Here is a 93,396-nt window from a genome sequence, read left to right as displayed (position 1 = left end):
CCGGTCATCACCGTCAAGCCGAACGCCGTCGGCCCGGAGGCCGCTCCGGCCGCCGGTGCGGTGGAGAACGTGTCGGTGGAGTTCACCGGCAACGCGGCCAAGGTCACCTCGCGCACCCCGCGCGTGTCCACCGGCCGTCCCGAGCTGACCGAGGCCGCGATCGTGGTCTCCGGCGGTCGCGGTGTCGGTGCCGCCGAGGGCTTCGGCGTGGTCGAGGAGCTCGCGGACGCGCTCGGCGCGGCCGTCGGCGCCTCGCGTGCCGCCGTCGACGCCGGCTGGTACCCGCACAGCAGCCAGGTCGGCCAGACCGGCAAGCAGGTCTCCCCGCAGCTGTACATCGCGGCCGGCATCTCGGGCGCCATCCAGCACCGGGCCGGCATGCAGACCTCGAAGACCATCGTGGCCGTCAACAAGGACCCCGAGGCCCCGATCTTCGAGCTGGTCGACTACGGCGTGGTCGGCGACCTCTTCCAGGTGCTGCCGCAGCTCACCGCCGAGGTGAAGGCCCGCAAGGCCTGATCCCGCGGAAAGGTTCGGAGGGCGTGGCGCCGGGTGCTCGGTGCCACGCCCTCTGTCGTCCCCGGAGCACGGCGGGCGGGGCCACGGCCCGTAGAGTCGGCGCGAACGTGTGACGTGCGGGCATGAGTCGACCTCATGCCGGGGGGCATGAGGTGAGCTCATGGCCTGAACGCGTGACGTGCGACGGCATGAGGTGAGTTCATGGCCCGAACGCGTGACGTGCAGGACGTGCGTGACGTGACGTGACGCGACAGCGTGGGACGAGGGCGAGGACGGTGGCATGGCACTGCTGACGGCACTTCAGGGCGGTTTCGGCGACGCGGCGGACGCGCTGCGGATCGACGGCAGGGCGTTCTCCCGGGAGGAATTGCTGGGCGCGGCGACCGCCGTCGCGGACCGGGTGGCCGGTGCCCCTGCGCTGGCGGTGCTCGCCCGGCCCACCGTCGAGACGGTCACCGCCGTGGTCGGCGGCCTGCTGGCGGGCGTTCCGGTGGTGCCGCTGCCGCCCGACTCGGGCCCCAAGGAGCGCGAGCACATCCTGCGGGACTCGGGTGCGGCGCTGCTCGCGCACGCCGTCGGGGAGGCGCTGCCCGAGGGCGGTTCGGTGACGGGCCTGCCGGTCGACCCCCTGCAGCGCTCCACCACCACCTACGCCGAGCCGGCTGCGGATTCGACCGGCTTCGTGCTCTACACCTCAGGCACCACCGGCGCGCCCAAGGGGGCGGTCATCCGGCGCGCGGCGATCGCCGCCGACCTGGACGCCCTGGCCGCTGCCTGGCAGTGGACCGCCGAGGACACCCTGGCCCACGGCCTGCCGCTGTTCCACGTGCACGGCCTGCTGCTCGGCGTGCTCGGCGCCCTGCGCACCGGCAGCCGGCTGGTGCACACCGGGCGGCCCACCCCGGCGGGGTACGCGGCGGCCGGCGGCAGCCTGTACTTCGGCGTGCCCACCGTCTGGTCCCGGCTGGCGGCGGACCCGGAGGCGGCGGCCCGGCTGGCCTCGGCCCGGCTGTTGGTCTCCGGCAGCGCACCGCTGCCCGTACCGGTGTTCGAGAAGCTGGCGGCGCTCACCGGGCACGCCCCGATCGAGCGGTACGGGATGACCGAGTCGCTGATCACCGTCAGCACCAGGGCGGACGGCGAGCGGCGCCCGGGCAGCGTGGGCCTGCCGCTGGAAGGGGTGCGCACCCGGCTGGTCGGCGAGGACGGCACGCCGGTGCCGTGCGACGGGGAGACCGTCGGTGAGCTGCAGGTCTCCGGTCCGACGCTGTTCAGCGGCTACCTCAACCGGCCGGACGCCGACGCCGAGGCGTGGACGGCGGACAGCTGGTTCCGCACCGGCGACGTCGCGGTGATCGGGGCGGACGGGTTCCACCGGATCGTCGGCCGGGCCTCGGTGGACCTGATCAAGAGCGGCGGCTACCGGATCGGCGCGGGCGAGGTGGAGGCCGCGCTGCGCGACCACCCGTCGGTCGCCGACGCGGCGGTGGTCGGCGTGCCGGACGAGGACCTCGGTCAGGCGATCGTCGCGTACGTCATCCCGGACGGTGCCGTGACGGGGGAACAGCTGACGGCGTTTGTGGCGGAGCGGCTCTCGGTGCACAAGCGGCCCCGCCGGGTTGTGCTGGTGCCCGAACTGCCCAGGAACGCACTGGGAAAGGTGCTGAAGAAGCAGTTGCTGGCGGAGGCCGGCGGCCGGTGATGAGGGGGCGTCGGACGCCTCCCCGGTGACGGGTGTTCACCCTGATGCGCCGTCGGTGCTGACCGCCCGTGACCCTCCCATTGGCGCACTCCACTGCGCGCCGTGAGCGGACGCGTGCCTACCGTGACGAGCAGGCAGAACTGAATCCCTGAGCGACACGCCGCGGCCTCCGGTCGCACGGCCGGAGGCCGCGGCACGTCGGGCGGGGATCTGCCGAGTCGTACGAACCGGTGTTGCCGGGGGCGTACGGCGGGTTCGAAGCAGTTCCGCAGCCGCCCGTCCGGCGGTAGTCCGCAGCGATTCGCGGCGATCCGCAGCGATTCGCTGAGATCCGCAGCAGTGAAGGAAGTCAGCAGGATGACCACCGTCAACACCGGCGCACCGGATGCCGCCGACGAACCGACCGCGCAGCAGGTTGCTGCCACCGCCCGTTCCTCCCGTCCGTCCCGGGCCGCGCGGCTGCGCCGGGGGATAGGCATGGTGGCCGTGATCGCGACCGGAGCGGGTGTGCTCGGCCTCGGCACCGGTGTGAGCCCCGCGGTTGCCGAGACCGCGCCGGCGCACGCCGGGTGGGACGGCTCGCGGTACTGGTTCAAGAACAGTCAGGGACAGTGGCGCTGGACCTCGCACTACAGCGTGTACGTGGCGCGGACCGGGGGCGGGACGCAATCCGCGGCCAAGTCCTCGAGCGGCACGAAGTCGAGCGGGGGGATCAAGCAGGGCTGGGACGGCTCGCGCTACTGGTTCCGCAACAGCAAGGGCGAGTGGCGCTGGACCTCGCACTACGACATCTACCTGGCGCGGACCGGGGGCGGCTCCTCCTCCGGCTCCTCGGGCTCGGGTTCGTCCGGCGGCTCGGTGGCCGCGAACCCGGACGTCGAGACCGCCGTGCAGTACGCGCTCGCCCAGCTGGGCAAGCCGTTCCTGACGGCGGGCAACGGGCCGAACGGGTACGACTGCTCGGGCCTGGTGCAGCAGTCCTTCAAGCGCGGCGGCATCAGCCTGCCGCGGGTCGCCAACGACCAGTACGAGGCGACCACGCCGATCACGGCGAGTCAGCTGCGCCGCGGTGACCTGCTGTTCTGGTCGCCGGACGGGACCGCGCGGGGCATCCAGCACGTGGCGATCTACCTGGGCAACAACCAGTACGTCGAGGCCGCGCGGCCGGGGACCAACATCAGGATCTCGGGGATCAGCAGCGGCTACTACCCGGCGTACATGGGGCGGCCGTAGCGCGGTCGCGGGTTCGCGGGTCCGCACGTCGGGGGCGCCTGATCGGGTCGGGCGCCCCCGACGTGCGCTGTACCGGGGGCGGTCGTTCGACGCGCGGTCAGAGGTCCGTCGGGCGGGGGAGGGCACCGCGGGCGCCGAGGGCGGTGACGGCGAAGGCCCCGGCGGCGACGGCGGTGGCGGTCGCGGCGGGAAGGTCGGTGCCGCGCGCGAGTTCTGCGGCGAGGGCGCCGCAGAAGACGTCGCCCGCTCCGGTGGTGTCGACCACCCGGACGGCGGGGGCGGACAGCCGGCTCAACCGTCCGTCCGCGGCGACCAGGGCGCCGTCGCCGCCGAGGGTGATCACGACGCCCTCGGCCTGGGCGGTGAGGGCCCGGGCGGCTTCGGTGACGTCGGCGGCCCCGGTGAGCTGGCGGGCCTCGACGGCATTGGCGACGACCAGCGGACGGCGCCCGGTCGGGCCGACGTCGGGCAGGGTTCCCGCGGGGGCGGTGTTGTGCAGCCAGCGGGTGGCGCCGGAGGGGCCGACGGGGGGCAGGGCGGCGGCGGTCGCGCGGATGCACGCCGCCGGGACCTCGTTGCTGGTGAGGACCACGTCGACGGGGAGCAGGCGGAGGCGCGCCAGGGCGGCGGTCACCTCGTCCGGGGTGAGGTGCGCGTTGGCGCCCGGGACGACGACGATGCTGTTCTCGCCGGAGGGGTCGACCAGGACGATCGCCTGACCGGTGGGCGCGTCGGGGTGCGTGAGCACGGCGCCCGTCTCGACCTCCGCGCCGTGCAGATCGGCGAGCGCCGCCTCGCCCTCGGCGTCGCGCCCGACCTTGGCGACCAGGTGCGTGGCCGCGCCCATCCGGGCCGCCGCCACCGCCTGGTTGGCGCCCTTGCCGCCGAAGCCCTGGGCGGCGGCGTCGGCGAGGACGGTCTCGCCGGGGGCGGGGAGCACGGGGCAGCGAAGGATCCGGTCGGTGTTGACCGATCCGATGACGACGACTCGGCCTACGGGCAGCAGCTTCATCGTTCCTCTGTACGTGCCGGGGCGCGGGCGTGGCAAGCCGGTGGGGCGAGCCGGTGGGGCGACCGGGGGGCGCCGGCTGGTGGGCGGGCCTGGGCAGGGTGTTGCCGGGGTGTGCGCGGCGGGCAGGCGCGCGTGGGACATCGGCCCGCCCGAGGTCCTGTGCGTGCGTGATGGTGAAGGGGTGCAATTTTGAGGTAGACCGGTCTGCGTACTTCCGGTTGCAGGCGGCTGGCCTGGGCACATGCCGCTGTCACGGGGCAGACCGGGGCACGCGAGCGGGCGCGACGAGGAGGCATGGGGAGCGGCGTGGCGCGGGTACCACCACGGGTGGCGCTGGTTCGGCTGACGGGGGCGCTGCCCGGTGCGAACGGCATCGGGGGAAGTCGAGGGGCAGGGGACGTTGTGATCGTCTGGGTCAATGGCACATTCGGGGCGGGCAAGACGAGTGCCTGCCGCGAGCTGGTGGAACTGCTGCCCGGGAGCGTGCTCTTCGATCCCGAGCTGGTGGGCTTCGGTCTGCGCCGGATGCTCCCGGCCGACCGGCTGGCGACGGTGTCCGACTTCCAGGACCTGGCGGCCTGGCGTCGGCTCGTCCCCGAGACGGCGGCCGCGCTGCTCGAGGAGGTCGGGGGCCCGCTGGTGGTCCCGATGACCCTGCTCAGAGAGGACTACCGGGACGAGATCTTCGGCGACCTCGCCTCCCACGGGATCGCGGTGCACCACTTCGTGCTGGACCCCGAAGAAACGATCCTGCGTGAGCGCATCGCCCATCGCGAGGAGTGCCCGGGCGACCCGGAGGCCAGCGAACGGGTCCGCACCTGGTGCCTCGAGCACCTGCCCCGCTACCGCGCCGCCCGCCGCTGGCTGGTCGGGGACGCCCGGATGCTCGACACCGGCGAGCTCACGCCCCGGGAGACCGCCCTCCGGATCGCCGAGCTGGTCCGGGTCGGCGCCGCCCGCTGCCCGATCGTCCAGAGCCCGGACCCGACCGGGGACACCGTGGCCTCCGCCGTCCTGCTCTTCGACGAGCAGGACCGCGTCCTGCTCGTCGACCCCGTCTACAAGCCCGACTGGGACTTCCCCGGCGGCGTGGTCGAGCGCGGCGAGGCCCCCACCGACGCCGCCCTGCGCGAGACCGCCGAAGAGCTGGGCCTGCGCCTCGACCCGTCCGGGCTGCGCCTGCTCGCCGTCGACTGGGAGCCGCGCACCGGCCCGCGCCGCGGCGGCCTGCGGCTGATGTACGACGGCGGTCTGCTGGACGCGGCGGGCCGCCAGAACCTGCTGCTGCAGCAGGAGGAGCTGCGCAGCTGGCGCTTCGTCACGCTGGACGAGGCCGCCGAACTGCTGCCCCCGAGCCGGTACCGGCGCCTGGCGGCCGCCCTGGACGCCCGGCGCAGTGGCGAGCTGCGGTACCTGGAGGCGGGGTGCCGGGTGGCCGTGGGGCTGGCGAGCGCGGCGGACGCGGCGTAGGCGGCGTAGGCGGCGTAGGCGGGCGGGCGGCCGCGGTGTAGCCGCAACACCGGGGTCGCCGGGCTGTCGGGGTCGCTGAGCTGTCGGGTTCGCCCGGCCACCGGGTTCGCCGGGCCGTCGGCGGGGGCGGGAGGATGGGGGCATGCCGTTCACGCTGAGCCACCCCGCCGCCGTCCTGCCCCTGCTGCGCCGCGCCGGGGTGCGTGGGCCGTTGGTCGCGTCGGCGCTGGTCGCCGGGTCGATGGCGCCAGACGTGCCGTTCTTCGCCGAGTCCCTGCTGCCCGGGGTGTACGCCCACGGTGGGCTGACGCACAGCTGGTGGGCGGTGCCGACGCTGGACGTGGCGATCGCCGGCGCGCTGGTGGCCGGCTGGCACGGGCTGCTGCGCGGACCGCTGGTCGCGCTGCTGCCCGAGCGGTGGGCCGGTGGTGCCGAGGCGCTGACGGTCCGGCGGTCCGGCACGGGTGCGGAGGCCGGGGCGGTCTGGTTCGCGGCGTCCGCGGCGATCGGCGCGGCCACCCACGTCGGCTGGGACGCGTTCACGCACGGCGGGCGGCTGGGCGTCCGGCTGCTGCCCGTACTGGACCGGTCGCTGGCCGGGGTGCCGATGTACGAGGCGCTGCAGTACGGCAGTTCGGCGCTCGCGCTGGCGGCGATGGGGGGTTGGGCGGCGCGCGCGGTGCGGGCGGTCGAGCCGGTGCGGCCGGCCGTCGGGCTCGCGCCCCGGACGCGGCGGGCCGCCGTCGCGGTGCTGGGCGCGGCGACGGCGGCCGGGGTGCTGCACCGGCTCAGCCCGCTGAAGCGCAACCTGGTGCCGGAGGTCTGCTTCGGGGCCGGGGCCGGGCTCGCGGTGGGCGCCGTCGGGTACGCGGCGGTGGTGGCGGCCGCCCGCCGGTTGCGCGGCGGGCGGCCCGGACCGGGGGCCGCGAGCGGCAGCCCCCGGCCCGACGTCCGTCAGACGGAGCGCAGTTCGGCGTAGCGGCGGAGGAAGAGGGCCTCGGTGAGGGCCATCCGCTCCAGTTCCTGCGGGTCGAGGCTCTCGTTGACCGCGTGGATCTGGGCGGTCGGCTCCTCGACGCCGATCAGCACGATCTCGGCCTGCGGGTAGAGCGTGCGCAGCGTGTTGCAGAGCGGGATCGAGCCGCCCTGGCCGGAGGCGACCATCCCGGTGCCGAAGGCCTCGGTCATGGCCTCGCCCATCGCCTCGTACGCCGGGCCGCTGGTGTCGGCGCGGAACGGGGCGCCGGAGCCATGGCGCTGGACGGTGAGCCGGGCACCGAGCGGGACCTTCGCCTCCAGGTGGGCCACCAGCGCGTCCTGGGCGGCGGAGGCGTCCATGCCCGGCGGGACGCGCACGCTGATCAGGGCCTTGGCGGCGGCCTGGACGGAGGAGGTCGCGCCGATCACCGGCGGGGCGTCGATGCCGAGGACGGTGACGGCCGGGCGGGCCCAGAGGCGGTCACCGATGCTGCCGGTGCCGGTCAGGGCGACGCCGTCGAGCACCTTGGCGTCGGCGCGGAACTGCTCCTCCGGGTACTGCACGCCCTCCCAGGTCTGGTCGGTGTTCAGTCCGGCGACCGAGACGTCGCCGTTCTCGTCGTGCAGCGACGCGAGGATCCGGACCAGGGACTGCAGCGCGTCCGGGGCGGCGCCGCCGAACGCACCGGAGTGCAGGTTGCCGGCCAGGGTGGTGACCGAGGCCTCGACCACCGTCATGCCACGCAGCGAGGCGGTCACCGTGGGCAGGCCCGCGGCGAAGTTGCCGGTGTCGCCGATGACGATGGCGTCGGCGGTGAGCAGCTCGGGGTGCGCCTCGGCGTAGCGCTCCAGGCCGCCGGTGCCCTGCTCCTCCGAGCCCTCCACGATGATCTTCAGACCGACCGGATAACCGTCCCCGTACACCTGGCGCAGCGCCCGCAGGGCGGTCAGGTGCATCAGGATGTTGCCCTTGCAGTCGGCGGCGCCGCGCCCGTACCAGCGGCCGTCACGCTCGGTCAGTTCGAAGGCGGGGCTGAGCCAGGCGTCCTCGTCGAGCGGGGGCTGGACGTCGTAGTGCGAGTAGAGCAGGACGGTCGGCGCGCCCTCGGGGCCGGGCAGCTCGGCGTAGACGGACTGGGTGCCGTCCGGTGTGTCGAGCAGCCGGACGTTGGTCAGGCCCTCGGCGGCGAAGGCGTCGGCGACCCAGCGCGCGGCCTTCTCGCACTCCTCGACCGGGAACTGGCGCGGGTCGGCGACCGACGGGAAGGCGACCAGCTCGGCGAGGTCGGTGCGGGCACGGTCCATCAGGGACCGGACGGCGTCGGCCAGGGGCTGTGACATCGGGGCTCCGAAGGGATGGGTCCGCCCGCGGGGTACTGCGGGCGGAGGGGGCTGTTGGGGTACCGCCGATCATAGGGGGAGCGGAATCGGGGCCCCGGGGGCCGGGCGCCCGACCGGCCGGGTGCTCGGCCCCCGGGACGGCGGATGGGGGCGGAACCGTGCGGCGGGCTTCGGGTGGCGCGGCGTCCGGCGGGGCGGGCGGACGCATAGGATTGCTCGACGTGACTGACTCCGGAAGCTCCGATTCCCGTAGCGAACTCGACAGCCCGCTCGACAGCCCGCACGACGCGACGGCCACGCCGCACGACGGGACGGCCGCTCCGCTCGACGACGCGGCCTCGCCGCCGGACGGCGTCTGGGACGTCGTGGTGGTCGGCGCCGGACCGGCGGGCGCCTCGGCCGCGCACGCCGCCGCCGTCCAGGGCCGCCGCGTGCTGCTGCTCGACAAGGCCGAGCACCCCCGCTACAAGACCTGTGGCGGCGGCATCATCGGCCCCTCCCGGGACAGCCTGCCGCCGGACTTCCGGCTGCCGCTGCAGGACCGGGTGTACGCCGTCACCTTCGCGTACGACGGGCGGTTCACCCGGACGCGGCGTTCCCAGCGGATGCTGTTCGGCCTGGTCAACCGGGACGAGTTCGACCTGCGCCTGGTTCAGGCGGCCAAGGCGGCCGGGGCGGTGCTGGTCACCGGAGTGACCGTCACCGGTGTCGAGCAGCGCGGCGGCGAGCACCGGACCGCGCTGGTGACGGCGGCCGACGGGCGCACGTTCGAGGCCCGCGCGGTGGTCGGCGCGGACGGAAGCGCGAGCCGGATCGCCCGGCACGTCGGCGTCACCTTCGACCAGATCGACCTCGGCCTGGAGGCGGAGATCCCGGTGCCCCCGCAGGTCGCCGCCGACTGGGCGGGCCGGATCCACCTCGACTGGGGCCCGCTGACCGGCAGTTACGGCTGGGTGTTCCCGAAGACCGAGACCAGCAGCCTGACCGTCGGCGTCATCTCGGCGCGCGGCGACGGCGAGCGGACCAAGCAGTACCTCGCCGACTACATCCGGCGGCTGGGCCTGTCCGGCTTCACCCCCAGGGTCGAATCCGGGCACCTGACCCGCTGCCGGGCCGAGGACTCGCCGCTCTCCCGCGGCCGGGTGCTGGTCGCCGGCGACGCGGCCGGACTGCTGGAACCGTGGACCCGCGAGGGCATCTCGTACGCGCTGCGCTCGGGCCGACTGGCCGGCGAGTGGGCGGTGAAGGTCGCCGAGGCGGGCAACGCGGCTGCGGTGCGGCGCGAGGCGCTGAACTACGCCTTCGCCATCAAGGCCGGGCTGGGAGTGGAGATGCGCGCGGGCAAGCAGCTGCTGGGCGCCTTCGAGCGGCGGCCGTACCTGTTCCACGCGGCGGTCTGCCTGGTGCCGGCGGCCTGGCGGGCCTTCGCCCGGACCACCCAGGGGCACACCACCTTCTCCCAGGTGCTGCGGCAGTACCGGGCGGCGCGGAAGCTGACGTCCATGGCGTCGCGTTAGGGCCGTCGGGCCGTCGGGCCGTCGGGCCGTCGGGCCGTCGGGTTGTAGGGCGGTCGGGTTGTAGGGCCGTCGGGTCGTTGGGCCGATGTGGGGCCGGTGCTCCTCCCGGGTGGAGGGGCGCCGGCCCCGTTTGCCTTGCATGGTGGGCTAGTTGTTCCGACTGGTGAGCCTCGGGGCGGGCGTGTGGGCGGGCGTCCGGGCGGGCGTGCGGGTCACTTCAGCCCGGTGTCGAGGGCGGTCATGAGCGTGCCGGACGGGGTGTCGCCGGACATCTCCCAGATCATGCCGCCGAGCAGGTTCTTCGACTTGAGGTAGGCCGTCTTCCGGGCGATCGACCAGGCGTCGTCGAAGGTCCACCACTGGCCGCCGGCTCCCGTGTAGCCGTACGTCGCCATGGACTTGGGATCGTGGTAGACGGTGAGGCCGGAGACGCTGGTGATCAGGTTGTGGTACCCGCGCGTGCCGGCCTCCTCGGCGAACTGGCCCGGTGCGGCGCCGCCCGCGGACTGCCAGACCCCCTTCGCACCGCCGTCCGCCACGCCCTGCCAGCCGCGCCCGTAGAACGGGAAGCCGATGGTGAGCTTGCGCGGGTTGACCCCGGCGCCGAGGTAGGTCCGGACGGCCGCGTCCACGCTGAAGTGGACGTCGTACGGGTCGTTCGGGTCCTGGTAGAGGTTGGCCTGGTGGCCCGTGCGGTTGGGCTCCCAGGAGTTGTCGCTGCCCGAGCCGTGGAAGTCGTAGCCCTGGACGTTGGCGATGTCCAGTGAGCCGAAGATCCTGCTCAGGTCCCAGCCCGCGGCGACCTTCGCCGGGTCGGCCGGGGTGAAGGCGGTGAGCAGCTTGTGCGAGCCGCCCGACGCGTCGAGCTGCTTGCGGAATTCGGCCAGCAGCAGGGTCAGGTTGGCCTTGTCGTCGGCGCTCCAGTGGTTGCCGGCGTGGCCGTCGCCGGAGCCGGGCCACTCCCAGTCGAGGTCGATGCCGTCGAAGATCCCGGCCGCCACGCCGTCACCGCCGGCGCCGTTGTAGACCGGCAGGTTGCCCTTGATCCAGGTGTCGACGCAGGACTTGACGAACTTCTGGCGGGAGGCGTCGGTGGCGGCGACGTCCGAGAAGTACTTGGAGTAGGTCCAGCCGCCGAGCGAGACGACCACCTTCAGGTTCGGGTACTTGGCCTTGAGCGTCTTCAACTGGTTGAAGTTGCCGCGGAGTTTGCCCCAGCCGTCGTCGGCCACGCCGTCCACCGACTGGTCGGCGCTCATCGGTCGGGCGTAGTCGGCGTCGGCGTCACCGGCTCCGGTGCCCTGGTCCGGGTCCTGCGGGTTGGCGGTGGTGCCCTTGGTGACACCCGAGAGACAGGTCAGGTTGACCGGATCGATGTTCTCGAAGGCGTAGTTGATGACGTCGAGCTTGGCGGCGCTGCCCGAGGTGTCGAGGTTCTTGGCGAAGTACTGGCGGCCGTAGATGCCCCACTGGACGAAGTAGCCGACCCGGGCGTACTTCCCGGCGCCGACCAGGTCCGAGGTGGTGGCGGTGAGCGGGGCGGAGGCGGGCGAGACGTTGTCGGCGGCGTCGCGGGCCTTCACGGTGAAGGTGTAGGTGGTGGACGGCGAGAGGCTGCCGACGGTCGCGGTCAGCGTCTTGCCGGTGACCGTCGCCACCGGGGTGCCGCCCTGGTAGACGTCGTACGCGGCGACCCGGACGTTGTCGGCCGCGGCGTTCCAGGCGAGCGTCACGTCCGTCGAACTGACAGCCGTGGTGCGGAGGTTGGTGGGCGCGGTGGGCGGGACGGGGTCGGTGGACGGGTCGAAGGTGGCGCCGGTGACGGGCGCGCTGAGCGGGCCGGTGTTGCCGCGGCTGTCCTTGGCGCGGACGGTCAGGGTGTAGGAGGTGGCCGCGGTGAGACCGGTGACCAGGGCGCCGGTGGTCGGGCCGGAGGCGAGGACGGTGCTGCCGTTCAGCACGTCGTACGAGGCGACCGGGAAGTCCCCGCCGGTGGCGGCCGGCCAGCTCAGGGCCAGCGTGTGCGCGGTGGACTCGCTGACCGTCGGGGCGCCCGGGGCGGACGGCGGGACGTCCGGGGTGCCGTCGCACTTGTCGCCGTTGATACGGCAGTTGAGCGGGGTGGAGGCCGGGCCGCTACCGACGAACCAGAAGCTGTACGGCTCGGTGGTGCTGTGGGCGTTGACGGTGGAGTTGTAGAACGCGGCGGTCGCGGTGACGTGCCGTCCGTTGACGGTGGCGGTGCCGTTGTAGCTGTTGCCGATGGTGACGCCCGCCGGGAGGTCGAACTCGAGGGTCCAGCCGGACACGGCGGTCGCGTTGTCGTTGTGGACGATGTAGGTGCCCTGCCACCAGGAGCCGTTGTCGGCGGTGGTGAAGGTGGCGGTGAGCTTTCCGGCGGCGTTCGCCGGGGCGGCCAGCACGGTGAGCGTGGCGAGGGGGAGGAGCAGGACGCTGAGCAGTGCGAGCAGTCTGCTGCGCACGCGTGGGCGTCCGGCCCGGGATCGAGCGGACATGGTTCTCCCTGCGACTGTGGGGGTTGGAACAGGGTGATGTAGAACCGGGGGTGATACGTGTGCGATCGGTGCCTGTGCCGTGGGGGGCGGTGGCATGGGCACTGTAGGAGGACTGGACCAATGCGTCAACAGGTCTGTACCACTGGGTGGCGGGCGGATGACAGAGTTCAATATCTGTTATCTGTTTGCTGTCGCCTGCTATCCGTCGTCCGTCGGCTGTTATCTGTTCGCCCCTGTCAGCTGGTCCCCGAGCGGGCTGCGCCGATACAGCACCGAGCGGCCGTGCCGGGCCCGGGTGACCAGGCCGGTGGCGGCAAGGACCGACAGGTGCTGGCTGACCGCGCCAGGAGTGACGCCGAGGCGGTAGGCGAGCTCGGTGGTGGAGGCGGGCTCGGCGAGCATGGTCAGCAGTCGCGCCTTCGGGGCGCCGACCAGAGCCTCCACGGCCTGCGGCGCCACCGGCGCGCCCTGGCCGGCCATGCCCGCCTGCCCGCGCGCCGGGTAACTGATCTGTGGCGCACGGTCGTTGCTGATCATCGTGATCGCGCCACGAACGAAGAAGGTCGGGCAGAGCACGAGGCCACGCCCGTCCACGGGGGTCTCCACGTCCCCGTCCGCCCAGTCCCGGCTGATCGACAGCACGCCGTTCGCCCAGTGGAGCCGGTGGTCCAGGTCGGCGAAGAGGGCCGCCGCGCCGTGGCGGGCGAGCAACCGGGCGCGGTGGACCAGATCGGCCTCCAGTACCACGCGGGCATGCGGCCACCAGGTGGGCGCGAGACATACCTCCCAGTACTCCTCCAGCGCGTCGGCGATCCGCGCCAACAGCCGCTCCGGGGCGGCCAGTCCGGCGGAGAGCTCGGCGGGCAGCGGCCGGCCGTGCGAGCGGAAGGTCTGTTCCAGTTCGGCGCGCAACTGTTCCGGCGGAAACGCGCGGACGACGGCGAGCTCGGAGCGGAAGTCGGGGGAGGGGGAGGACGGGCGGGGCGTCAGGAAGTCCGGGACGAAGCGGTTCTCGGCGACGAGCGAGAGCAGTAGCCGGGAGTCAAGCCGTTCGAAGGCGGGCCTGAGCTGTTCGAAGGTCCGGGTCTGGAGGTGGTAGACGCCTGGGTGGGTCCACATCCGCAGGCTGAGCACGGCCTCGTGGATCGGGGAGGCGGCGAACCAGGTGGTGGCGAGGTCGGCCAGACGGAGGGTGAACCGGTGCACGAGGGCAGTGTCCTTCTCTTCGGCCTTGGCCGGGGGTGGGGAGTCCGGCTTCGGATTTAGCCAGAGCCTAAAGGAGTACCGAGACCGCGTCGGCGGCGGTGGGATCGTCACATGACCACCCCGACGGCGGAGTCCTCCGCACCTTCCCCGGCCGTGCCGGAAAGCCCCGGTGCCACCGGAGCCGTCGCCGCTGTGCGGCGGCGCCTGCACCCCGACCCGACGGTCCGTCGACTGGCCGGGATCACCCTCGTCAACACGCTGGGCAACGGACTCTCCCTTTCCGTCGCGGTGCTGTTCTTCACCCGGGTGCTCGGTCTGAGCGCCGCCCAGCTGGGCCTCGGGATGACCGCCGCCGGCCTGTGCGGGGTCGCCGCGAGCGTGCCGGCCGGCCGGGCCGCCGACCGCTGGGGCGCCCGGCGGGTGCTGGTGGTGCTGGTGTCGGCGCAGGCGGTCGGCACCGCCGGGTACGCGCTGGTACACAGCTACCCGGCCTTCGTGGCACTGGCCTGCCTGGTCTCCGCCGTCGACCGGGGCTCCGCCGCCGCACGGAACGCGCTCTACGCCCAGGTGCTGCCCGCCGACCGTCGGGTGGCGGGCCGGGCGCACCTGCGGGTGGTGACCAACATCGGGATCTGCCTGGGTACGGGCCTCGGTGCGATCGCACTGCAGGTCGACACCCGGCCGGTCTACCTGACGGCGATCCTGGCCGATGCCGCCTCCTTCGTGGCCGTTGCCGTGCTGTTCCACCGCCTCGTGGTTCCGCAGCGTCCGCGGGTGGCCGAAGCACCGGTGGCCGAAGGGCCGATGGTCGAAGGGCCGGTGGTCGGGGCGTCGGCGGCCGAAACGTCGGTGGTCGGATCGTCGGCATCCGACCCGTCGGCGAAGACCGGCATCCCGGACCCGTCGGACCCCTCGGCCAAGGGCGTCAAGCAGGGCCGACAGCGGAACCCGGCGCTGCGGGACGGCCCGTTCCTGGCCGTGACGGCGCTGAACGCCCTGCTCTGCCTGCAGTTCGCCGTTCTGGAGGTCGGCGTGCCGCTCTGGATCGTCCAGGAGACCGACGCGCCGCGGATCACCGTCGCGGGCACCCTGATCGTCAACACCCTGCTGGTGATCACCCTGCAGGTACGGGCCACCCGGGGCACCGAGGAGCGGACGGGGGCCGCCCGGGCCTGCGGGCGCGCCGGACTGGTGCTCGCCGCCTCCTGCCTGGTCGTCTCCCTGGCGCACGGCCTGCCCGGGATCGCCGCGGCCGTGGTGGTGCTGGGCGGGATCGCGCTGCAGTCGCTCGGAGAGGTGGTCGCCCAGGCGGGCGGCTGGGCACTCAGCTACGACCTCGCGGGCGAGCGCGACCACGGCGCCTACCAGGGCGTGTTCAACGCGGGCATGGCGGCGGCGATGATGGCCGGTCCGGCGCTGGTCAGCACCCTGGTGATCGGGTACGGCATGGTCGGCTGGGTCGTCCTGGGCGCGGTGCTGGCGGCGGCCGGCCTGGCGATGCGCCCCGCCGTCCGGTGGGCCGGTCGGCGGGACGCGAGGCTCGGGGCCGCGTGAGACCCGGCGGCTCCGCCCGTCTACTCGGGGAGGACCGCCAGTGCCTCGATCTCGATCAGCACGTCGGGCCTGAACAGCGCCACCACCTGCATCGCGGACGCGGCCGGCAGGGGCAGGGCGCCCAGGTACTCGTCGCGGGCTTCGCGGATGGCCGCAAGGTAGGCGATGTCCGTCATGAAGAAGGTGAACTTCACGACGTGCTCGAACCCGGCCCCGGCAGCGGCCAGGCAGCGTCGGAGGTTCTCGAAGACCTGCCGCGCCTGCGCCTTCGGGTCTCCCACGCCGACCAGGTTCCGCTGCTCGTCGAAGGCGACCTGGCCGGACACCTGGACCAGTCGGCCGGTGCCGGTCACGACCTGGGTGTAGCCGGTGCCGGGCGCGACCCCGGGCGGTTCGGTGAGGTGGGTGAGGTGAGAGGTGGTCATGCCGCGGATCTTGGGCCATGATCCGCGGGGGCCGCAAGCCCGGGCTGCGTACGACCGCCCGGCCTCAGCGCACCACCTCGGGCAGTTCGCGCAGGAACGGACGGTCGGTGGAGGGGAGTTGGGCGGCCGGTCCGCCCGAGCGCAGCACCACATCGAGGATGGCGCCCGGGTCGGCGGCGTAACCACCGCCGGCCCAGGCGGCGTTGGCCTCCACGACGGCCCAACGGCCGTTCTCCGTCAGCCCGACGTCCACCACGGCCGCGCTCGGCAACGGCGCCTCCGCCGCGGAAGCGGCCAGGACATCGCGGGTGAACGCGAGCACCTCGGCGGACCTTCCGTCGGGCAGCTCGGCAGACGTACCGGCGGGCACCTCGGTGACCTCCCCGGCAGACGTACCGTCGGGCACTCCGACGGCTACCAGGGGCGCGACGGACAGCTCGCCGTCCACCGCGTACCGCGAGCCCGCCCGCACCGCGCCGTCCAGCACGAACAGCCGATACTCCGCGCCGAACCGCACCACTTCGCTCACCAGCACCGGGGTGTCACCGTCCAGCACCGCGGGCCCGGGCAGCGCGCCGCCGTCGGGGTAGACCCGGGCGGCGAACAGCTTGTCCACCGGCGGCTTGACGAAGGCCGGGCGCCGCAGCCGACGCGCCTCGGCCAGGGTGGTGGAGGTGACCCGGCGCCCGGTCAGGGCGAGCGGTAGCCGGGTCAGCCAGTCGGCGGCCGGTTCCAACAGGCCGAGTCCGAGCTCCCGCCCGACGGCGTCGCCGAACAGCGGCCCGCCGTACACGTGCACCCGCGTGCCGAGCAGCTCGCGCGGGGCCTGCCAGGACGTCGCGACGCACGCCCGCAGGCCGCGGCGTCCGGCGGAGGTGCGCAGCTGGAGACCCGTCTCGTTGATACGCGGTGCGAGGAGCAGGACGGGGGTGTCGGTGGTCATGGCGACGATGCTGTCGTGGACGAGGCGGCCGTGACCACCGGATTCCGGCCTCTGCGCGCGGTCCGTCCGCTTCGGCCGCGCGGACGGTCGGTTCCGGTGCCGCGGCGGGTCGGTCGTGGTCGGAGGACGGTCACCCTGGGCGAAGTACGGGTCGGCCCCGGTCGGGCGGCGGGCCGGCTCCGTCACCGGTTCCGCACGCGGAGCCGTGGGCGCGGCAGGTTGGCTCTGGCCGAGGGGCGGGTGGGCGTGCCAGAGTCGTCCGGGCGCGGTCCGGGCACCCCGGACCGCGCCCGCAGTCCGACCCACCCTCAGCCGGAAGGCAGGCCCCGCCGATGACCAGCGCCGAGCCCCTCGTCCGCGTCAGCACCGCCGACGCCGTCACCACGCTCACCCTCGACTCGCCGCACAACCGCAACGCGCTCTCCACCCGCCTGATGGCCGAGCTGCACGCCGGGCTGGCGGCGGCCGCGGCCGACCCGGAGGTCCGCGCCGTGGTGCTCGGGCACACCGGCAAGGTGTTCTGCGCGGGCGCGGACCTCTCCGAGGCGACCGGCGCGGACCCGACGGTCGGCCCGCGTGGCCTGGTCGAGCTGCAGCGGGCGATCGTGGACTGCACGAAGCCGGTGATCGCCGTCATCGACGGGCACGTCCGGGCGGGCGGCCTCGGCCTGGTCGGCGCGGCGGACCTCGCCATCGCCGGACCGGCCTCGACCTTCGCCTTCACCGAGGTCCGGCTCGGCCTCGCGCCCGCCGTTATTTCGCTGCCGCTGCGCCCCAAGCTGGAGCCGCGCGCCGCCTCCCGCTACTACCTCACCGGCGAGGTCTTCGACGCCGCCGAGGCCGCCCGGATCGGCCTGATCACCAGCGCCACTGCGTCCGCTGAGGACACCGGCGTCGTGCTGAAGGGCCTGCTGGACGCGCTGCGCCAGGGCTCCCCGCAGGGGCTGGCGGAGTCGAAGCGGCTGGCCAACGCCGACGTGGTGCGCTCCTTCGAGCGCGACGCCGACGAGCTGGTGGAGCTGTCGGCACGGCTGTTCGGCTCGGCGGAGGCGCAGGAGGGCATGCGGGCGTTCCTGGAGAAGCGGCCCGCGCGCTGGGTGCGCTGACTGCCGGGTTCGACGAGCGCCAGGTTCGATGAGCGCCACGACGGCGTCCGGGGCGTCGCGGCCGTGCCCACCCCGGGCGCCACGACGGTGTCCGGGGCGTCATGACCGTATCCCCGGCGTCGCGACCGAGTCCCGGGCGTCTCGGGGGTCGCGACTAGCCGATCGCCGCCGCGTTCCGCCAGAGGTCGAGCAGGTCCCGGTCGCCGGTCGGCTGGACCTGCCGGGCCTGCTCGGCGGGCAGCCGGTTCCACAGCAGCAGGTAGAGCTCGCGGGCGGGGCCGGTGAGGGTGAGGTCGGCCGGTTCGGTGCTCTCGTCGGTGGTGACGACCGGCGGCTCCTGGGTGATCGTCAGACGCCAGGTGCCGTGGCCGTCGGTCGCCCGGACCTGGAGGGTGCGCGGCCGGTCGCTGCGCAGCGTGGCCCGGCTGCGGGTCATGAAGCCGCGTACCAGTTCGTCGATGCCGTCCAGGGCGAGCGCGGTGCCCACGGACGGTCCGGGCACCCCGGCCGCCGCGTCGGTGTCGTGGCGGTGGATGGCGGTCTCGTGCGCCTGGCGCCGGGCCCAGAACGCCAGCGGGCTGGGCGCGGGCAGGAAGGTCCAGCACTCGACGTCGGCTGGGGCCTTGACGAGCGCGTCCACCAGGGTGGCGTGGCCCTCGCGGAACCAGTCGACCAGCGCGGCGTCCGAGGGCATCGGCCCGACGGCGGCCTCCACGCCCGCTTCGTCCAGCGGCGCCGACAGGCCTCGGGACGGGATGGCGGTGGCCCAGCGGTGCACATGGCCGACGTGCCGCAGCAGGTCGCCCAGCTGCCACTCCGGACAGGTGGGGACGGGGGCGGACAGGTCGGTACGGGCGGCGGCCTCGGCGAGCAGAGTGCCCTCGTGGCGCAGCGCGTCGATGTGTTCGGTGATCTTCATGGGACGGAGTCTTCCACTGCGGACCGCCGCCGGTCGCGGGTTTCGGACGTTCCTTCGGGTGGCCGGAGCAGGGGGAAATTCCGTCGTGGTGGGCTCGACGGCAGCGTGAATCGCAGCCCCGCAGTCGCCCGGACTGCTGGTGACCCCGTGCGGCGGTCGGGGCGGGAGGGGCCGGTGTGATGTTGACCGCCCGGCGGCCGGGCCTCGGCTACGGGCCGGTAACGTGAGCGCATGCCGATAACCCGTTCCCTCGTCTCCGCCGTCCGGGCGGGCGGCCGCCGTGCTGCCGGGCGCCTCGTCCACCGGGGCTGGCGCTGGGTGCAGAGGACCGGCGCGGTCACCAACCAGAGCCCCGGCCCGTACCGGTTCGGCGAGCTGGGGGACGGGACGAGCCTCGCTTTTCCCCTCGGGGCGGTGTTCAACGAGCAGTGGATCACCATCGGGCCGTTCTCGATCATCGGCGAGCGGGTCACCATCAGCGCCGGGTTCCTGCCCGGCCTCGACCTCGGGCCGGAGCCGATCGTGCGGATCGGCGGCGGCTGCGTGATCGGCCGGGACAGCCACATCGTCGGGCACCAGTCGATCGTGCTCGGCGACGACGTGTGGACCGGGCCCGGCGTCTACATCTCCGACCAGGCGCACGAGTACCGGGCCACCGATCTGCCGATCGGCAAGCAGTGGCCGCGCAACGAGCCGGTGGAGATCGGCGCGGGCAGCTGGATCGGCACCGGCGCGGTGATCCTGCCGGGGGCGCGGATCGGCCGCAACGTGGTGGTCGCGGCGGGCGCGGTGGTGCGCGGCGAGGTGCCGGACCACAGTGTGGTCGCCGGGGCGCCGGCCAAGGTGGTCCGCCGCTGGACCGAGGAGGAGGGCTGGCAGCCGCCGCTGCGCCACGAGGCGCCCCAGCCGGTGCCGGACGGCGTGACGGCGGAGCAGCTTCGGGCCCTGGTCGGGTGGGACCTGCGGCTCCCGGGGGAACAGAGCTGACCATCGCTTTGTCGATCTTTTAGACGGAGCAGCCGTTTTCCTGACGATTCGTCGGCTAGGGTGCCGTTCGTTCGATCTTGATCGACCTATAGAACGGGGGACTCCCATGCGCAACCGTCTCGTCGGCGGCCTCGTCACCGCCGGAATCGTGCTGGCGGCCGGGATCGCGACCGCGCCCGCCGCCTCGGCGCAGGCCTCGCAGTACTGCGGCTACACCAGCGCCCAGCCCACGCTGCGGTACGGCAACACCGGTGACGCGGTGAAGCAGCTCCAGTGCGAGCTCAACCACGTCTCGTACTCGTCCGGGAGCGCCTGGCTGGACGAGGACGGGGCCTGGGGCAACGCGACCGACGCGGCCGTCTGGCGGTTCCAGAGGTGCGCCGGCATCGGGCAGGACGGCATCGTCGGCCCGCAGACCTGGGACAGGCTCAACAGCCAGGTGCTGACCCACTCCGCTCTCGGCTGCTGAGGTCCGGGTTCCCGGGGCTCTCGGGACTCCCGGGCTCCCTGGCCTTCCGGGTCTCTCGGGCTACCCGGGCTACCCGGGCTCCTCGGGTCTCCTTCTGAGGCTCTCGGGCTTTCCGGGTCTCTCGGACCGGACTGCTGGGCGGGGCTTTCCCGTCAGTGTCCGCGCTGTCGTCGGCACCCGTGCTGTCGCCGTCTCGTGAACGGCGGTGACGCGGGTGCCTTGCGCTGTCCGGGGGTGGGTGCCACCAGGCAGGTGCGGTGTCCAGGGTGGATCGGAACTACCGTGCGGGGGAGTCCTGTTCGGCGGTCCGTGCGGCGATGGCGGCGGTGATCCGCAGGGCGTCGGCGGGGCGTGCCGGGTCCAGGCCGGTCAACGCGGCGACCCGGCGCAGCCGGTAGTCGACGGTGTTCGGGTGCAGGTGCAGCGCGCTCGCGGTATGCCGGCGGTTGAGGCCTCCGGCGAGGTGAGTGCGCAGAGTGGTGAGCAACTCCCCTGCTTCCGCCAGGGGTTCGAGCAGCGCGGCGAGCCGGGCGCGGGCCTGGCTGGGCCGGGTGAGCTGGTACTCCAGCAGGACGTCGTCCAACCGGTGCAGCCCGGGTGGTCGCCCGAACGCCCGTGCGACGTCGAGGACTTCGTACGCGAGGGCAGCCGCTTCGGGCACCTCGGCGGGTACAGCGGTGGCGGCCCCGGCCAGGACGGGCGCGCCGGCGGCCCGGGCCGCCGCGGCGAGGGTGGCGGCGAGTTGCGGCCAGGGGTCCTCGGAGTCGGCGTCGGGCCGTTCCGGCGACGCGGACGAAGCGGATGGCGCGGACGACTTCGGGAAGGTCAGGGAGGTCAGGGGAGTCAGGGGGGCCGGGGTCGTTGGGGGCGTTGGGGACGCCGGGCGCTTCGGCGACGGGTCGAACGGGACGAGGACCAGTCCGCCGGAGGGTGTCAGCGCGGTGAGCGCCGACTGCCGGGTGCGGTGGTCGAGTTCGGTGCCGAGTCGGCGCAGCTTACGGCGGGCGGCGACGCCCGGGTCGACGCCGGGTGAGTGTTCGTCGGGGTGGTCGGCGACGGACAGGCAGAGCACGGCGTAGCGGACAGGCAGCCGGAGCCCGGCACGCGCGGCGGCCTCGTCGGCGGGGGCGCCCGCGAGCAGTGCGGTGAGCAGGGACTGCCGGGCCGCGCACCGCCGGTCGGCGGTCGGGCGGCGTCCGTCCAGGTAGCCGGCGCCGGCTGCGGTGGCGGCCTGGCGGAGCTGGTCGAGCAGCAGCCGGTTGAGGACCAGCAGCTCGGTGGCGTCGCCCTCCCGGGCGTGCCGGGTGACGAACTCCCAGCAGATTTCCAGCCCGAGGTGGTGGGCGAGCAGGACGGCGTCCAGTGGCAGGCCCTCTTCGGCGCGCCGGGCGGCGGACTCCCGGACGGCGGTGAACTCCTCGGCGGGGGCGGGGAGTCCGGTGCGGATGGTGTGGGCGAGCGCGCGGATCCGTCGCTCGGTGTCCCGGGTGAGTTCGCCGGTGAGCTGTTCGCGGGGCAGGCGGCGGTAGACCGGTACGCGGTCCAGCAGCGCGGTGACCACGGCCTGGGCCAAGTCGTGGACACCGCGCAGGAGTCGCTGGTCGGCCGGGAGGCCGCCGATCACCGGGACGCGCCAACCCGGTGCCTGCGCCGGGGTGTTCGGGGGCGTGCAGTGGGGTGCGTTGTGACCGGTCACAGAGAACACCGTCCAGGTCTGGGGAACGCCCAAGGGCCGGGCCGGAGGGGCGACCGCATGATGGAGCCACTCGGGTTACCTGTTGGTAACAAACTTCAGCTGTGGAGGCAACAGTTGAGAACCCCACTTCTCCGCCTCTCCGCAAGTCCCATGCGCCGTAAGCTCGGCGGCACGTTCGGCGCCGCCCTGCTGGCGGGGGCACTGCTGGCGGGCGCGACGGCGGTGCCCGCGAGCGCGGCCCCGACCGTCGCCGCTCCTGCCGGGTCCGCTGCTGCCGCCCGTACCGCCGCCGAACTGCCGCCCGACGGCGACACGGTGGCCTCGCCGCCCGGCGCCAACGACTGGAGCTGCCGGCCGACCGCCGCCCACCCCAACCCGGTCGTCCTGGTGCACGGCACCTTCGCCAACCGCTACGAGAACTGGCTGGCGCTCTCCCCGCTGCTGAAGAGCCTCGGGTACTGCGTCTTCGCCCTCGACTACGGGACCATCCCCGGCATCACCTCCACCGGCAGCGGCCTGCTGCTCCCGATCGGAGGTCTCGGCGCGGTGCCCGAGTCGGCGGCCCAACTCGCCCGCTTCGTGGACCTGGTGCGCACCGCGACGGGAGCGGCCAAGGTCGACATCGTCGGCCACTCGCAGGGCGGCATGCTGCCGAACTACTACCTGAAGTTCCTCGGCGGCGCCTCCAAGGTGGGCAAGCTGGTCGGGCTGGCACCGTCCAACCACGGCACCACGCTCGACGGGATCGTCAACCTCGCGCCGTACTTCCCTGGCGTCGCGGACCTGATCTACACCGTCTGCCAGGCCTGCCGGGACCAGGCGGTCGGCTCCGACTTCAACAAGACGATGGCTTCCCGGCCGGACACCGCGCCGGGCGTGAGTTACACGGTGATCTCTACCGTGTACGACGAGGTCGTCACCCCGTGGCGGACCCAGTTCCTGAACGGCCCGGGCGTCGACAACGTGGTGCTGCAGAACCACTGCCCGGTCTCGCTCGTGGAGCACGTCGCGATCGCGTTCTCGCCGACGGCGCTGCACCTGGTGACCAACGCCCTGGACCCGGCGCACGCCACGCCGGTGCTCTGCGGCTGAACCGGCAACGGCGCTCCCGCCTCCGGGATCCGGGGGCGGGAGCGCCGTCGTTGGTCGGTGCGGTGTTCGTCGGCGCGGTGTTCGTCGGCGCGGTGTTCCCAGTGGGTGGGGCGTGCTTCAGTGGCGCGCGCGGAAGGTGATGACGGCGGTGACGCCGTCCGGGCGCAGCTCGTGCGTGCCCGGCGCCTCGAGCAGCGCCGCGTCGTAGCGGGCGAGTTCGACGGCCTCGGCGCCCTCGATGACGGCCGAGTCCGTGAGGCAGACGAGGAGGACCGTGCTTCCGGCCGACACCTCGACGACCGCGGGCACGGTGGCCAGGTCAACGGCGGCCTCGACCCGCCCGCGCCGCGTCATCACGTTGAAGTCCACCACCGGGCCGGCCAGCAGCCGGCAGTCCGTGGTGGCGTCGCCGGAGAACGGGAACGGCCGGAACGGTGTGTCGACCAGCTGCTCGACACCGTCGACGGTGAGCGCCATGCCGGCGCCGTCGACCAGGGTGATCACCCGGTCGATGCCGGGGAACGGGGAGAACGGTCCGGCCGAGGCCACGTCGGCCAGGCTGACCCGCCAGTCGAACGCGTCGAGCCCGGATCCTGCCGGGAATCCGGCGACCTCCCTGGTCACCCCGCCCCCGTTGAGCCACGCCATCGCCGGGCGCTCGCTCGCCCGCAGTACCTGGAAGCGTTCGCTGGTCGTCATGGCCCCGCATCCTGCCACTGCTCGGGCGGTATTCGACAGCGGGGGGAGGCAGTAGACAGATGACAGCTGACAGATGTTGAAATCTGTCAGCTGTCATCTGTCGTCTGTTACCTGTCTCCCGTCGTCTGTCACCCGCAGCCCATCACCTCTCACCCGTCACCTGAACCGCCGCCTGACCGACAGCGGCAGGAGTGCCGCCGCCGTCGCGGCGACCGCGACCGTGGTGAGGGCCAGCGGCAACCCGGCCGCGTCGGCGAGGAAGCCGATCACCACCGGGCCGATCAGCATCCCGCCGTAACCGAGGGACGAGGCGAGCGCGACGCCCTGCGGGCCGCCCGCCTCTCCGGCCCGGGCGATGGCGAGCGGAAAGAGGTTGGCCAGGCCGAGCCCGACCAGGACGAACCCGCAGATCGCCAGCGGTGCCACCGGGGCGAGGGCGGCGACCAGCATCCCGGCCGCGGCCGCCAGTCCGCCGAGCAGCATCAGCCGGGTCTGCCCGAGCCTGATGGACAGCCAGGTGCCGCCGACCCGCCCGCCCGCCATCGCGAACGCGTACGCGCCGTAGCCGGTCGCCGCCACCGCGGAGCTCGCGTGGACGTCGTCGGTGAGGTGGAGGGTGGTCCAGTCGGCGATCGCGCCCTCGCCGTACGCGGTGCACAGCGCGGTGACACCGAGCAGCAGCACCAGAAGGCGGGCAGGCGTACGGCCCGCGACCGTGCCACTCCCGGGCGTGGCCGCACTGTTCGCCGCACGGCCGTCCGCCGCACCACTGGCTGCCGTGCCAGGGGCTGCCGCGCCACTGGCTGCTGCACCACCGCCCGCCGCACCACCGCCCGCCGCTGCGTCCGCCCGGCCGGGTGCGATCAGTGGTGCCGCCGGGCTGCGCATCAGCACGACGCCCGCGCCGATGGTGACGGCCATGCCGAGCAGTCCGCTGACCGCGAGTGCCCACGCGGTGCTCAGGGGGCCGGCGAGCAGGCCGCTGACGCCCGTACCGAGCAGTCCGCCGAAGCTGTACCCGGCGTGGAAGCTGGGCATGACCGGCCGCCTCAGCTGCGCCACCAGATCGACGGCGGCGCTGTTCATGGCGACGTTGGCCCCGCCGTACCCGGCACCGAAGAGCAGCAATGCGGCGCCGAGCGTGGTCACCGAGTGGGCGTGCGCGGGCAGGAGGACGGCGAGGCTGAGCAGGGCCAGCGAGCCGACGGTCACCGGACGTGAGCCGTACCGCAGGCAGAGTCGTCCGACCGCGGGCATGGTGATGACGGCCCCGACCGACAGGCAGAGCAGGGCGAGCCCGAGGGCGCTGTGCGAGGCGCTGACCTGGCTGCGGACGTCCGGGATGCGGACCACCCAGGCGGCGAAGAGGAAACCGTCGACGGCGAAGAACGCGGTGAGCGCGATGCGTGCGGAGCCCCAGGGGCTGTCGGTCATCGGGGGTGTGCTGCGAGACTGGGAGGAGGGGAGGTCCGGTCTGGGATGGGCGCGGATTTTGTTTCGAAGCGGCACAAAGTCACAATAGGGGCGTGCAGCTCTCACCATCAAGCCCGAGGCCCGGCACCGGGAAGGACCCCGACGCGCAGCGCGACGGCCACCGCCGCGCGGCCCCCGACCGTGGCCGGACGCTGCTCGGCCCCGCCCTCTCGCTGATCCACACCGGCCAGGCGCCGACCCGCTCGGCGCTCACCCGCGCGCTGGACGTCACCCGCGCCACCGCCGGCGCGGTCACGGCCGAGCTGGAGGCGCTCGGCCTGATCACGGTCGACTCGCGCCCTGCCGGCGGCGGCCGCGGCCGCCCCTCGCACCGGCTCGCGATCGACCCGCAGGGCCCGGTCGTGATCGCCGGGCAGATCCACGCCGACGGGCTGAGCGTCACCCTGGCCGGCCTCGGCGGGCTGCTCGACCCGCCCGTGCACCTGCCGCTGCCCGCCGCCACCGACCCGGTCCGAATGCTGCGCGCCGTCGCCGAGGCGGGTGCCGACCTCGTCCGTGCGACCGACCGCCGCTGCCTGGGCGCCGCGCTCGCGCTGCCCAACCCGGTCACCGAGCCGGACGGCACCGCGCTTGCCGCGCTGCACTTCGCCTGGCCCAGCGGCACCCCGGTCGCCGACCTCTTCGACGTCGAGGTCGGCCGCGCCGACCACGGCCCGCACGCGCTGCGCCCGCTGCCCGCCGCGATCGCCAACGACGCCAACCTCGCCGCGCTCGCCGAGTACCGGCACGGCGCCGGGCGCGGCGCCCGCCATCTGCTCTTCGTTACCTCCGGCCACCGCGGCGTCGGTGGGGCGCTGGTGATCGACGGCCACCTGCACACCGGCAGCGCGGGCCTCGCACTGGAGGTCGGCCACCTCACCGTCGACCCGCAGGGCCGTCCCTGCATGTGCGGCAACCGCGGCTGCCTCAACTCGGAGACCGACCCCGACGCGCTGTTCGCCGCCGCCGGGCTCACCCCGGAGCCGGGGCGCCCGCTGCTCGACCAGGCACGCGAGCTGTGCCGGGCCGCCGCCACCGACGACCGGGCGCGCGCGGCGGTCGAGCACGTCATCGACCGGCTCGGGCTCGGGCTGGCCGGCGTCGCCAACATCCTCAACCCCGACCGCGTGGTCCTCAGCGGCCTGCACCTCGACCTGCTGAAGGCCGCGCCCGAGCGGCTGCGCGCGGTGGTCGCCGAGCGCAGCCTGTGGGGACGCAGCGGACGGGTGCCGATTGTCGGCGCGGAGCTGGCGCACGGCGCGCTCGCGGGCGCGGCCGAGCTGGGCTGGGGGCCGTACCTCGCGGATCCGCAGTCGGTGCCCGTCCAACTCGGCTAGGTCGTCCAGCGCGGCCGGGTCGTCCAGCTCGGCTAGGTCGTCCAGCCGGGCTGGGTCGGCTGGGTCCGGACGACTGGGTGGGTCGTGTCGCAGAGGCAATAAGTCGCAGAGGCAATAAGCGGAAGCTGGGTCTTCGAAAACGGTCACTTATCGTGACACTCGTACACTCGTAGTGAGCAGTGGGGGGCACTACGAGGAAGAAGCGACCAATGAGTACCCAGTCCGGCGCCGAGCGCGGCATCGAGCACGACCCCCGGTCCGGCATCGAGCCGACCGTCGACGTCGACCGCTCCGACCAGGACTACCGTGCCTGGCTCAAGGAGGCGGTGCGCAAGGTCCACGCCGACGCCAACCGCTCCGCCGACACCCACCTGTTGCGCTTCCCGCTGCCGGCCGAGTGGGGGATCGACCTCTACCTCAAGGACGAGTCCACCCACCCGACCGGCTCGCTCAAGCACCGGCTGGCCCGCTCGCTCTTCCTCTACGGGCTCTGCAACGGCTGGATCCGCCCCGGCAAGCCGGTGATCGAGGCTTCCAGTGGTTCCACCGCCGTCTCCGAGGCGTACTTCGCCCAGCTCATCGGCGTGCCGTTCATCGCCGTCATGGCCAAGAGCACCAGCCAGGCCAAGATCGACCTGATCCAGTTCCACGGCGGCGAGTGTCACCTGGTCGAGCGTTCGGACGAGGTGTACGAGGCGTCCGCCCGGCTCGCCGAGGAGACCGGCGGGCACTACATGGACCAGTTCACCTACGCCGAGCGGGCCACCGACTGGCGCGGCAACAACAACATCGCCGAGTCGGTCTTCGCCCAGCTGCGCCTGGAGCCGCACCCCGAGCCGGCCTGGATCGTCGCCACCGCCGGCACCGGCGGCACCTCGGCGACCATCGCCCGCTACGTGCACTACATGCAGTACGACACCCGGATCTGCGTGGCGGACCCGGAGAACTCCTGCTTCTTCGACGGCTGGGTGCACCACGACCCGGACGCCGTCTGCGACAGCGGCTCGCGGATCGAGGGCATCGGGCGACCCCGGATGGAGCCGAGCTTCGTCCCGGGGGCGATCGACCGGATGATGAAGGTGCCGGACGCCGCGTCGATCGCCGCCGTGCGGGTGCTGGAGCAGGTCCTCGGGAAGAAGGCGGGGGCCTCGACCGGGACGGGCCTGTGGAGCGCGCTGCGGATCGTCGCCGAGATGCGCGAGGCCGGGCGGACCGGCAGCGTGGTCGGGCTGATCTGCGACCCGGGGGACCGCTACCTGGACAAGTACTACTCGGACGACTGGCTGGCCGGCGAGCGGATCGACATCGCGCCCTACCGGGCCGCGCTGGAGTCCTTCCTCGCCGGCGGTCCCTGGGCGGGCTGACACCGCAGCCGGTCCGACCTCAGGGCGTTCGTTCGGTCCGGTGTTCCGGCGCTCCATCGTTCAGCCGGTCCGGTGGTCCGGCATTTCGACGTTCCGTCAGGCTGCTTGCCGGGTACCCCGGTCGCGGCGCTCGGTGAGCAGCAGCCCGGCCGCCACGGCGACCCCGACCGCTGTCGCGCCGTGGATGCCGAGCGCGGCGGCGGTCGAGCCGTGGTGGGTCAGCACGGTGATGGCATCGTCGGCCGGAATCAGGACGTCGACGAGCAGCAGCCAGCCCAGGGCCCGCCGTTGGCCGGTGAGCAGCAGGACCAGCGGGGCGATGCCGGAGGCGAGGTCGCGGATGCCCTTGGTGCCGAGGAACGCGGCGGCGTCGCCGTGCGGCCACTCGGGCAGGCCGAAGCCGGAGGCGACGCTCTCCGGCGTGACCAGGAAACAGATGCCGATGTAGCCGATGCCCACGGCGACCAGCACGGCCAGCGTGGTGGCGATCAGCGTACGGGCACGGCCGCCGGTGCCGGTGGCGGCGACGCTGGTGACAGTGCTGGTGGTGGCGGTGCTGTTGCTGGTGATGGTGATGGTGCTGGACATGGCTCCCCCTCGGGTTTGATGGCCTCGCGTTGCTCTGCGCTCCGACTCCTAGCGTTGCTAGGAACAGGAACGAAGCTAGCATAGTCGCTGCTCCGATATCTAGCGCTGATAGGATTCGAATATGTCGATTCACCAGCGCCGCGAGAGCGAACGCGTCGAACGGCGCCAACTGATCATCAGGATCGCCCGGGGGCCGGCCGAGGCGGAAGGCTGGGACGCGGTGACGATCCGTCGGCTGGCGGAGTGGATCGATTGCAGCCGGCCGGTGCTCTACCGCCACTTCGTGGGCACGCCGGAGATTGTCGCGGCCGTCGCGGAGGAGGGCTTTCGCGGAACTCGCCGTAGGCCTGCGGGCAGTTGTTGCCGAGGCGGACGGGCCGCCGGCTCCGGTCGGACCCGGCGGAGGGGCGGGTGGAACTGCTGGTGCGGCGGCTTTAGGGGTGGCGGGCCTCGGGTCGAGTGGATGGGCGACGGGCGGCAAGCGGACAAGTGACGGATGACAGATTTCAGACTCTGTCAGCTGTTGGCTGTCATCTGTTCGCCGCCACCCGTCAGCTCTCGGCCGTCAGCTGTTAGCTGTCACCCGTCACCCGTCACTTGTCCGCTTGCCGCCGGATCACCGCCCGGCCGCCCGCGAGGTCGATACCGGTGCGCTTCGGCGCGCCGTCGTGCTCGTCGTCCCGCAGCACCAGCTCGACCCGTCGCTGCTCCAACTGCACCCGCTTGCTCGGGTAGAGCAGCGCGTGCAGTTCCTCCGTAGCGGTCGCGCCCGCGCCGCGGCCGCCGGACGGACCCGTCGCCGGGCGGGCGCGCAACCGCCGTACCGCCGCGCCGAGGAAGAAGAACGCCACCAGCCCGGCCGGTAACAGCAACCCGCCCGCCGCGCCCGTCAGAAGCATGCTCATGCCCGCCTCAACGGCCCGGCGCGGCCGACGAGTTCCCTGGCGGCGGCGCTACGGCAGGGGCGCCGTCGGCAGGTCGGCCGGGACGAGCAGCTGGAGTTCCTCGGTGGACGGGTCGGCGAGGTGGGCGATCCGTACCGCGTGCCGCTCGACCATGGTCTCGAAGACCTGCCGAGCGGTGCGCCCGTTACCGAAGTTGGGGCCGCGCTCCAGCCCTCCGAAGTGCTCCAGCAGTGCCATCTCAGTCCCCTCGGAGAGTGCGTACTCGTGCTCCGCGCACTGCGCCCGGGCGATCTCCAGCAGCTCCTCCGCCGTGTAGTCGGGGAACCTGATGGTACGTGAGAAGCGGGACGAGACACCGGGGTTGGCGGACAGGAAGCGCTCCATTTCGGCGGTGTAGCCCGCCACGATGACGACCACCTCGTCCCGGTGGTCCTCCATCAGCTTGACGAGGGTGTCGATCGCCTCGCGCCCGAAGTCCCGCGCGCCGTCCTCGGGGGCGAGCGCGTACGCCTCGTCGATGAAGAGCACGCCGCCGCGCGCCCGGTCGAAGGCGGCCGCGGTGCGGATCGCGGTGGAGCCGATGTGCTCGCCGACCAGGTCCACTCGGGCCACCTCGACCAGGTGTCCGCGCTGGAGTACCCCGAGTGAGGCGAGGATCTCGCCGTAGAGCCGGGCGACGGTGGTCTTGCCGGTACCGGGGGCGCCGGTGAAGACCAGGTGCCGGCGCAGCGACGGCGCCTTGAGCCCGGCCTGGCGGCGACGGCGGCCGACCGAGATCAGGTCGATCAGGGTGCGCACCTCCTGCTTCACCGTGGCCAGCCCGACCAGTGAGTCCAGTTCGGCGAGCGCCTCGTCGGCCGGTCGGCAGTCCGGGATCGGGGCGATCGCCGACGAAGCCGAGGCCGGGGCCAACGCCGATGCAACGGCGGCTAGTTGGGAGGTGCGAGGCGACGGTACGTCCGCGCCCCCGAACGGTGACCCGAGCGCGGAACCCGCCCCGGAACCCGGTCCCGACCCCAGCCCCGACCCCAGCCCGGAGCCCGGCCCCGGTGCCGCCGCGACGTCGTCCGACGTACACCCCTCCGCGACCGGCCCCGGCTCGGAGAACTCGAACCCGGCCCGCTCGTTCTGCTCCGCCCGGCACCGGATGAGCTGCGTCCGGCAGCCGTCGATGATGTGGAAGCCGAAGCCCTTGCCGTGCGAGACCCGGCAGTCCTCGAAGGTGCCCCGCCCCTGCGCCGAGACGTACACCCCGGCGTCCGTGCTGGCCCGCACGGTGCAGTCGCGCAGCACCGGGTCGGCGCCCTTGGTGACGATCACCCCGGTGGACACGTCGGAGATCTCGCAGTCGGTGAGCAGTCCGCCGCTGCCGTGGTCGCGGAACCAGAGTCCGGTGCCCGCCTCCTGTACCCGGCAGGCGGCCAGGGCGACGGTGGCTCCGCCGCTGACCGAGACCGCCGAACTGCGGATCCGGCTGAACGAGCAGCCCTCGGCGGTGGCGGCGGAGTCCCGGTCGAGGACGAACAGGGCGTCGGGCAGGTCGTGCAGCGAGCAGTCGGTGAGGGTGAGCCGGGCGCCGTCACTGACCCACAGCGCCGGGTACTCGCCGGTCGAGCCGTGGATCTGGCAGGCCTCGGCGATGGCCTCGGTGCCCTGGTCCCAGACCGACAGTGCGCCGCGGCCGAAGTCCCGTACGGTGCTGTGCGCGAGGCTGAGCCGGGAGCGTCCGCGCAGGTCGGCGCCGTTCTCCGGCAGGTCGTGCACCCGGCAGCCGGTGAGGACCAGCTCGGCCTCGCCGTCCAGGGTCAGCCCGTTGCCGGTGACCCGGTGGATCTCGCAGTCGACGAGTCGCCCGCCCGCCTGCGCGTCGGCCTGCACTCCACTGCCGCGGATCTCGTAGATCTCGCAGCCGGTCAGCTCGGCCGCGCTGCCCGGGTCGGAGAGCAGCACGCCGGCGCCGGAGGCGTGGTGGACGCGGCAACGGTCCAGGACGGCGGTCGCGCCGCCGAGAACGGCGAGTCCGGCCTGGCCGGCGGCGGCGACCTCGCAGTCCTCGAAGGCGGCGGCGGTGCCCTCGCCGCGCAGCCGCAGCCCGAGCCCGCCGGGGTTGGCGACCACGCAGCCGCGCAGGGTCGGCCGGGCGCTGTCGGTGATCTCGATCCCGGCGGCCGAGCGGGTCTCGATCCGGCAGCCGCTGAACGACGGCGTCGCCTCTGTGCCGGTGACCAGGACGGCGGGGGTGGAGCTGTCGCCGCCCTCCACGACGAGGTCGCGGACGGTCGCGGCGGCGGTGACGGTCAGCGCCACCCCGGAGGGCGGCTCGATCCGCACGGTGCCCGGGCCCTGGGCCGGGACGATCGTCACCGGCTTGTCCAGCAGCACGTTCTCCCGGAAGGTGCCCGGCCGGACGGTCACGGTGTCGCCCGCTTCGGCGGCGGCCAGGGCCTCCGCGAGCGTTTCGTACTCGCCCGCGCGGCGACGCCAGCGGGATGCGCTGTCCTGGGTGACCCGGACCCTGTGCTCAGCCATGACGGTCTGTCGTCCCCACCTTCGTCGAGCAGGCGTTCAACGGGCCGAACGCGCGGAGGTGCGCGGGCGGCCCGCCCACCGTAGCGCGCTCACATGGGTGGTTCGGCCGCCCGTTGTCGCGCGGACACCGGTAGGGCCCACCGCCGCCACAGGTTCCGACCACTTGTTCAACGAGCGCGCACAGCGGTGGTTCCGTGCGGCGGCGGCTCCACAGAACGGCTCCACAGAACGGCTCCACAGAACGGCTCCATGAAGCGGTTCCACAACGCGGTTCCACGATGCGGCGGCTCCGCGCGGGCAGGACGCCCCCGGGGTGCGGCCCGCGCTCAGCGCCCGTCGGCCGGCCAGTGCGCCCCGTCCTCCAGCACCTCGACCTCGTCGCCGAGGCGGAGCGTGCCGAGCACGTCGCCTTCGACGCCGGCCGGCCGCTCGGGGATCAGGTTCTGCCCGAAGGCGGCCGTGCGCAGCAGCCGGTGGTGCCGGGCGAGCGTGCGCAGTGGTTCCTTGCCGCGCCGTTCGCCGGTCTCCTGGTCGGTGGTGGTGATGATGCAGCGGCCGCAGGGCTTGACGACCTTGAAGGTGAGCTCGCCGATCCGGACGCGGCGCCAGCCGTCCTCGGCCCAGGGCTCGGAGCCGGTGACCACCACGTTGGGGCGGAAGCGCTCCATCGGCAGGGTTTCGTGTTCGTCCGGGTGCTCGGCGGCGATCAGCTCGTTGAGCCGGTCCAGCGAGGCGGTGGTGGTGACCAGCAGCGGGAAGCCGTCGGCCATCGAGACGGTGTCGCCGGGCTCGCTGTACTCGGGGTCGGCGGGGCGGGCGCGCGGGTCGTCCAGGTGCACCAGGCGGTAGTCGCCGAGGTGTTCGGCGATCCACTGGTGTGCTTCCTTGGCGGCTTCGGCGGCGTGGAAGCGGGTGCCCCAGACCTCGACCTCGGCGAGCGGGTCGCCGGCCGCGACGGCGGGGGCGGGGACCTCGATCCGTGAGCCGTCGGGGGCGGTCAGCGTGAGTGAGCCGTCGGGCAGGAGTACGGGCCGGATCTGTCCGAGGGCGGTGTTCTCGCGCTGGCTGACGAAGCGTCCGGTCGGGTCGGCGAGCATCCAGCGGCGGTCTCCGGCCAGGCCCCAGGGATGGACCGGGGCGGTGTCCGGGCTCAGGCGGTACATGGACTTGACGGGGTAGACGTGGAGTCCGGTGAGCTGCATTCCCCCATCCTGCCAGCAGGGTTGCCGCCGCATGCAGGCCCCCCATATGCGCACGGACCGCCCGGGACGCCGTGGGGGGCGTTCCGGGCGGTCCGTGGATGACCCGTTCTCCGTTCGCCCGGCGTTCAGGGGTCGCCGGGTGCTGCTCAGGTGGTGCGGGTGTGGCCGTGTGGGGGACGGCCTCGGGGTGTCAGCGGTTCAGTAGCCCTGGCCCTGCGACTGGTAGCCGCCGTTGACCTGCCCCGCTGTGTTGAAGGAGCCGTGACCGGCCTCGCCGTACGGGCCCGGGCGCTGCGGCTGCATCGGGCGGACCGGCGCGACCGGCGCCATGGCCGGGCGCAGCTGGGCGCCGCCGAAGGACTGGTCGCCGCCCTGGCCCTGGAAGCCGGGGCCGCCCGCGGTCGGGCCGCCGAAGGACTGCGGGCCGCCGAAGCCCTGCTGGCCGCCGAAGCTCTGCGGACCGCCTGGCTGGCTCTGGCCGAAACCGCCCGGGCCGCCGCTCTGCTGCGCGCCGAAGGGCTGCTGGCCGGCCTGGCCACCGATGAAGGTGTTCTGGCCGCCGAAGCTCTGGCCGCCGGTCGGCTGGTAGCCGCCGCTGGCGGTCTGGGTGAAGGCCGGCGAGCCGGGCTGCGGTCGCTGGTACGGCTGGGGGGCGCCGTAACCGGGGACCGACGGCTGTGGGGAGGCGTACGCCGGCGCGGGCTGCGCGGGGATGTACGCCGTGGAGGGGCCGCTGCTCGGGCCGGGGCCCAGGGCGAGGCGGGCGGGCGGCAGCGCGGGGAGGTTGCTGCCGGCGCTCTCGTACCCGTTGCCGTACCGGTTCTCGTAGGACTGGCCGAGGCCGGATCCGTAACCGGACGACAGTGCCGGCGGCAGGGCGGCCGGCACGTTGATGGGTGCGATCTGGGGGACGCCGCGCTCAGCCACGAGGCTGTCGTAAATCGGCGTGCCGGAGGAGAAGGACGGAGAGGGGTAGCCGACTCCGTCGTAGGAGCGGGGCGAGGTCATGGGGCATACGGTAAGCCCACAATGCGCCTGCTGAGGAGAGCGGGAGGGGGAGCAGTTCGAGTGTTTACACAGTCTTCGCTCGCACAAAGGTTTCGAAAGTAGTAAGAACGGACATTCCGGAGTCTGGTTCCGGACAACCTTGGCGCCCTGTCAGTGATCGAACAGTGGCCGGACGGCGCCGCTGGACGGCCGTGCGGTGACCGGCCGGTGGACGGTCCAGGGCCCTGCGGAGAAACTTTTGCGGGCAGGGCGTGCGCTGGCGCATTCGAGCCCCCGCCGAGGGTGCGACGGGAGCTCGTGAATGTTTCGGGAATAAAGATCCCGTCAGCGCGCTGACCGCCTGGTTCGAGGCCCGTCGGACGGCGGTCGCAGGTCCGGGCCGACGGTCGCCGCTACGGTTCCGCAGGTCAGTGCGACTGCAGCGCCTGGGCCTGCGCGGGCAGACCCGGCTTGCCGACCTCCGAGGTGCAGAACGAACAGCGGCTCGCGGCGGCCGGGATCGAGCTCAGGCACTCCGGGCAGTCCACCTTCGCGGCCGGTGCGGGCGTGGCCGATTCGAAGCGCGTCTGCAGCTTGCCGACCGGCAGCACCACGGCGAAGTAGATGACGGCGGCGGTCAGCACGAAGCCGATCGCCGCGTTGACGAAGAGGCCGTACGGGAACCGGGTGCCGGCCACCTCGAAGGTCTTCTGGGTGAAGTCGCCGACGGCTCCGGAGGCGACGCCGACCAGCGGGGTGAGGAAGGCGCTGACGAACCCGGTGACGACGGCGGTGAAGGCCGCGCCGATCACGATGCCGACCGCGAGGTCCACCACGTTTCCGCGCAGCAGGAAGCTGCGGAATCCCTTGAACACCGGGTGACTCCAAATCCGTATGAGGAAGGGGGAGATGGGGCAGTGCTGCGGCGCCCCGGCCGGACATCCTGCCGAGCGGCCCGGGCCCAGGTCCAACCGCGTTCACCCGAACCGCGTAACCGCCTCGGGGTCGGGTGGTGGCCGCCCGGGCGGTGCCCGGGCGCTCCGCGTACCGCCCTATCGGGGGTCGGGCGGCCGGATAACTCGACGGTGTGACGCGGAGATTGACACGAGACTTGACGCGGAACCCGGTGCTGCCCCCGGCCTGCCAGGACGCCAGGACGCCAGGACGCCAGGACGCCAGGACGCCAGGACGCCAGGACGCCAGGACGCCAGGACGCCAGGACGCCAGGACGCCAGGACGAGGGGGCGGAGTCGGTGAGGCGCGACGGAGGCGGTACGGCGCGACGGAGGCGAACCGGAGCGCGGCAGGGGGTGAGACGGGGCGCGCGGTGGTCGTAACCGGCGCACGACGGCGGCTCTCTGGCGCACATCGGGTGTACAAGCGCGGGCGGATGGGCCACCATCAGGTTGCGCGAAGGGGCTGTCCCGGGCGGAGCACTGTGCCAAGGTCGGTCCATGCCCGACCATATGTCGGCCGATCCGGCCGGAACCCGTCCGCGTGTCCTGCATCTGATCAGTGATACACGCCGCGGGGGTGCCCAGAACTTCGCCCGTGACCTCCACCGGGAACTGGGCCGCCGGGGCCAGTCCTCCGCGCTGTGCGCCCTCGCCCCGCACCCGGCCGTCCGCCGCGGCGCCGCGGAGGCCGATCCAGGGGACTGCCCCGATGCCTCCGGCCTGCGCAGCGCCGCCGTCCTGGGCCCCGGCCGACTTCGCCCGACCACCCTGCGAGCCCTGCGTTCCGCCGCGTGCGCCGCCGACGTCGTGCTCGCCCACGGCTCCGACACCCTGGCCGCCTGCGCCCTCGCCATGGCCGGGACCCGGACCCCGTTCGTCTACGTCTCCGTCGGCCACCCCCGCTACTGGACCGCCACCCGGTTGCGCCGGGTGCGCGGCGGCGCGCTGATGCACCGCGCCGCCGCCGTCACCACGCTCACCGACGAGGCGCGTGCCGTCCTCGAGGAGCAGTTCGCACTGCCCGACGGCAAGGTGCACGTGATCCCCAACTCCCGTGCCGCCGAGAGCTATCCGCCCGCCGACGGCCGGGACGACCGGCGCGCCGCCCGGCACGCGCTGGGCCTGCCGGCGGACGTCCTGCTGGTCGCCTGGATCGGCGCGATAGCGCCCGAGAAGCGGCTCGACCTCGCCCTCGACGTGCTCGACCGCCTGCCCGACGTCCGGCTCGCCGTCGCCGGGGACGGCCCGCTGCGCGAGACACTGGCCCGCCACCCGGCCGCCGCCCGCGCCCACTTCCTCGGCCCGTTGCCCGACCCGGCCCCGCTGTACCGCGCTGCCGACGCACTGCTGCTCACCAGCGACAGCGAGGGCGTTCCCGGCGCGCTGATCGAGGCGGCACTGGCCGGAGTGCCCGCCGTCGCCACCGATGTCGGCTGGGTCCGCGAGGTCGTCCGGGACGGCGCCACCGGCGCGCTCGTCGCCCCCGGCGACCCGCTCGCCCTCGCCGAGGCGCTGGGCAAGGTGTTGGCGGTCAACCGCGCGGGCCTCGGCGCGGCGGCCCGGGCGCACGCGCTGGAGCACTTCGAGCTGGGCGCGGTGGTGGACGCCTGGCAACGGCTGGTCGCCGAGGTGTGGACCGCGGGTACGGAGCCGACCGACTGACGCGGGACGAGCCGGCCGTCTGACGCGGGACGAGCCGGCCGACGCGTCGGCCCCGGGTACGCCGTTCGGGCGAATCCCGGCCTGCCGCCGCGCACCGACTCGCCGGTAGCGAACCGTCACCAGCACACTGCCCGGTGTGAACTCGAAGTCGCTGCTGCGGTCCACCGTCCTGCTCGCCGTTGCTGCCGGGATCGCCGCGTCCCCGGTCCAGGCTGGCGCGGCGATCCACCAACTCCCCTCCGAGGGTGCCCAGTTCGTCAGGCTCGACCACCCGCAACCGGTGCGCGAGAGCGCCCGGACCGAGGCGGTGGAGTTCTTCTGGTACGACTGCGACCACTCGCAGGCGCTCGAACAGCCCCTGCAGGCCTGGGCCGAGAAGCACCGCGACGACGTCTCGCTGCGCCGCGTCCCGGCGATCTGGCCGGGCAGCCCGGACGAGGGTGTGCAGCGCGGCCATGCGCGGATGTACTACACGCTGGAGCGCCTCGGCATGGTCGAGCGTCTGCAGACCAGCGTTTTCCGTGCCGTCCACGACGAGGGCGCCGACCTCACCACCGAGGCCGCCGCCACCGACTGGGCCGTCCGCCACGGCATCGACGCCCAGCTCTTCGGCCAGGCCTACCGGTCCGCCGAGGTGCGCCAGTCGGTCGACGACGCCGCTGCCGCGTTCACCAGCTACGGCATCAACGAGCTGCCGACGGTCATCGTCCAGGGCGAGTACCGGACTTCGCCGACGAAGGCCGGCGGCGTCGAGGCGATGCCCGAGGTGCTGGACTACCTGGTGCAGCAGGAGCAGCTGAAGAAGGACTGAGCGCCACGGTGTCCGTGGCGATGTGTCAGCTCGCTCATGTGCTCTCACTCGCAGGCCTTGCCTAACCACTAAAATGCTGTTTAATGGTTAGCATGAGCGAGCTGACGATCCCACACATCCACCACCGCCACGTCGACGTCGACGGGCTGCGCATCTCCTACCGCGAAACCGGCCCGGCCGACGCCCCCGTCCTCCTGCTGCTGCACGGTTTCCCGTCCGCCTCTCACCAGTACGCCCGGCTGCTCGACGCGCTCGGTACCCGCTACCGCCTGATAGCCCCCGACTACCCGGGCTTCGGCCACAGCGACAGCCCCGCACCCGACACCTTCACGTACCGCTTCGACACCCTGGCCGACGTGATCGAGGGCTTCTGCCTCGCCCTCGGCCTGGACCGCTTCGCGCTGTACGTATTCGACTTCGGCGCCCCCGTCGGCCTGCGCCTGGCCACCCGCCACCCGGAGTGGGTCACCGGTCTGGTGGTCCAGAACGGCAACGCCTACGAGGAGGGACTCTCCGACCAGGCGCGGGAGTTCATCGCCAACCGGCGAGGCGTCCCGGGCGCCGGGGAGGCCGCCCGCTCGATCCTCACCCTGGAGGTCACCCGCAGCCAGTACGAGGGCGGTACCGGCGACCCGAGCCTGGTCGCCCCCGACGGCTGGACCCTCGACCAGCACTTCCTCGACCTGCCCGGCCGCAAGGACATCCAGGTCGAGCTGGCCCTCGACTACTTCTCCAACGTCGAACTCTACCCCGCCTGGCAGGCCTGGCTGCGGGCCAACCAGCCGCCCACGCTGATCCTTTGGGGACGCAACGACCCCTTCTTCACCGAGCCCGGCGCCCGCGCCTACCTGCGCGACCTGCCCGCGGCCGAGCTGCACGTGTTCGACACCGGGCACTTCGCACTGGAGGAGAAGCTTCCCGAAATCGCCCCGCTGATCGACGACTTCCTCGCGCGCACACAGAAGTAGCCGACGGTCCAGGGTCGTTCAGCCGTGGCAGTGTTCAGTCGCGGCGCAGCAGGTACGTGACGAAGCCGAGCGTCCCCCGGTAGCCGTGCAGCCACTCCGCCCGGTGCCGGTCGGCGGCTTCCCGGGCGGCCGCCGCGTCCGGATGGTCCGGGTGGTCCAGCGCCCACTCGGCCAGCGAGCCCGTCCAGGCGAACTCGTAGTCGTCCCACTCCCGCTCCGTACTGACGTACCCGGACACCGGCGTCCAGCCGTCCGCGAGGACCCGGTCGGTGGTCGTCGCCAGATCCGCGAACTCGTCCCGGGTCGCACCCAGCCCGTCCAGGGCGGCCCGGGACGGATCGCGCTGCCAGAATCCCTCGCCGACCAGCAACCGGCCACCCGGGGCCAGGAGTTCGCGGGCCGCCGCGAACGTCGGAAGCAGTCCGCCGAAGGCGTGCGTGGAACCGACGCACAGCACCAGGTCGAAGGGCTCCTTCGAGGTGAACTCCCGTGCGTCCAGGTGGTGCAGGCCGATCCGGCGCACGACGCCGAGAGCGGTCGCGGTCTCCCGTGCGCGGGTCAGGGCCAGGGCGTCCAGGTCCACCCCCACGGCCTGCCAGCCCGGGCGCGCGGCCAGCGCCCGGACCAGCCAGGCGCCCTCGCCACAACCGAGGTCCAGCGCCCGGCCGTCCTCCTTCCCGGCCGTCGCGCGGTCCAGCAGACGGGCCACCGACTCGTCCGCCAGCGGGGCAGCGATCGGGTGGTGGGCATGGGCGAGGCGGGAGATCTGCTGACGGTCCATCCGAGCAGTATGGAGCCGATCGGCACACGACGCCGGGGATTCCCCCGGTCCGCGGGGGAGGACGCCTGCTCGCGGGCGTGTACAGGGGTCACGCCCGCGAGTAGGTCCGGCCCTTCCACGCCGCGCCCCGGCCGCGCCAGTGCTGCACCGCCGAGTCGACCGTCATCAGCAGGTACAGCCCCGCCGTGAACGGCAGCAGCACCACGGCCGGGGCCGGCTGCCCGTAGTACCGGACCATCGGCAGGTACGTCCCCGCCATCAGCGCCCACGCCGCCCCACCCGCCACCGCCACCACCGGCGCCCCGGCCACCAGCCCGGCCACCGTCGCCACCGGCGGCACCAGGTACACCAGCGCCAGCCCCAGCACCGTCCCGAGCAGCAGCAGCGGCGAGTGCCTCAGCTGGGCGTACGCGCTGCGCGACACCATCCGCCACAGCTGTTCCAGCCGCGGGTACGGGCGGACGCTGTCCACCTCCCCGGCGAGACCCAGCCAGGTCCGGCCGCCGGTGGACTTCACCGCCCGGGCCAGCGACACGTCGTCGATCACCGCGCCCCGGATCGCCGCCACCCCGCCGGCCCGCTCCAGCGCCTCGCGCCGCACCAGCGAGCAGCCGCCCGCCGCGGCCGCCGTCCGGGCACCCGGACGGTTGCTCCGGCGGAACGGGTACAGCTGGGCGAAGAAGTACACGAAGGCCGGCACGATCAGGCGCTCCCAGCCGGTCTCCACCCGCAGCCGGGCCATCTGCGACACCAGGTCCAGGCCATTGCTCTCGGCCGCCGCCACCAGCTCGGCGAGCGAGTCCGGGCCGTGTGCGATGTCCGCGTCCGTCAGCAGCAGGTACTCCACGTCCGGACCGGCCAGCTCCACCCCGTGCCGCAGCGCCCACAGCTTGCCCGTCCAGCCGGGCGGCAACGGGGGAGGCGTGGTGACGGTCAGCTCCAGCCCGTCGATCGTCCGCAGCTCCGCCGCCAGCGGGCCCGTGCCGTCCGAGCTGTGGTCGTCCACCAGGATCACCCGCGCCCGCCCCGGGTACTTCTGCGCCAACAGCGTCGGCAGACTCACCGGCAGCACCGCCGCCTCGTCCCGGGCCGGCACCACGATCGCCGCCTGCGGCCAGCGGACCGGCGGGCGACGCGGCGGCAGCCGCACGTCGGTGCGCCAGAACAAGCCGTGGCAGCACGCCAGCCAGAGCCAGACCAGCAGGGAGAACGCGGCGATCCACAGCAGGACGGTCACCCCGGCAGTCTGCCGCAGAACAGGGCCGAGCGGGCGGATCGACTAAAGTCTTGACCCGTGAAGATCGCACTGATGGACTCCGGAATCGGCCTGCTGGCCGCCGCCGCCACCCTCCGGAAGCTGCGCCCGGACGCGGACCTGGTGTTGTCCTCCAACCCGGCCTCGATGCCCTGGGGGCCGCGTACGCCCGAAGAGGTCACCGAACTGGCCCTCGGCTGCTGCCGGGCCGCCGCCGCGCTCGAACCCGACGCGCTGGTGATCGCCTGCAACACGGCCTCCGTCCACGCGCTCGCCACCCTGCGCGCCGAACTGGAGCCCGGACTGCCGGTGATCGGCACCGTCCCGGCCATCAAGCCCGCTGCCGCACTGGGCGGCCGGGTCGCCATCTGGGCCACCCCGGCCACCACCGGGAGCGCCTACCAGCGCGGACTGATCCGCGACTTCGGCGGGACGGCGGACGTCACGGAGGTCGCCTGCCCGGGCCTCGCGGACGCCGTCGAGCACGGCGACGACGACGCCATCACGGCCGCCATCGCCGACGCCGCCGCCCGCACGCCGGCCGGCACCGACGTCCTCGTGCTCGGCTGCACCCACTACGAACTCGTCGACGACCGCATCCGCGCCGCCGTCGCCCCGACCGCGTCCCCGGCGCTCACCTTGCTCGGCTCCGCCGACGCCGTCGCCGCCCAGGCCCTCCGCCGCGTCAGCGACCCCACCCGCACGGGGACGTGCACCCTCACCGTGCTTCACGCCGGCCTCCCCGCCGTACTCCCGCCGGCCGCCGCCCTCTACCCACAGGGCAACACGCTGGCCACCCTCATCGGCTGATCCATCCCGGCAACGGCGGCCACACATCAGTCCCACGTGGCGGCGATTTCGGGACCCAACAGCCGGATTCACACACAAAGCGCCAGACACGGCGCGGCGCCCTGAATACCCGCAAATGGGCTTCGCTGCCGATTTCCGTTGCGCGATGAAGAAAATCCGGGCCGCCCCATTTCCCGCAGGAAATGCCGACAGATCCGCTGCCCGGCACTTCTATCCGCGTAGATGCGCCGCCCCCACCGCCCGACCCGGCAGCCACAGGAAGTCGGCCCGGCCGACTTCTGGTGGGAGCTGCCTGCTGGTGGCCGGTCCGGCGGGCCGGGCCGCAGTGCGCTGCGCAGGAAGTCGGCCGATCCGAACTCCTGTGTCCGGCGACGTCGCCCAGACTGGATCTACTCGCATAGAAGGCTGGGCCCTGCCTGTCTGCCTGTCGCGCGCGGGAAGTCGATCAGGCCGACGCCCTGTGCAGGCCGGCGCCCGCGGCCAGCCCGGCGGGTGACCTGCGATGCGCCGCATGGAAGGCGGCCCAGTCGACCCCTCGCGCGAGCTGCCTGCTGGTGGCCGGTCCGGCGGGCCAGGCCACAGTGCGTTGCGCAGGAAGTCGGCCGATCCGACTTCTCGCGCGACGGCCATCCGGTACTCGCCTGAGCCCGTGGCCGTGGGCGCGTTCGATGGGCGGGGTGGGGGTGCATTGCACTGGGAGTCGACCAGGTCGACTTCTGGGGCGAGCTGCCTGTGCTTGTGGGCACCCTTGCAGGCCGGGTTGCGGTGCGCCGCACAGGAAGTCGGCCGATCCGACGTCCCGTGCTTGGCGGTGCCGGCCTGTCTGCAGCGGCGCTGTATCTACTCGCGTAGACAGCCTGCTTGTGGTGCGTGAGAAGTCGACTGGGCCGACTTCTTACGCATCGGTCACCCCGTGCTTGTGCGGGGGCTGGTGCGGGCCCGCCTGCCTGGTGGGCGAGGGCGCGGTGCGCTGCACAGGAAGTCGGCTGGCCCGACTTCCTGTGCCCGGCGATGTCCCGGGGCGGCTGCGGCGCGCGCTGTCTACTCGCGTAGCGGGCCGCTCGGCTTGCGGGGTGCGAGAAGTCGGCCTGGCCGACTTCCTGCGCGGGGTGGGTGCCGGATCGCCCGCCGCCGGCGGCTTGGAGTGTTGGCGCGCGGGGAGTCGATCGGTTCGACGACCGGCTGCGCAGAGAGCTTGACCTACTCGCGTAGACCGCCCAGCCGGTGCATGCCGTGCGCGAGAAGTCGGCCTGATCGACTTCTCGCGCACGGGTCACCCCCGGCGGCGGCGCGCTCGAGCGCCGGCGCGATCGCGATGCGGCGACGTGTGGGGAATCGGCCGATTCGACTTCCATGCCCGGTAATGTCCCGAGGCTAATCCGCGGCAGCCTTCTACTCGCGTAGACATGACGCCGTGCACAGGAAGTCGATCCAGTCGACTTCCTGTGCACGCGCTACCCGCCGCACGCGCTACCCGCCGCACGCGCTACCCGCGTAGATATCCCTCAAGGCACCATTTCCGTGCCCTATTGGCATTTCGAATGACTGTCGGGCACGCGCCGGGGGTCAGGCGACGGCTTGGCGGCGCCAGCGGCGGTAGGCGGGTTCGAGGCCGGAGAGGATGGTGTCGAAGCGGCGGGTGCTGGTGGTGGAGTCGACCTGGAGGCGGCTGATCTGGAGGGGGTGGGAGGGGAGGCGGGGGCCCAGGCGGTGGTCGGAGAGGAAGCCGAGGCGGTAGCCGAGTTCCTGCAGGACGGTTTCGGCACGGGGGTCGTGGCCACCGTCCGGGTAGGCGAAGGCGGTCGGCGGCTCGCCGAGCCAGCGGGTGAGGGCCTCGTGGGCGCCGGTGATCTCGGCGCGGACGGTGTCGTCGTCGCAGCGCCCGAGGCACGGGTGTCCCTGGGTGTGGTTGCCGATCGCGACGCCCCCGTCCCGCAGGGCGAGGAGGTCGGCGGGGGTGAGCTGTTCCTGGCGGGGCGGTCGGCGGTCGGCGCTGACGCGCAGCTCGTGGAGGCTGCGTCGGCGGTCCGGGTCGGGCATGGCCTTGAGTCGGCGGAGCAGCTGGGACGGGTGACCGCAGTCGAGCGAGCGGGCGCGGCCGCCGTGTCGGGCGAGGAAGTCGGCCTCGTGCCACCAGAACGGTCGCTCGGTGCCGATGAGCTCCGAGATGACGAAGGCGGTGGCCGGAATGCCACGGGCGTCGAGGGCGGGCAGGGCGTGGGTGAGGACGCTCCGGTCGGCGTCGTCGAAGGTGACCAGGACGCTCCGGGGCGGCAGTGGCCGCCGCTCGGTCACGGCCTGGAGGACGGCGGTGAGCGACACGGGAGTGGCGAGCCGCTGGAGCCGGTCGAGTTGGGCGCCGAACGACCGGTGGTCGGTCACCCCGTGGTACGCGAGCACGGCGAGGCGCTGGGCGGCCCGGGCCCGGAACAGCGGCTGGACGGGGGCGAACCGCAGCCATTCGCCCCGCGCGTCCTGCTGTTCCGTCTCGACGGTCAGTCGGCGACGGCCCCCGCCGTGCCGGCTCACCTCGTGCCGGTCCGCAGCCCACCTGACAGGGGGCGGCAGTGCGCGCACGCCGGGCATGGGCCTGGCGCGGGCCATGGAGATCGATGTTGTGGACTGGGACTGCGGCACGGTTCCCCCTCGTTCGCCGAGCGGCGTGGCGGTACCGCCGGAGGACGGAGCCCGGCCTCCGACTCCAGGGGTCGGCGGCTCCGCCCCTGGACTTTCCTGTTCTCGGTGGGGGGTTCACACCCGTCCCTCGAACGGCTCCTGGATCACTCAATGCCATTGAGACCGTTGCACCGCGGGGATGGTTGTACCGGGGGGACGAGGATTTTTCGTGGACTGATTGTGGAGTAGGAATGCGCATCCGGGGGCATCGGGCGCCGCTTCGGTGGGGCCCGGATCGGCCGCCGTGTCGCCCCGCAACCACCCCCGTAGCCACCCCCGCCCGACCCCGGACGGGTGCCGATCCGTCGGTCGCGCAGAGTGTTCGATCCTGCACTCCCTGCGGGCTGCCTCCCGCTTCGGCCCGGGGTACCTTGGGCTCATGGCAGATGCGGACCGTGACCCCTTCCACTTGCACGGCGCTTCTCGGATGGCTCGCGTGTGCAGTGGCGGAGCCCTGGTCACCCACCAGCTTCCGCTGGCCGTGGTGGGTGTGGCCTGCCTGGCGGCGGGGATCGTCGTGGCGGTGCTCGTTCCGGACAGTGGCGGCCCGGCCTGGGCGATGGCGGTGGCCGGCTGCCTGGCGGCGGGTGTCCTGCTGCTCGGTCGGATCGCCTTCGGTCACTTCCGTGACCGGCGCCGCGCCGCGCTCTAGAGGCGGACGAGCCGACCGGACGACACGGGCCGGAGGCGCCGGCCGGAGAACACTGACGGGGCCACCCGCCCGCTCGCCCGTATGTCGATCGCGTTCGGAATTTCGAAACGGCAGATCGAGCGAAATTGGTCAGACCGACCGAATATCGTCCTGTCGGACAATCTCCCGCCCCCTTCTTTCACCATTCTTGGACGGCGGCTTCATCACGCCTCTACTGTGAATGCGTTCTTCCGGCTCGAAGCGCCGTAGAGGGGGAGCGATGAGCGGCAGATCGGATAGTGCCATGTCCACCTCATGAAACGCGGTGGTGATCTCGCCCTCGCCGCCCTGGCCGCGATCGTCGCGCTACCGCTGGCCGTACTGATCGCCGTCCTGCTGCGCTGCACCAGCGGTGGCCCGGTGCTCCAGCGGCAGACCCGAGCCGGGCAGCACGGCCGCGAGTTCCAGATCCTGCGCTTCCGGACGGGTGGGGACAGCGGGTTCGGCACCCTGCTGCGCCGCACCGGCCTGGAGGAGCTGCCGCGGCTCTGGAACGTCGTCCGCGGCGAGATGGGGGTGATCGGCCCCCGACCGGCCCGGCCCGATCAGGTGGGCCGCTACTCCTGCCGCGAGCGCGCCCGGTTCGCCGTGCGCCCCGGGCTGACCGGCTGGGCCCAGCTCCACGGTCATGCCGCCGAACTCGATCTCTGGTACGTCGAGCACCGCTCCCTCCGGCTCGACCTGCACATCCTCGGCCTCACCGTCCTCGCCTTGGTGCGCCCGACCACCGACCGGCTGCGCCCCACCGGAGACCCACCGCGCCGACCTGGTTGAGCAGACCCGGCCGCCCCGACCCGGCCGACTTGGCCGACCCGAGCCGCTCGAGCGGACCCGGACCACCCGACCCCGGCCGACCCCACCCCGGCCGGCAGCCGCCCCGATAGGCTGCGCCACATGGCAATTCCCCCCTTCCTCGCCGACCTCCGCTCCCTCGTGGGCCACCGCCCGCTGTGGCTGAGCGCCGTCGTCGCCGTCGTGCTGGACGATCGCGACCGGGTGCTGCTCGCCCGCCGAGCCGATGACGGCCGCTGGGCGCCGGTCGGCGGGATCCTCGACCCCGGCGAGCAGCCCGGCGACGGCGTGGTGCGCGAGTGCGAGGAGGAGACCGGCGTGGTGGCCGTGCCCGAGCTGCTGGCCTCGGTCACCGTCTCGCCGCAGGTGACGTACCCGAACGGCGACGTGACGCAGTACCTGGTGCTGACCTTCCGCTGCCGTGCGGTCGGCGGCGAGGCGCGGGTGAACGACGACGAGTCGCTCGAGGTCGGCTGGTTCGCGCTGGACGAGCTGCCGCCGATGATCGAGTCCGAGCACGAGCGGCTGCGCCACGCGCTGGAGTGCGAGGGCCCGGCGGTCTTCACCTGGGAGGGCCAGGAGCGCCCCTGACCGGCCGCGGGCGCGGCACCCGGTCAGCCCTTGTGCTGCCGGTAGGCCTCCTCGGCCGCGTCCAGCACCGCCGCCAGGTCGCCGCCCGCCGTCGCGGTCGCGGTCGCGGCCACCGCGCCTTCGACGAACGGGGCGTTGGCGAACCGGACCGGGAACGGCAGGCCGTGCTCGTCGGCGTCGGACAGCAGGGCGCGGACGGTGGTGACGGCCCCGCCCAGGTCGGCGAGCACCACGACGCCGTGGCCCTGGTCCACCCGGCGGGTCGCGGCGGCCACCAGGACGGCGCTGATGCCGGGCCCGTTCGACGGGTCGCCGCCGGTCGCGGAGATCGGGGCGGGGGAGTCGGATCCGGTCAATGCGAGCGCGAGGTTGCGTACGGCGGTGGCCAGTTCCTGGCTGTGCGAGACCAGGACGATGCCGACCCGGCCGTGCGTGGGGGGCCGGGCGGGGGTCGGCCGGGGCAGTGGCGTGGCCGAGGGAGGCGTACGGGGTGCCGGGGGGTGGGCCGAGGGGGCGTCGGAGATGGGGATGACGTCGGCGCGGGTGCCGTCCCGGCGGCTCATCGGCTGCTCCCTTGGGCGGTTCGGTGGGTGTTGGGGTGGGCGGGGTCGTCGGCGGTGCGGTCCGGCCCCTGGGGGCCGCGGAGGGCTCTGTACGGTCGGAGGGGGCGCTCTCCCGCGCTTGCCGGCCCGGGCGGCGCCCTGGCAGCACTCTGGCAGCTGCCCGCCGCCCCCGCCGGTCGGGACACGCCTCGACCTTTCCGCCGCGCCTCGAGCCGTCCTCCGGCGGCGCCCGTCCATAGCCGGAGGAGTCCTCGTCAACCCGCTGACCGGGGCCGGGCGGTGTGGCTAGGCTGGGCCCGGAACATCGTCGGGAGGAGATCGGTCAGTGGCAGTCAACACTGGGACGGACACGGAGGCCGGTGGCGCGCAGCCGGGCCTGGCGCCGAGCGGGAAGCCGAGGGTGGACTTCACCGGCGCGGAGTGGCTGTGCAGCAGCCAGGGGGTCGGAGACGTCCAGATCGCGTTCGTGGACGGGTACATCGGGATGCGGGACGGCCGCCAGGAGGACGGGCCGGTCCTGGTCTTCACGCCGGCGGAGTGGCGGGCGTTCGTGCTCGGCGCCCGGGACGGCGAGTTCGACCTCACCTGAGCCGCTCGCCTGAGCCGCCTCGAGCTGCTTCGAGCCGCTCGCCTGAGCCACTGCGGAGCGGGCTCCCGGAACCGACCGGGGGCCCGCTCCGCAGGCGGTTTTCCGGTCGGAACATCACAACTGATGATCTATTGAGCGTGCTCCGTCAGAATTTCTGTTGACTGTTAGACAAACGCAGCTCAGAGTATGAGCACAGGCAGACGCCGTGCCCACCGCCCCCACGCGGCCAGACACGGCGCCTGCTGTGCGGCCCGGCAGCGTTGCCAGGCCATCCTCCCAGTCATCCCCTGCGCACCGGGGTGCGTCGGCCGGTCCCGGCCCACAAGGGGCCGGCAGTCGCCGGGAGGCTGGCGCCGAACCCGAGAGCGACTCGGATCGCGGCACCGATGCTCGGGACCCGCACGCCCCCACGCGGCGGCGTCCCGAGCAGATCCACGGGAGCGACGGGCCGGGGCCCCGCGGATCTGGCTTGTGATGCATGGAACTGTTGGCTTGTGTTTGTGCTGTGTGCGACGACGAAGCTGGGTGCTCGGCAGTTCGGCACGACAAGTGCACGGTGAGGGATACGCGGGTAGGGCCGCGTTGCGACATGCCGTCCCCCCGGAGGGTGAAAACCAGAACGGCTGTCGTGCTGAACCGAACGTAGCCCGGACGGTTGCTCAGAGTCAACATTGGTCTCTGAGCGTCGATGCTCCCGCCCGCCCCCCGCCGGTGCCCCACCCACCCCACGAGCGCGGTGTGCCGGACACGTACGATGTTCCCATGTCTTTTCTCCGCCGTCGCTCCGGACAGCCCGCCGGCCCGGACTTCGACGTGCTCGCGATGGACCCGGGCGACTGGCCCGGTGACTTCGGTGCGGCCATGATGACCGGCCCGGACGGCTCCTGCCAGGGGATTTTCCTGCGCTACGACCTGTTCGGCGGCAGAGGCCCGGCGATGTTCATCGGCAACCTCCCCGAAGGTTCGCCTGCCCGGGAGACCGGCGACGACGTGCCCTTCGAGGTGCGGCAGCTGCTCGCGGCGCTGGAGAACGACGAGTCGGTCGAGTTCGTCTCGGCCGAGGACTTCCCGGTCATGCTCGGGGACGACCTGCTGATCGTGAAGAAGGTCAAGGTCAGCGAGGAACGCGTGTTCTGCGCCCAGTTCGGCCGCAGCGACGGCGTCCTGGTCACCATCGCGTCCTGGGACCGACCGATTTCGGACGACCTGTATCAGCTGCTGAAGCCGCTCCCCGCGGACATGTTCCAGCAGGGCTGATCCTCCGGGATCCCCGGGGCTGCCGGCGGCGGTTCGTCCGGCGCCCGTCCGGCGCCCGCCCGGGGGCCGGACGCCGCTTGACGGTATCGATCAACGGTTCGTACAGTCGCGAACATGCCGTGCCGTCTTCCGCTGCTGACCCGTCGCAGGCATCTGGATCTGCGGCGCACCGCCAGCGCGGTGTGTCCGGGCCGCTGAGGGGGCTCCGTCCCCCGGCGGCGGGTGGTCGGCCGGGTCCGGTCGACGCCGAAACCCGGGGGCGGGCCGTGAACTGACCTCCGGGGCCGCCAATCGGTACCGCGCGCCCGTGCGGCGTGCCGCCCGCATCCGTCGAGCCCACGCTGCCGCCCGGAGGCACAGCATCATGACGACCCGCGCCGCCAATCGTTCGTCCGTCGACCGTTCGCCCGAGGAGCACCCTTCCGGCGACCGCCCGCTCGACGACCGGCCCTCCGCCGATCGCCCCTCCGCCGGCCGCTCCCGGACCGGTTCGCCGGCGTCTTCGCCGCCGTCGACTTCCGGCCAGGCCGATTCAGGCCGTCCGACATCCGGCCATCCGACATCCGGCCAATCGGCATCCGGCCATCCGACGTCCGACCGCGCGGCGGTCGAGACCGCGCTGGCCGGGTTGCCCCGGGTGGTCGACCTGCTGGCCGCCCGCGCCGAGGAGCACGACCGCGACGCGACCTTCCCGTACCAGGGCATCGAGGCGGTCCACGAGGCCGGACTGCTCACCCTCACCGTTTCCCGCAAGTACGGCGGACCGGGCGGCTCGCTTGCCGACACCGTCCGGGTGCTGTCCCAACTCGGCCGTGGGGACGCCTCGGTGGCCGTGGTCACCGCGTTCACGCTGCTCCGGCATGCCGAGCAGGCCCGCCTCGCCGACTGGCCGACGGCCGGCTACCGGCGACTGATCACCGAGTCCCGGCGTGGCCCGGCGCTGGTCAACACGCTGCGGGCGGAGCCCGGCGCGGGATCGGGCGAACTGCCCGAGACGGTCGCCCGGCGGGACGGCGACGGCTGGCTGCTGACCGGCCGGAAGACGTACTGCACCGGCGCCGAGGCGCTGGCCTGGATGGCGGTGACCGCGCGGACCGAGGAGGAGGAGCCGAGGATCGGGACCTTCCTGGTCCGCGGTGAGAGCGAGGGCCTCGAGATCGATCCGACCTGGGACCAGCTCGGCCTGCGCGCCAGCGCCAGCCATGACGTCGTGCTGGACGGGGTCCGGGTGCCGGCCGACCTCGCACTCGGCCTCGGCGCCCGTGAGTCGAAGGACGCCGACGCCGACGCCGAACTCTCCCGCGCCTGGCACGATCTGGCCCTCTCCGCGGTGGCGATCGGTGTCGCCCGGGCCGCCGAGTCCTGGCTGGTCCGCTTCCTCAACCAGCGCACCCCGGCCAACCTGACCGAGCCGCTCGGCATCCTGCCCCGCTACCGCTGCGCCCTCGGCGAGATCGAGGCGCAGCTGATCGGCGCCGAGGAACTGGTCGAGGGTCTGGCGCCCCGGGTGGACCGGGGCGAGCCGGACGCCGTCGCCCGGACCGGCCCGGCCCACCTGCTGGCCACCCGGGCCGCGACGACGGCGGTCCAGCAGGCCGTCGCCCTGACCGGCAACCCCGGCCTGAGCCGACGTCACCCGCTGGAGCGGTACCTGCGGGACGTGCTCAGCAGCCGGGTGCACCTGGCGTCGGACGAGACCGTCCTGGAGGCCGCCGGCCGGGCCGCCCTGGAGCGCGGCGCCCGGCCGTAGCACGCCTGGTCGTACGACGCGCGGCGGTAAAATGCCCGGCCGGGCAGGCCGGTTCGGACCCGAACCACCGGGGGTGGCGGTTCAGCGCGTCCCGACCGCGGCCCGGACGGCCCGGCGGGCGAGCGCGGCGTCGTCGTAGAGCCGGCGGATCATGATCCGCTGCTCCTCGCCAGCGCCCGGCACGTCGTACAGCCGGATTTCCCGCATCAGTACCAGCACCAGGTTCACCAGGAACGCGTCCCGGGCCAGCGTGCCGCCGCTCTGGGCGAGTTGGCTGATCTGACGGCGCGCCGCGGTGTCCCCGGAGAGCACGCTCCACAGCACCGCCAGGTCGTAGCCGGGCAGGTACCAGCCGGCCTGCTCCCAGTCGACCAGCACCGGGCCGGACGGCGCCAGCAGCATGTTGCTGAGCAGGGCGTCGCCGTGGCAGAGCTGCAGCGGGGTGTGGCCGAGGCCGTGCAGCAGGCCGCGCAGGTCGCCGGCGTCCCGGTCGGTGAGCTGGCCCACCGAGTGGTAGCGGGCGATCTCCCACTGGTAGTCCAGGCGCGGCTGGAACACGTCGGTCGGCGGCCGCCACAGGTTCAGTGTCCGGACGGCGGTGAGCAGCGCCCGCACCTCGCCCGGGGTGGGCGCGTTGACCGGGTGGCGCTCCCGGGCGGCCGGGCGGCCGGGGATCCGCTCCATGACCAGTACGCAGCGGTCGTGGTCGGCCGCGACCAGCCGGGGCAGCCGCACCGGCGGGCGGTGCCGGACGAACGCCCGGTAGACCGCGACCTCGTGGTGGAAGTCGGCCACCAGCTGATCGAAGTACTCACTCCGCACCGCCTGCGGCGCCAGGCACTTGGCGACCACCGGGGCCCGCCCGATGGTGCCCGCCACCAGGATGTGGCGGCTGCCCTCGCGCAGGACCTGGCGCGGGGTGAACGCGGGACATATCCGCGCGATGCTCGCCAGCGCCGCCCGTACCGACGGGGTCTGCAGCGCCGACGGGTCGATCCGCTCCGCTCCGCCGGGCTGGCCGGGGCGTCGGGCGCGCAGCACCTGGCCGTCGGCCTGGCGGGCGAGCGGGAGCCGGCTGCCGACCGGCGGGGCGGCCTCGGGGCCGCGCAGCCCCAGTGCGGTACGGCCGGTGGGGCCCAGCGCCGTACGGCCGGCCGGGACGACCCGGGTGTCGGCGGCCCGGCCCTCGACGCCGCGCGGAGCCACCGGCCGGCTCGCCGGGGGCGCCTGCTTGGGGCCGGGCCGGCCGGCGGCTGCGGTGGGGGGGCGCAGCGCGGTGCGGGTCGCGGTCGGCGTGGGGGTCGTCGCTGAGGAGTACATGGGCTGAGGGTGGTCCCTTCCGGTCCGTCGGCGGGTGCGGCCCCGCGGGGGCGGGGAGGGCTGGTGCCGTGTGCTTCCTGGCGTGACGGCGGCCCTGCGGGTGGTGCGGTACGGCGTTGGGTGGTGCGCCCCCGCGGGGCGGGGGAGTACGCCGTCGCGGTACGGCGGGTGGTGCGCGAGCGCCGGGCACGGACGCGGGGTCAGGAACCCCTGTTCGGCTGTGCTCCGGCCGTCCGCACCCTGGGGAATGCGGTCGGCCGGACTTGCCGTGGCCGTGCCCGGCGCTCCCGCGCCACCCGGCCGCGCCACCCCCTCGGGTGAGGACCGGGAGCGTCCCGTGACACCGTCGGGGGACTGCCCCGACGCTGGTGGGACGCCGACCGACCCGGGGGGCGAGGTGGCGCACCCCTACAACACACCCCTCGGGCACTGGCTTAGTAGTCTGGCGGGCCCTGGCGAACGGTGGCGAATGCTCGCCTGGCACTTGCCGGAGCCTCTAGCCTCGAAGGAGCCGAGGAACCTGGGGGCTTCATTGAGCAGGGGACCCAACACCCGACTCGCCGATCTGTTCGTCCTGACCGGATGGTCCAAGGGCGAGCTCGCGCGGCTGGTCAATCGTCGCGGTGCCGCGATGGGGCAGATGCAACTGTCCACCGACACCTCGAGGGTACGACGTTGGATCGAGCAGGGGGAGATCCCGCGCGATCCGGTGCCGAGGGTGCTGGCTGCCGTGTTCACGGAGCGGCTCGGCCGTGTCGTCACCACTGAGGACCTCGGTCTGGAACGACACCGGCCCACCAGGTCCGGAGCGGAGCCGTCCGCAGCAGTGCCGTGGTCGCCGGATCGAACAGCCGTGGTCCTCACCGAGTTCACGGGAATGGACCTCATGCTGAACCGACGTGGATTGGTGGGCGCCGGAGCCGCGCTCACGGCCGGGGCGGTCATCGCCGACTCGCTGAAGGGATGGCTGGGCGGGGACGCGGTCGCGTACGCGGCCGCCGTCCCCGGGCCGCGCCAGGTGATCACCGGGAGCGCGGCGCGCCCGGTGGTGGACGTGTACGACGCGGGCCCGGTCGGGCTCGATGAGGTGGAGTCGCTGGAACACTCGGTGCAGGTGTTCCGGGCCTGGGACGCGGCCCGCGGGGGCGGGCTGCAGCGCAAGGCGGTGGTCGGTCAACTCAACGAGGTCGGCGGTCTGTTGACGCACCGGCACCCGCCCGCCGTGGAGCAGCGGCTGTGGCTGGTCGCGGCCAACCTCGCGGTGCTGGCGGGTTGGATGTCGCACGACGTGGGCCTGGAGCCCACCGCCCAGCGGTACTTCGTGATCGCGGCCGAGGCGGCCATGGAGTCCGGCGACCGGCCGCGGGCCGGCGAGGCGATCAGCCGCGCCGCGCGGCAGATGGTCCACCTGGGCCGGGCCGACGACGCGCTCGACCTGATGTCGGCGGCGAAGGCGGCCGGTGGCACGGTGGTGCCCAGAACGCGCGCCATGCTGAACACCGTCGAGGCCTGGGCGCACGCCTCGATCGGGCACTCCCAGGACACCTACCGGCTGCTCGGCGAGGCCGAGGACCTGTTCGCCGAGGAGTCGCCGGAGCCGCCGCCGTCCTGGATGCAGGTGTTCGACGAAGCCGAACTGCGCGGCATGCAGGCCCTGGTGCTGCGCACGCTGGCCGAGCACGACCCGGCGGCGGCCCCCAGGGCCCGCAAGCGGGCGGAGCAGGTGATCACCCTGCGGGAGGGCACCGGGCAGCTGCGCTCGGCGTTGTTCGACCGGATCACCCTGGCCTCGGTGCACCTGATCACGGGCGAGCCGGACGCGGCCGAGCTGCAGGCCAAGATGGTGATGAACCTGATCGGCCAGAACTCCTCGCACCGGACCTGGGACCGGCTGCGCGAGATGTACCGGCTGACCGCGGCGTACCGGGGGCTGCCGGCGGTGGACGAGCTGCGGGCCGAGCTGGGCCGGGAGCTGCGGGCGGCGGACGCCAAGAACCGGCCGCGGCTGACCTGAGGGGCGGGCTGACGTGCTGGGCTGACGTCCGGGGCCGGGATGCGCGGTCCCGGGTGCGCCGGGGCGCCGCGGCTCAGTCCGGCGGTGCCGGGCGGAGCAGCATGCGCAGCGCGGTGACGGTGCCGTCCGCGCCGAGGACGGGTTCGCCCGCGCACTCGACGCTGTCGTGCCGTCCGCCGGGCCGGCGGATCCGCAGGGTGCCTGCGGCGACGCGGCCGTGCACCAGGGCGTCGGTCATCATCCGGCGCAGCAGCGGCCGGTCCGCCTCGGGGAGGCGGTCGGGCAGCCGGTCGAGGCTGAGCGGGCCGCGGCCCGGGTCGCAACCGAGGAGGAGGTAGGTCTCCGCGTTCCAGCGGATGCCGTCGGTCTGCAGGTCCCATTCGGCGGAGCCGAGGAGGCTGTCGTCGTTGCTGCCGCCGCCGAGGTAGGGGCCGGACGGCTCCTGTGCCGTGCCGTCCACTCTGCCGTCCGTTCCGCTGCCGGCTTCGCCGCCGGTGCCGTCGTCATGCGTTCCGCCGCCGGCGTGGCCCGGTCGGCCCGCCGTGCCCGTCGCACCCGCGCCTGCCGTGTCCGAGGTGCTTGCACCGGAGGCCTTCGAGCCGGAGCCGTTCGCGCCCGCCGGGGCGCCGTCCACCGTGGCGGTGCCCGGCGGGCGGGCGGCGCCTGAAGGCATGTTCATGGCGGGTCCATCGTTCGGTTCGGCCCGCTTTGTGCGGGTCGTTCGGGTTGTGAGAAGACTGTCGCACAGCGTCCTGACCCCCGTGGGCGATTTGGACAGATCGCAGGCAAAATTCCCCTGGCATATGCCACTGTGGCAGCAGGCTCCGTCGCCCTGTGTGCGGAAGGTGGCCCGAGGCGGTAACCTTCGGTGATTCCGGCGCCCGGGCGCCCACCGCAGTACCGACCAGAGACCCCGGCGACGGAAATCCCGTTGCCACTACGACCGCCGCAACGGATGCTGACCTCATGTTCGAGCCAGTGATAGCACCCAGTGCCAGCCTCCTAGGCCTCCTGCAGCGAGGCCGTGGTGACGGGCAGCTCCATGCGCTGGCCGCCGACCGTGCCGAGGCCATCGCCGCGCTGGAGGAGTGCGTCACCAGGGATCCGCGAGCCGACTGGCAGGTCGAGAGCCGCTCCCTCTACTACGCCCGTCTCTACATGGAGCTGGAGGCTCCCCTCGACGGCATCGAGGACCACCTCCACTCCGCCGAGGACCTCGTCACCGACGACGAGAGCCGTACCGGCCTCGCCCTCTCCGTCCTGGGCCACCTCGCCGCGTACGGCCGGCGCGACGCGCTGCTGATGCTGCGCGAGTACGCCGCCACGGGCGCCAACTGGGCCTGGGCCCTCGACGAACTCGCCCTGCGCGACGACGACCGGGGCCTGCTGCTGCTCGGTACCGCCGTGCTGGACCACTTCCCGCCGGGCCCCGAGGGCGACGCCGAACTGCGTGAGTTCATCCGCAACGCGTACGAGCCCCGGCCCTGGCGGCTGTGGGCGGCCTACCACCCGAGAGTGGCGGCGGCCAGTGAGCAGTCACCCTTCGACCTCTGGCAGCGGCAGATCAACCGCAGCGGCGTCACCCCGGGCTGGTCCACCGCCGACGTGCTGGCCTGGGCCGACCAGGGCGACCTGGGCGGCGTCGGCGTCGGCGCCTTCCTCGACCGGCCCGACGCCCGCCCGGAGCCCGCGCGCGACACCGAATCCCCGGGCAACGGCCCCGACGCGGTGGACCGCCGCGCCGCCGCGGCCGCCCGCTGCCTGACCGCCGTCGTCCGCCCCGAGGACCGTCCGGCGCTGCTGGAGGCCGCCCGCGACGGCCTGCCCGGCGCCCGCCGCGCGGCCCTGCGCTACCTGGTCGACCAACGGGACCCGGCCGCGGTCGAGCTGATCGAGACCGCCGCCGCCGACGTCGACGACCGGATCGTCCGGGCCGCCCTGGAACTGCTCGGCCGGATGCGCGGTCCCGAGGTGCTGGCGCAGGCCCGCCGCTGGGCCGACCCGGCCAGCGGGGGCGCGGACAGCGCGCTCGGCGAGGCCGCCGTCCAGTTGCTCGCCGACGCCGGGGGGCCGCAGGACGGGCCGCTGGTGGTCGCCGGGCTGCGCCGCTGGATCTCCGTGCGCGGGGTCGGCGGTACCGGGCTGGGGTCGTTGGTGGACGGTGCGGGGCGGCTGGCCGCCGCCGACGCCGTCCCGGTCCTGCGCCACATCTACGGTGAGGCCGCCTCCTCCGAGCTGCGCGGACGTGCCGCCCGGGCGCTCGCCGCCACCGACGTGCACTTTCCCGAGGGGCCGGCCGTCGAGTGCCTCTGGGACTGCGAGGAGTCGACGCGTGAGCTCGCCGCGCGCCACGTCGCCACCACGGGCGACGCGCGTGTGCTGGAGCGGTTGCGCAGGCTCGCCGCCGACCCGGCCGAGGAGGCCGAGGTCCACGCCGCCGTCCGCGGCCGACTGACCGCCGCCCGGGAGCCGCGCTAGGTCCTCGCCGTTCAGCGGGCCGGGACACCGACACGGTGTCCCGGCCCACTGCTTTCCGGAGCCGGCGCCTTCGGGGAGCGGTTCTGAAACGTGGTTCTACTTCTCAGCTCTGCTTCCGCGCTCCACTTCGCCGCTCCACTTCGCCGCTCCACTTCGCCGCTCCACTCCGCCGCTCTACTTCACCGCGCCCGCGTCCGGGGTCAGGACGCCGCCGGCCACCAGTCCGATGATCAGGATGCCGAGCAGCACCCGGTAGACGACGAACGGCAGGAAGCTGTGGCTCGAGATGTACTTGAGGAACCAGGCGATCGCCGCGTAGCCGACCGCGAAGGCGATCAGGGTGGCCAGGATGGTCGGCCCCCAGGCGGGTGCCGGGCCCTCGCCGATCTTGAACAGTTCCAGCGCCCCCGAGGCGAGCACCGCCGGGATGGCCAGCAGGAACGAGTAGCGGGCCGCCGCCTCCCGGCTGTAGCCGAGCAGCAGGCCCGCGCTGATCGTGCCGCCGGATCGGGAGACGCCCGGGATCAGCGCCAGCGCCTGGGCGAAGCCGTAGATGCCCGCGTGCGGCAGCGTGAGGTCGGTGATCGGACGGGCGTTGCGGACGGCGCGGGTGCGGTCGGCGAAGGCCAGGACCAGGCCGAAGACGATCAGTGTGGTGCCGATGATCCGCAGGTCGCGCAGATGGGTCTCGATGGTGTCCTGGAACAGCTTGCCGAGGATGCCGATCGGCAGGGTGCCGATGATCACGAACCAGCCCATCCGGGCGTCCGGATCCGAGCGCAGCGCCGGGCGGACCAGTGACCGCGCCCAGGTCTTCACGATCGAGGCGATGTCCCGGCGGAAGTAGATCAGCACCGCCGTCTCGGTGCCGAGCTGGGTCACCGCCGTGAAGGCCGCGCCCGGATCGTCCCAGCCCAGCAGCGCGGAGAAGACCCGCAGGTGGGCGCTGGAGGAGACCGGCAGGAACTCGGTGAGCCCCTGGATCAGACCGAGAACGGCCCCGTGGAACCAGTTGATCACCGGGCACCCGCCGCGGATATCCGTCGGGTGGGGGGCGGGGGCGGCAGGGGTGGCAGGGGCGGCATGGGCGGGTCCTTGCGGGTCGGAACGGGCGTGCGGACGACCGCGACCCGCCCGGCCCGCAGGCCGCGCGCGGGCCCGGCGCGCGGCCGATGGTACGGGGTGAAAGTGACAGTTCTTGGTTCACCCTTTGTTCGGCCTTTGCGAACGGACCCCTTTCCGGCCGCGGGCGGTCAGTCCACGGGCCGGACCCGGACCCAGGTGCGGTCCTCCGTCAGGTAGCGCTCGACCGTCAGGCCGGCCTCGGCCAGGGCTTGTTCGAACGCCTCGGTGCTGAGTGGCCGGGACAGGAAGGTCTGCGTCCAGGTGCCGTCCGGGAACTCGTACTCGCAGCGGACGGAGTTCACGCCGTCGCCGACCGGTGTGGCGGAGACGAGCCGGGACCACGCGTCGGGGCCGATCGCGGTCTCGCGCGGCACGTTCAGGTGCCAGTCCTCGCCCTCGCGCTGCACCAGCACGCAGCCGTCCTCGGCGACGTGGCGACGGCAGGTCTCCAGCAGTCTCTGACGGACCGTCACATCACCGGCGTGCACCAGGAAGGAGGCGAGCACGACGACGTCGAAGCGCTCGCCGAGGTCCAGCTTCTCGATCGGGCTGCGCACCGTGCGGACGTCCTCGCGGACCCGGGCCAGCATCTCGGCGGACTCGTCCACGGCCGTCACGGTGAAGCCGCGGTCGGCCAGTGGGTGCGTCATCCGGCCGACGCCGCAGCCCAGTTCGAGGATGCTCGCGCCGGGCGGCACCGCCGCCTCGATCACGTCCGGGGCGTTGCCCGCGGGGAGTCGGCTCCACACCTCGACGGCGCAGCCGTCCGGGGTGATCGCGCCCGCGCCCGTTCCGTCATAGCCCTTGCGTCGGTCGTCGGTCATGTCCTTCATCCGAGCACGGATGGGCGCGGGGTGGGAAGGGGGCGCCGTCAAGGGCTTGCAAGGTACCCCAGGGGGGTATAGCTTCGATCATCGACGGAGCGAGGGAAGCGGCGCCGAACGGGCGTCGGAGCAAGCGGAGGACGACATGGCACACCCCGCACAGCACGAGCACCACGGCCACCAGGAGCACCCCGGGCAGCACGGTCATGACCACCAGGTGCACGCCGGGCAGGAAGGCCAGGGGCGCCACGGGTATGACCATCGGGGGTCCGACGAGCACGGCCACCACCACGCCCACGGCGGCGGAACGAGCTGGCGGATGGCCGCGCAGGCGACCCTGCACTGCCTCACCGGCTGCGCCATCGGCGAGATCCTCGGCATGGTGTTCGGCACCGCCTTCGGCCTGCACAACGGTGCGACCGTGGTGCTCTCGATCCTCCTGGCCTTCGTCTTCGGCTACGCGCTGACCATGCGCGGCGTGCTGAAGGCCGGTCTGGACGTCGGTGCCGCCGTGAAGGTCGCGCTGGCCGCCGACACCGTGTCGATCCTGGTGATGGAGCTGATCGACAACACCGTGATGGTCACCGTCCCCGGGGCGATGGACGCCGGCCTCGGTGACCTGCTGTTCTGGGTGGCACTGGCGGGCTCGCTGGCCCTGGCCTTCGGGCTGACCGTTCCGGTCAACAAGTGGATGATCGGCCGGGGGCGCGGCCATGCCGTGGTCCACGCCCACCACCAGCACTGAATCCCGTACCCGCCGACGCCGATCGTGCTCCGGGATGCCGGAGACCCTTGCCCGTGGCCCGCACCGACCCTTCGACGGTCGGTGCGGGCCACAGTGCGTTCCGGCGCGCCCGCTACTGCTCGCCGCCCTCCAGCTCGGCCAACGTGGCGTGCAGCCAGCCGAGTTCGGCCTCGGTGGTGGCGCGGGCGATCAGCAGCTGGCCGCGCCGGAAGGGGTCGGCGAACTCCTCGGCGCCCATCGGGCGGTCGCCGTCGTAGTAGAAGCTCGCCGGCTCGGAGAGGAAGGCCAGCCGGCGGCGGAGCACGGCGGCCTGGGCGGCGGGGTCCTCGAGGTGGCGCAGGAAGGCGAGCAGCGTGAACCAGCGGTTCTCGTCGCTGATGTCCAGTGGCTCGGGCTCGCGCAGCTGGTCGAGCAGTGCGGCGCGGCCGGCCTCGGTGAGGTGCAGGGTGTGCCGGGGCGCGGCGGCGCTGCCGGGTTCGGTCCGGCGGACCAGCAGTCCGGCGGCCTCCAGGCGCTTGATCGCGGGGTAGAGCGTGCCGTCGCTGATCGGCTGGACGTGCCCGGAGAGCGCGGAGAGGTGGCGGCGCAGCTCGTAGCCGTGCAGCGGCCGCCCGTACAGGAACCCGAGGATCGCGAGCTTGAACATGGGGACACCCTCTCACGCCCATCCCTCGATCCATGGGTATATCGACTGCGGGATACCTCGATCGCGAGGTATGGTTTCGGCGTTCCCCCGGTGCTCCCGGCTGTTCCCCGCTGTTCCCGGGGTGCTCCCGGCGGTTCCCGGGTGCTTCCCCTGGCAGAGGAGTCCTCGCGATGCGCCACGCCCCCGTCACCCCGAACGGCGACCTGATCCGCTGGGTCGAACTGCCCGGCGCCGAGCCGGCCCGGCTCTACCTGCACGGCCTGGGTGCCACCTCGTCGGTCTACTTCGCGGCGGCCGCCGCCCACCCGCTGCTCGCCGGACGCCGCTCGCTCCTGATGGACCTGCTCGGCTTCGGCATCAGCGACCGTCCGGCGGACTTCGGGTACACGTTGGAGGACCACGCCGACGCGGTTGCGGCGGCGGTGCGAGCGGCCGGGCTGAGCCGGGTCGAGGTGGTCGGCCACAGCATGGGCGGCGCGATCGCGATCGTCCTCGCCCACCGGCACCCCGGGCTGGTCTCCCGACTCGTCCTGGTGGACGCCAACCTGGACCCGGTCGCCCCCGACCGGCAGCGGCCCGGCAGCAGTGGCATCGCGGGCTACACCGAGGCGGAGTTCCTGGCCGGCGGCCGGGAGGAAGTCGCCGAGCGGGTCGGGCCGTTCTGGTGGTCCACGATGCGGCTGGCCGGCCCGGAAGCGCTCTACCGCAGCGCCCGCCACCTGGCCCAGGCGACGGTCCCGGCCATGCGCGAGCTGCTGCTCGGCCTCGACCTCCCGCGGACCTTCCTCCACCCGGCGGCGGACGGCGAGTTGGCGGGCTCGGACGGGCTCCGCGCGGCGGGCGTGCGGGTGGTCGCCGTCCCGGACTGCGGGCACAACATCATGCTCGACAACCCGGACGGCTTCGCGGCCGCCGCGGCGGAGGCATTCGGCCTGGGGTGAGCGGGACCGCCCGGGCCGGACCGACCGGGATCGCTTGGGTTGAACGGGACCGCTTAGGTTGAACGGGACCGCCCGAGAGGAGCCCGCCCGATGCCCGTCGATGTCCCGCCCGACCTGGCCGCGTCCCTGGAGGCGTTCCTCGGCGCGGAGGGCCGCGCCTGGGCGGCCCGACTGCCCGCCCTGGCGGGCGAGTTGCTCGACCGCTGGGAGCTGCGCCCGGACGGGCCGCCCGCGCACGGCGTCGTCGGCCTGGTGCTGCCCGTGTTGCGCGCCGACGGGACGCCCGCCGTGCTCAAACTGCAGCCCGTGGACGAGGAAACGGCGGGCGAACCCCTCGCCCTGGACGTCTGGGACGGGTGCGGCGCCGTCCGACTGCTGGACCACGAACCCCTCTCGGGCTCCATGCTGTTGGAGCGCCTGGACCCGGCGCGTTCGCTCCTCGCCCTGCCCGACGACCTCGAGGGAGTGCGGGTGATCGCCGATCTGCTGGGCCAGCTGACACGGCATCAAGCTCCCTGCAGCCTCAGGACTTTGGCGGAAGCGTCGACAGAACTGCTGTCGCGGTCCCCGGCGGCCGTCGCCACTCTCGGCCACCCGGACGAGCGCAGCCTGCTCGCCGACTGCACGGCAGCCCTCCGCGAGGTGCGCGCCGAGCCCGGCGACCGGCTGCTCCACTGGGACCTGCACTACGGCAACGTCCTCGCCCCGCTCCCGGGGAGCGGCCGCGGCCCCTGGCTGGCCATCGACCCCAAGCCGCTCGCCGGACACCCCGGGTTCGAACTGCTCCCGGCGCTGCGCAACCGCTGGGAGGACCTGGTGGCCACCGGGGACCTCACCCGGGCGCTGCTGCGGCGCTTCGACCTCCTGACGGAGACCCTGGAGCTGGACCGCGAGATCGCGACGGCCTGGACGCTCGCCCGGGTGCTGCAGAACGCGGCCTGGGCCGCCGAGGAGGGCGAGACCGTACTGGACCCGGCCCAACGGGCCATCGCCGAACTGCTGTTGGGGCGTTGAAGAGCGCTGTCAACGCTCCTGTGGCGGCGCGAACCGCAGCGGCGCGAATCGCACCGGGGTCCCCGGCCGGGCCTGCGCGGCGGCCGCGAGATCGGCGGTCGGGACGACGCCGATCACCGGGTATCCGCCGGTGGTCGGATGGTCGGCCAGGAAGACCACCGGCTGCCCGTCCGGCGGGATCTGCACCGCACCCAGCACCATGCCCTCGCTGGGCAGTTCGCCGTCCCGGGCCCGGGTGACCGCCGGGCCCTCGGTGCGCAGCCCGACCCGGTTGCTCGTCGAGGAGACCCGGTAGTCGTCGCGGCCCAGCCGGGCCACCGCGTCCGCCGTGAACCAGTCCGCGCGCGGGCCGAGCCGCAGCCGCAGCACCAGTTCGGCCGGGGGAGCGGGCAGCGGCACCAGCTCGGGCCGGGCCCGGTACGGCGGCGGAGTGCCGACCGGCAGCCGGTCGTCGGTGGCCAGTGGGGCCGGCCCGAGGCCGGAGAGCAGGTCCGCCGAGCGGCTGCCGAGCACCGGGGGGACGGCGATCCCGCCGGCCACCGCCAGGTAGCCGCGCACCCTGTCCGTCGCCGGGCCCACCTCGACCACGGACCCGTCCGGCACCACGACCGGCGCGGCCCACGCCGCCGCCCGGCCGTCCACCCGTACCGGCGCGGGCGCACCGGTGACCGCGACCAGCACCGTCCCGACAGCCCGCAGCGCGACCCCGCCGAGCGTGGTTTCCAGCCCGGCGGCCCCCGGCTCGTTGCCCACCAGTCGGTTCGCCGCCCGCAGCGCCGGCTCGTCCAGCGCCCCGGCCCTGGGCACCCCGAGGTGCGCGACCCCGCGCCGCCCCAGGTCCTGAACCGTGGTCAGCGGCCCGGGCCGCACCACCACCAGTTCGCTCATCGCCGCTGCCTCCTGACGCCCTGCCGACCGCCTGCCCGTCTGCTTGCCTTGCCGACCGCTTGCCCTGCCGACCGCCTGCCCCGCCGACCGGCCCTATTTGCTGAAGTCGCCCAGGTTGACCAGGCTCACCCGGTTGTCCCAGGCGTCCCACCGCGCGCACTTCCGCGGGGCCGAGTAGTGGTGCCAGTAGGCCATGGGCCCGCCGCCGGGCTCGTCGTCGGTGTCGACCCGGTCGGGTGTGCCGAACGCGGTGCGGAACTCCTCGTACGAGGTCAGCGCGGCGAAGTGCGCCAGGTGCGGGCCGTAGACCGCGAAGCCGACGACCGTCCCGGAGCGGATCCGGTAGGTGAGCGTGTCCGCGGCGTACAGGAAGCCCTGGGAGCGGACGGCGTCGTCGACGACCTCGTCCAGGGTCAGCCGCCGCCCGTTGCCGTCCTCGTACGCGGACTCCATGTCGGTCCCGCTCGTGCGGCGGGCGACGACGGGCGCGGTCGCGTCGACGATCCGCCGGCGCGGGACGTCGGAGGCCGGGGCTCCGAACGCCACACCGCCCAAGGTCAGGGTGGTCGGGTCGAGGTGGCGCCAGGTCAGCAGATCAAGGTTGTCGAGGAGCTCGATCATCCTCGAAGTCTAGTGAGCGCACTGCGCGGAGGGCCGGGTCGGGCCCCGCGCCACTCATGCCCGCTGCGCCGTGAACCGGACCCGGACGCCCGGGGCCAGCAGGGCCGGGGGCTCCCGGTCGGTGTCCCAGAGGGGGAGCGCCGTACGGCCGATGAGCTGCCAGCCGCCGGGGGAGGGGTGCGGGTACACGCCGGTGTACGGGCCGGCCAGGGCGACCGAGCCGGCCGGGACGGAGCTGCGCGGGGTGGCCCGGCGCGGGACCTCGTACCGCGTGGACAGGCCGGTGAGGTAGCCGAAGCCGGGGGCGAAGCCGCAGAAGGCGACCACGTACTCGGGCTCGGTGTGGATCCGGACGGCCGCCTCCTCGGACACCTCCCACAGGGTGGCGACCTCGGCCAGGTCGGCGCCGTCGTACACGGTCGGGACCTCCAGCAGCGGTCCGCGTGCCGTCTCGGCCGCCGTCGGACGGACGGTGCGGAGCAGCCGGGCCACCGCGTCGACGTCCGCGACGCCGTCCAGCAGCACCGTGCGGGCGGCCGGTACCAGCTCCTCGACCTCGCCGAGCGCGCCCGCGTCCCGCTGTTCGCGGAGCCATCCGTACAGCGCCGTGACCTCGGCCGTCCCGGGCAGCTCGACCAGCAGCGCCCGCTCGCCGACCCGCTGTACCGAGCCGGCCCGCTGTACGGAGCCGGCCGGTCGCACCGAGCCGACCCGCTGTGCGGAACCGACCGGCCGCACCGGGCCGCCCGGCGGTGGCTCGGCGCCGGCCGTCACGTGAACGCCTCCACCCGGACCCCGGCCGAGGCCAGGGCGCCGCGCACCCGCCAGGCGAGCTGGGCGGCGCCGGGGGTGTCGCCGTGGACACAGAGCGAGCGGGCCTCGACGGTGATCCGATCGCCGCCGACGGCCTCCACCGCGCCGTCCCGGGCGATGCCGACCGCGCGGGTGATCACCGCTTCGGGGTCGTGCACCACGGCGCCGGGTTCGCGGCGTGGGACGAGGGTGCCGGAGCGGGTGTACGCCCGGTCGGCGAAGGCCTCGGCGACCACCGGCAGTCCGACGCCCTCGGCGACCTCGAGCAACCGGGAGTCGGGCAGGCCGAGGACGGGCAGCGGCCCGTCGCAGACCGCGCCGGCCCGCAGGACGCCGGCCACGACGGCCTCGGCCTGCTCGGAGTCGGCAACCACCCGGTTGTAGAGGGCGCCGTGCGGTTTGACGTAGGAGACCTTCGAGCCGGCGGCGCGGGCGAAGACCTGGAGGGCGCCGATCTGGTACGCGATCTCGTCGGCGAGTTCCTCCGGGGGGACGTCCATCGCGCGGCGGCCGAAGCCGGCCAGGTCGCGGTAGGAGACCTGGGCGCCGATCCGGACGCCGCGCTCGGCGGCCAGTGCGCAGACCCGGCGCATCGTCGAGGGGTCGCCGGCGTGGAAGCCGCAGGCGACGTTGGCGCTGGTCACCACGGACAGCAGCGCCTCGTCGTCGGTCAGCGTCCAGCGTCCGAACCCCTCGCCGAGGTCCGCATTGAGATCGATCACCGCATCGGCCACGCCCGTCCGCCTCCCAGCAGCTCTTGAGCCAGATGGTAGGGCCTGTGGGTGAAGGCCGTTGTCCGTGACCCCGGGCCCTGCCGGGCCTGCGGCATGCGACCGGGCCCGCACGCCCCGGGGCGGCGCCATGCGGGGCGTGCGGGCCGTCTCGGCTCAGCGCGCGGGCACCGGTTCCGGGAAGGAACGTTCCAGCGGGCGCAGGGCCCGCAGCACGATCAGCAGGGGGATGACACCGAAGACGCCGAACGACATGTCGATGAACCGCCACACCAGCGGGATGCCCCGCAGCGGCCCGCAGATCAGGGCCAGCGGGATGACGGCCCCGCAGGCGAGCGCGGCCCAGCGGATCACCCAGATGTTGCGGACCGGATCCTTGAGCGGCCCCCAGAAGGCGGCGCCGATCACCAGGTGGGCGAAGGCCAGCCAGTCGGTGCCGTAGGCCAGGAAGGGGTAGCGCTCGTTGGTCTCGGCGATGCCCGTGTGGACCCGCTCGAACCAGGCCGTCACGGCGGGGAAGTGGTCGGTCAGCGGGGCGGCCGGGCCGGTCGCGAACTCGGCCAGCAGGCGGGTCTCGGTCTCCAGCGGGAAGGCGGTCAGGCCGCTGAGCACCAGGCAGACCAGGAAGAACCACAGCCAGCGCCGGACCTTGCGAAGGGTGACCGCGGGGTCGCCGTCCATGTCGTGCACCTCCATGCCGAAGGGCAGGCGGGGCCTTGTCCCGACTGCGCGGAACCGACTCTAGACCTTCCTTTTGAACGCGTTCAACTTGCCCCTTCGGGGTAGCCGAACGCAGGCCCGGAAGCGCGTCGGGTCCGCAAGCGCGTCCGCGCCAGGAAACGCGTCAAGTCCGAAAACGCGTCAAGTCCGGAAACGCGTCCGCGCCAGGAAACGCGTCGGTGCCCGGGCGCCGAGGCACCCGGGCACCGACAGTGAGCGCTACGCGGTGTAGGTGTACGTGACCGGCGCGCTGGTCCCGCCCGCCGTCGTCACGGTGAGGCCGACCGCGCCGGAGTGCGAGGCCGCCGGCGCGTACGCCGTGCAGAACTTCGGGCCGCAGGAGACGTGGTCGGCGGGCACCCCGCCGAACCGCACCGACCCGTACGTCAGGTCGGTGCCCGCGATGGAGACCTGGGTGCCGCCGGCGACCGGTCCGCTGGTCGGGTACAGGTAGGTGACCACCGGCGCGGGCGGCGCCGGCGGCGCGGCGCCGGTGTAGTCGAAGGTGGCGGGGGCGGCGGCCGTGCCGCCGGGCGTCACCACGCTGACCGGGGCGCTGCCCGAGCCTCCTGGCGTGGTCGCCGTGCACGCGGTGTCGGTGCAGTTCCCGGCCGCGGGGACGCCGCCGACCAGCACCATGCCGTGGGTGAGGTTGCTGCCGCTGACCGTCACCGCGGTGCCGCCCGTACCCGGGCCGGTGGTGGTGTCGAGGCCGGTGACGGCGGGCGCGGGCGGGGTGGCCGGCGTCGGCGTGCTGCCGTTCAGTGCCGCGAGGGCCACGTGGCCGGTCGGGTCGGTGTCGTTCGGGTTGCCGACCGTCGCGACGATCTGGCCGTCCGGCTGCTGGTTGGGGTTGCCGTAGAGCTTCATCTTCATGAACTCGTAGTGGCCGGGCCGCCGGGTGCCGACCAGGACGGCGTCCAGGTGGCGGCCGTCGGGGGAGACGGTCTCGGTGAAGGTGTAGTCGTACGGGGTGGAGTAGAACATCGCGCCGTCGGTGGTGAGGCCCGGGGGCAGGTCGACGGTGATGTGGGTCGGCCCGGTGAGGTCGGCCGTCCCGGCGGACGTCCAGCCGATCGAGAACTGGCCCGGCCCGGGCGGTGTGGTGCTCGGGAGGTAGCCGTTCAGGGATACGGTCACGTGCTGCGCGGAGGTCGATGCCGTGGCGGCCGGCGCGGCCGAGGCGGCGCCGGTGGTGAGGACGACACCGGTGGTGAGGGTGGTCACGGACAGCGCGGCGGCGAGGCCCGCCTTGGCCAGTCGGCTGATCATAGGTCGATCATCACCGAACCATTGCGCCGCCCTCACGGCTTTCTCGAATATCGGTTCGAGAATGGCGGAATACCGTCGAAACCGCGTTCTGAAAACGTCCCCCGGACGGCTCCCCACCTGCCGCTCCGTCCGTCCGCAAGGTCCGTTTCGGTCGATGTCGGTGCGAACCTCTAATCTTGTCCCCCGTGACCGCCATCGCAGACCCGCCCACCGAGCCCGGCCTCCGACCGTCCGCCGGCCCGGCCGTCGCGCGCCCCGCGCCCGGCCCCGCCGCCGACGAGGGACTGGCCCGCCGGCTCAAGGCGCTGGCCTGCACCGCCCCGCTGCACGACCTGGACAACCGCAAGGTCAACCTGGCCGGCGAGTACGGCGGCTACGCGATGGCCGAGGTCGGCCTCGCCGCGATCGACCTGGTCACCCTGAACATGGACTTCGACACCGGAGCCGACCGCGACATAGTCCTCGCCCGCCTGCTGCCCCGGGTCGCCGCCCAGGCCGCCGGCCGCCCCGCCGCCGAGCACGAGCGGGTCGCCCGCTGGGTGCTGGAGTCGCTGATCAACGTCGGCAGCGTGGACCGCGGCTTCCGCGCCGTCTACGGCACCTTCGGCGCGGACGGCGCGTACGTGCGCCGCGACTACGACTTCAAGCTCATCGAGGAGGTCCCCGGCCCCGACGGCGGCGTCTACCTGCGCACCACCGACGAGGCGGTCAACGTCCTGGTCGGCGCGCTCGACACCGACGTCACCTCGGCCCAGATCGCCGCCGAGGTCAAGCTGGAGGTGCTGATCCGCCGCGGCCGCCTGGCCGACGCCCAGCTCGCCGCCGAGCAGGCCCGCTACCGCACCGTCCAGTACGCCGAGACGCTGCGCCGCGCCCTCGACGCCACCCGCCGCAACGTCCGGGCCGTCGACTGGATGCGCGCCGTCCCGGACCTCATCGAGGAGGCACTGGACCACATCGCCGACCGCTACCGGCACGAGAACGCGATTCTCACCAACATCCGCAAGGCCCGCGACGAAGCCGAGCCGAACACTCCCGAAGGGGCCGAGCACAAGCGCCGCGCCGCCGAGCTGCTCGACATCGTCAAGGACTGCATCCGCCGCCACACGAAGCTGCAGACCCGCCTGCTGGAGGCCGGCCCGCTGTTCCGCGCCGAGCAGGACCGGCAGGCCTTCGCCACCCCCGGCGCCCGCAGCGGCATCGACCTGTACGGGCAACTGCTCGCCCCCGTGCTCCGGCTGCCGATAGAGCAGGCCGTCCGCCCCACCGGCGCCTTCTTCGCCCGCGGCGCCGGCCTGCGCACCCCGGCCTCGGTCCGGGTCACCGACCTGGTCGACCTGCTGCTCACCCCACCGGTCGAGCGCGAGCACCTCGGCGCCGAGCTGCCCGACCCGGACCTGGTCGCCACCCCCGACGACAGCCGGTTCTCCGAGGCCCAGCTGGAGGCCGCGCTGGTCCTGCTCGACCTGCCCCCGGACGCCCCCCGCCGGCTCTCCGGCCTGCTCGCCGACGCCCGCAAGCAGGACCCGGAGCTGCCGTACCTGGTCGCCCTGCTCGCCGTGCACGCCGCCAGCCCGCCGGTCGGCACCGCCTACCGCCAGGGCGAGGAGCGGCTGCTGTTCGCCGTGGACGACGGCACCCCGCTGCGCGACCTCGAGTTCGGCGGCGCCGACCTGATCGTCGGCAGCGCCCTGCTCGACGCGGTCGGCATGGCCGCCGACCGCAAGGACGCCGGCTGACCGGCCGTGCCGCACCACCAGAACACCCGTAACCGCGCCACCCCCGAGGAGCACCGCCCGTGACGACCCACCACGACACGTCCTGGGCGACCGAGACCGAACCGGCCGCCCCCGCGCCGATCACCCCGGCCGACGTCGCCGACGCCGCCCGGCTGGTCTCCTTCGGCCTCCAGGCCAAGCTGCTGCCCGCCCGGGACGTCGAGTACGCCGAGCTCGTGCGCCGCCACCGCGAGGACCCGCCGTTCGCCCGGCTCGCCGACGCCATCGCCACCGGCATGGGCCTGGTCGTCCTGGAGGTCTCGCCACGCGCCGGCATGGCCGTGGCCGCCGCCGAGGACTCGCTGTTCGCCGTCCGGATGGGCGACTACTCGCGCCGCGCCGCCTCCGAGTCCACCGACCGCTTCCTGCACGGCCTGGCCCACCTGGCCGTCGCCGCGATGGCCTTCCCCCGCCCCGAGGACCTCGCCGACGACACCTACCTCGGCCGGATCACCGTCAACGGCGTCGACTCCTTCGTCCGCCAGGCCTGTCGCCGCCTGGAGGAGCAGGCCGACGCCGAGGGCGCCAACACCGACCCGCAGTCCGACGCCCCCGGCCTGGAGGCCGCCTGGCGGGTCTGGGCCCGGCGCACCGCCACCGGCGCCACCAAGGACGCCCGCCGGCTCTCCGGCTCCACCATCGGCATCGTCGCCAAGGCCGTGCTGTTCCTGGTCGACTCCGGCTTCCTGCAGAAGGTCTCCGACGACTCCGGCGGCACCTACCGCACCACCGCCCGCTACCAGCTCCAGGTCCGCGACCTGGCCGGCAGCGCGGCCATGGCCGAACTGATCGACCTGGGCGTCGTCCCGGTCTCCGACGGCACCGCCAGCCTGCTGCCGCCGGACACCTCCGACGAACTGGTCGCCGACGCCGGCCTGCCGTTCCACTCGCTCTGATCGCTCTGACAACCCCATAGACGCACGGAGAACCGCCGCACATGTACGAGCTCAACCGGGTCCGCCTCTACTCGATCGGACCGGCCGGCGCCCGCTACGCCGACACGGTGCTCGACCTGCGCGGCGTCGGCGAGCCCGTCGCCGACCCGGCCCCGCAGCAGATCGGTCTGTTCGGCGAGGAGACCGACGGCCCGGTCCGCCGCCCCGCCCCGGCCGGCGTGCTCTTCCTGGAGAACGGCGGCGGCAAGTCCGTCCTGCTCAAGCTGATCTTCTCGGTCATGCTCCCCGGCCACCGCAACACCCTCGGCGGCGCCAGCTCCGGCGTGCTGCGCAAGTTCCTGCTCGCCGACGACTGCGGCCACGTCGCCCTGGAGTGGCAGCACACCGTCACCGGCGAGCTGATCGTGGTCGGCAAGGTCAGCGAGTGGCGCGGCCGCCAGGTCTCCTCCGACCCGCGCAAGTTCGCCGAGACCTGGTACTCCTTCCGCCCGGGCCCCGGCCTCACCCTCGACTCCCTGCCGGTCGCCGAGCGGCTCAGCCTGGCCGGCGACCAGAAGGCCCGCGGCCGCCGCCGCACCATGAAGGGCTTCCGCGACGCCCTCACCGAGGCCGGCAAGGGACACCCCCACCTCGACCTGGTCTTCGAGGACGGCCACGACCGCTGGACCGAGCACCTCGGCGAACTCGGCCTCGACCCCGAACTCTTCCGCTACCAGCGCGAGATGAACGCCGACGAAGGCGAGGCGGCCGGCCTCTTCGCGGTCAAGCACGACAGCGACTTCACCGACCTCCTGCTGCGCGCCGTCACCGACACCCGGGACACCGACGGCCTCGCCGACCTCGTCCACGGCTTCGCCGCCAAACTCGGCCGCCGTGCCGAACTCACCGCCGAACGCGACTTCACCGCCGGCTCCCTGGACCTGCTCGAGCGCATCGCCGAATCCACCACCGCCCGCGAGACCGTCCGCGAGGCCCACCGCACCGCCGAGCGCCGCACCCGCCGCCTCGCCCACGCCCTCGCCTCCCGGGCCACCGCCGAACGCGACCGTGCCCAGGACCTCGCCATCGAGGTCGCCGCCGCCGCGAGCGCCGTCACCGCCGCCGAGTCCGACCGCACCCGGCACACCCTCATCACCGACGAACTCACCTACCGGCACGCCACCCTGAGCCTCGCCGCGGCCACCGCCGAAGCCGCCGCACTGCGCCGCGAGCTGATCGACGCCCGCACCCTGCACGCCGCCTGGCAGGCCGCCGAGGTGGTGCTGCGCCAGCGCGCCGCCGCCGACCGGGTCACCCGGGTCGCCGCCGCCATCCGCGAGGCCGAGCTGGACGCCGCCCCCGCGCTCGCCGCCCGCGCCCGCGCCGCGACCGCCCTCGCCCGCGCCCTGGAGACCGCCGCCGCGGCCGCCGAGACCCGCGCCGACACCGAGGAACAGCGCGCCGGCGAACTCCAGGCGGACGGCGCCAAGGCACAGTCCGACGCCACCGAGGCCGCCACCGCCGCGCAGAAGGCCCGCAGCGAGGCCGAGCACCTGCGCCAGCGCCTCACCGAGGTCGAGCAGGAGACCGAAGCCGCCGTCGAGGCCGGCTTCATCGACGCCGACGGCGACGTGGACCCGGCCCGCGCCGCCCTGCACGCCGCCGACGTCGAGAAGGCCGCCGCCGCCGCCCTCGCCCAGGCCCGTACGGCCGCCGAGGCCTGCGCTGCCCGGCTGCGCGAGGCCGCCGCCGCCACCTCGCGCGCCGAACTCGCAGCCGAACGCGCCGGCGACGCCCGCAAGGCCGCCGCCCAGGCCCTGGCCGGCGAACAGCGCACCGCGGCCCTGCTCGCCACCGAGCAGCGCCTCGCCGACCTGCTCTCCCTCACCCCGTACCAAGAGGGCGGCGAGGAGGACGCCGGCTTCCTCACCCCCGCCGTCCTCGACCGCAACGCCGAGTACCTGCGCGAACTCCTCGACGAGGGCATCGCCACCGCCGAACGCACCCTGTTCGACCTGCGGACGGCCGCCGCCGACGACTCCCGCATCCTCGCCGCCCTCGGCGACGGCGGCCTGCTGCCGCCCGGCCCGGACGTCCTCGCCACCGTCGAGTACCTCGCCGAGCACGGCATCCCGGCCCTGCCCGGCTGGCGCTACCTCGCCCAGTCGGTCGACCCGGCCGACCACGACGCGATCCTCGCCGCCCGCCCCGAACTGGTCGACGGCGTCGTCGTCACCGACCCCTCCTCGCTGGAGCGCGCCCGCGAGGCCCTCCAGTCCGCCGCCCTGCTCCCGCGCTCCACCGTGGCCGTCGGCGCCGCCGCCTCGCTGATCGCCCCGATCACCGACGAGCCCGCCTTCTTCCTCGTGCCGCCGAACCCGGCCATGCACGACGAGTCCGCCGCCGACGGCGAGCGCCGCGACCTGCGCGCCCGGGCGAGCGCCCGCGAGGAACACATCCGCGAACTCGCCGCCCGCCTCGGCGCCGACCGCGCCCTAGCCGCCCGCCTCGCCTCCTGGCACGCCAGCTGCCCGCCCGGCACCCTCGCCGAGCTCGCCGCCGCCGCCGAGACCGCCCGCGAACACGCCGAGCAGGCCGCCGCCGCCCTGGCCACCCTGCGCGCCGACCACGACGAGGCCGAGACCGACCACGCCACCGCCGTCTCCGCCCACGAGGAACACCGCGAGACCGCCCAGCGCGCCCGCCGCCGCGCCGACGCCCTCTCCGGCCTCGCCTTCCGCCTGCGCGAGCGCGCCAACTGGGCCCGCCGCCAGCGCGAACTCGCCGAGGACGCCGCCGAGTGCGACCGCCGCCAGACGCTGTGCGCCGAACGCGCCCGCACCTGCGACGAGGACCGCCGCGCCGCCCAGCGCGCCGCCGACGACGCCCGCCGTACGACCCGCGCACTGCGCGCCGAACGCGCCGAGATCCCCGCCGCCGAGCAGACCGACGAGCCCGCCGCCACCGCCCCCGCCGCGCTGCCCGCCCTGCGCGAGGCCTACCGCGCCGCCTCCCAGCTCTACGAGAAGGTCGGCGTCGGCGCCGACCTGCGCGCCGAACAGGCCCGCGCCGAAGGCGACGAGGCCGCCGCCGCGACCGAACTCGACCGCCTCACCAACAAGGTGCGCACCCGCGCCGAAGAACTCCTCGGCAGCCCCGACGGAGCCGACGGCCCGGCCCGCCAGGCCGCCGCCGCCCGCGCCGAGGAACTGGTCGCCACCATCGAGGCCCGCTCCGCCGCCGCCAGCGAACACCTCGGCCGCCTGCGCGGCGACGCCGAGCGCTCCGCCCCCACCGACGGCGAAGCGCACACCGAGCTGCCCGAGGACCTCGTCCCCACCGACCCGGAGCACGCCCAGGCCCTGCTGCGCACCGCCACCAGCCGCCTCGCCGAACGCCGCGAGGCCCTCGACGCCGCCCGCACCGCCCACGCCGACCTGCAGCGCACCTTCGACACCGCCCAGTCCGCAGCCGCCGACTTCGACGAACTGGCCGGCCAACTGCGCGACGGCCTGCGCGACCACCAGGAGGACCCGGACGACCCGATCGAGCCGTACCTCGGCTCCCTCGCCGAGGCCCGCACCGGTGCCACCGAGGCCCGCCGGGCCCTGCGCACCGCCGCCGGCGAACTGTCCAGCGCCGAACTCGCCGTCCGCGACACCGCCGACGCCCTCGTCCGGCACGCCAACGCCGCCCGCTACGAGGCCGTCCGCACCCCAGCCCGCCAGCAGATCCGCGAACTGCCCGCCTCCGCGCTGCCCGAGCACGCCGCCGCCTGGGCCGCCGCCTTCGCACCGCGACTGCGCGTGCTCACCGACGAACTCGCCCAGCTGGAGAAGAACCGCGGCTCGATCGTGGACCGCCTGCGCGGCCTGGTCGAGTCCTCGCTCACCACCCTGCGCGCCGCCCAGCGACTCTCCCGGCTGCCCGAAGGCCTGGGGGAGTGGTCCGGCCAGGAGTTCCTCCGGATCCGCTTCGAGGACCCGGACCACGCCACCCTGGTCGAACGCCTCGGCGAGGTCATCGACGAAGCTACCCGCGCCGCCGTCAAGAAGAACAGCGACCTGCGTCGCGACGGCATGTCCCTGCTGCTGCGCGGCGTCGCCGCCGCGATCGGCCCCAAGGGCGTCAGCGTCGAGATCCTCAAGCCCGACGCGGTGCTGCGCGCCGAGCGGGTCGGCGTCGGCCAGATGTCCGACGTCTTCTCCGGCGGCCAGCTGCTCACCGCCGCCATCGCGCTCTACTGCACGATGGCCGCGCTGCGCGCCAACGACCGCGGCCAGTCCCAACTGCGGCACGCCGGCACGCTGTTCCTCGACAACCCGATCGGCCGCGCCAACGCCACCTACCTGCTGGAGCTCCAGCGCGCCGTCGCCGACGCGCTCGGCGTCCAGCTCATCTACACCACCGGCCTGTTCGACACCACCGCGCTCGCCGAGTTCCCGCTGGTGATCCGCCTGCGCAACGACGCCGACCTGCGGGCCGGCCTCAAGTACATCTCGGTCGAGGAGCACCTGCGCCCCGGCCTGCCCGCCGCCCCGGACCCGGACGGCCCGACCATCCACGGCGAGATCACGGCCACCCGGATGTTCAAGCGCCCCGCGGAGGTTCCCGCCCAGCCGTGAGCGGACGTCCCTGCGCGGCCGTGAACGCGGGTCCCGCGCGGCTGTGAAGGGAGTTCCCACGCAGCCGTGAACTGACTAGCGTGATCGGCATGCTGACGATCGCGCACCTCAGTGACATCCACCTCGGCCAGGTCCACCGCCGGGACGGCGGCAAGCGCGCCCGGCGGCGGACCGAGCAGGTGATGGCGTACCTCGACGCCCTGCCCGGCCCGCTGGACGGGGTGCTGGTCACCGGCGACCTCGCCGACCACGGCCTGGCCGAGGAGTACCGGCAGGTGGCCAAGGCGCTCACCTCCCGGCACCCGGTGCTCACTTGCCCCGGCAACCACGACTCCCGGGTGCCGTACCGGGAGGTGCTGCTCGGCGAGCCGGCCGGGGAGGGGCCGATCAACCGTCTGCACCAGCTGCCCGGCGCCGACGTGCTGATGCTCGACTCGTCCATACCCGGAAAGGACGACGGCCTGCTCGACGAGGAGACGCTGGACTGGCTGGACACCCGGCTCGCCGCCGGGCGCACCGAGCTGCCCGCCCTGGTGGCCTTCCACCACCCGCCGGTCGAGCTGCACCTGCCGATGGTCGACGGGATCCGCCAGTTCGGCGAGGCGGACCTCGCCGCGGTGCTGCGCCGCCACCCCCGGGTGGCCGCCCTGCTCTGCGGTCACTCCCACACCCCCGCCGCGACCACCTTCGCGGGCCTGCCGCTGCTGGTCGCGCCCGGCGTGGTCTCCACCGTCACCCTGCCCTGCGAGGGCGGGCGCGGCATCTCCTTCGACCACCCGCCGATGCTCGCCTTCCACGTCCTGGACGGGGACGCCCGGATCACCACCCACTACCGGGTCGTCCCGGTCGACTAGCCCGCCCGCCGGCCTTCCTTCAACCGGCGCAGGACCGCCATGAGTTCGGCGGGCGGGGCGATGGCGAAGGAACGCTCCGCCCCGTCGAACGCGGTCGGCTCGGTGATCGCGCTGACGCTCGGCCCCGGTGTCACGGCGGCGTGGTCGACACCCGCGGCTGGTGCGGCGGGTGCTGCGGCCACGGGTAGAGCGGCTGATCCGGCTGCTGATCCGGCTCTTGGTACACCGACTGGTACGACTGTTGGTACGGCTGTTGGTACGCCTGTTGGTGCACTGACGAGCCGGGCCGGGGGAACGGCCGGGCCGCCAGCGGTTCGGAGGGCGCCCGGCCGCCCGCCATCGGGTGGGTGGAGACCGGCGCCCGCATCCGCTGCGCGGCGACCTGGCGGGAGATCAGGATCTCCAGCAGGCACCACATGGTGCCGAACACCCCGAGCCCCATGGCCATCAGTGCGGGCGTCAGCATCGAACTGCCCGCGTACGAGGACAGCGTCGCGACGACCACACCCACCAGGGTGAAGGCCAGGGAGAGCACGGCCCGGACTGCGGCGGCGCGCACTTCGTCGGGAAGGCGGCGACGGCGGCGTGGCACGGACATCGGGCGACCCCCAGGCGCGGATTCGGCGCCGGACACGGAACAACTGGTTACGGAACAACTGGTTACGGAACGGGCGCACACGAAACGCGACCCCAGGCTCACTCTGCCCCGCCGAACCAGGACTATGCGTCCGAATCCACCGAACAGCCACCAAACCGTGTCATCCGGGCAGAGGTCACCGGGAGGTCAGCCCAACTGCTGGTTGAGCTCCTCCAGGGCGCCCGTGACGATCGTCCGCATCGCCTGCTCGGCCTCGTCGGCGTGCCCCGAGCAGATCGCGTCGGCGACCTCGCGGTGCAACCGGATCGCGTACGGCTCCGGCTGATGGGGCATCAGATGGTACTCGGTCCGCCCGGTGAGCACCGCCCCCACGGTGTCCCCGAGGTGGGCGAACATCTCGTTGCCGGAGGCGCGCAGCACCAGGGCGTGGAAGGCGATGTCGTGGCCGAGGAAGGTGGTCAGGTCGGCCTCGCGCGCGGAGACCGTCAACTCGACGGCCAGTGAGCTCAGTTCGCGTCGGTCGTCATCGGTGGCGTGGACCGCGGCGAGCGCCGCCGCGGCCGGCTCGACGGCCATCCGCAGCGAGCCGAGGGAGCGCAGCTGGGCGGGCCGGTCGGCCCCGGCGAGGCGCCAGCGGATCACCATCGGGTCGAAGACGTCCCAGAGCGATTTCGGCAGCACGGTGATCCCGACCCGTCGCCGGGATGCCACCATGCGCATCCCCTCGAGGATCCGCACCGCCTCCCGGACCACCGTCCGGGACACCCCGAACCGTTCTTCCAGGTCCTCCCCGCGCAGGACCGCGCCCTCGGGGATCTCCCCGGACGCGATCGTCGGCCCGAGCTCGTCAAGCAGCCGCCCGGGCAGCCCCTGGATCTCCATCCGCCCAGGGTAGACGTCCGGCCCGTGAGCGTTCGCATCGCCCTGCGATCCAGCCCACACCTCAAAAGTATGACGATTTGGTTTCCACTACTTGAATACGTCATATCTTTGAGGCGATAGTGGCGGCCAGGCAACGAAGGAGCACCACCCATGGCTCTCAGCGTCGAGAACCACGACCTCCCGCAGGCCCCCCTCACCATCGTGGTGATGGGCGTCTCGGGAGTCGGCAAGACCACTCTGGCCCGCCTGCTGGCGGACCGCCTCGACCTCCCCTTCGCCGAGGCGGACGACTTCCATCCGGCGGCCAACATCGCCAAGATGTCGGCCGGCGTCCCGCTGGACGACGAGGACCGCGCCCCCTGGCTGCGCGCCATCGGCGCGTGGCTCAAGGAGCGGACCGAGGACGGCACCGGCGGTGTGGTCACCTGCTCGGCGCTGAAGCACCGCTACCGCGACGCCCTGCGCGCGGCCTGCCCGGGCGCCTTCTTCCTGCACCTCAGCGGTGGCCACGAGCTGGTCGAGGACCGGCTCAGCCACCGCACCGGCCACTTCATGCCGTCGTCGCTGCTCGACTCGCAGTACGCCGCCCTGGAACCCCTGGAGGCGGACGAGCACGGCGCCGTCCTGGACGTGGGCCCGTCCCCCGAAGAACTCGTCGAGATGGCCGCGGCACTGCTGCGGCCCGTCAATGGAGACCTCACGTGAGCGAGCGAAGCGAGCGAGCCGTCAGAAGGCGCGTAAGGGCGAATGCCCCGACCGAGCGAAGCGAGGCGGGCGCATGAGCTTGTCCGCCACTCTCCTCTCTGCCGCCCCACCGGCCCTGCCGCACACCGGCAGCGACTCCCAGCTGCTGATCGCGGTGCTGCTCAGCATCGGTGCGATCGTCGTACTCATCACCAAGCTGAAGCTGCACCCGTTCCTCGCCCTCACGCTCGGCTCCGGCCTGCTGGCCGCCGTCGCGGGCGCTCCCTTCGACAAGCTGCTCAGCAGCTTCTCGACGGGTTTCGGCTCCACCGTGGCCAGTGTCGGCCTGCTGATCGGCCTCGGCGCGATGCTCGGCAAGCTGCTCGCCGACTCCGGCGGCGCGAACATCATCGCGGACACCGTGCTCTCCCGTACGGGCAACAGGGCGCTGCCCTGGGCGATGGCGCTGATCGCCGCCGTGCTCGGCCTGCCGCTGTTCTTCGAGGTCGGCGTCGTCCTGCTGATCCCGATCGTGCTGCTGGTCGCCCGCCGGGGCAACGTTCCACTGATGCGGGTCGGCATCCCGGCCCTGGCCGGCCTGTCGGTGCTGCACGGTCTGGTGCCCCCGCACCCGGGCCCGCTGGTCGCCGTCGACGCGCTGAAGGCCGACCTCGGCATCACCCTGGCGCTCGGCCTGCTGATCGCCGTCCCGACCCTGATCATCGCCGGTCCGCTGTTCGCGCGGGTCGCCGAGCGCTGGGTCGGTCCGCTGGAGCTCCCGGCGGCCACCGCCCCCGCGGAGTCGGCCGAGCGCGACCGCACCCCGTCCTTCGGCGCGGTGCTGGCGACGATCCTGCTGCCGGTCGTGCTGATGCTCGGCAAGGCGCTGGCCGACGTGGTGATCGACGACCCGAAGGCGATCGGCCAGCGGGTGTTCGACTTCGTCGGCTCCCCGCTGATCGCCCTGCTCGCCGCGACCCTGCTCGGCATGCTGACCCTCGGCAGGGCGGCGGGCTTCGACAAGGCCCGGATCTCCGACACCGTCGGCAAGTCGCTCGGCCCGATCGCGGGCATCGTCTTCATCGTCGGCGCGGGCGGCGGTTTCAAGCAGACCCTGATCGACGTGGGCGTCGGCAACGCGGTGAGCGAGTGGTCCGGCAAGTGGCACATCTCGGCGCTGCTGCTGGGCTGGCTGATCGCCGTGCTGATCCGGCTGGCCACCGGCTCGGCGACGGTCGCCACGATCACGGCGGCGGGCATCGTCTCCCCGCTCGCCGCGAACATGTCCTCGACCCACGCGGCCCTGCTGGTGCTCGCGATCGGCGCCGGCTCGCTGTTCTTCTCGCACGTCAACGACGCCGGGTTCTGGCTGGTGAAGGAGTACTTCGGGATGAGCGTCGGGCAGACGCTGAAGTCCTGGTCGGTGATGGAGACGGTGATCTCGGTCGTCGCGATCGCCCTGATCCTGCCGCTGAGCCTGATCATCTAGAAGTTCGGTGAAAAGCCTTCAGGTCCCGGCCCCGGCGCGTGAGCGGTGGGGCCGGACTCGTCAGCTGCCGAGTACCCGATCCCGGACCGGGACGGCGCCCGGACGGCGCTGAGCCGGTCGGCACCAGTGGGGTCGCGCTGCGGCACCAGCCAGCCGCAACGGGCCGACCGCAACGGGCCGTTCGTGGCGGCAGGGCCTGAACGGTGCGCCCTTCTCGGACAGCGGGATGCCGAGGAGAGCGATTCTCGCCGCACGGCCCCGGTCACGTCGATTCAGATCGACAGAACGTCAGGAACGTGCCAGCAGGTGCACGGTCGGCACCGTCCGTCGCAGGAAGGGCCCAGGCGGGCTGCCGGCCCATCGAGGATCCACGTGGGACGCGAGCCCTCGGTTCAGCCTGATTGCCCCAGCAGCCCCGACAGCACCGCCGCCGTCGCCTCCAGCAGCTGCTCCGCGAGCGCGCCGCCCGCCGCCGTACGGGCCAGCAACCCCTCCCGCGCGGAGAGGATCACCGTCGCGGCCTGCCCGGCGCTCGCGCCCTCGGGTACCAGTTCCGGCAGTGCCCGCTCCAGGACGTCGGCCAGCGCCCGCGCGACCGTCCGGTCGTGCGCGGCGACCTGCTCGGCCAGCGCCTGCGTCCGGGCGGCGACCAGCCGGAACTCCAGGAACAGCAGGATCCACCCGGTCTCCGCGGGCTCGACCCGCAGCAGCGCCTCGACCAGCAGCCGGGCCCGATCCCGCGGCGCGAGCGCCTCGCAGGCGGCGGCGAGCTGCTCCAGCTCGGCCATCCGCTGCGCCGCCTGGTCGTCGAAGAGCGCCAGCAGCAGGTCCTCCTTGCTGCCGAAGTTCGAGTAGAAGGCGCCGCGGGTGTAGCCGGCGGCGGCACAGACGTCCTCGATGCTCGTCCGCGCGAAGCCGACGGTGAGGAACAGTTCGCCCGCCGCGGCCAGTAGCCGGGCCCGGGTGTGGACACGACGGCGAGGCGGTCGGGCAGCGGCGGCATCGGCCGGGGGTGGGTTCACAGGGGAACGATACATGGTGTATTCAGTACGAGTCGTATTCAATACGGGCCGTACTGAACTGCCGGTGCGAGCCGTACCGAACCGCCGGTGCCAGCCGCACCGAACCCGAGGGGGACCACCACCATGAGCCGACTGCTGATCACCAACGCCCACCTGCTCCACCCCGAGCACGGCACCCGCACCGACCGCGGCTGGCTGGAGACCGCCGACGGCCGGATCGCCGCCACCGGCACCGGCCGCCCGCCCGCCGCGAGCGACGGCGTCCGGGTGGTCGACGCCGCCGGCGGCACCGTCCTGCCCGGCCTGATCGACGCCCACGTCCACCTGCTGGTCACCACGCTCGACCTGCACGACGTCGCCGACTGGACCCCCGGTTACGCGACCGTCCGCGCCCTCGCCGAGGCCGGACGCATGCTGCGCCGCGGCTTCACCACCGTCCGCGACGTCGGCGGCGCCGACCACGGCATGGCCCGCGCCCTGGCCGAGGGCCTGGTGCCCGGCCCCCGACTGCTGCACGGCGGCAAGGCGCTGTCCCAGACCGGCGGCCACGGCGACCTGCGCCCGCTCGGCGACGACGCCCTGCCCTGCTGCGAGTCCCGGCCGAACTTCGGCCGGATCGCCGACGGCGTGGACGCGGTACGGGCCGCCGCACGGGACGAGTTCCGCAAGGGCGCGCGCCACCTCAAGGTGCTGCTCTCCGGTGGCGTCGCCTCCCCGCACGACGAGATCGCCGCCGTCCAGTACAGCGAGGAGGAGATCCGCGCGGCGGTCGAGGAGGCGGAGAACCACAACCGCTACGTCACCGTGCACGCCTACCACCCGCGGGCGATCGACCGCGCCCTGCGGGCCGGGGTGCGCTGCGTCGAACACGGCAACCTGCTGGACGACGGCACGATCGCCCTGCTGCTGGAGAAGGACGCCTTCCTGGTCCCGACCCTGGTCGCCTACGAGCAGACCGCCAAGCTCGGCGCCGCCTCCGGCCTGCCGCCCGCCTCCGTCGGCAAGCTCGCCGAGGTCCGCGACCGGGGCCTCGACGCCCTGGAGCGGGCCCACCGGGCGGGCGTCAACCTCGTCTACGGCAGCGACCTGCTCGGCCCGCTGCACCCGGCCCAGCTGGAGGAGTTCACCCTGCGCGCCCAGGTCCAGCCGGTCGCGGACGTGCTCCGCTCGGCGACCACCACGGCGGCCCGACTGCTCGGCATGGCGGGGGAGATCGGCACCCTCGCCCCGGGCGCCCACGCCGACCTGCTCGTCGTCGACGGCGACCCGCTGGCCGACCTCACCGTCCTCACCCGCCCGGAGCGGCACCTCAAGCACGTGGTCAAGGCCGGCGCGGTCGTGTGAACACCCTGATCTGACAAAGCGAAGGACGGGCGCCCGGGAAACCCCGAACGCCCGCCCGCCGTACAGCTGTTGTTACTTGCCGACCCGCTTCGCGAGGCTGTGCTTACTTGGTCCCACGCTTCGCGAGGCTGTGCTTACTTGGTCCCACGCTTCGCGAGGAAGGCCTCGACCTCGGCCTGGATCTCCGGCGTGTCCAGCCCGCGCACCGTCATCGTGGTGCGGCGGCGCAGCACGTCGTCCGCCGTGTACGCCCACTCGTTGTCCGCCGCGTACGCGACCTGCGCCCAGACGTCGGGCCCGTCCTCGTGGATCGGCCGGCCGAGCTCCGGGTTCTCGTCGATCATGCGGGCGATCTCGAAGGAGAGCGTGCCGTAGTGGCTGGCCAGGTGCTTGGCGACCAGCGGCTCCATCCGCGAGCCCGGCTCACGGTCGATCAGCAGGCGGTGCGCCACCGCGTTCGGCGCGCCGACGCCCGGCAGCGGGACGGTCGGGGCGATCGGGGACATGTCCTCGCCGAGGCTGGTGCCGGGCACGTGGGCCAGCTTCTCCAGCACGGCGCGGCCGATGTGCCGGTAGGTGGTCCACTTGCCGCCGGAGACCGACAGCATGCCGCCGCGGCCCTCGGTGACGACGGTCTCGCGCTTGGCGGCGGCGGTGTCGCCGGGGCCGCCGGGCAGCACGCGCAGGCCTGCGAAGGAGTAGGTGACCAGGTCGCGGTCGAGGTGCTCGTCGCGGATCGCGTGCGCGGCCTCGCCCATGATCTGGTCGATGTCCGCGTCGGTGGCCCGGACGTCCTTGGGGTCGCCGGTGTACTCCTCGTCGGTGGTGCCGAGGAGGACGTGGTCCTCCCACGGGATGGCGAAGGAGACGCGGTACTTGTCGATCGGGATGGTCAGCGCGGCGCGCCACGGCGAGCGGCGCTTGACCACGACGTGGGCGCCCTTGGAGAGGCGGATCGACGGCGCGGCGCCGGCGTCCTCCATCGTGCGCAGGTGGTCGACCCACGGGCCGGTGGCGTTGAGCACCAGGCGGGCGTTGATGCCGAACTCGCTGCCGTCCAGGCGGTCGCGGAGCTCGGCACCGGTGACCCGGCGGCCGGTGAAGCGCAGCCCGGTGACCTCGGCGTGGTTGAGCACCACGGCGCCGGCGTCGACCGCGGCGCGCACGGTCATCACGGCGACGCGCGAGTCGTTCATCTGGTGGTCGCCGTAGACGGCCACCGAGCGCAGGCCCTCGGTGCGCAGCGCGGGCACCTGCTGGGCGGCGTGCGCGGCGGTGGAGACCCGGCCCATGCCGTCGCGGAAGGCGGACAGCGCAGAGTAGAGGAAGACGCCGGCGCCGAGCTTGGCGGCGCCGTGCGGGCCGCCCTTGTAGACCGGCACGAAGAAGGTCAGCGGGTTGACCAGGTGCGGGGCGACGTCGGTGGAGAGCGCGCGGCGCTCCTTGTGGTTCTCCGCGACCAGCTTGACCGCGCCGGTCTGCAGGTAGCGCAGACCGCCGTGGACGAGCTTGGAGGAGGCGCTGGAGGTGGCACCGGCGAAGTCGCCGGCATCGACCATGGCGACCTTCAGGCCGGCCTGGGACGCGGTCCAGGCGACGGCCGTGCCGAGGATGCCGCCCCCGATCACCAGCAGGTCGTAGGTGGCCTTGCCGAGCAGTTCGCGGGTCTCGGCGCGGGAGGCGGTGCGGCCGGCGGTGCGCTCGGCGCCCAGGGTCGGGATGGTTGCCATGGTGGTTGTGTACGGCGCGCGGGTCGGGCGGCGCCGTTACTCCTCTCGTGTGCGGTGCGGCCTCTGCGGGAGAGGCCGGTCGGCCCGGTGCGGCGGGCCGGTGAAACACGGTGACGCCCGTTGCCGGAACAGCGGGCGGCCGGCCGGGGCACGGGGCCCCGACCGGCTGGTCGGTCAGTTGTTCTCTTCCTCCTCCACCCAGCCCATGGTGCGCTCCACGGCCTTGAGCCACTTCTTGTACTCACGCTCCCGGGTGGCCTCGTCCATGCGCGGGGTCCACTCGGCGGCGCGGTGCCAGTTGGCCCGCAGGGTGTCGAGGTCGTTCCAGAAGCCGACGGCGAGACCGGCCGCGTAGGCGGCGCCGAGGGCGGTGGTCTCGGCCACGTACGGGCGCTCGACCGGGGCGTCCAGGACGTCGGCGATGTTCTGCATGAGCAGGTTGTTGCTGGTCATGCCGCCGTCGACCTTGAGGGCGGTGAGCTCGACCCCGGAGTCCTTCTGCATGGCGTCGACGACCTCGCGGGTCTGCCAGGCGGTGGCCTCCAGGACGGCCCGGGCCAGGTGGCCCTTGGTGACGTACCGGGTCAGGCCGGCGATCACACCGCGGGCGTCGGAGCGCCAGTACGGGGCGAACAGGCCGGAGAAGGCCGGGACGAAGTAGGCGCCGCCGTTGTCCTCGACCGTGTTGGCGAGGGTCTCGATCTCGGCGGCGGTGGAGATGATGCCGAGCTGGTCGCGCAGCCACTGGACGAGCGAGCCGGTGACGGCGATCGAGCCTTCCAGGGCGTACACCGGGGCCTGGTCGCCGATCCGGTAGCCGACGGTGGTCAGCAGGCCGTGGTACGAGTTGACGATCTTCTCGCCGGTGTTGAGCAGCAGGAAGGTGCCGGTGCCGTAGGTGGACTTGGCCTCGCCCTCGTTGAAGCAGGTCTGGCCGAACAGCGCGGCCTGCTGGTCGCCGAGCGCGGAGGCGACCGGGACGCCGGCCAGGTCGCCGACGGCCTCGCCGTACACCTCGGCGGAGGAGCGGATCTCCGGGAGGACGGCCATCGGCACGCCCATCGACTCGGCGATGCTCTCGTCCCAGGCGAGCGTCTTCAGGTTCATCAGCATGGTGCGGCTGGCGTTGGTCACGTCGGTGACGTGCTTGCCGCCGTCGACACCGCCGGTGAGGTTCCAGATCACCCAGGTGTCCATGGTGCCGAACAGGATGTCGCCGGCCTCGGCGCGCTCGCGCAGGCCCTCGACGTTGTCCAGCAGCCAGCGGATCTTCGGGCCGGCGAAGTAGCTGGCCAGCGGGAGGCCGGTCTCGCGGCGGAAGCGGTCCTGGCCGACGTTGCGGCCCAGCTCGCGGCAGAGCCCCTCGGTGCGGGTGTCCTGCCACACCAGCGCGTTGTGCACCGGCTCACCGGTGTTCTTGTCCCACAGGACGGTGGTCTCGCGCTGGTTGGTGATGCCGATGGCGCGGATGTCGTCCTTGGTCAGTCCGGCCTTCTCCAGGGCACCGCGGACGACCGACTGCACCCGGGTCCAGATCTCGCTGGCGTCGTGCTCGACGTAGCCGGGCTGGGGGAAGATCTGCCGGTGCTCCTGCTGGTCGACGGAGACGATCCGGCCGTCGGCGCCGAAGATGATGCAGCGGCTGGAGGTGGTGCCCTGGTCGATCGCGGCGATGTAGTTACCGGTGGAGGTCATGGGAGGGTCCTCGGCTCGGGTTCGGGGGGTACGGGGTGGGTGGGCCTGACGCGCTTCTCGGTCAGTCCCCGTGTTCGGCGGGGTCGACACCGCTCTTGTGAAGAGGGGTCTTTAGAAGAGGGCGTTGTACAGGCCGCCGGCCGCGAGGCCGCCGATGATCGGTCCGACGACCGGGACCCAGGCGTACGACCAGTCCGAGCCGCCCTTGTTGGGGATCGGCAGCAGGGTGTGGGCGATGCGCGGGCCGAGGTCACGGGCCGGGTTGATCGCGTAGCCGGTCGGGCCGCCCAGCGAGAGGCCGATGCCGACGACGGTGAAGGCGACCATCAGGGTGCCGGTGCCGGACTGGGAGAGGCCGGAGTTGGTGCCGATGGTGAGGATCGCGAAGCAGAGCACGAAGGTGCCGATGACCTCGGTGAGCACGTTCTGGATCGGGTTCCGGATCTCGGGCCCGGTCGAGAAGATGCCGAGGGTGGGCTCCTCGTTGGCGTTGAACTGTCCGAGGTAGGTCGCCCAGACCAGCACGGCGCCGATGATCGCGCCGAGCAGCTGCGAGCCGAGGTAGAGCGGCACCTGGCTCCATTCGCCGCTCTTCACCGCGAGCGCGATGGTGACGGCCGGATTGAGGTGCGCGCCGGACTTCGGAGCCGACATGTAGGCGGCGATGAGGACCGCGAATCCCCAGCCGAAGGTGATCGCCAGCCAGCCGGCGTTGACGGCCTTCGACTTCTTGAGGGTCACGGCGGCGCAAACGCCACCGCCGAGGAGTATCAGGGCGGCGGTGCCGAGGGTTTCGCCGACGAATACGTCGCCGTTGGAGAACGCGGACACAAAGACTCCCTTGTCCATATGGCCCGGAGGTGTGGGTGGGGGTGGGCGGCCGGTCGATCGCTGTGTGGGTGAGCGCACTGGGGGAGTGATCTCCCCGGCCATCGTTCGACAATGTCGACCGTCATGCGGAAGCTTCCTCCCCAGGTCGCCCCCACGTCAAGGCGGGGTTACGCAGCTGTGACCCTTGCCTCGGCCCGCTCCCCGAAGTTACCGAGCGGAGCGCCCCGAAACAGGACAAAACGCCAAGGCGCGGACAGGCCTACCGCCCGTCCGCGCCTCAGCGTGACGATGTGAACGCTTTTTCAGAACCGCCCGGCACCCAGATCGCGCGAGATCGCGCGCGCCGCGCTGCGTACCGAGGCCACCAGCGAGGGCCTCACGAAGCCGTCCTCGCAGACCCGCTCCACCGGCCCGCTGATGCACACCGCGCCCACCGGGTTGCGCCGCCGGTCCTGGATCAGCGCGCCGATCGAGGCCACGCCCTCCCAGGTCTCCTCGACCGCGTCGGCCCAGCCGCGCTCGCGGATCAGCGCGCACTCGGCGTCCACGTCGGCGGCCTCGGTGAGCGTGCGCATGGTGTACGACTCGTACGGACCGTCGCCCAACTCCCCACGTGCGACCGGGTCGTAGGCCAGCAGCATCTTGCCGAGCGCGGTGCTGTGCAGCGGCTGCATCGAGCCGACCTCCAGCACCTGGCGGGTGTCGTCCGGCCGGAACACGTGGTGCACGATCAGCACGCCCTGCTGGTGCAGCACCCCCAGGTAGACCGTTTCCCCGGCCGCCCGGGCCAGGTCGTCCGCCCACACCAGGGCCCGCGCCCGCAGCTCGTGCACGTCCAGATAGCTCTGCCCCAGCCGCAGCAGCTCCGCGCCCAGCTGGTACTTGCCGCTCTCCGGGTCCTGCTCGACGAACCCCTCCTGCTGCAGCGTGCGCAGGATGCCGTGCGCGGTGCCCTTGGCGAGGCCCAGCGCCGTCGAGACCTCGGACAGGCCGAGGCGGCGCTCGCCGCCGGCCAGCAGGCGCATGATCGCGGCGGCCCGGGAAAGCGACTGGATCGGGCCGGGCATGGATACCTCCGCGCTGACAGGCGGTCGACAATGTCGACCGCAGTGGTGACGGGACGAGTCTGCCAGGCCGTACTGGCTCCGTGCACCTTCCCCCTCGGTAACCGGTCCCCGGCCGGGTGCCAGGGGCCGGAATCTCGGGCCCCTGCGGTGCTCCGGCTCCCGCGATTCTCCGGCCTCACTCCGGCCGGGTCTCAGCCTTCCAGGTCGTTCGACGGACCCCGGCGCACCGCCACCTCCGCCGCGAGCGCCGCGATCCCGTCCGGCCCGACCCGGCAGCAGCCGCCCACCAGCCGGGCCCCGTCCGCGAGCCAGCCGCCCACCCGGGCCGAGCGGAAGGTCGCCTCCCCGTGCCAGCCACGGCGCCCGGCGTCCCACTCCTCCCCACTGTTCGGGTAGACCACCACCGGCTTCCCGGTCACCTCGGCGGCCAGCGCCACCGCCCGGTCCGCGTCCTGTGGCGTACAGCAGTTGACGCCCACCGCCAGCACCTCGTCCACCTCCGCCGCGAGCGCGAACGCCTCCGCGAGCGGCTGCCCGGCCCGGGTCCGGTCCCCCTCGACGCTGTACGACAGCCAGGCCGGCACCCCCAGCCCGCGCACCAGCTCCAGCAGCGCCCGGGCCTCGTCCGCGTCCGGCACCGTCTCCAACGCCAGCACGTCCGGCCGGGCCGCCGCCAGCACCTCCAGCCGCGGCCGGTGGAAGGCCACCAGCTCCGCGACGCCCAGCCCGTACCGGCCCCGGTACTCCGAACCGTCCGCCAGCACCGCCCCGTACGGGCCCACCGACGCCGCCACCCAGCGCCGCCGCCTGCCGGGCTCGGCCCGCGCCGCCTCCCGGGCCAGCTCCACGCTGCTCGCCAGCAGCCGCGCGGCCTGCGCCCGACCGACGCCGCGACGGGCGAAGCCCTCGAAGCTCGCCTGGTAGCTCGCCGTGATGGCGACGTCCGCGCCGGCCTCGAAGTACGCCCGGTGCGCCGCCACCACCGCCCCCGGGTCGTCCGCCAGCAGCCGCGCCGACCACAGCTCGTCCGACAGGTCGTGCCCCGCCGCCGCCAACTGGTTCGACATCCCACCGTCCAGCACCAGCGGACCGGCGGCCAGCGCCGTGGCGAAGTCCGGCGGGGGAGCAGTGGGCATGTCGGCCTCCTCTGACGCGGTCGTTGCTGGTCACAGCCTAGAAGGCCGGCGCCCCGGCCGACCGGGAAAAGCATTTGCCGCCGGGGAACCCGGATCGCTACGTTGTGCTCAGCCCGAGAACGACAGCACCTGAACAGCAGCACCTGACAACACTGAAGACAAGAGCGAGCACCGCGAGCACGGAGAGGAACCGGCGATGGCGGCGGACGACCGGCCCGGCACCGGGCCCGAGGCCGAGCAGGAGTGGCTCGCCGCGTACGACCCGCGCGCCTACGCCCCGATCGCCGTCACGGTCGACGTGGTGGCCCTGACCCTGCGCCACGGCAGCCTGCACGTCCTGCTCGTCGAGCGCGGAGCCCCGCCCTACCAGGGCTGCTGGGCGCTGCCCGGCGGCTTCCTTCGGGCCGGCGAGGAGAGCCTGGACGAGGCCGCCGCCCGCGAACTCGCCGAGGAGACGGGCCTGCAGGGTGCCGCCGACGCCGAGGCCAAGCTCTGCCGCTTCCACCTCGAGCAGCTCGGCACCTACGGCGCCCCCGACCGGGATCCGCGGATGCACGTCGTCTCCGTCGCCTACCTCGCCTTCGCACCGGACCTTCCCGACCCCCAGGCCGGGACGGACGCCGCGGCCGCCGCCTGGCACCCCGTCCGCGACCTGGACCTCCGGCCCAGCGGCCGGTCCCGAGCCGCCGGTGCGCCCGCCGACACCCACGGGGGTGGCGTCGACGGGCGCACCGGCCCCACTGCGCTCACGCTGGCCTTCGACCACGCCCGGATCCTCGCCGACGGGCTCGACCGGGTGCGTGCCAAGCTCGAGTACAGCCCGCTGGCCACCGCCTTCCTGCCCCACGACTTCACCATCCCGGACCTGCGCGCCGTCTACGAGGCGGTCTGGGACGAGAAGCTCCACCCCGGCAACTTCCACCGCAAGGTCCTCTCCGTCCCCGGCTTCGTCGAGAGCACCGGCACCACCACCGAGCGCGGCGGCGCCCGCGGCGGCCCCCGCGCCCGCACCTACCACGCCGGCGGCGCAGGCCTGCTGCACCCCGCCCTGCTCCGTCCCACCCGCGAGGACCCGCCCGGCGACGCCGGGCCGCACTGATCACCCGCTCGCCTGATCACCTGCTGGCCCGCCGGTCTGATCACCGAAGACCCGGGGACCCGGTCACGCCACCGGGGCTACCATCCGGCCATGACCACTGACGAAGCGACCCAGGCCGTCCACCGGCCGTTCTCCCACTGCCACTTCTGCGGTACGCCCTACCCGGCCGGCACCCGGGCCTGGCCCCGCACCTGCCCGGGCTGCACCGAGATCAGCTACCGCAACCCGCTGCCCGTCGCGGTCACCGTCCTCCCCGTCACCCGGCCCGACGCCGACCCCGCCCTGGTCGTCATCCGCCGCACCATCGAACCCGGCTACGGCGAACTCGCCTTCCCCGGCGGCTACATGGACTACGGCGAGAGCTGGCAGCAGGCCTGCGTCCGCGAACTGCAGGAGGAGACCGGCATCGCGGCCGACCCCACCGAGGTCACCCTGATCCACACCGCCTCCGACCCCTACGGCCGCTTCGTGATGCTCTGCGGCCTGCTCCCCGCCCGCCCGCTCGCCGAGCTCCCGCCCTCGCACCCCACCGACGAGACCGACGGCTGGCTGCTCGCCACCGCCGACACCGCGCTCGTCTGGGACTTCCACAACGGGGTCCTGAGCCGCTGGTTCAGCGGCGAGTTCGCCCCCCGCTGACCTCCCCGCCGCTCGGCGGCCGACCCTGGCGCGACGGCCGCGCACATGGCATGGTCTGCACCGACAGCCCAACCGGACGGGTCTGCCACAAGCTCTCCCGTCCCCACCACCGGCCGGGAGACCACCACCGTGAGCACCCCACCCCAGGACCAGCCGCTCTGGCGCCCCAACCCCGCTCGCGCCGCCGCCACCAGCCTGGTGGCCTTCCAGGCCTGGGCCGCCGAACACCACGGCGCCCCGGCCGCCGCGCTCGCCCCGGCCGCCGACGACCAGCAGGCCGCCCAGCGCTACGCCGACCTGCATACCTGGTCCACCGAGGACCTCGACCGGTTCTGGACCGCGGTCACCCAGTGGTTCGACGTCCGCTTCACCCAGGCCCCCGAGGCCGTCCTCGCCGACCCGGCCATGCCGGGCGCCCGCTGGTTCCCCGGCGCCCGCCTCAACTACGCCGAGCACGCCCTGCGCGCGGCCGAGCCCGGCCCCGACGGTGAGAAGAGCGCCAACGCCGACCGCCCCGCGATCCTCCACCTCGACGAGACCACCGAGCAGCCCGTCGCCCTCACCTGGTCCGAACTCCGCCGCCAGGTCGGCTCCCTCGCCGCCGCCCTGCGCGCCCAGGGCATCGGCCCCGGCGACCGCGTCAGCGCCTACCTGCCCAACATCCCGCAGGCCGCCGTCGCCCTCCTCGCCACCGCCGCCGTCGGCGCGATCTGGACCAGCTGCGCCCCCGACTTCGGCGCCCGCAGCGTCCTCGACCGCCTCCAGCAGATCGAACCCGCCGTCCTCTTCGCCATCGACGGCTACCACTACGGCGGCAAGGACCACGACCGCACCGAGGTCGTCGCCGAGCTGCGCCGCGAGCTCCCCAGCCTGCGCACTGTCGTCCACATCCCGCTGCTCGGCGCCCCCGCCCCCGAGGGTGCCCTGACCTGGGACGACCTGGTCTCCGACGACGTCGAGCCGGTCTTCGAGCCGGTCCCCTTCGACCACCCGCTCTGGGTCCTCTACTCCTCCGGCACCACTGGCCTGCCCAAGGCCATCATCCAGAGCCAGGGCGGCATCCTGCTCGAACACCTCAAGCAGGCCGGCCTCCACCTCGACCTCGGCCCCCAGGACCGCTTCCTCTGGTACACCTCCACCGGCTGGATGATGTGGAACTTCCTGCTGGCCGGCCTCCTCGTCGGGTCCACGATCGTCACCTACGACGGCAGCCCCGGCCACCCCGACACCGGCGCCCTCTGGTCCGTCGCCGCCCGCACCGGCGCCACCGTCCTCGGAACCTCCGCCGCCTACGTGATCGCCAGCCGCAAGGCCGAGCTCCACCCCGGCCGCGACCTCGACCTCTCCGCCGTGCGCTGCATCGGCACCACCGGCTCCCCGCTGCCCCCCGACGGCTTCCGCTGGATCTACGACGAGGTCAAGGAGGACGTCTGGCTCGCCTCCGTCAGCGGCGGCACCGACGTCTGCTCCTGCTTCGTCGGCGGCGTCCCCACCCTCCCGGTGTACCTCGGCGAAATCCAGGCCCCCTGCCTCGGCGCCGCCGTCGAGTCCTGGGACGTCCAGGGCAAGCCGCTCACCGACGCGGTCGGCGAACTCGTCGTCACCAAGCCCATCCCGTCCATGCCCACCGGCTTCTGGAACGACCCCGAGGGCACCCGGTACCACGACAGCTACTTCGACATGTACCCCGGCATCTGGCGCCACGGCGACTGGATCACCGTCACCTCCCGGGGCACCGTCGTCATCCACGGCCGCTCCGACTCCACCCTCAACCGTCAGGGCGTCCGGATGGGCTCCTCGGACATCTACGAGGTGGTCGAGCGCCTCCCCGAGATCGCCGAGTCCCTGGTCATCGGCCTGGAGGAACCCGACGGCGGCTACTGGATGCCGCTGTTCGTCGTCCTCGCCCCCGGCGCCGAACTGAACGACGACCTCATCGGCCGCATCCGCACCTCGCTGCGCACCGAACTCTCCCCGCGCCACGTCCCCGACGAGGTCATCGCCGTCCGCGGCCTCCCGCACACCCTCACCGGCAAGCGGATCGAGGTCCCGGTCAAGCGCATCCTCTCCGGCACCCCGCTGGAGCAGGCCGTCAACCCCGGCTCCGTCGACAACATCGAGCACCTGCGCTTCTTCGAGCGGCTCCGCATCGACCGCCGGGCCTGACCTCCCCGACGCACACGAAAGGGGCGCCCCCACCGCGATGGTGAGGGCGCCCCTTCTCGTGTTCTCGCCTTCAGCGCTGTTATTCGGCCCTTACTCGCCGGACAGCACCTGCTGCGCCGCGACCCGCGCCTCCTCGGCGCTGTCCGCGGCCCGGGCCGCCTCGGCCGCCCGGCGACACTGCGCCAGCGTGTACTTGGCCAGCGCGGTCCGCACGTACGGGATCGACGCGGAGCCCATCGAGAGGCTGGTGACGCCCAGACCGGTCAGCACCACGGCCAGCAGCGGGTCGGAGGCCGCCTCGCCGCAGACGCCGCAGCTCTTGCCGCTCGCCCGCGCGGCGTCGGCCGCCGCGGCGATCAGGTCCAGCAGCGCCGGCTGCCACGGGTCCTGCAGCCGAGCCAGCGCACCGACCTGGCGGTCGGCCGCGAAGGTGTACTGCGCCAGGTCGTTGGTCCCCAGAGACAGGAACTCGACCTCCTGAAGGATCGACCTGGCCCGCAGCGCGGCCGAGGGGATCTCCACCATCGCACCGAACTTGGCGTCCAGCCCGGCCTCGCGGCACGCGGTCGCGAAGTCCTTGGCGTCCTGGCGGTCGGCCACCATCGGCGCCATCACCTCCAGGTGCACCGGCAGACCCGCGGCCGCCGTGGCCAGCGCCCGCAGCTGGGTGCGCAGCACCTCGGGGTGCTCCAGCAGGGTACGGAGACCGCGTACGCCGAGCGCCGGGTTCGGCTCGTCGGCCGGAGTCAGGAAGTCCAGCGGCTTGTCCGCGCCCGCGTCGAGCACCCGGACCACGACCCGGCCCTCGGGGAAGGCCTCCAGCACCTTGCGGTACGCCTCGACCTGCTTCTCCTCGCCGGGAGCCTTCGCCGAGTCGTCCAGGAACAGGAACTCGGTACGGAACAGGCCGACGCCCTCGGCGCCGTTCTCCAGCGCGGCCGGCACGTCCGCCGGGCCACCCACGTTGGCGAGCAGCGGGACGCGGTGCCCGTCCGAGGTCTGCCCCGGACCGGAGGAAGCGGCCAGCGCGGCCTTGCGCTCGGCGGCGATCGCCCGCAGCTCGTCCTGCCTCTCCTGCGACGGCTCCAGCAGCACATCGCCCGAGCTGCCGTCCACCGCGACGACGGTGCCCTCGGCGACATCGGTCGCACCGGGCAGCGCCACGACGGCCGGCACGCCCATCGCCCGCGCCAGGATGGCGCTGTGGCTGGTCGGCCCGCCCTCCTCGGTCACGAAGCCGAGCACCAGCGTCGGGTCCAGCAGCGCGGTGTCGGCCGGCGCCAGGTCCCGCGCGAACAGCACGTACGGCTCGTCGCTGTCCGGCACACCCGGCATCGGCACTCCGAGCAGCCGGGCCACGATCCGGTTCCGCACGTCGTCCAGGTCGGCGACCCGCCCGGCCAGGTACTCCCCGGCGGAGGCGAGCAGCGCGCGGTAGGCGGCGAAGGCGTCGTACACACCGCGCTCGGCACTGCTGCCGACGGCGATCCGGCGGGACACGTCGGCCATCAGCTCGGGGTCCTGCGCCATCAGCGCCTGGGCCTCGAGGACGGCCTGCGCCTCGCCGCCCGCCAGGTTGCCGCGCGCGGTCAGGTCGGCGGCGACCGCCTCCACGGCGGCCTGGGCGCGTGCCTGCTCCCGCGGGGCGTCCTCGGTCGGGATCTGGGTGGCCGGGGGCTCCAGAACCGCCGTCCCCATGTGCCGCACCTGGCCGATCGCGACCCCGTGGCTGACACCCACGCCGCGCAGTGTCTTCTCCATCTACCTGTCTCCGCTGAGAGGAGCGGCCCCGCCGGGAACCGCTGAGTGCCGGGCCGCCCCGTCACTTCCTGCGGGGCGGGTGTGTATCGGTGGCCGAGAGGGTCAGCTCCAGCTGAACAGCGGCTCGCCGGAGACGGCCTCGCCGTCCTCCCGCAGGTCGCCGAGCGAGTCCGGGGTGGCCTCCAGCGCGACGATCGGCGAGATCGGCGACTTGCCGGCGGCCTCGACGGCGGACGGGTCCCACTTGATGACGGCCTGGCCGCGGGTCACCGTGTCGCCCTTGGTGACGAGCAGCTCGAAGCCCTCGCCGTTGAGCTGGACGGTGTCGATCCCGAGGTGGGTCAGCACACCGTGGCCCTCGGCGTCCACGACGACGAAGGCGTGCGGGTGCATGGAGACGACGACGCCGTCCACCGGAGAGAGCGCCTCGGTGGGCCGACGAACCGGGTCGATCGCGGTACCGGGGCCGACCATCGCGCCCGAGAACACCGGGTCCGGCACGCCGGCGAGCCCGACGACCTTGCCGGTCAGCGGCGACGTCACAGTGGTCATGGTGGTGCCTCCCAAGGGCGCAGTACAGCGAGCGGCCGCGAGGAGCGGCACGACGATCAGCTGAAGCCTAAATCATGTCAACTTCGGACATCTGTCAACATTCCCGGGCGAAAACCCCGCCCCCGCCCGCCTGTCGGCGAGCGTCTCGCCAGCCCGCGAGTGGTCTAGTCCTCTCGGCCGATGTGCCGAACTCTACAGGCATCTTGGCGAATCGGGACCATTGCTGTATATGCTCGCGAGAGCAACAAATCATGCCGCCGACCGGGTGACACCGAGCGCGCCTCGATTCGCACTCCGGTCACCGACCCGCTATGGTTGGTCGAGTCGCCACAACTTGGCGGTTAACACCAGATTTCAGATGCGAAAAGCCCCGGTAAACGGAGCGGAAAACATCTGGTAAACTGGGAACACGAAAGAACGAAGCCCGGAGGGTCCGCTGGAAGGCGGTCCGAAGGAAGCGTCCGTTCCTTGAGAACTCAACAGCGTGCCAAAAGTC

The 93,396-nt window shown here is 73.5% G+C and carries 82 protein-coding genes; 40 read left to right on the top strand and 42 right to left on the bottom strand.

The window, feature by feature from the left end:
- The 3 genes from ACZ51D_RS35935 to ACZ51D_RS35925 all read left to right on the top strand — a co-directional run.
- Window positions 1-519, top strand: a 519-nt coding sequence (locus ACZ51D_RS35935) for an electron transfer flavoprotein subunit alpha/FixB family protein (protein WP_465626474.1), incomplete at its 5' end; no start/stop codon positions are given.
- A gap of 280 nt (window positions 520-799) precedes the next feature.
- On the top strand, window positions 800-2,221 hold the full coding sequence (locus tag ACZ51D_RS35930) for an acyl-CoA synthetase (RefSeq protein ID WP_465664658.1): 1,422 nt from the start codon (window positions 800-802) through the stop codon (window positions 2,219-2,221).
- Between the two features lie 357 nt (window positions 2,222-2,578).
- Entirely contained in the window at window positions 2,579-3,454 is an 876-nt protein-coding gene (locus ACZ51D_RS35925) for a C40 family peptidase (protein WP_360509810.1), read from the top strand.
- Between the two features lie 97 nt (window positions 3,455-3,551).
- Here ACZ51D_RS35925 and ACZ51D_RS35920 read toward each other — a convergent pair whose 3' ends face one another.
- Window positions 3,552-4,466: a PfkB family carbohydrate kinase gene (locus ACZ51D_RS35920; RefSeq protein ID WP_465664657.1), complete on the bottom strand. Its 915-nt coding sequence runs from the start codon at window positions 4,464-4,466 to the stop codon at window positions 3,552-3,554.
- A gap of 402 nt (window positions 4,467-4,868) precedes the next feature.
- On the opposite strand from ACZ51D_RS35920, the gene ACZ51D_RS35915 reads away from it, so the two are divergent.
- The gene (locus ACZ51D_RS35915; RefSeq protein WP_465626480.1) at window positions 4,869-5,936 is read left to right on the top strand and encodes an NUDIX hydrolase; all 1,068 of its coding nucleotides are present in this window, start codon (window positions 4,869-4,871) and stop codon (window positions 5,934-5,936) included.
- 142 nt (window positions 5,937-6,078) lie between these two features.
- Window positions 6,079-6,915: a DUF4184 family protein gene (locus ACZ51D_RS35910; protein ID WP_465626482.1), complete on the top strand. Its 837-nt coding sequence runs from the start codon at window positions 6,079-6,081 to the stop codon at window positions 6,913-6,915.
- Here ACZ51D_RS35910 and ACZ51D_RS35905 read toward each other — a convergent pair.
- Window positions 6,891-8,255, bottom strand: a complete 1,365-nt coding sequence (locus ACZ51D_RS35905; protein WP_465664656.1) for a M20/M25/M40 family metallo-hydrolase — start codon at window positions 8,253-8,255, stop codon at window positions 6,891-6,893. The two genes, ACZ51D_RS35910 and ACZ51D_RS35905, sit on opposite strands and share 25 nt — an antisense overlap.
- A gap of 221 nt (window positions 8,256-8,476) precedes the next feature.
- On the opposite strand from ACZ51D_RS35905, the gene ACZ51D_RS35900 reads away from it, so the two are divergent.
- Window positions 8,477-9,772: a geranylgeranyl reductase family protein gene (locus ACZ51D_RS35900; RefSeq protein ID WP_465664655.1), complete on the top strand. Its 1,296-nt coding sequence runs from the start codon at window positions 8,477-8,479 to the stop codon at window positions 9,770-9,772.
- A gap of 212 nt (window positions 9,773-9,984) precedes the next feature.
- Here ACZ51D_RS35900 and ACZ51D_RS35895 read toward each other — a convergent pair whose 3' ends face one another.
- Together ACZ51D_RS35895 and ACZ51D_RS35890 are read right to left on the bottom strand one after the other, a co-directional pair.
- Window positions 9,985-12,288, bottom strand: a complete 2,304-nt coding sequence (locus ACZ51D_RS35895) for a glycosyl hydrolase family 18 protein (RefSeq protein ID WP_465664654.1) — start codon at window positions 12,286-12,288, stop codon at window positions 9,985-9,987.
- 219 nt (window positions 12,289-12,507) lie between these two features.
- Entirely contained in the window at window positions 12,508-13,494 is a 987-nt protein-coding gene (locus tag ACZ51D_RS35890) for an ArsR/SmtB family transcription factor (protein ID WP_465664653.1), read from the bottom strand.
- Between the two features lie 111 nt (window positions 13,495-13,605).
- Between ACZ51D_RS35890 and ACZ51D_RS35885 the strand changes: the two genes are divergently transcribed.
- Complete coding sequence (locus ACZ51D_RS35885; RefSeq protein WP_465664652.1) at window positions 13,606-15,048, top strand: MFS transporter; 1,443 nt, start codon at window positions 13,606-13,608, stop codon at window positions 15,046-15,048.
- Window positions 15,049-15,068: 20 nt separating this feature from the next.
- Here the strand turns inward: ACZ51D_RS35885 and ACZ51D_RS35880 are convergent, their stop codons facing one another.
- Both ACZ51D_RS35880 and ACZ51D_RS35875 read right to left on the bottom strand, forming a co-directional pair.
- Window positions 15,069-15,473, bottom strand: a complete 405-nt coding sequence (locus tag ACZ51D_RS35880; protein WP_360509818.1) for a RidA family protein — start codon at window positions 15,471-15,473, stop codon at window positions 15,069-15,071.
- A 64-nt stretch (window positions 15,474-15,537) separates the two neighbouring features.
- Window positions 15,538-16,416, bottom strand: a complete 879-nt coding sequence (locus ACZ51D_RS35875) for an ATP-grasp domain-containing protein (protein WP_465664651.1) — start codon at window positions 16,414-16,416, stop codon at window positions 15,538-15,540.
- A gap of 332 nt (window positions 16,417-16,748) precedes the next feature.
- On the opposite strand from ACZ51D_RS35875, the gene ACZ51D_RS35870 reads away from it, so the two are divergent.
- Window positions 16,749-17,522 (top strand): enoyl-CoA hydratase family protein, encoded by a 774-nt coding sequence (locus ACZ51D_RS35870; RefSeq protein WP_360509820.1) that lies wholly within the window; start codon window positions 16,749-16,751, stop codon window positions 17,520-17,522.
- 154 nt (window positions 17,523-17,676) lie between these two features.
- On the opposite strand, the gene ACZ51D_RS35865 is transcribed toward ACZ51D_RS35870, so the two are convergent.
- The gene (locus ACZ51D_RS35865) at window positions 17,677-18,441 is read right to left on the bottom strand and encodes a maleylpyruvate isomerase family mycothiol-dependent enzyme (RefSeq protein ID WP_465626497.1); all 765 of its coding nucleotides are present in this window, start codon (window positions 18,439-18,441) and stop codon (window positions 17,677-17,679) included.
- A 231-nt stretch (window positions 18,442-18,672) separates the two neighbouring features.
- Between ACZ51D_RS35865 and ACZ51D_RS35860 the strand changes: the two genes are divergently transcribed.
- Both ACZ51D_RS35860 and ACZ51D_RS35855 read left to right on the top strand, forming a co-directional pair.
- On the top strand, window positions 18,673-19,428 hold the full coding sequence (locus ACZ51D_RS35860; protein ID WP_360504982.1) for an acyltransferase: 756 nt from the start codon (window positions 18,673-18,675) through the stop codon (window positions 19,426-19,428).
- Window positions 19,429-19,534: 106 nt separating this feature from the next.
- Window positions 19,535-19,897 (top strand): peptidoglycan-binding domain-containing protein, encoded by a 363-nt coding sequence (locus ACZ51D_RS35855; RefSeq protein WP_465626499.1) that lies wholly within the window; start codon window positions 19,535-19,537, stop codon window positions 19,895-19,897.
- Window positions 19,898-20,174: 277 nt separating this feature from the next.
- Here the strand turns inward: ACZ51D_RS35855 and ACZ51D_RS35850 are convergent, their stop codons facing one another.
- Window positions 20,175-21,593 (bottom strand): PucR family transcriptional regulator, encoded by a 1,419-nt coding sequence (locus ACZ51D_RS35850; RefSeq protein ID WP_465664650.1) that lies wholly within the window; start codon window positions 21,591-21,593, stop codon window positions 20,175-20,177.
- Window positions 21,594-21,743: 150 nt separating this feature from the next.
- On the opposite strand from ACZ51D_RS35850, the gene ACZ51D_RS35845 reads away from it, so the two are divergent.
- The gene (locus ACZ51D_RS35845; protein ID WP_465664649.1) at window positions 21,744-22,685 is read left to right on the top strand and encodes an esterase/lipase family protein; all 942 of its coding nucleotides are present in this window, start codon (window positions 21,744-21,746) and stop codon (window positions 22,683-22,685) included.
- A 117-nt stretch (window positions 22,686-22,802) separates the two neighbouring features.
- Here the strand turns inward: ACZ51D_RS35845 and ACZ51D_RS35840 are convergent, their stop codons facing one another.
- Entirely contained in the window at window positions 22,803-23,384 is a 582-nt protein-coding gene (locus tag ACZ51D_RS35840; RefSeq protein ID WP_465664648.1) for a HutD/Ves family protein, read from the bottom strand.
- A 156-nt stretch (window positions 23,385-23,540) separates the two neighbouring features.
- Window positions 23,541-24,818, bottom strand: a complete 1,278-nt coding sequence (locus ACZ51D_RS35835; RefSeq protein WP_465664647.1) for an MFS transporter — start codon at window positions 24,816-24,818, stop codon at window positions 23,541-23,543.
- Window positions 24,819-25,009: 191 nt separating this feature from the next.
- On the opposite strand from ACZ51D_RS35835, the gene ACZ51D_RS35830 reads away from it, so the two are divergent.
- Both ACZ51D_RS35830 and ACZ51D_RS35825 read left to right on the top strand, forming a co-directional pair.
- The gene (locus ACZ51D_RS35830) at window positions 25,010-26,194 is read left to right on the top strand and encodes an ROK family protein (RefSeq protein WP_465626508.1); all 1,185 of its coding nucleotides are present in this window, start codon (window positions 25,010-25,012) and stop codon (window positions 26,192-26,194) included.
- A 209-nt stretch (window positions 26,195-26,403) separates the two neighbouring features.
- Window positions 26,404-27,558, top strand: a complete 1,155-nt coding sequence (locus tag ACZ51D_RS35825; protein WP_465664646.1) for a PLP-dependent cysteine synthase family protein — start codon at window positions 26,404-26,406, stop codon at window positions 27,556-27,558.
- Window positions 27,559-27,654: 96 nt separating this feature from the next.
- On the opposite strand, the gene ACZ51D_RS35820 is transcribed toward ACZ51D_RS35825, so the two are convergent.
- Window positions 27,655-28,146, bottom strand: a complete 492-nt coding sequence (locus tag ACZ51D_RS35820) for a DUF4267 domain-containing protein (RefSeq protein WP_465664645.1) — start codon at window positions 28,144-28,146, stop codon at window positions 27,655-27,657.
- Between the two features lie 121 nt (window positions 28,147-28,267).
- On the opposite strand from ACZ51D_RS35820, the gene ACZ51D_RS35815 reads away from it, so the two are divergent.
- Window positions 28,268-28,639, top strand: coding sequence for a TetR/AcrR family transcriptional regulator (locus ACZ51D_RS35815; protein WP_465664644.1), 372 nt, complete (start codon window positions 28,268-28,270; stop codon window positions 28,637-28,639).
- Window positions 28,640-28,739: 100 nt separating this feature from the next.
- On the opposite strand, the gene ACZ51D_RS35810 is transcribed toward ACZ51D_RS35815, so the two are convergent.
- The 5 genes from ACZ51D_RS35810 to mscL all read right to left on the bottom strand — a co-directional run bounded on the left by ACZ51D_RS35810 (window position 28,740) and on the right by mscL (window position 34,644).
- Window positions 28,740-29,051: a DUF6191 domain-containing protein gene (locus ACZ51D_RS35810; protein ID WP_465664643.1), complete on the bottom strand. Its 312-nt coding sequence runs from the start codon at window positions 29,049-29,051 to the stop codon at window positions 28,740-28,742.
- A gap of 48 nt (window positions 29,052-29,099) precedes the next feature.
- On the bottom strand, window positions 29,100-31,580 hold the full coding sequence (locus tag ACZ51D_RS35805) for a right-handed parallel beta-helix repeat-containing protein (RefSeq protein ID WP_465664642.1): 2,481 nt from the start codon (window positions 31,578-31,580) through the stop codon (window positions 29,100-29,102).
- Between the two features lie 326 nt (window positions 31,581-31,906).
- Entirely contained in the window at window positions 31,907-32,782 is an 876-nt protein-coding gene (locus ACZ51D_RS35800) for an MOSC domain-containing protein (protein WP_465664641.1), read from the bottom strand.
- A 198-nt stretch (window positions 32,783-32,980) separates the two neighbouring features.
- Window positions 32,981-33,790 carry a DUF6643 family protein gene (locus ACZ51D_RS35795; protein WP_396290172.1) on the bottom strand — a complete coding sequence of 270 codons (810 nt, stop codon included), beginning with the start codon at window positions 33,788-33,790 and terminating at the stop codon, window positions 32,981-32,983.
- Window positions 33,791-34,197: 407 nt separating this feature from the next.
- Window positions 34,198-34,644 (bottom strand): large conductance mechanosensitive channel protein MscL, encoded by a 447-nt coding sequence (gene mscL, locus ACZ51D_RS35790; RefSeq protein WP_360504963.1) that lies wholly within the window; start codon window positions 34,642-34,644, stop codon window positions 34,198-34,200.
- 579 nt (window positions 34,645-35,223) lie between these two features.
- Between mscL and ACZ51D_RS35785 the strand changes: the two genes are divergently transcribed.
- The 3 genes from ACZ51D_RS35785 to ACZ51D_RS35775 all read left to right on the top strand — a co-directional run bounded on the left by ACZ51D_RS35785 (window position 35,224) and on the right by ACZ51D_RS35775 (window position 38,166).
- Window positions 35,224-36,387 carry a glycosyltransferase gene (locus ACZ51D_RS35785; protein ID WP_465625471.1) on the top strand — a complete coding sequence of 388 codons (1,164 nt, stop codon included), beginning with the start codon at window positions 35,224-35,226 and terminating at the stop codon, window positions 36,385-36,387.
- 136 nt (window positions 36,388-36,523) lie between these two features.
- Window positions 36,524-37,198, top strand: coding sequence for a thiol:disulfide interchange protein DsbA/DsbL (locus ACZ51D_RS35780; RefSeq protein ID WP_465664640.1), 675 nt, complete (start codon window positions 36,524-36,526; stop codon window positions 37,196-37,198).
- 92 nt (window positions 37,199-37,290) lie between these two features.
- Window positions 37,291-38,166 (top strand): alpha/beta fold hydrolase, encoded by an 876-nt coding sequence (locus ACZ51D_RS35775; RefSeq protein WP_465664639.1) that lies wholly within the window; start codon window positions 37,291-37,293, stop codon window positions 38,164-38,166.
- 34 nt (window positions 38,167-38,200) lie between these two features.
- Here the strand turns inward: ACZ51D_RS35775 and ACZ51D_RS35770 are convergent, their stop codons facing one another.
- Both ACZ51D_RS35770 and ACZ51D_RS35765 read right to left on the bottom strand, forming a co-directional pair.
- A complete protein-coding gene (locus ACZ51D_RS35770) occupies window positions 38,201-38,947 on the bottom strand; it encodes an SAM-dependent methyltransferase (RefSeq protein ID WP_465664638.1) in 747 nt (248 codons plus the stop codon).
- 88 nt (window positions 38,948-39,035) lie between these two features.
- Complete coding sequence (locus tag ACZ51D_RS35765) at window positions 39,036-40,184, bottom strand: glycosyltransferase (RefSeq protein WP_360504954.1); 1,149 nt, start codon at window positions 40,182-40,184, stop codon at window positions 39,036-39,038.
- A 57-nt stretch (window positions 40,185-40,241) separates the two neighbouring features.
- Between ACZ51D_RS35765 and ACZ51D_RS35760 the strand changes: the two genes are divergently transcribed.
- Window positions 40,242-41,012 (top strand): glutamate racemase, encoded by a 771-nt coding sequence (locus ACZ51D_RS35760; protein WP_465664637.1) that lies wholly within the window; start codon window positions 40,242-40,244, stop codon window positions 41,010-41,012.
- A gap of 1,566 nt (window positions 41,013-42,578) precedes the next feature.
- Here the strand turns inward: ACZ51D_RS35760 and ACZ51D_RS35755 are convergent.
- A complete protein-coding gene (locus ACZ51D_RS35755) occupies window positions 42,579-43,616 on the bottom strand; it encodes a polysaccharide deacetylase family protein (protein ID WP_465625461.1) in 1,038 nt (345 codons plus the stop codon).
- A 508-nt stretch (window positions 43,617-44,124) separates the two neighbouring features.
- Here ACZ51D_RS35755 and ACZ51D_RS35750 point away from each other — a divergent pair.
- The 3 genes from ACZ51D_RS35750 to ACZ51D_RS35740 all read left to right on the top strand — a co-directional run bounded on the left by ACZ51D_RS35750 (window position 44,125) and on the right by ACZ51D_RS35740 (window position 45,762).
- Window positions 44,125-44,340 carry a hypothetical protein gene (locus tag ACZ51D_RS35750; protein ID WP_360504948.1) on the top strand — a complete coding sequence of 72 codons (216 nt, stop codon included), beginning with the start codon at window positions 44,125-44,127 and terminating at the stop codon, window positions 44,338-44,340.
- Between the two features lie 294 nt (window positions 44,341-44,634).
- On the top strand, window positions 44,635-45,153 hold the full coding sequence (locus ACZ51D_RS35745) for a sugar transferase (RefSeq protein ID WP_465625458.1): 519 nt from the start codon (window positions 44,635-44,637) through the stop codon (window positions 45,151-45,153).
- Window positions 45,154-45,273: 120 nt separating this feature from the next.
- Complete coding sequence (locus ACZ51D_RS35740; protein WP_465625456.1) at window positions 45,274-45,762, top strand: NUDIX hydrolase; 489 nt, start codon at window positions 45,274-45,276, stop codon at window positions 45,760-45,762.
- 23 nt (window positions 45,763-45,785) lie between these two features.
- On the opposite strand, the gene ACZ51D_RS35735 is transcribed toward ACZ51D_RS35740, so the two are convergent.
- Window positions 45,786-46,325, bottom strand: a complete 540-nt coding sequence (locus ACZ51D_RS35735; RefSeq protein ID WP_360504943.1) for a PTS-dependent dihydroxyacetone kinase phosphotransferase subunit DhaM — start codon at window positions 46,323-46,325, stop codon at window positions 45,786-45,788.
- Window positions 46,326-46,701: 376 nt separating this feature from the next.
- On the opposite strand from ACZ51D_RS35735, the gene ACZ51D_RS35730 reads away from it, so the two are divergent.
- The 4 genes from ACZ51D_RS35730 to ACZ51D_RS35715 all read left to right on the top strand — a co-directional run bounded on the left by ACZ51D_RS35730 (window position 46,702) and on the right by ACZ51D_RS35715 (window position 49,921).
- Window positions 46,702-46,914: a DUF397 domain-containing protein gene (locus tag ACZ51D_RS35730; protein WP_097239819.1), complete on the top strand. Its 213-nt coding sequence runs from the start codon at window positions 46,702-46,704 to the stop codon at window positions 46,912-46,914.
- 762 nt (window positions 46,915-47,676) lie between these two features.
- Entirely contained in the window at window positions 47,677-48,171 is a 495-nt protein-coding gene (locus ACZ51D_RS35725) for a hypothetical protein (RefSeq protein ID WP_360504941.1), read from the top strand.
- Between the two features lie 114 nt (window positions 48,172-48,285).
- Window positions 48,286-48,369, top strand: coding sequence for a putative leader peptide (locus tag ACZ51D_RS35720; RefSeq protein ID WP_355211871.1), 84 nt, complete (start codon window positions 48,286-48,288; stop codon window positions 48,367-48,369).
- Window positions 48,370-48,808: 439 nt separating this feature from the next.
- A complete protein-coding gene (locus tag ACZ51D_RS35715; RefSeq protein ID WP_465664659.1) occupies window positions 48,809-49,921 on the top strand; it encodes an acyl-CoA dehydrogenase family protein in 1,113 nt (370 codons plus the stop codon).
- Between the two features lie 81 nt (window positions 49,922-50,002).
- Here ACZ51D_RS35715 and ACZ51D_RS35710 read toward each other — a convergent pair whose 3' ends face one another.
- On the bottom strand, window positions 50,003-51,241 hold the full coding sequence (locus ACZ51D_RS35710) for an aminoglycoside phosphotransferase family protein (protein ID WP_360504937.1): 1,239 nt from the start codon (window positions 51,239-51,241) through the stop codon (window positions 50,003-50,005).
- A gap of 532 nt (window positions 51,242-51,773) precedes the next feature.
- On the opposite strand from ACZ51D_RS35710, the gene ACZ51D_RS35705 reads away from it, so the two are divergent.
- A complete protein-coding gene (locus tag ACZ51D_RS35705; protein ID WP_360504935.1) occupies window positions 51,774-53,255 on the top strand; it encodes a DNA-binding protein NsdB in 1,482 nt (493 codons plus the stop codon).
- A 73-nt stretch (window positions 53,256-53,328) separates the two neighbouring features.
- Here the strand turns inward: ACZ51D_RS35705 and ACZ51D_RS35700 are convergent, their stop codons facing one another.
- The gene (locus ACZ51D_RS35700) at window positions 53,329-53,934 is read right to left on the bottom strand and encodes a hypothetical protein (protein ID WP_465625450.1); all 606 of its coding nucleotides are present in this window, start codon (window positions 53,932-53,934) and stop codon (window positions 53,329-53,331) included.
- 287 nt (window positions 53,935-54,221) lie between these two features.
- Between ACZ51D_RS35700 and ACZ51D_RS35695 the strand changes: the two genes are divergently transcribed.
- Window positions 54,222-55,733: a HEAT repeat domain-containing protein gene (locus ACZ51D_RS35695; RefSeq protein WP_465625448.1), complete on the top strand. Its 1,512-nt coding sequence runs from the start codon at window positions 54,222-54,224 to the stop codon at window positions 55,731-55,733.
- A 174-nt stretch (window positions 55,734-55,907) separates the two neighbouring features.
- On the opposite strand, the gene ACZ51D_RS35690 is transcribed toward ACZ51D_RS35695, so the two are convergent.
- Window positions 55,908-56,750 (bottom strand): undecaprenyl-diphosphate phosphatase, encoded by an 843-nt coding sequence (locus tag ACZ51D_RS35690; protein ID WP_360504992.1) that lies wholly within the window; start codon window positions 56,748-56,750, stop codon window positions 55,908-55,910.
- Window positions 56,751-56,986: 236 nt separating this feature from the next.
- A complete protein-coding gene (locus ACZ51D_RS35685) occupies window positions 56,987-57,682 on the bottom strand; it encodes a class I SAM-dependent methyltransferase (RefSeq protein ID WP_465664636.1) in 696 nt (231 codons plus the stop codon).
- Window positions 57,683-57,827: 145 nt separating this feature from the next.
- Between ACZ51D_RS35685 and ACZ51D_RS35680 the strand changes: the two genes are divergently transcribed.
- The gene (locus ACZ51D_RS35680) at window positions 57,828-58,427 is read left to right on the top strand and encodes a DUF4396 domain-containing protein (protein WP_465664635.1); all 600 of its coding nucleotides are present in this window, start codon (window positions 57,828-57,830) and stop codon (window positions 58,425-58,427) included.
- 112 nt (window positions 58,428-58,539) lie between these two features.
- On the opposite strand, the gene ACZ51D_RS35675 is transcribed toward ACZ51D_RS35680, so the two are convergent.
- On the bottom strand, window positions 58,540-59,073 hold the full coding sequence (locus ACZ51D_RS35675; RefSeq protein ID WP_360504927.1) for a PadR family transcriptional regulator: 534 nt from the start codon (window positions 59,071-59,073) through the stop codon (window positions 58,540-58,542).
- Between the two features lie 170 nt (window positions 59,074-59,243).
- Between ACZ51D_RS35675 and ACZ51D_RS35670 the strand changes: the two genes are divergently transcribed.
- Together ACZ51D_RS35670 and ACZ51D_RS35665 are read left to right on the top strand one after the other, a co-directional pair.
- Window positions 59,244-60,014 carry an alpha/beta fold hydrolase gene (locus tag ACZ51D_RS35670; protein ID WP_465664634.1) on the top strand — a complete coding sequence of 257 codons (771 nt, stop codon included), beginning with the start codon at window positions 59,244-59,246 and terminating at the stop codon, window positions 60,012-60,014.
- A gap of 90 nt (window positions 60,015-60,104) precedes the next feature.
- Complete coding sequence (locus tag ACZ51D_RS35665; protein ID WP_465664633.1) at window positions 60,105-61,028, top strand: aminoglycoside phosphotransferase family protein; 924 nt, start codon at window positions 60,105-60,107, stop codon at window positions 61,026-61,028.
- Between the two features lie 9 nt (window positions 61,029-61,037).
- Here the strand turns inward: ACZ51D_RS35665 and ACZ51D_RS35660 are convergent, their stop codons facing one another.
- From ACZ51D_RS35660 to ACZ51D_RS35635, 6 genes are all read right to left on the bottom strand, one after another.
- Window positions 61,038-61,916, bottom strand: a complete 879-nt coding sequence (locus ACZ51D_RS35660; protein WP_465664632.1) for a 5-oxoprolinase subunit C family protein — start codon at window positions 61,914-61,916, stop codon at window positions 61,038-61,040.
- Window positions 61,917-62,009: 93 nt separating this feature from the next.
- A complete protein-coding gene (locus ACZ51D_RS35655) occupies window positions 62,010-62,537 on the bottom strand; it encodes a hypothetical protein (RefSeq protein WP_465625434.1) in 528 nt (175 codons plus the stop codon).
- Between the two features lie 54 nt (window positions 62,538-62,591).
- A complete protein-coding gene (gene pxpB, locus ACZ51D_RS35650; protein WP_465625487.1) occupies window positions 62,592-63,239 on the bottom strand; it encodes a 5-oxoprolinase subunit PxpB in 648 nt (215 codons plus the stop codon).
- Window positions 63,240-63,307: 68 nt separating this feature from the next.
- Complete coding sequence (locus ACZ51D_RS35645; RefSeq protein WP_360504918.1) at window positions 63,308-64,084, bottom strand: LamB/YcsF family protein; 777 nt, start codon at window positions 64,082-64,084, stop codon at window positions 63,308-63,310.
- Window positions 64,085-64,237: 153 nt separating this feature from the next.
- Window positions 64,238-64,762 carry a hypothetical protein gene (locus ACZ51D_RS35640; RefSeq protein ID WP_360504916.1) on the bottom strand — a complete coding sequence of 175 codons (525 nt, stop codon included), beginning with the start codon at window positions 64,760-64,762 and terminating at the stop codon, window positions 64,238-64,240.
- 258 nt (window positions 64,763-65,020) lie between these two features.
- Entirely contained in the window at window positions 65,021-66,073 is a 1,053-nt protein-coding gene (locus ACZ51D_RS35635; RefSeq protein WP_465664631.1) for an IPT/TIG domain-containing protein, read from the bottom strand.
- Between the two features lie 194 nt (window positions 66,074-66,267).
- Between ACZ51D_RS35635 and ACZ51D_RS35630 the strand changes: the two genes are divergently transcribed.
- The 4 genes from ACZ51D_RS35630 (at window position 66,268) to ACZ51D_RS35615 (ending at window position 74,205) form a co-directional block, all read left to right on the top strand.
- Window positions 66,268-67,812, top strand: coding sequence for a hypothetical protein (locus ACZ51D_RS35630; RefSeq protein WP_360504988.1), 1,545 nt, complete (start codon window positions 66,268-66,270; stop codon window positions 67,810-67,812).
- Between the two features lie 59 nt (window positions 67,813-67,871).
- Window positions 67,872-68,747 (top strand): hypothetical protein, encoded by an 876-nt coding sequence (locus ACZ51D_RS35625; protein WP_360504912.1) that lies wholly within the window; start codon window positions 67,872-67,874, stop codon window positions 68,745-68,747.
- Window positions 68,748-68,788: 41 nt separating this feature from the next.
- A complete protein-coding gene (locus tag ACZ51D_RS35620) occupies window positions 68,789-73,351 on the top strand; it encodes a hypothetical protein (protein ID WP_465625427.1) in 4,563 nt (1,520 codons plus the stop codon).
- Window positions 73,352-73,440: 89 nt separating this feature from the next.
- On the top strand, window positions 73,441-74,205 hold the full coding sequence (locus ACZ51D_RS35615; RefSeq protein WP_465625425.1) for a metallophosphoesterase: 765 nt from the start codon (window positions 73,441-73,443) through the stop codon (window positions 74,203-74,205).
- Here the strand turns inward: ACZ51D_RS35615 and ACZ51D_RS35610 are convergent.
- The 3 genes from ACZ51D_RS35610 to ACZ51D_RS35600 all read right to left on the bottom strand — a co-directional run bounded on the left by ACZ51D_RS35610 (window position 74,202) and on the right by ACZ51D_RS35600 (window position 75,685).
- Window positions 74,202-74,339, bottom strand: a complete 138-nt coding sequence (locus ACZ51D_RS35610) for a hypothetical protein (RefSeq protein WP_465625423.1) — start codon at window positions 74,337-74,339, stop codon at window positions 74,202-74,204. The genes ACZ51D_RS35615 and ACZ51D_RS35610 overlap by 4 nt on opposite strands.
- Window positions 74,336-74,803, bottom strand: coding sequence for a hypothetical protein (locus ACZ51D_RS35605; protein ID WP_465625421.1), 468 nt, complete (start codon window positions 74,801-74,803; stop codon window positions 74,336-74,338). The genes ACZ51D_RS35610 and ACZ51D_RS35605 overlap by 4 nt, the downstream gene beginning before the upstream one ends.
- A gap of 186 nt (window positions 74,804-74,989) precedes the next feature.
- Window positions 74,990-75,685 carry a FadR/GntR family transcriptional regulator gene (locus ACZ51D_RS35600; protein WP_465625419.1) on the bottom strand — a complete coding sequence of 232 codons (696 nt, stop codon included), beginning with the start codon at window positions 75,683-75,685 and terminating at the stop codon, window positions 74,990-74,992.
- A 150-nt stretch (window positions 75,686-75,835) separates the two neighbouring features.
- On the opposite strand from ACZ51D_RS35600, the gene ACZ51D_RS35595 reads away from it, so the two are divergent.
- Together ACZ51D_RS35595 and ACZ51D_RS35590 are read left to right on the top strand one after the other, a co-directional pair.
- Window positions 75,836-76,390: a gluconokinase gene (locus ACZ51D_RS35595; protein ID WP_465625417.1), complete on the top strand. Its 555-nt coding sequence runs from the start codon at window positions 75,836-75,838 to the stop codon at window positions 76,388-76,390.
- 73 nt (window positions 76,391-76,463) lie between these two features.
- Entirely contained in the window at window positions 76,464-77,858 is a 1,395-nt protein-coding gene (locus ACZ51D_RS35590) for a GntT/GntP/DsdX family permease (RefSeq protein ID WP_465625415.1), read from the top strand.
- 392 nt (window positions 77,859-78,250) lie between these two features.
- Here ACZ51D_RS35590 and ACZ51D_RS35585 read toward each other — a convergent pair whose 3' ends face one another.
- Window positions 78,251-78,880 carry a TetR/AcrR family transcriptional regulator gene (locus ACZ51D_RS35585; RefSeq protein ID WP_465625413.1) on the bottom strand — a complete coding sequence of 210 codons (630 nt, stop codon included), beginning with the start codon at window positions 78,878-78,880 and terminating at the stop codon, window positions 78,251-78,253.
- A gap of 123 nt (window positions 78,881-79,003) precedes the next feature.
- On the opposite strand from ACZ51D_RS35585, the gene ACZ51D_RS35580 reads away from it, so the two are divergent.
- Window positions 79,004-80,224 (top strand): metal-dependent hydrolase family protein, encoded by a 1,221-nt coding sequence (locus ACZ51D_RS35580; protein WP_360504894.1) that lies wholly within the window; start codon window positions 79,004-79,006, stop codon window positions 80,222-80,224.
- 134 nt (window positions 80,225-80,358) lie between these two features.
- Here the strand turns inward: ACZ51D_RS35580 and ACZ51D_RS35575 are convergent, their stop codons facing one another.
- From ACZ51D_RS35575 to mmuM, 5 genes are all read right to left on the bottom strand, one after another.
- Entirely contained in the window at window positions 80,359-81,954 is a 1,596-nt protein-coding gene (locus tag ACZ51D_RS35575) for a glycerol-3-phosphate dehydrogenase/oxidase (RefSeq protein ID WP_360504892.1), read from the bottom strand.
- 174 nt (window positions 81,955-82,128) lie between these two features.
- Window positions 82,129-83,649, bottom strand: coding sequence for a glycerol kinase GlpK (gene glpK / locus ACZ51D_RS35570; protein WP_360504890.1), 1,521 nt, complete (start codon window positions 83,647-83,649; stop codon window positions 82,129-82,131).
- A gap of 111 nt (window positions 83,650-83,760) precedes the next feature.
- Window positions 83,761-84,498: an MIP/aquaporin family protein gene (locus tag ACZ51D_RS35565; RefSeq protein ID WP_465664630.1), complete on the bottom strand. Its 738-nt coding sequence runs from the start codon at window positions 84,496-84,498 to the stop codon at window positions 83,761-83,763.
- A 284-nt stretch (window positions 84,499-84,782) separates the two neighbouring features.
- Window positions 84,783-85,547 (bottom strand): IclR family transcriptional regulator, encoded by a 765-nt coding sequence (locus ACZ51D_RS35560; RefSeq protein WP_360504886.1) that lies wholly within the window; start codon window positions 85,545-85,547, stop codon window positions 84,783-84,785.
- Window positions 85,548-85,738: 191 nt separating this feature from the next.
- Window positions 85,739-86,683, bottom strand: a complete 945-nt coding sequence (gene mmuM / locus ACZ51D_RS35555; RefSeq protein WP_465625407.1) for a homocysteine S-methyltransferase — start codon at window positions 86,681-86,683, stop codon at window positions 85,739-85,741.
- A 196-nt stretch (window positions 86,684-86,879) separates the two neighbouring features.
- On the opposite strand from mmuM, the gene ACZ51D_RS35550 reads away from it, so the two are divergent.
- From ACZ51D_RS35550 to ACZ51D_RS35540, 3 genes are all read left to right on the top strand, one after another.
- Complete coding sequence (locus ACZ51D_RS35550) at window positions 86,880-87,782, top strand: NUDIX hydrolase (RefSeq protein WP_360504882.1); 903 nt, start codon at window positions 86,880-86,882, stop codon at window positions 87,780-87,782.
- A gap of 90 nt (window positions 87,783-87,872) precedes the next feature.
- Window positions 87,873-88,421 carry an NUDIX domain-containing protein gene (locus ACZ51D_RS35545; protein ID WP_465664629.1) on the top strand — a complete coding sequence of 183 codons (549 nt, stop codon included), beginning with the start codon at window positions 87,873-87,875 and terminating at the stop codon, window positions 88,419-88,421.
- Between the two features lie 45 nt (window positions 88,422-88,466).
- Entirely contained in the window at window positions 88,467-90,587 is a 2,121-nt protein-coding gene (locus ACZ51D_RS35540; RefSeq protein ID WP_465664628.1) for an acetoacetate--CoA ligase, read from the top strand.
- A 90-nt stretch (window positions 90,588-90,677) separates the two neighbouring features.
- Here the strand turns inward: ACZ51D_RS35540 and ptsP are convergent, their stop codons facing one another.
- Both ptsP and ACZ51D_RS35530 read right to left on the bottom strand, forming a co-directional pair.
- Window positions 90,678-92,348 carry a phosphoenolpyruvate--protein phosphotransferase gene (gene ptsP, locus ACZ51D_RS35535; RefSeq protein WP_465664627.1) on the bottom strand — a complete coding sequence of 557 codons (1,671 nt, stop codon included), beginning with the start codon at window positions 92,346-92,348 and terminating at the stop codon, window positions 90,678-90,680.
- A 102-nt stretch (window positions 92,349-92,450) separates the two neighbouring features.
- Window positions 92,451-92,900 carry a PTS sugar transporter subunit IIA gene (locus ACZ51D_RS35530; protein WP_360504874.1) on the bottom strand — a complete coding sequence of 150 codons (450 nt, stop codon included), beginning with the start codon at window positions 92,898-92,900 and terminating at the stop codon, window positions 92,451-92,453.
- Window positions 92,901-93,396 lie beyond the last annotated feature (496 nt).

The sequence above is a fragment of the Kitasatospora sp. NPDC033851 genome (genome assembly GCF_055576085.1).
Note: the sequence above shows the minus strand (reverse complement) of the source record. Positions and strands in the feature narration are given on the sequence as shown.

Excerpts from the sequence above, each read along its gene's own strand:
- ACZ51D_RS35680 (WP_465664635.1), top strand. The coding sequence starts at position 57,828 with ATGGCACACCCCGCACAGCACGAGCACCACGGCCACCAGGAGCACCCC.
- ACZ51D_RS35545 (WP_465664629.1), top strand. The coding sequence starts at position 87,873 with ATGACCACTGACGAAGCGACCCAGGCCGTCCACCGGCCGTTCTCCCAC.
- ACZ51D_RS35770 (WP_465664638.1), bottom strand. The coding sequence starts at position 38,947 with ATGGACCGTCAGCAGATCTCCCGCCTCGCCCATGCCCACCACCCGATC.
- ACZ51D_RS35840 (WP_465664648.1), bottom strand. The coding sequence starts at position 23,384 with ATGACGACCAGCGAACGCTTCCAGGTACTGCGGGCGAGCGAGCGCCCG.
- ACZ51D_RS35810 (WP_465664643.1), bottom strand. The coding sequence starts at position 29,051 with ATGAGCATGCTTCTGACGGGCGCGGCGGGCGGGTTGCTGTTACCGGCC.
- ACZ51D_RS35885 (WP_465664652.1), top strand. The coding sequence starts at position 13,606 with ATGACCACCCCGACGGCGGAGTCCTCCGCACCTTCCCCGGCCGTGCCG.
- ACZ51D_RS35605 (WP_465625421.1), bottom strand. The coding sequence starts at position 74,803 with ATGTCCGTGCCACGCCGCCGTCGCCGCCTTCCCGACGAAGTGCGCGCC.
- glpK (WP_360504890.1), bottom strand. The coding sequence starts at position 83,649 with ATGACCTCCACCGGTAACTACATCGCCGCGATCGACCAGGGCACCACC.
- ACZ51D_RS35865 (WP_465626497.1), bottom strand. The coding sequence starts at position 18,441 with ATGAAGATCACCGAACACATCGACGCGCTGCGCCACGAGGGCACTCTG.
- ACZ51D_RS35685 (WP_465664636.1), bottom strand. The coding sequence starts at position 57,682 with ATGACCGACGACCGACGCAAGGGCTATGACGGAACGGGCGCGGGCGCG.
- mmuM (WP_465625407.1), bottom strand. The coding sequence starts at position 86,683 with ATGCCCACTGCTCCCCCGCCGGACTTCGCCACGGCGCTGGCCGCCGGT.
- ACZ51D_RS35930 (WP_465664658.1), top strand. The coding sequence starts at position 800 with ATGGCACTGCTGACGGCACTTCAGGGCGGTTTCGGCGACGCGGCGGAC.
- ACZ51D_RS35920 (WP_465664657.1), bottom strand. The coding sequence starts at position 4,466 with ATGAAGCTGCTGCCCGTAGGCCGAGTCGTCGTCATCGGATCGGTCAAC.
- ACZ51D_RS35875 (WP_465664651.1), bottom strand. The coding sequence starts at position 16,416 with ATGACCACCGACACCCCCGTCCTGCTCCTCGCACCGCGTATCAACGAG.
- ACZ51D_RS35665 (WP_465664633.1), top strand. The coding sequence starts at position 60,105 with ATGCCCGTCGATGTCCCGCCCGACCTGGCCGCGTCCCTGGAGGCGTTC.
- ACZ51D_RS35820 (WP_465664645.1), bottom strand. The coding sequence starts at position 28,146 with ATGTCCAGCACCATCACCATCACCAGCAACAGCACCGCCACCACCAGC.
- ACZ51D_RS35530 (WP_360504874.1), bottom strand. The coding sequence starts at position 92,900 with ATGACCACTGTGACGTCGCCGCTGACCGGCAAGGTCGTCGGGCTCGCC.
- ACZ51D_RS35815 (WP_465664644.1), top strand. The coding sequence starts at position 28,268 with ATGTCGATTCACCAGCGCCGCGAGAGCGAACGCGTCGAACGGCGCCAA.
- ACZ51D_RS35925 (WP_360509810.1), top strand. The coding sequence starts at position 2,579 with ATGACCACCGTCAACACCGGCGCACCGGATGCCGCCGACGAACCGACC.
- ACZ51D_RS35795 (WP_396290172.1), bottom strand. The coding sequence starts at position 33,790 with ATGACCTCGCCCCGCTCCTACGACGGAGTCGGCTACCCCTCTCCGTCC.
- ACZ51D_RS35670 (WP_465664634.1), top strand. The coding sequence starts at position 59,244 with ATGCGCCACGCCCCCGTCACCCCGAACGGCGACCTGATCCGCTGGGTC.
- ACZ51D_RS35655 (WP_465625434.1), bottom strand. The coding sequence starts at position 62,537 with ATGATCGAGCTCCTCGACAACCTTGATCTGCTGACCTGGCGCCACCTC.
- ptsP (WP_465664627.1), bottom strand. The coding sequence starts at position 92,348 with ATGGAGAAGACACTGCGCGGCGTGGGTGTCAGCCACGGGGTCGCGATC.
- ACZ51D_RS35660 (WP_465664632.1), bottom strand. The coding sequence starts at position 61,916 with ATGAGCGAACTGGTGGTGGTGCGGCCCGGGCCGCTGACCACGGTTCAG.
- ACZ51D_RS35835 (WP_465664647.1), bottom strand. The coding sequence starts at position 24,818 with ATGACCGACAGCCCCTGGGGCTCCGCACGCATCGCGCTCACCGCGTTC.
- ACZ51D_RS35590 (WP_465625415.1), top strand. The coding sequence starts at position 76,464 with ATGAGCTTGTCCGCCACTCTCCTCTCTGCCGCCCCACCGGCCCTGCCG.
- ACZ51D_RS35725 (WP_360504941.1), top strand. The coding sequence starts at position 47,677 with ATGTCTTTTCTCCGCCGTCGCTCCGGACAGCCCGCCGGCCCGGACTTC.
- ACZ51D_RS35785 (WP_465625471.1), top strand. The coding sequence starts at position 35,224 with ATGCCCGACCATATGTCGGCCGATCCGGCCGGAACCCGTCCGCGTGTC.
- ACZ51D_RS35860 (WP_360504982.1), top strand. The coding sequence starts at position 18,673 with ATGCCGATAACCCGTTCCCTCGTCTCCGCCGTCCGGGCGGGCGGCCGC.
- ACZ51D_RS35740 (WP_465625456.1), top strand. The coding sequence starts at position 45,274 with ATGGCAATTCCCCCCTTCCTCGCCGACCTCCGCTCCCTCGTGGGCCAC.
- ACZ51D_RS35580 (WP_360504894.1), top strand. The coding sequence starts at position 79,004 with ATGAGCCGACTGCTGATCACCAACGCCCACCTGCTCCACCCCGAGCAC.
- ACZ51D_RS35635 (WP_465664631.1), bottom strand. The coding sequence starts at position 66,073 with ATGATCAGCCGACTGGCCAAGGCGGGCCTCGCCGCCGCGCTGTCCGTG.
- ACZ51D_RS35540 (WP_465664628.1), top strand. The coding sequence starts at position 88,467 with ATGGCATGGTCTGCACCGACAGCCCAACCGGACGGGTCTGCCACAAGC.
- ACZ51D_RS35845 (WP_465664649.1), top strand. The coding sequence starts at position 21,744 with ATGCGCCGTAAGCTCGGCGGCACGTTCGGCGCCGCCCTGCTGGCGGGG.
- ACZ51D_RS35565 (WP_465664630.1), bottom strand. The coding sequence starts at position 84,498 with ATGGACAAGGGAGTCTTTGTGTCCGCGTTCTCCAACGGCGACGTATTC.
- ACZ51D_RS35895 (WP_465664654.1), bottom strand. The coding sequence starts at position 12,288 with ATGTCCGCTCGATCCCGGGCCGGACGCCCACGCGTGCGCAGCAGACTG.
- ACZ51D_RS35805 (WP_465664642.1), bottom strand. The coding sequence starts at position 31,580 with ATGGCTGAGCACAGGGTCCGGGTCACCCAGGACAGCGCATCCCGCTGG.
- ACZ51D_RS35550 (WP_360504882.1), top strand. The coding sequence starts at position 86,880 with ATGGCGGCGGACGACCGGCCCGGCACCGGGCCCGAGGCCGAGCAGGAG.
- ACZ51D_RS35800 (WP_465664641.1), bottom strand. The coding sequence starts at position 32,782 with ATGCAGCTCACCGGACTCCACGTCTACCCCGTCAAGTCCATGTACCGC.
- ACZ51D_RS35775 (WP_465664639.1), top strand. The coding sequence starts at position 37,291 with ATGAGCGAGCTGACGATCCCACACATCCACCACCGCCACGTCGACGTC.
- ACZ51D_RS35560 (WP_360504886.1), bottom strand. The coding sequence starts at position 85,547 with ATGCCCGGCCCGATCCAGTCGCTTTCCCGGGCCGCCGCGATCATGCGC.
- ACZ51D_RS35675 (WP_360504927.1), bottom strand. The coding sequence starts at position 59,073 with ATGTTCAAGCTCGCGATCCTCGGGTTCCTGTACGGGCGGCCGCTGCAC.
- ACZ51D_RS35620 (WP_465625427.1), top strand. The coding sequence starts at position 68,789 with ATGTACGAGCTCAACCGGGTCCGCCTCTACTCGATCGGACCGGCCGGC.
- ACZ51D_RS35880 (WP_360509818.1), bottom strand. The coding sequence starts at position 15,473 with ATGACCACCTCTCACCTCACCCACCTCACCGAACCGCCCGGGGTCGCG.
- ACZ51D_RS35735 (WP_360504943.1), bottom strand. The coding sequence starts at position 46,325 with ATGAGCCGCCGGGACGGCACCCGCGCCGACGTCATCCCCATCTCCGAC.
- ACZ51D_RS35745 (WP_465625458.1), top strand. The coding sequence starts at position 44,635 with ATGAAACGCGGTGGTGATCTCGCCCTCGCCGCCCTGGCCGCGATCGTC.
- ACZ51D_RS35755 (WP_465625461.1), bottom strand. The coding sequence starts at position 43,616 with ATGGCCCGCGCCAGGCCCATGCCCGGCGTGCGCGCACTGCCGCCCCCT.
- ACZ51D_RS35710 (WP_360504937.1), bottom strand. The coding sequence starts at position 51,241 with ATGTACTCCTCAGCGACGACCCCCACGCCGACCGCGACCCGCACCGCG.
- ACZ51D_RS35615 (WP_465625425.1), top strand. The coding sequence starts at position 73,441 with ATGCTGACGATCGCGCACCTCAGTGACATCCACCTCGGCCAGGTCCAC.
- ACZ51D_RS35695 (WP_465625448.1), top strand. The coding sequence starts at position 54,222 with ATGTTCGAGCCAGTGATAGCACCCAGTGCCAGCCTCCTAGGCCTCCTG.
- ACZ51D_RS35720 (WP_355211871.1), top strand. The coding sequence starts at position 48,286 with ATGCCGTGCCGTCTTCCGCTGCTGACCCGTCGCAGGCATCTGGATCTG.
- ACZ51D_RS35870 (WP_360509820.1), top strand. The coding sequence starts at position 16,749 with ATGACCAGCGCCGAGCCCCTCGTCCGCGTCAGCACCGCCGACGCCGTC.
- ACZ51D_RS35600 (WP_465625419.1), bottom strand. The coding sequence starts at position 75,685 with ATGGAGATCCAGGGGCTGCCCGGGCGGCTGCTTGACGAGCTCGGGCCG.
- ACZ51D_RS35700 (WP_465625450.1), bottom strand. The coding sequence starts at position 53,934 with ATGAACATGCCTTCAGGCGCCGCCCGCCCGCCGGGCACCGCCACGGTG.
- ACZ51D_RS35855 (WP_465626499.1), top strand. The coding sequence starts at position 19,535 with ATGCGCAACCGTCTCGTCGGCGGCCTCGTCACCGCCGGAATCGTGCTG.
- ACZ51D_RS35825 (WP_465664646.1), top strand. The coding sequence starts at position 26,404 with ATGAGTACCCAGTCCGGCGCCGAGCGCGGCATCGAGCACGACCCCCGG.
- ACZ51D_RS35575 (WP_360504892.1), bottom strand. The coding sequence starts at position 81,954 with ATGGCAACCATCCCGACCCTGGGCGCCGAGCGCACCGCCGGCCGCACC.
- ACZ51D_RS35595 (WP_465625417.1), top strand. The coding sequence starts at position 75,836 with ATGGCTCTCAGCGTCGAGAACCACGACCTCCCGCAGGCCCCCCTCACC.
- ACZ51D_RS35905 (WP_465664656.1), bottom strand. The coding sequence starts at position 8,255 with ATGTCACAGCCCCTGGCCGACGCCGTCCGGTCCCTGATGGACCGTGCC.
- ACZ51D_RS35910 (WP_465626482.1), top strand. The coding sequence starts at position 6,079 with ATGCCGTTCACGCTGAGCCACCCCGCCGCCGTCCTGCCCCTGCTGCGC.
- ACZ51D_RS35640 (WP_360504916.1), bottom strand. The coding sequence starts at position 64,762 with ATGGACGGCGACCCCGCGGTCACCCTTCGCAAGGTCCGGCGCTGGCTG.